Annotated in this window: 105 protein-coding genes, 1 tRNA gene and 1 pseudogene (2 of these 107 cut by a window edge); 55 read left to right on the top strand and 52 right to left on the bottom strand. The window is 70.5% G+C overall.

Going from position 1 to position 115,099, the window contains the following annotated elements; genetic code table 11:
• The 4 genes from QSK17_RS08725 to mgtA form a co-directional block, all read left to right on the top strand.
• On the top strand, positions 1–483 hold the end of the coding sequence (locus tag QSK17_RS08725; protein ID WP_285704024.1) for a DNA recombination protein RmuC. It extends 798 nt beyond the left edge of the window; 483 of the gene's 1,281 nt are visible here — the last part of the coding sequence; the start codon falls outside the window, past its left edge; it ends in the stop codon at positions 481–483.
• Between the two features lie 11 nt (positions 484–494).
• Entirely contained in the window at positions 495–983 is a 489-nt protein-coding gene (locus QSK17_RS08720) for a DUF6542 domain-containing protein (protein ID WP_285704023.1), read from the top strand.
• Positions 984–1,216: 233 nt separating this feature from the next.
• Positions 1,217–1,567, top strand: a complete 351-nt coding sequence (locus QSK17_RS08715; RefSeq protein WP_285704022.1) for an ArsR/SmtB family transcription factor — start codon at positions 1,217–1,219, stop codon at positions 1,565–1,567.
• Positions 1,551–4,226 (top strand): magnesium-translocating P-type ATPase, encoded by a 2,676-nt coding sequence (gene mgtA / locus QSK17_RS08710; RefSeq protein ID WP_285704021.1) that lies wholly within the window; start codon positions 1,551–1,553, stop codon positions 4,224–4,226. Before QSK17_RS08715 ends, mgtA begins: the two co-directional genes overlap by 17 nt.
• Before the next feature lie 79 nt (positions 4,227–4,305).
• Here the strand turns inward: mgtA and QSK17_RS08705 are convergent, their stop codons facing one another.
• On the bottom strand, positions 4,306–5,820 hold the full coding sequence (locus tag QSK17_RS08705) for an LCP family protein (RefSeq protein WP_285704020.1): 1,515 nt from the start codon (positions 5,818–5,820) through the stop codon (positions 4,306–4,308).
• Positions 5,821–5,955: 135 nt separating this feature from the next.
• Here QSK17_RS08705 and QSK17_RS36105 point away from each other — a divergent pair, with 135 nt between their 5' ends.
• Genes QSK17_RS36105 through QSK17_RS08695 form a run of 3 tightly spaced genes read left to right on the top strand, consistent with a single transcriptional unit; the run spans position 5,956 to position 7,417 of the window.
• The gene (locus tag QSK17_RS36105) at positions 5,956–6,102 is read left to right on the top strand and encodes a twin-arginine translocase TatA/TatE family subunit (protein ID WP_352231780.1); all 147 of its coding nucleotides are present in this window, start codon (positions 5,956–5,958) and stop codon (positions 6,100–6,102) included.
• Entirely contained in the window at positions 6,099–6,269 is a 171-nt protein-coding gene (locus QSK17_RS08700; RefSeq protein WP_285704019.1) for a hypothetical protein, read from the top strand. Before QSK17_RS36105 ends, QSK17_RS08700 begins: the two co-directional genes overlap by 4 nt.
• A 5-nt stretch (positions 6,270–6,274) precedes the next feature.
• On the top strand, positions 6,275–7,417 hold the full coding sequence (locus QSK17_RS08695; RefSeq protein ID WP_285704018.1) for a lysylphosphatidylglycerol synthase transmembrane domain-containing protein: 1,143 nt from the start codon (positions 6,275–6,277) through the stop codon (positions 7,415–7,417).
• Here QSK17_RS08695 and QSK17_RS08690 read toward each other — a convergent pair.
• Positions 7,406–8,377, bottom strand: a complete 972-nt coding sequence (locus QSK17_RS08690) for a 4-hydroxy-3-methylbut-2-enyl diphosphate reductase (RefSeq protein ID WP_285704017.1) — start codon at positions 8,375–8,377, stop codon at positions 7,406–7,408. The two genes, QSK17_RS08695 and QSK17_RS08690, sit on opposite strands and share 12 nt — an antisense overlap.
• Before the next feature lie 87 nt (positions 8,378–8,464).
• Between QSK17_RS08690 and QSK17_RS08685 the strand changes: the two genes are divergently transcribed.
• From QSK17_RS08685 to QSK17_RS08675, 3 genes are all read left to right on the top strand, one after another.
• Positions 8,465–9,292, top strand: coding sequence for a hypothetical protein (locus tag QSK17_RS08685; RefSeq protein WP_285704016.1), 828 nt, complete (start codon positions 8,465–8,467; stop codon positions 9,290–9,292).
• 164 nt (positions 9,293–9,456) lie between these two features.
• Positions 9,457–10,662: an exodeoxyribonuclease VII large subunit gene (gene xseA, locus QSK17_RS08680; RefSeq protein WP_285704015.1), complete on the top strand. Its 1,206-nt coding sequence runs from the start codon at positions 9,457–9,459 to the stop codon at positions 10,660–10,662.
• A gap of 135 nt (positions 10,663–10,797) precedes the next feature.
• Entirely contained in the window at positions 10,798–11,070 is a 273-nt protein-coding gene (locus QSK17_RS08675) for an exodeoxyribonuclease VII small subunit (protein WP_285704014.1), read from the top strand.
• Between the two features lie 48 nt (positions 11,071–11,118).
• On the opposite strand, the gene QSK17_RS08670 is transcribed toward QSK17_RS08675, so the two are convergent.
• Both QSK17_RS08670 and QSK17_RS08665 read right to left on the bottom strand, forming a co-directional pair.
• On the bottom strand, positions 11,119–11,652 hold the full coding sequence (locus QSK17_RS08670) for a DUF4245 domain-containing protein (RefSeq protein WP_285704013.1): 534 nt from the start codon (positions 11,650–11,652) through the stop codon (positions 11,119–11,121).
• 299 nt (positions 11,653–11,951) lie between these two features.
• Entirely contained in the window at positions 11,952–12,539 is a 588-nt protein-coding gene (locus QSK17_RS08665) for a TetR/AcrR family transcriptional regulator (protein WP_285704012.1), read from the bottom strand.
• A 146-nt stretch (positions 12,540–12,685) separates the two neighbouring features.
• On the opposite strand from QSK17_RS08665, the gene glpX reads away from it, so the two are divergent.
• Positions 12,686–13,714, top strand: coding sequence for a class II fructose-bisphosphatase (glpX, locus tag QSK17_RS08660; protein ID WP_285704011.1), 1,029 nt, complete (start codon positions 12,686–12,688; stop codon positions 13,712–13,714).
• 104 nt (positions 13,715–13,818) lie between these two features.
• On the opposite strand, the gene QSK17_RS08655 is transcribed toward glpX, so the two are convergent.
• Positions 13,819–14,481 carry a DUF1707 SHOCT-like domain-containing protein gene (locus QSK17_RS08655; RefSeq protein WP_285704010.1) on the bottom strand — a complete coding sequence of 221 codons (663 nt, stop codon included), beginning with the start codon at positions 14,479–14,481 and terminating at the stop codon, positions 13,819–13,821.
• A gap of 431 nt (positions 14,482–14,912) precedes the next feature.
• Between QSK17_RS08655 and QSK17_RS08650 the strand changes: the two genes are divergently transcribed.
• Positions 14,913–16,085: an MFS transporter gene (locus QSK17_RS08650; RefSeq protein ID WP_285704009.1), complete on the top strand. Its 1,173-nt coding sequence runs from the start codon at positions 14,913–14,915 to the stop codon at positions 16,083–16,085.
• A 51-nt stretch (positions 16,086–16,136) separates the two neighbouring features.
• Here QSK17_RS08650 and pdxR read toward each other — a convergent pair whose 3' ends face one another.
• On the bottom strand, positions 16,137–17,495 hold the full coding sequence (pdxR, locus tag QSK17_RS08645) for a MocR-like pyridoxine biosynthesis transcription factor PdxR (protein ID WP_285704008.1): 1,359 nt from the start codon (positions 17,493–17,495) through the stop codon (positions 16,137–16,139).
• 68 nt (positions 17,496–17,563) lie between these two features.
• On the opposite strand from pdxR, the gene QSK17_RS08640 reads away from it, so the two are divergent.
• Together QSK17_RS08640 and QSK17_RS08635 are read left to right on the top strand one after the other, a co-directional pair.
• On the top strand, positions 17,564–18,760 hold the full coding sequence (locus QSK17_RS08640) for a DMT family transporter (protein WP_285704007.1): 1,197 nt from the start codon (positions 17,564–17,566) through the stop codon (positions 18,758–18,760).
• Positions 18,645–20,318, top strand: a complete 1,674-nt coding sequence (locus tag QSK17_RS08635; RefSeq protein ID WP_285704006.1) for a fumarate hydratase — start codon at positions 18,645–18,647, stop codon at positions 20,316–20,318. Before QSK17_RS08640 ends, QSK17_RS08635 begins: the two co-directional genes overlap by 116 nt.
• A 217-nt stretch (positions 20,319–20,535) precedes the next feature.
• On the opposite strand, the gene QSK17_RS08630 is transcribed toward QSK17_RS08635, so the two are convergent.
• Both QSK17_RS08630 and QSK17_RS08625 read right to left on the bottom strand, forming a co-directional pair.
• Positions 20,536–20,823: a hypothetical protein gene (locus QSK17_RS08630; RefSeq protein WP_285704005.1), complete on the bottom strand. Its 288-nt coding sequence runs from the start codon at positions 20,821–20,823 to the stop codon at positions 20,536–20,538.
• A 140-nt stretch (positions 20,824–20,963) separates the two neighbouring features.
• The gene (locus tag QSK17_RS08625) at positions 20,964–22,148 is read right to left on the bottom strand and encodes an RNA-guided endonuclease InsQ/TnpB family protein (RefSeq protein ID WP_285704004.1); all 1,185 of its coding nucleotides are present in this window, start codon (positions 22,146–22,148) and stop codon (positions 20,964–20,966) included.
• 265 nt (positions 22,149–22,413) lie between these two features.
• On the opposite strand from QSK17_RS08625, the gene QSK17_RS08620 reads away from it, so the two are divergent.
• Entirely contained in the window at positions 22,414–23,577 is a 1,164-nt protein-coding gene (locus QSK17_RS08620) for a serine/threonine-protein kinase (RefSeq protein WP_285704003.1), read from the top strand.
• A 42-nt stretch (positions 23,578–23,619) separates the two neighbouring features.
• Positions 23,620–25,212, top strand: a complete 1,593-nt coding sequence (locus tag QSK17_RS08615) for a serine/threonine-protein kinase (RefSeq protein ID WP_285704002.1) — start codon at positions 23,620–23,622, stop codon at positions 25,210–25,212.
• Here the strand turns inward: QSK17_RS08615 and QSK17_RS08610 are convergent.
• Positions 25,184–25,804 (bottom strand): DUF6879 family protein, encoded by a 621-nt coding sequence (locus QSK17_RS08610; RefSeq protein ID WP_285704001.1) that lies wholly within the window; start codon positions 25,802–25,804, stop codon positions 25,184–25,186. The genes QSK17_RS08615 and QSK17_RS08610 overlap by 29 nt on opposite strands.
• Positions 25,805–26,097: 293 nt before the next feature.
• Between QSK17_RS08610 and QSK17_RS08605 the strand changes: the two genes are divergently transcribed.
• From QSK17_RS08605 to QSK17_RS08585, 5 genes are all read left to right on the top strand, one after another.
• Positions 26,098–27,522: a class II fumarate hydratase gene (locus tag QSK17_RS08605; RefSeq protein WP_285704000.1), complete on the top strand. Its 1,425-nt coding sequence runs from the start codon at positions 26,098–26,100 to the stop codon at positions 27,520–27,522.
• A 164-nt stretch (positions 27,523–27,686) separates the two neighbouring features.
• Positions 27,687–28,517, top strand: a complete 831-nt coding sequence (locus QSK17_RS08600; protein ID WP_285703999.1) for an SDR family oxidoreductase — start codon at positions 27,687–27,689, stop codon at positions 28,515–28,517.
• The gene (locus tag QSK17_RS08595; protein WP_285703997.1) at positions 28,518–30,356 is read left to right on the top strand and encodes a helix-turn-helix domain-containing protein; all 1,839 of its coding nucleotides are present in this window, start codon (positions 28,518–28,520) and stop codon (positions 30,354–30,356) included.
• Positions 30,357–30,399: 43 nt separating this feature from the next.
• Complete coding sequence (locus QSK17_RS08590; RefSeq protein WP_502889166.1) at positions 30,400–31,779, top strand: MFS transporter; 1,380 nt, start codon at positions 30,400–30,402, stop codon at positions 31,777–31,779.
• Between the two features lie 46 nt (positions 31,780–31,825).
• Positions 31,826–32,872, top strand: a complete 1,047-nt coding sequence (locus QSK17_RS08585; RefSeq protein ID WP_285703995.1) for an alpha/beta fold hydrolase — start codon at positions 31,826–31,828, stop codon at positions 32,870–32,872.
• Here the strand turns inward: QSK17_RS08585 and QSK17_RS08580 are convergent.
• Both QSK17_RS08580 and QSK17_RS08575 read right to left on the bottom strand, forming a co-directional pair.
• Positions 32,854–34,779, bottom strand: a complete 1,926-nt coding sequence (locus tag QSK17_RS08580; RefSeq protein WP_285703994.1) for a glycosyltransferase family 2 protein — start codon at positions 34,777–34,779, stop codon at positions 32,854–32,856. The two genes, QSK17_RS08585 and QSK17_RS08580, sit on opposite strands and share 19 nt — an antisense overlap.
• A 100-nt stretch (positions 34,780–34,879) precedes the next feature.
• Positions 34,880–35,578, bottom strand: a complete 699-nt coding sequence (locus tag QSK17_RS08575; RefSeq protein ID WP_285703993.1) for an aggregation-promoting factor C-terminal-like domain-containing protein — start codon at positions 35,576–35,578, stop codon at positions 34,880–34,882.
• Between the two features lie 267 nt (positions 35,579–35,845).
• On the opposite strand from QSK17_RS08575, the gene QSK17_RS08570 reads away from it, so the two are divergent.
• Genes QSK17_RS08570 through QSK17_RS08560 form a run of 3 tightly spaced genes read left to right on the top strand, consistent with a single transcriptional unit; the run spans position 35,846 to position 38,546 of the window.
• Positions 35,846–36,520, top strand: a complete 675-nt coding sequence (locus QSK17_RS08570; protein ID WP_285703992.1) for a response regulator — start codon at positions 35,846–35,848, stop codon at positions 36,518–36,520.
• Positions 36,517–37,947: an ATP-binding protein gene (locus QSK17_RS08565; protein WP_285703991.1), complete on the top strand. Its 1,431-nt coding sequence runs from the start codon at positions 36,517–36,519 to the stop codon at positions 37,945–37,947. Before QSK17_RS08570 ends, QSK17_RS08565 begins: the two co-directional genes overlap by 4 nt.
• Positions 37,944–38,546 (top strand): hypothetical protein, encoded by a 603-nt coding sequence (locus QSK17_RS08560; RefSeq protein WP_285703990.1) that lies wholly within the window; start codon positions 37,944–37,946, stop codon positions 38,544–38,546. The genes QSK17_RS08565 and QSK17_RS08560 overlap by 4 nt, the downstream gene beginning before the upstream one ends.
• Positions 38,547–38,587: 41 nt before the next feature.
• On the opposite strand, the gene phoH2 is transcribed toward QSK17_RS08560, so the two are convergent.
• The 5 genes from phoH2 to abmR form a co-directional block, all read right to left on the bottom strand.
• Positions 38,588–39,892: an RNA 5'-3' helicase PhoH2 gene (gene phoH2 / locus QSK17_RS08555; protein ID WP_285703988.1), complete on the bottom strand. Its 1,305-nt coding sequence runs from the start codon at positions 39,890–39,892 to the stop codon at positions 38,588–38,590.
• Positions 39,893–40,090: 198 nt separating this feature from the next.
• Entirely contained in the window at positions 40,091–40,864 is a 774-nt protein-coding gene (locus QSK17_RS08550; RefSeq protein ID WP_285703987.1) for an isoprenyl transferase, read from the bottom strand.
• Between the two features lie 39 nt (positions 40,865–40,903).
• Positions 40,904–41,482, bottom strand: coding sequence for a hypothetical protein (locus QSK17_RS08545; protein WP_285703986.1), 579 nt, complete (start codon positions 41,480–41,482; stop codon positions 40,904–40,906).
• 58 nt (positions 41,483–41,540) lie between these two features.
• Positions 41,541–43,337, bottom strand: coding sequence for a phosphoenolpyruvate carboxykinase (GTP) (locus QSK17_RS08540; protein ID WP_285703985.1), 1,797 nt, complete (start codon positions 43,335–43,337; stop codon positions 41,541–41,543).
• A 269-nt stretch (positions 43,338–43,606) separates the two neighbouring features.
• Complete coding sequence (abmR, locus tag QSK17_RS08535; RefSeq protein ID WP_285703984.1) at positions 43,607–44,125, bottom strand: ATP-binding transcription factor AbmR; 519 nt, start codon at positions 44,123–44,125, stop codon at positions 43,607–43,609.
• Positions 44,126–44,203: 78 nt separating this feature from the next.
• On the opposite strand from abmR, the gene QSK17_RS08530 reads away from it, so the two are divergent.
• The 3 genes from QSK17_RS08530 (at position 44,204) to QSK17_RS08520 (ending at position 47,972) form a co-directional block, all read left to right on the top strand.
• Positions 44,204–45,697, top strand: coding sequence for a DHA2 family efflux MFS transporter permease subunit (locus tag QSK17_RS08530; RefSeq protein ID WP_285703983.1), 1,494 nt, complete (start codon positions 44,204–44,206; stop codon positions 45,695–45,697).
• Positions 45,675–46,307, top strand: a complete 633-nt coding sequence (locus QSK17_RS08525; RefSeq protein WP_285703982.1) for an acyl-CoA-like ligand-binding transcription factor — start codon at positions 45,675–45,677, stop codon at positions 46,305–46,307. The genes QSK17_RS08530 and QSK17_RS08525 overlap by 23 nt, the downstream gene beginning before the upstream one ends.
• Positions 46,308–46,421: 114 nt before the next feature.
• The gene (locus tag QSK17_RS08520) at positions 46,422–47,972 is read left to right on the top strand and encodes a peptide ABC transporter substrate-binding protein (protein WP_285703981.1); all 1,551 of its coding nucleotides are present in this window, start codon (positions 46,422–46,424) and stop codon (positions 47,970–47,972) included.
• 58 nt (positions 47,973–48,030) lie between these two features.
• On the opposite strand, the gene QSK17_RS08515 is transcribed toward QSK17_RS08520, so the two are convergent.
• The 3 genes from QSK17_RS08515 to QSK17_RS08505 all read right to left on the bottom strand — a co-directional run bounded on the left by QSK17_RS08515 (position 48,031) and on the right by QSK17_RS08505 (position 50,641).
• Positions 48,031–49,401 carry a C40 family peptidase gene (locus QSK17_RS08515; protein WP_285703980.1) on the bottom strand — a complete coding sequence of 457 codons (1,371 nt, stop codon included), beginning with the start codon at positions 49,399–49,401 and terminating at the stop codon, positions 48,031–48,033.
• Between the two features lie 174 nt (positions 49,402–49,575).
• The gene (gene greA, locus QSK17_RS08510; protein ID WP_285703979.1) at positions 49,576–50,076 is read right to left on the bottom strand and encodes a transcription elongation factor GreA; all 501 of its coding nucleotides are present in this window, start codon (positions 50,074–50,076) and stop codon (positions 49,576–49,578) included.
• Positions 50,077–50,152: 76 nt separating this feature from the next.
• Positions 50,153–50,641 (bottom strand): DUF4307 domain-containing protein, encoded by a 489-nt coding sequence (locus QSK17_RS08505; RefSeq protein ID WP_285703978.1) that lies wholly within the window; start codon positions 50,639–50,641, stop codon positions 50,153–50,155.
• Between the two features lie 117 nt (positions 50,642–50,758).
• Between QSK17_RS08505 and mca the strand changes: the two genes are divergently transcribed.
• Genes mca through QSK17_RS08490 form a run of 3 tightly spaced genes read left to right on the top strand, consistent with a single transcriptional unit; the run spans position 50,759 to position 52,108 of the window.
• Positions 50,759–51,640, top strand: coding sequence for a mycothiol conjugate amidase Mca (mca, locus tag QSK17_RS08500; protein WP_285703977.1), 882 nt, complete (start codon positions 50,759–50,761; stop codon positions 51,638–51,640).
• Between the two features lie 9 nt (positions 51,641–51,649).
• On the top strand, positions 51,650–51,826 hold the full coding sequence (locus QSK17_RS08495) for a hypothetical protein (RefSeq protein WP_285703976.1): 177 nt from the start codon (positions 51,650–51,652) through the stop codon (positions 51,824–51,826).
• 3 nt (positions 51,827–51,829) lie between these two features.
• Positions 51,830–52,108, top strand: coding sequence for a GNAT family N-acetyltransferase (locus tag QSK17_RS08490; RefSeq protein WP_285703975.1), 279 nt, complete (start codon positions 51,830–51,832; stop codon positions 52,106–52,108).
• Here QSK17_RS08490 and QSK17_RS08485 read toward each other — a convergent pair whose 3' ends face one another.
• Positions 52,109–53,269, bottom strand: a complete 1,161-nt coding sequence (locus QSK17_RS08485) for a hypothetical protein (RefSeq protein ID WP_285703974.1) — start codon at positions 53,267–53,269, stop codon at positions 52,109–52,111.
• A 105-nt stretch (positions 53,270–53,374) separates the two neighbouring features.
• On the opposite strand from QSK17_RS08485, the gene QSK17_RS08480 reads away from it, so the two are divergent.
• The 4 genes and pseudogenes from QSK17_RS08480 to QSK17_RS08465 all read left to right on the top strand — a co-directional run bounded on the left by QSK17_RS08480 (position 53,375) and on the right by QSK17_RS08465 (position 57,307).
• Positions 53,375–53,986, top strand: a complete 612-nt coding sequence (locus tag QSK17_RS08480) for a type IV toxin-antitoxin system AbiEi family antitoxin domain-containing protein (protein WP_285703972.1) — start codon at positions 53,375–53,377, stop codon at positions 53,984–53,986.
• Positions 53,986–54,888 (top strand): nucleotidyl transferase AbiEii/AbiGii toxin family protein, encoded by a 903-nt coding sequence (locus QSK17_RS08475; protein WP_285703971.1) that lies wholly within the window; start codon positions 53,986–53,988, stop codon positions 54,886–54,888. Before QSK17_RS08480 ends, QSK17_RS08475 begins: the two co-directional genes overlap by 1 nt.
• A complete protein-coding gene (locus tag QSK17_RS08470; protein ID WP_285703970.1) occupies positions 54,888–55,205 on the top strand; it encodes a hypothetical protein in 318 nt (105 codons plus the stop codon). The genes QSK17_RS08475 and QSK17_RS08470 overlap by 1 nt, the downstream gene beginning before the upstream one ends.
• Before the next feature lie 79 nt (positions 55,206–55,284).
• Positions 55,285–57,307 (top strand): annotated as a pseudogene (locus QSK17_RS08465) (thioredoxin domain-containing protein).
• Between the two features lie 129 nt (positions 57,308–57,436).
• On the opposite strand, the gene QSK17_RS08460 reads toward QSK17_RS08465, so the two are convergent.
• Both QSK17_RS08460 and QSK17_RS08455 read right to left on the bottom strand, forming a co-directional pair.
• Positions 57,437–59,680 carry a transglycosylase domain-containing protein gene (locus QSK17_RS08460; protein ID WP_285703969.1) on the bottom strand — a complete coding sequence of 748 codons (2,244 nt, stop codon included), beginning with the start codon at positions 59,678–59,680 and terminating at the stop codon, positions 57,437–57,439.
• 145 nt (positions 59,681–59,825) lie between these two features.
• Entirely contained in the window at positions 59,826–60,293 is a 468-nt protein-coding gene (locus QSK17_RS08455; RefSeq protein ID WP_285703967.1) for an Lrp/AsnC family transcriptional regulator, read from the bottom strand.
• 274 nt (positions 60,294–60,567) lie between these two features.
• Here QSK17_RS08455 and QSK17_RS08450 point away from each other — a divergent pair, with 274 nt between their 5' ends.
• Complete coding sequence (locus tag QSK17_RS08450) at positions 60,568–61,095, top strand: RDD family protein (RefSeq protein ID WP_285703966.1); 528 nt, start codon at positions 60,568–60,570, stop codon at positions 61,093–61,095.
• A gap of 38 nt (positions 61,096–61,133) precedes the next feature.
• Positions 61,134–62,609 (top strand): M1 family metallopeptidase, encoded by a 1,476-nt coding sequence (locus tag QSK17_RS08445; protein ID WP_285704166.1) that lies wholly within the window; start codon positions 61,134–61,136, stop codon positions 62,607–62,609.
• A 177-nt stretch (positions 62,610–62,786) separates the two neighbouring features.
• On the opposite strand, the gene ilvA is transcribed toward QSK17_RS08445, so the two are convergent.
• The 3 genes from ilvA to QSK17_RS08430 form a co-directional block, all read right to left on the bottom strand.
• Complete coding sequence (ilvA, locus tag QSK17_RS08440; RefSeq protein ID WP_285703965.1) at positions 62,787–64,001, bottom strand: threonine ammonia-lyase; 1,215 nt, start codon at positions 63,999–64,001, stop codon at positions 62,787–62,789.
• Positions 64,002–64,130: 129 nt separating this feature from the next.
• Entirely contained in the window at positions 64,131–64,805 is a 675-nt protein-coding gene (locus QSK17_RS08435; protein WP_285703964.1) for a hypothetical protein, read from the bottom strand.
• On the bottom strand, positions 64,802–65,374 hold the full coding sequence (locus QSK17_RS08430; RefSeq protein WP_285703963.1) for an RNA polymerase sigma factor: 573 nt from the start codon (positions 65,372–65,374) through the stop codon (positions 64,802–64,804). Before QSK17_RS08430 ends, QSK17_RS08435 begins: the two co-directional genes overlap by 4 nt.
• A gap of 162 nt (positions 65,375–65,536) precedes the next feature.
• Between QSK17_RS08430 and QSK17_RS08425 the strand changes: the two genes are divergently transcribed.
• Positions 65,537–66,910 (top strand): pyridoxal phosphate-dependent decarboxylase family protein, encoded by a 1,374-nt coding sequence (locus QSK17_RS08425; protein WP_285703962.1) that lies wholly within the window; start codon positions 65,537–65,539, stop codon positions 66,908–66,910.
• Here QSK17_RS08425 and QSK17_RS08420 read toward each other — a convergent pair.
• Positions 66,907–68,076, bottom strand: a complete 1,170-nt coding sequence (locus tag QSK17_RS08420; protein WP_285703961.1) for an FIST signal transduction protein — start codon at positions 68,074–68,076, stop codon at positions 66,907–66,909. The genes QSK17_RS08425 and QSK17_RS08420 overlap by 4 nt on opposite strands.
• A gap of 174 nt (positions 68,077–68,250) precedes the next feature.
• Between QSK17_RS08420 and QSK17_RS08415 the strand changes: the two genes are divergently transcribed.
• The 4 genes from QSK17_RS08415 to QSK17_RS08400 all read left to right on the top strand — a co-directional run bounded on the left by QSK17_RS08415 (position 68,251) and on the right by QSK17_RS08400 (position 73,143).
• The gene (locus tag QSK17_RS08415) at positions 68,251–69,660 is read left to right on the top strand and encodes a sigma 54-interacting transcriptional regulator (protein WP_285703960.1); all 1,410 of its coding nucleotides are present in this window, start codon (positions 68,251–68,253) and stop codon (positions 69,658–69,660) included.
• Positions 69,661–69,750: 90 nt separating this feature from the next.
• Positions 69,751–70,614: a hypothetical protein gene (locus tag QSK17_RS08410; protein ID WP_285703959.1), complete on the top strand. Its 864-nt coding sequence runs from the start codon at positions 69,751–69,753 to the stop codon at positions 70,612–70,614.
• Between the two features lie 48 nt (positions 70,615–70,662).
• Positions 70,663–72,606 carry a vWA domain-containing protein gene (locus tag QSK17_RS08405; protein WP_285703958.1) on the top strand — a complete coding sequence of 648 codons (1,944 nt, stop codon included), beginning with the start codon at positions 70,663–70,665 and terminating at the stop codon, positions 72,604–72,606.
• 99 nt (positions 72,607–72,705) lie between these two features.
• The gene (locus QSK17_RS08400; protein ID WP_285703957.1) at positions 72,706–73,143 is read left to right on the top strand and encodes a DUF2269 family protein; all 438 of its coding nucleotides are present in this window, start codon (positions 72,706–72,708) and stop codon (positions 73,141–73,143) included.
• A 3-nt stretch (positions 73,144–73,146) separates the two neighbouring features.
• On the opposite strand, the gene QSK17_RS08395 is transcribed toward QSK17_RS08400, so the two are convergent.
• On the bottom strand, positions 73,147–74,286 hold the full coding sequence (locus tag QSK17_RS08395) for a cystathionine gamma-synthase (protein ID WP_285703956.1): 1,140 nt from the start codon (positions 74,284–74,286) through the stop codon (positions 73,147–73,149).
• Positions 74,287–74,313: 27 nt separating this feature from the next.
• Complete coding sequence (locus QSK17_RS08390; protein ID WP_285703955.1) at positions 74,314–75,684, bottom strand: cystathionine beta-synthase; 1,371 nt, start codon at positions 75,682–75,684, stop codon at positions 74,314–74,316.
• Positions 75,685–75,809: 125 nt separating this feature from the next.
• Between QSK17_RS08390 and QSK17_RS08385 the strand changes: the two genes are divergently transcribed.
• From QSK17_RS08385 to QSK17_RS08375, 3 genes are all read left to right on the top strand, one after another.
• Positions 75,810–76,787: an SGNH/GDSL hydrolase family protein gene (locus QSK17_RS08385; RefSeq protein ID WP_285703954.1), complete on the top strand. Its 978-nt coding sequence runs from the start codon at positions 75,810–75,812 to the stop codon at positions 76,785–76,787.
• Positions 76,788–76,834: 47 nt separating this feature from the next.
• A complete protein-coding gene (locus QSK17_RS08380; RefSeq protein ID WP_285703953.1) occupies positions 76,835–78,190 on the top strand; it encodes an outer membrane protein assembly factor BamB family protein in 1,356 nt (451 codons plus the stop codon).
• 92 nt (positions 78,191–78,282) lie between these two features.
• Positions 78,283–79,500, top strand: coding sequence for an acetyl-CoA C-acetyltransferase (locus QSK17_RS08375; protein WP_285703952.1), 1,218 nt, complete (start codon positions 78,283–78,285; stop codon positions 79,498–79,500).
• Positions 79,501–79,523: 23 nt separating this feature from the next.
• Here QSK17_RS08375 and QSK17_RS08370 read toward each other — a convergent pair whose 3' ends face one another.
• The 5 genes from QSK17_RS08370 to QSK17_RS08350 all read right to left on the bottom strand — a co-directional run bounded on the left by QSK17_RS08370 (position 79,524) and on the right by QSK17_RS08350 (position 84,143).
• A complete protein-coding gene (locus QSK17_RS08370) occupies positions 79,524–79,934 on the bottom strand; it encodes a PPOX class F420-dependent oxidoreductase (protein ID WP_285703951.1) in 411 nt (136 codons plus the stop codon).
• 47 nt (positions 79,935–79,981) lie between these two features.
• Positions 79,982–80,209, bottom strand: a complete 228-nt coding sequence (locus tag QSK17_RS08365) for a DUF4287 domain-containing protein (protein ID WP_285703950.1) — start codon at positions 80,207–80,209, stop codon at positions 79,982–79,984.
• A 108-nt stretch (positions 80,210–80,317) separates the two neighbouring features.
• Positions 80,318–81,007 carry a Bax inhibitor-1/YccA family protein gene (locus tag QSK17_RS08360; protein WP_502889173.1) on the bottom strand — a complete coding sequence of 230 codons (690 nt, stop codon included), beginning with the start codon at positions 81,005–81,007 and terminating at the stop codon, positions 80,318–80,320.
• Between the two features lie 251 nt (positions 81,008–81,258).
• Complete coding sequence (locus tag QSK17_RS08355) at positions 81,259–82,461, bottom strand: NAD(P)/FAD-dependent oxidoreductase (protein ID WP_502889172.1); 1,203 nt, start codon at positions 82,459–82,461, stop codon at positions 81,259–81,261.
• Positions 82,462–82,607: 146 nt separating this feature from the next.
• The gene (locus QSK17_RS08350) at positions 82,608–84,143 is read right to left on the bottom strand and encodes a PucR family transcriptional regulator (RefSeq protein ID WP_285703947.1); all 1,536 of its coding nucleotides are present in this window, start codon (positions 84,141–84,143) and stop codon (positions 82,608–82,610) included.
• A 154-nt stretch (positions 84,144–84,297) separates the two neighbouring features.
• Between QSK17_RS08350 and QSK17_RS08345 the strand changes: the two genes are divergently transcribed.
• A complete protein-coding gene (locus tag QSK17_RS08345) occupies positions 84,298–84,768 on the top strand; it encodes a GreA/GreB family elongation factor (RefSeq protein WP_285703946.1) in 471 nt (156 codons plus the stop codon).
• Between the two features lie 97 nt (positions 84,769–84,865).
• On the top strand, positions 84,866–85,486 hold the full coding sequence (locus QSK17_RS08340) for a pentapeptide repeat-containing protein (RefSeq protein WP_285703945.1): 621 nt from the start codon (positions 84,866–84,868) through the stop codon (positions 85,484–85,486).
• Between the two features lie 188 nt (positions 85,487–85,674).
• On the opposite strand, the gene QSK17_RS08335 is transcribed toward QSK17_RS08340, so the two are convergent.
• The 12 genes from QSK17_RS08335 to mfd form a co-directional block, all read right to left on the bottom strand.
• Positions 85,675–85,750 (bottom strand) — tRNA-Leu (locus tag QSK17_RS08335).
• Between the two features lie 142 nt (positions 85,751–85,892).
• Positions 85,893–87,221: an NAD(P)/FAD-dependent oxidoreductase gene (locus QSK17_RS08330; RefSeq protein ID WP_285703944.1), complete on the bottom strand. Its 1,329-nt coding sequence runs from the start codon at positions 87,219–87,221 to the stop codon at positions 85,893–85,895.
• Between the two features lie 193 nt (positions 87,222–87,414).
• Positions 87,415–88,209 carry a uracil-DNA glycosylase gene (locus QSK17_RS08325; protein ID WP_285703943.1) on the bottom strand — a complete coding sequence of 265 codons (795 nt, stop codon included), beginning with the start codon at positions 88,207–88,209 and terminating at the stop codon, positions 87,415–87,417.
• Positions 88,210–88,258: 49 nt separating this feature from the next.
• Positions 88,259–89,350 carry a DUF1700 domain-containing protein gene (locus tag QSK17_RS08320; RefSeq protein WP_285703942.1) on the bottom strand — a complete coding sequence of 364 codons (1,092 nt, stop codon included), beginning with the start codon at positions 89,348–89,350 and terminating at the stop codon, positions 88,259–88,261.
• On the bottom strand, positions 89,347–89,676 hold the full coding sequence (locus tag QSK17_RS08315) for a PadR family transcriptional regulator (RefSeq protein ID WP_285703941.1): 330 nt from the start codon (positions 89,674–89,676) through the stop codon (positions 89,347–89,349). Before QSK17_RS08315 ends, QSK17_RS08320 begins: the two co-directional genes overlap by 4 nt.
• A gap of 73 nt (positions 89,677–89,749) precedes the next feature.
• Positions 89,750–90,709: a Ppx/GppA phosphatase family protein gene (locus tag QSK17_RS08310; protein WP_285703940.1), complete on the bottom strand. Its 960-nt coding sequence runs from the start codon at positions 90,707–90,709 to the stop codon at positions 89,750–89,752.
• On the bottom strand, positions 90,706–91,221 hold the full coding sequence (locus QSK17_RS08305) for a DUF501 domain-containing protein (protein WP_285703939.1): 516 nt from the start codon (positions 91,219–91,221) through the stop codon (positions 90,706–90,708). The genes QSK17_RS08310 and QSK17_RS08305 overlap by 4 nt, the downstream gene beginning before the upstream one ends.
• A gap of 13 nt (positions 91,222–91,234) precedes the next feature.
• The gene (locus tag QSK17_RS08300) at positions 91,235–91,633 is read right to left on the bottom strand and encodes an FtsB family cell division protein (RefSeq protein WP_285703938.1); all 399 of its coding nucleotides are present in this window, start codon (positions 91,631–91,633) and stop codon (positions 91,235–91,237) included.
• 49 nt (positions 91,634–91,682) lie between these two features.
• The gene (gene eno, locus QSK17_RS08295; RefSeq protein WP_285703937.1) at positions 91,683–92,963 is read right to left on the bottom strand and encodes a phosphopyruvate hydratase; all 1,281 of its coding nucleotides are present in this window, start codon (positions 92,961–92,963) and stop codon (positions 91,683–91,685) included.
• A gap of 88 nt (positions 92,964–93,051) precedes the next feature.
• Complete coding sequence (locus QSK17_RS08290; protein ID WP_285703936.1) at positions 93,052–94,011, bottom strand: nucleoside triphosphate pyrophosphohydrolase; 960 nt, start codon at positions 94,009–94,011, stop codon at positions 93,052–93,054.
• A gap of 18 nt (positions 94,012–94,029) precedes the next feature.
• The gene (locus tag QSK17_RS08285) at positions 94,030–94,629 is read right to left on the bottom strand and encodes a SurA N-terminal domain-containing protein (protein ID WP_285703935.1); all 600 of its coding nucleotides are present in this window, start codon (positions 94,627–94,629) and stop codon (positions 94,030–94,032) included.
• 59 nt (positions 94,630–94,688) lie between these two features.
• Complete coding sequence (mfd, locus tag QSK17_RS08280; RefSeq protein WP_285703934.1) at positions 94,689–98,174, bottom strand: transcription-repair coupling factor; 3,486 nt, start codon at positions 98,172–98,174, stop codon at positions 94,689–94,691.
• 155 nt (positions 98,175–98,329) lie between these two features.
• Here mfd and QSK17_RS08275 point away from each other — a divergent pair, with 155 nt between their 5' ends.
• The 3 genes from QSK17_RS08275 (at position 98,330) to QSK17_RS08265 (ending at position 101,567) form a co-directional block, all read left to right on the top strand.
• On the top strand, positions 98,330–99,076 hold the full coding sequence (locus tag QSK17_RS08275; RefSeq protein ID WP_285703931.1) for a class I SAM-dependent methyltransferase: 747 nt from the start codon (positions 98,330–98,332) through the stop codon (positions 99,074–99,076).
• A gap of 240 nt (positions 99,077–99,316) precedes the next feature.
• Entirely contained in the window at positions 99,317–100,543 is a 1,227-nt protein-coding gene (gene cysC, locus QSK17_RS08270; protein WP_285703930.1) for an adenylyl-sulfate kinase, read from the top strand.
• Positions 100,544–100,664: 121 nt separating this feature from the next.
• Positions 100,665–101,567: a sulfite exporter TauE/SafE family protein gene (locus QSK17_RS08265; RefSeq protein WP_285703929.1), complete on the top strand. Its 903-nt coding sequence runs from the start codon at positions 100,665–100,667 to the stop codon at positions 101,565–101,567.
• Here the strand turns inward: QSK17_RS08265 and QSK17_RS08260 are convergent.
• Positions 101,539–102,579: a glycoside hydrolase family 26 protein gene (locus QSK17_RS08260; protein WP_285703928.1), complete on the bottom strand. Its 1,041-nt coding sequence runs from the start codon at positions 102,577–102,579 to the stop codon at positions 101,539–101,541. The genes QSK17_RS08265 and QSK17_RS08260 overlap by 29 nt on opposite strands.
• A gap of 189 nt (positions 102,580–102,768) precedes the next feature.
• Between QSK17_RS08260 and QSK17_RS08255 the strand changes: the two genes are divergently transcribed.
• Genes QSK17_RS08255 through QSK17_RS08230 form a run of 6 tightly spaced genes read left to right on the top strand, consistent with a single transcriptional unit; the run spans position 102,769 to position 109,542 of the window.
• On the top strand, positions 102,769–103,986 hold the full coding sequence (locus QSK17_RS08255; RefSeq protein ID WP_285703927.1) for a Wzz/FepE/Etk N-terminal domain-containing protein: 1,218 nt from the start codon (positions 102,769–102,771) through the stop codon (positions 103,984–103,986).
• Positions 103,983–105,473: a hypothetical protein gene (locus tag QSK17_RS08250; protein ID WP_285703926.1), complete on the top strand. Its 1,491-nt coding sequence runs from the start codon at positions 103,983–103,985 to the stop codon at positions 105,471–105,473. The genes QSK17_RS08255 and QSK17_RS08250 overlap by 4 nt, the downstream gene beginning before the upstream one ends.
• Positions 105,466–106,371 (top strand): hypothetical protein, encoded by a 906-nt coding sequence (locus QSK17_RS08245; protein WP_285703925.1) that lies wholly within the window; start codon positions 105,466–105,468, stop codon positions 106,369–106,371. Before QSK17_RS08250 ends, QSK17_RS08245 begins: the two co-directional genes overlap by 8 nt.
• Positions 106,368–107,249, top strand: coding sequence for a sulfotransferase domain-containing protein (locus tag QSK17_RS08240; RefSeq protein ID WP_285703924.1), 882 nt, complete (start codon positions 106,368–106,370; stop codon positions 107,247–107,249). Before QSK17_RS08245 ends, QSK17_RS08240 begins: the two co-directional genes overlap by 4 nt.
• On the top strand, positions 107,192–108,532 hold the full coding sequence (locus tag QSK17_RS08235) for a lipopolysaccharide biosynthesis protein (protein ID WP_285703923.1): 1,341 nt from the start codon (positions 107,192–107,194) through the stop codon (positions 108,530–108,532). The genes QSK17_RS08240 and QSK17_RS08235 overlap by 58 nt, the downstream gene beginning before the upstream one ends.
• A complete protein-coding gene (locus QSK17_RS08230) occupies positions 108,529–109,542 on the top strand; it encodes a sulfotransferase (RefSeq protein ID WP_285703922.1) in 1,014 nt (337 codons plus the stop codon). Before QSK17_RS08235 ends, QSK17_RS08230 begins: the two co-directional genes overlap by 4 nt.
• Here QSK17_RS08230 and QSK17_RS08225 read toward each other — a convergent pair.
• From QSK17_RS08225 to QSK17_RS08200, 6 genes are all read right to left on the bottom strand, one after another.
• Positions 109,490–110,317, bottom strand: a complete 828-nt coding sequence (locus QSK17_RS08225) for a WecB/TagA/CpsF family glycosyltransferase (RefSeq protein ID WP_285703921.1) — start codon at positions 110,315–110,317, stop codon at positions 109,490–109,492. The genes QSK17_RS08230 and QSK17_RS08225 overlap by 53 nt on opposite strands.
• A gap of 68 nt (positions 110,318–110,385) precedes the next feature.
• Positions 110,386–111,291, bottom strand: a complete 906-nt coding sequence (locus tag QSK17_RS08220) for a glycosyltransferase family 2 protein (protein ID WP_285703920.1) — start codon at positions 111,289–111,291, stop codon at positions 110,386–110,388.
• A gap of 11 nt (positions 111,292–111,302) precedes the next feature.
• A complete protein-coding gene (locus QSK17_RS08215; protein ID WP_285703919.1) occupies positions 111,303–112,259 on the bottom strand; it encodes a sulfotransferase in 957 nt (318 codons plus the stop codon).
• Between the two features lie 79 nt (positions 112,260–112,338).
• Positions 112,339–113,601, bottom strand: a complete 1,263-nt coding sequence (gene cysN / locus QSK17_RS08210; protein WP_285703918.1) for a sulfate adenylyltransferase subunit CysN — start codon at positions 113,599–113,601, stop codon at positions 112,339–112,341.
• A complete protein-coding gene (cysD, locus tag QSK17_RS08205; protein WP_285703916.1) occupies positions 113,601–114,515 on the bottom strand; it encodes a sulfate adenylyltransferase subunit CysD in 915 nt (304 codons plus the stop codon). Before cysD ends, cysN begins: the two co-directional genes overlap by 1 nt.
• 18 nt (positions 114,516–114,533) lie before the next feature.
• On the bottom strand, positions 114,534–115,099 hold the 3' portion of the coding sequence (locus QSK17_RS08200; RefSeq protein WP_285703915.1) for a 3'(2'),5'-bisphosphate nucleotidase CysQ. The gene runs 196 nt beyond the window's last position; 566 of the gene's 762 nt are visible here — the last part of the coding sequence; its start codon lies off the right edge, out of view — the gene reads right to left on this strand; the stop codon is at positions 114,534–114,536.

Raw genomic sequence — 115,099 nt, 5'->3', positions numbered from 1 at the left:
CTGTTCATCCCCGGGGAGGCGTTCCTCGCCCCGGCGCTCGAACGGGACCCCGGCCTGCTGGAATACGCCATGAACAGGCGGGTGCACATCGCCACTCCGACCACGCTGATCACCATGTTGCGCACGGCCCAGTACGCCTGGCAGCAGGCGGCGCTCAGCGAGAACGCGCGGGCGGTCTTCGACCTGGGCAAGGAGCTCCACGACCGGCTCGGCGGACTGAGCCGGCACGTCGACGGCCTCGGACGCGCGCTGTCCCGGACCGTCACCGCGTACAACAGGACGGTCGGCTCGCTGGAGAGCCGCGTGCTGGTGAGCGCGAGAAAGATGGGCGACCTCGGTCTCGCGGGCACCACGCTGGAGAGCCCCGCGCTGGTCGAGGAACCGCCCCGCCTGCCCGCCGTTCCGGAGTTGGGGGACGAAGAGCGCGTAACCGCCTCTCCTGTTCCTGCCCAGAACGGTAAGTTGGCGCGAGACTCGTCGTAAAGGGGGCCACGATGAGAGGCACCGATCAGATAAAGCTCAGGCTGACAGCCCGGGGCGCCATCGCCCTGCTCCTCGTGATCACGCTGCTCGGCCAGATCTTCAGCCCTGGGCCGGTCTTCGTCGTGGGCTGCGTCGCGGCCGCCCTGCTGGTCCAGCCGCGTGACCTGCTCCCCCTCGTGGTCACGCCGCCGCTGGTCTTCTTCGCGGCAACGGTGTTCATCGAGTTCGTCCGGTCGCTGCGTGCGGCCTCGATGCTCCAGGCGCTGGGGCTCGGGCTGTTCACCTCGCTGTCGTCCGCCGCGCCGTGGCTGTTCGGCGGCTCCGCGATCGTGCTGGGGATCGCGTGGTGGCGCGGCCTCCCGCAGAACATGCGCGAGCTGCGTGAGGACCTGTCCGCCCGCGCGGAGGTGCCCCGGCCTCGGCGCGACCGGGACACCGCTTTCGATCCCGAGCCCGAGGGCTACTTCGAGGCCCGCGTGTACGGCGAAGCCCGCGACTGACGTCGACCGCCCACACGTCGACCGCCCGCACGTCGTCGGCCGTCGTGGGCGGTCGGATGTAAACGGTCGGATGTGAACGGTCGGATGTGAGGCTACGGTGAGCAGGCGGAGTGCGCCCTTTCCGACGGCGCCGCTTTCCGGCGGAAAGCCCCCTCAGCGGATACGGAGCGGATACTGAAAGGTCCCATTCCCGCACAGGGTCCAGGCGGTGCACGGTGAACGGGAGAGCGACAGTGGCGACGAGCGGCGGCGACGTGGAGGACCCGTCCATCGAGGTGCTGACCGAGGCCGCCGCGGCCTTCGGGCTGCTGGCCTCGCCCGCGCGCCTGCAGATCGTCTGGGCGCTGGCACAGGGCGAGCGCGACGTGAGCGGGCTCGCCGAGAGCGTGGGCGGCGCGCTGCCCGCGGTGAGCCAGCACCTGACCAAGCTGAAGCTGGCGGGGCTGGTGCGGTCGCGCCGTGAAGGACGCCGTGTGGTCTACCTGATCAACGACCAGGACGTCGTGACCATGGTCCGATGGCTGGTCGGGCGGCTGACGGATCGCGGGGAGGCGTCGGAGCGCATCCGTGGTCTGGGCGCCTGAGGCCGTAGCGGGCACCGGTCGGCGCGGCGGCCCCGAGGCGGACGACGGCCCGCCGGCCCACGTCTCCATCGCCGACGTGGCCGGGCTCACCTCGCTGGAAGTGCTGCGGCTGATGCGGAGCGGGCCGCGCGGCCTGGTGGAGGCCCAGGCCGAGGAGCGCCTGCTGCGGTGCGGCGAGAACACGGTGGCGGCGCGGACCCCGGCCTCCTGGACCCGGCGTCTCGCGCGCAGCCTGCGCGACCCGTTCACCATGGTGCTGCTGTGCCTCGGGCTGGTGTCCGCGGCCATCGCGTCGTGGGCGACCGCGTGCGTGATCGTGCTGCTGGTGGTCGTCAGCTGCGTGCTGCGGTCCGGCGGTGAGTACCGCGCCGACCGGTCCATCGCCGCGCTGCGCGAGCTGGTCGCCACCACCGCGACGGTGCGGCGCCGGGCGAGCGAGACCGCGGCGTCGCTGTCGCGGGAGATCCCCGTCGACCAACTGGTGCCCGGCGACGTGATCCGGCTGGGTCCGGGTGACCTCGTGCCCGCGGACGTGCTGCTGCTGCGGTCGAGCGGTCTCACCGTCCACCAGGCGGCGCTCACCGGCGAGTCACGCCCCGTCGCCAAACACGCGGTCGACACGCCTGCCGCCATGCCGGGCACCGCGACCACGAACCTGTTCGACCAGCCGCACCTGTGCTTCCAGGGCAGCGGCGTGGCCTCCGGCGGCGGCTTCGCGGTCGTTGTGGCGACCGGCGCGAACACCCGGTTCGCCGGCGCGCATCAAGAGGGCGCGCGTGAGGGGCGGCCGTCCTCGTTCGACCGCTCGGTGAACGGGATCTCCTGGCTGCTCATCCGGTTCATGCTGCTGATCCCGCCTGTCGTGCTCGTGGCGGACGCCGCGGTCCGGGGGCGCGGTCTGGCGACGCTGCCGTTCGCCGTCGCCGTGGCCGTCGGGTTGACGCCCGAGATGCTGCCCGTCATCGTCACCACGGCGCTGGCCCGTGGCTCCGCCCTGCTCGCGCGCAGCCACGGAATGATCGTGAGACGGTTGGCGGCGCTGCACGATCTCGGCGCGGTGGACGTCCTCTGCACTGACAAGACCGGCACCCTCACCCAGGATCTGCCCGTCCTCGACTGCTCCGTCGGCCCGGACGGCCGCCACGATCCGGATGTCCTGCGCTGGGCGGCCGTCAACAGCCTGTGGACGCTCCAGCTCGCGGATCTCCCCAACCCGGACGCTCTCGACGAGGCGATCCTGGACGCCGCCGAGGAGCTCGGGGACGACCTGCCCGCCTCCGAAGGGGTGGCGGCGCTGCCGTTCGATCCCGTGCGCCGCAGCTCCTGCGCGGTCGTGCGCCACCCGGACCGCACGGCGGTGCACACCCTGGTCGCCAAGGGCGCCGTCGAGGACGTGCTGGATCGCTGCACGCTGGTGCGGGCGGGCGGCGCGGACGAGGAGCTCGACGCCGCCACCGAGGAGCGCCTGCGCCGGTTCGCGGAGGAGCAGGCCGCGGCCGGGCTCCGCCTGCTCGCCGTCGCGCTCGCCGACCGTCCCGCCCGCCCGGGTTCGTACGGCCCCGACGACGAGCGTGATCTCACCTTCCTCGGCTTCGTCGGGCTGCGCGACACGCTCGCCCCGCAAGCCGGAGAGGCGCTGGCCGTTCTCGCGAGGCGCGGCGTCGCGGTCAAGGTCCTGACCGGCGACCATCCGGGCACCGCCGCCCGCGTCTGCCGCGATCTCGGCCTCGACCCGGGAACGGTCGTCACCGCCGACCGGATCGACGGCCTCACCGACGCCGCCGTGGCCGAGCTCGCCACGCGTTCCACAGTGTTCGCGCGCTGCACTCCCGAGCACAAGGCGCGCATCGTCACGGCGCTGCGCGCGGCCGGGAGCACGACCGGGTTCCTCGGCGACGGGGTCAACGACCTGCCCGCGCTGCGGGCCGCCGACGTCGGGATGTGCCCCAGCGACGCCGTGGACGTGACGCGGCAGACGGCCGACGTGGTGCTGGCGGCCAAGGACCTCACCGCCATCGATCACGCGATCATGGCGGGGCGACGCAGCACCGGCAACATCGTCACCTATCTGCGCGTCGTCCTGTCCTCCAACCTCGGCAACGTCATCGCGATGCTCGCGGCCGGGCTGACCCTGCCCTTCCTGCCGATGCTGCCGACGCAGGTCCTGTTGCAGAACCTGTGCTTCGACGCCGCCCAGCTCGCGTACGCGTTCGACCGGCCGGATCGCGCCGCGCTGAGGCGTCCCTCCCGGCTGCGACCGCGCGGTCTCCTGCGCTTCATCGCCGTCTTCGGTCCGCTCAACGCTCTGGCCGACCTGACCACCTTCGCCGTGCTGGCGTCGGCCGTCCCGTGGTCCGGCCAGGTGGCCGGCCAGGCCGCCTTCCACACCGGGTGGTTCGTCGAGAACCTGCTCACGCAGGCAGTGGCGATGCTGCTGCTGCGCGGGCGGCGCCACGTCCCCCTGCCGCTCGGGATCGCCGCCTGCTTCCTCGTGACCGTGGGCCTGCTGCTGCCGCTCTCACCGCTCGCGCCCCTGCTCGGCATGACCGCCCTGCCATCGGCGTACTACCTGCTGCTCGCGGTCGTCGTGGTCGTCTACGGCGCCGTGCTCCTGGCGGCCAAGGCGTGGTTCGAGCGTCGCCACGCGGACCGGGCGTAGCCCGGCGGCCTCGTTTCCCCCGCGTCCCCGCCGCGTCTCCGCCAGTGCTTCCCGGCTGGTCCGCTGCGCACGCGCCGGCTCAGCCGTACGAGAGGTTGGAGCAGATGTCGTCGTCGGCGGACCGGGCCTTGCCCGCCACGCTCGTGGGAAGCGGGGCCGGCATGGCGGCAGCGTGGTCCAGTGTCCGCTGGTACGACCGGCCGAGGATGACGGTGATCCCGGGATCGGTCGACCGCTGGAACGTCGCGCCGGGGAACATGCGCGCGACGGTCTTCGCCTGCGACGCCATCCCGGGGCCGTACCGGATCAGCGTGGTGTCGTGTGTCTGGGTACTGGAGGTCGCGACGCGGGTGACCGTGAACCCGGCGCCCGTCAACTTGTCGGCCGCGCGGGCGGCGAGACCGGTGACCGTGGTGCCGTTGTACACGGCGACGCTGATCCCCGTTCCCGAGACCGCCGTCGCCGAGGCCGCCGCCATCGGGGACGGCGAGCCGGACGGCCGGGCCTTGCCGCTGGCGTCCACGCCGTCGATCGTGCGGTCCGCCTTGAGCGCCGCCCACAGGGCTTCGGCCTCGTCTCTGACGATCGCGACCCGCGCCCCCTGGTAGCGCCAGGGAAGGGTGACGAACTTGGTGTTCCGCAGGTCGATGTCCTTCATCGACATCGCGAACGACAGCAGCTTGTCGGCCGATCCCAGGCCGGGGTCGAAGGTCATCGACCGGGCGGCCGCCTCCACGAGCGGGAGCAGGGTGACCGGGTTGACCCCCTGCGCCTTCACTTTCTTGATCAGAGCGGACATGAAGGCCTGCTGTCTCTGGATGCGGCCGATGTCGGAGCCGTCGCCGATGCCGTGGCGGACGCGCACATAGTCCAGGGCCTTATGACCGGCCACGACCTGCCGTCCTTTGGTGAACAGCAGCTTCCCGCGTGAGCCCAGGTTGGGGTTCAGGTCGCCCTCGTAGATGTCCTTGGGCAGGCAGACCGCTACGCCGCCGACCGCCCTCGTCATCGCGGCGAAGCCCTGGAAGTCCACGACGACGGTGTGATCGACGCGCAGGCCGGTCAGCTTCTCCACCGTGTTCTGGGTGCAGGCCGGATTGCCCTTGGCGGTGAGTCCGACGGTGAACGCCGAGTTGAACATGACGTTGCTCTGCGGCCCGCTCCACGTTCCGTCGGGCAGGCGGCAGCGCGGGATGTCCACCAGGGTGTCGCGCGGGATCGACACGGCGACCGCGTGCTTCCTGTCGGCGTAGACGTGCAGCAGGAACGCGGTGTCCGAACGGCCCACGTCGCCCTTGCCCCCGCCGAACCTGCTGTTCGTTCCCGACCGCGAGTCCGACCCGATGACCAGGATGTTCTGGCCGGCGAAGGTCGGCGCGGGCCGATTCCGATCGATCCCCTTCTCGTCGAAGGTGGTGATGCTCGCGTTGAGTCGTGAGTAGAGCCATCCGGCCACCGCGATGAGGACGGCGACGAGCGACACCACCGTGACGACGACGATCAGAAGGATGCGCCGCCCGCGTGGCGGCTTCCCCGCGTCACCGCGCCGCCGTGCGGCCGATGATCGCCGGACGGCTGTGGTGGATGCCCTCATGACCGTGCTCTCTGTGGGGGATGACGACCACAGGAACAATCGCCACTTGTATAGTTGCGCAATCTAGCAAACCTTGCGCATGGGTGCGGATCACCGGATCTCGTGTCCCGGCGATGAGAGAGCAGAGGGGGCACGATGTTCCTGCGTAACGGCCTGGAGCCCGGGCACCTACTGATCATTGGGCTTGCGTTGATCTTGCTGTTCGGCTCAAAGAAGCTGCCGGACGCCGCCGGCGAGCCGGGCCGTACGCGTACCGACGGCGAATCGTCCGGGCCCCGATGACATTCACCGGGCCCTGGGACCGCCCGGCCGGTTCCCAGGAGGGAGACGCGGTGCTGACGCCGTCCCGCGCCCAGGGAACGGGCCGTGGAGCGCGCCGGTCGGCCGCCGTCCTGCTGTGGTCGCTGCTGTGGCTTCTCGAGATCTACAGTCTCCTGGGGCCGACGTGATCCGAATGACCCCGCACAGAGGAGACGAGATCGTGGCCGTGGCCCCGTACGAACCCACGGCGGACGCGGAGAGCGTGGCCACGACATCGGACGAGGGCACGGCGAACGCGGAGATCACGGCCTCCACCGGCTACGGCGGGCGCCGGCGGTCCGTCCGGCGCGTGGTCCTTTCGGCGATCTCCCTGGGGGTCGCGGTGACGCTCATCGCCCTGCTCCCCCGCATCGCGGGCATCGGCTGGGAGGCGCTCCTCCACCAGTTCGCCACCGTGGGCCCGGGCACCACGGCCCTGCTGCTCGTGCTCTGGCTGGCCGGTCTGTGGGCCTACTCGTACGTGCTGAGCGGCTCGCTGCCGGGACTGAGCAGGCGCCGGGCCCTCCTCATCAACGCGGCGGGCAGCGGGGTCAGCAATCTCATGCCGTTCGGTGGCGCGGTGGGTGTGGCGATGACCTTCGCCATGACGGCCAGATGGGGGTTCCGGCGCCCGGACGTGGTGGTGTCCACGCTGGTCACCGGCGTGTGGAACACGCTGTCGCGGTTCCTCCTCCCGGCGGTCGGGCTCGGCTGCCTGCTGGTGTCCGGGAGGGTTCCGGACGCGCGGCTCGCCACGGCGGCGGGAACCGGCGGCGTGCTGCTGCTGGGCATCGTCGCCGCCATGTCGGCCTCGCTGTACAGCGAGGCGGTCGCCGACCGGCTCGGCCGGGCGTCGAACCGCCTCGTCCTGCTACTGCCTGAGCGGTCCCGGCCGGCTCCCGACGCGATCCGCCTGTCGCTGCTGGAGCTTCGCCGCTCCACGCTCGCGGTCACCCGTACCCGCTGGCCGCGCCTCACCCTGGGCATGATCGCGTACATGGCTCTGCAGGGTGTGCTCTTCATCGGCTGCCTGCACGTCGCGCACGCCGCAGTGCCGGTCCCGGAGGCCGTCGCCGCGTTCGCCCTCAACAGGGTGCTGACCACGGCGGTCGTGACGCCCGGAGGGTCCGGGATCAGCGAGTCGGCCACGCTCGTCACACTGCTGCACTTCGGTGCGGCCCCCGCGCCGGCCGCGACCGCCGTGCTGCTGTTCTGGTTCTTCGCGCATGTGATCGAGATTCCCGTCGGCCTCCTGGCGTGGGCCGGGTGGACGCTGACGGGTCGCTCACGCGGATGAGACGCGCAGGTCCTTGCGAAGCTCGTGGGGAAGGGCGAACCGCATGCTCTCCTTGACGGACTCGACCTCCTCGACGTCGGTGAAGCCGTGCTCGGCGAGCTTGCGCAGCACGCCGTCCACCAGCTCCTCGGGGACCGACGCGCCGCTCGTGACGCCGACCGTGGTCACACCGTCGAGCCACTCGTCCTGGATGAAGGAGGCGTCGTCCACGAGGTAGGACGCGGCGGCGCCGTAGTCCTTGGCCACCTCGACCAGCCGCTTGGAGTTGGAGGAGTTGGCGGAGCCCACCACGATGACGAGCTGGGACTCGGCCGCGATCTGCTTGACCGCCGTCTGCCTGTTCGACGTGGCGTAGCAGATGTCGTCGCTCGGCGGATCGATCAGGTTGGGGAAGCGCTCACGCAGCCTGGCGACGGTCTCGGTGGTCTCGTCGACGGACAGCGTGGTCTGGGAGAGCCAGACGACACGGTCGGGGTCGCGCACGGAGACCTCGTTCACACCGTCGAGTCCGTCGACCAACTGGATGTGCTCGGGGGCCTCACCCGCGGTGCCCTCGACCTCCTCGTGGCCCTCGTGGCCGATGAGCAGGATGTCGTAGTCCTTGGCGGCGAAGCGCTTGGCCTCGTTGTGCACCTTGGTGACCAGCGGGCAGGTGGCGTCGACGGTGCGGAGCCGCCGCGCGGCGGCCTCATCGTGCACGCTGGGTGCCACGCCGTGGGCCGAGAACACCACGATCGCGCCCTCGGGCACCTCCTCCGTCTCATCGACGAAGATCGCACCGCGGGCCTCCAGCGTGCGGACCACGTGGGTGTTGTGAACGATCTGCTTGCGGACATAGATGGGCGCGCCGTACTGGTCGAGCGCCTTCTCCACCGCCTCGACGGCGCGGTCCACACCCGCGCAATAGCCGCGCGGCTTGGCAACCAGGACACGACGGGTCGCGGGGGCATATGGCTCCATGTTCCTATGCTATGTGGAGCGTCAGCCGCCTCTTGACCTCTCTCGCTATATCTCGCACCATCCGAACACGACTCCGCTGGAGCTGCGATGTCCCTCTTCCGAGCACTCACCAAGCCTCTCCGTAGCCTCTTCAGAAAGGGTGACGAGCTTAAGGACGAACTGAAGGACAAGGCCAAGGACCTGCCCGCGACCGCGTTGCAGACCACCATCAGCGGGGTGGGCCAGGCGCTTCTGATCGGGGACCAGGTCCGTTCCACGATCAAGCGTCTCGCCACGCCGGAGGGCGAGGAGGCCGCGACGCCCACGACGGCGGAGGCGGCCGCGGCGAAGGAGGAGGCGCGACCCGCCCGCCGCGAGCCGGTCATCTTCGCCCCGCGCCCGGCGGCGAAGGAGGAGCCCGAGCCCAACGGCTCCAAGGCCGCCGAGCAGCCGGTGATCGTTTCCCCGGAGCAGAAGGCCGAGTGGGAGGCGCCCGCGGTCGAGGCGCCTGTGGAGAAGCCGGCAGCGGAGAAGCCCGCTCCAGAGGCCCCCGCCGCCGAGAAGCCCGCTCCGGAAAAGGCGGCTCCGGAGAAGGCCGCCCCTGAGAAGCCGGCCGCCAAGAAGCCGGCCGAGGAGAAGCCCAAGGCGGCGAAGGCGCGCCCGAAGAAGGCCGCCGAGCCCGTGGCGGAGGCCGAGCCCACCGCGGCACCGAAGGCGCGCGCCGAGAAGAAGGCGGGCGCCAAGGTCGAGGAGGCCCTGGCCGAGCCGTACCCCGGGTACGCCGGGCTGACTCTGGCGTCGCTGCGCGCCCGCATGCGCGGCAAGTCGGCCGACCAGATGCGCGGGCTGATCGCCTACGAGAAGGCGACCACCAACCGTGAGGACGTGGTACGCATGTACGAAACTCGTCTCGCCAAAATCGAAGCCGAGTCCTGACCGACGTCCTCCCGCCCTGCCGCGTTCTCCGTACGAGCAGAAAGCAGACCGCGCATGTCCCGCTTGGCCACCGCGGAACACCCCGATCGCACCGGGTCGGGCCGGCGAAACAGGAAGGCTCTCCCCGTCCTCCTGAAAGACCGGGCCCCCGCCCCTGATGTTCGATGAGCGCCAAGACCTCCCCTGAGGCGCCGCTCCCGATCCGCTCGGTGCTGCAGATGATCGCGCAGTGGATCAACCGGCTGGGCACCGTCTGGGTGGAGGGGCAGATCACCGAACTGACCGCCCGGGGCGGGACCATCTTCCTCACCCTGCGCGATCCGGTAGCCAACGTCTCGGCCCGGGTGACCTGCACCCGGGGCGTGTATGAGGCGAGCCTGCCCCGGCCGGCGGACGGCGCGCGGGTCGTCATGCACGTCAAACCGGACTTCTGGGTGAACAAGGGGTCCTTCGCCTTCACCGCGATGGAGATCCGGCCGGTCGGCGTCGGCGAGCTGCTGGCCCGGCTGGAACGGCTACGCCGGCTCATCGTCGCCGAGGGCCTCACCAACGCCGACCGCAAGCGGAGGCTGCCGTTCCTTCCCTCCACGATCGGGCTCGTCTGCGGCAGGGACTCGGCCGCCGAGCGTGACGTGATCGAGAACGCCCGCCGCCGCTGGCCCGCCGTGAGGTTCAAGGTGGAGGCGGTGGCGGTCCAGGGCCCGTACGCCGTGGGCGAGGTCACCGAGGCGCTGCGCCGGCTGGACGCGGACCGCGAGGTGGACGTGATCATCGTCACGCGGGGCGGGGGCTCGGTCGAGGACCTTCTCCCGTTCTCGGACGAGTCCCTGGTGCGGGCGGTGGCGGCGTGCCGTACGCCGGTGGTCAGCGCGATCGGGCACGAGCAGGACAGCCCGCTGATCGACCTCGTGGCGGACGTGCGTGCCTCGACCCCCACGGACGCGGCCAAGAAGGTCGTTCCGGACGTCGGCGAGCAGCTCACACTGGTCCGCCAGCTCAGGGATCGCGGCCGCCGCGTGCTGGGCGGCTGGCTCGACCGGGAGCTCTCCTGGCTCAGGTCGGTCCAGTCGCGGCCCTCGCTCGCCGACCCGGTGCGCGAGCTGGACCGTCGGGCCGAGCAGGTCGAGGCGCTGCGTGAGCGGGCCCGGCGCTGCCTGGGCTCCTCCCTGGACCGCTCGGCCGACTCGCTCGAACACCTGCGTGCCCGGCTGGTCGCGCTGTCTCCGGCGGCGACACTCGAACGCGGCTACGCGATCGTGCAGCGCCCTTCCGGAGAGGTCATCCGGCTGGCGGGCGAGGTGAAGCCGGGCGACGAGCTGACCATCCGCTTCCCCGACGACAGGGTCACGGTGACGGCGACGTCCACGTGAGCCCGGGGTAGCGCTCCGCGAAGCCGTGACCCGCGTAGAGCCGCGCGCCGTCCAAGGTGGCGTGCGGATCTACGCGGGTCACGCCGTTCTCCTGGCGCCACCCCATCTGTCGTACGCGGACTCTAAGGTGGGGGCGTGGCAGACGAGAAGGCATCCCCGGAGAAGGCGTCCCCTGCGGAGAAGACCCCTGAGGAGGCGACCCCTTCCTACGAGCGGGCCCGCGAGGAGCTGACCGAGGTGGTGCGGCGGCTGGAGACCGGTGGGCTCACCCTGGAGCAGTCCATCGAGCTGTGGGAGCGGGGCGAGAAGCTGGCCGCGATCTGTGAGGAGTGGCTCCAGGGTGCCCGGGTCAAGCTGGCGGCGGCCATGGCGCAGCGCCAGGAGCCCCAGGAGGAGACGCCCTTCTAAGCAGACGCCCCTCGCGTCAGGCGTCTCCCGCGTCAGGTGTCTCCCGCGTCAGGTGGCCGGTTTGGGCTGGACCACCAGGGAGGCGGCGAGGGCGGTCAGTTCGTCCCAGTCCGCCGATCCGGTGACCATGACCGTGTGGTCTGGCAGGACCCGGATCAGCGATCGCTGGTTCTTGTCCTGGCGGAAGCGTTCCTCCCAGGCCGTGCCGTTGATCTGGCGCGTGCCGGTGGCCTTGTCGGAGTTGGCCATCCGGTTGGCGAAGTCGGCGAACGGCTGCTCATCGCTCTGCGCCACCATGGCGTGCATCCGCTTGCCGGTGGCGAAGCCCAGCCGCCACGTGACGACGCCGTCCTTCTCGGTGAGCTGGGAGCTGGTGGGGACCCAGTTCGGGAGCACCTCGCGCGGCGCCTCGACGGCGTACGGCGCGGCGCGCGCGGCGTTGACCTTGTCGATGGAGAAGTCGATGCGGGGAATGTGCTCGTTCTTGCCGTTCGGCATGAAAAGGAGGATCAACGAGCCGACGGCCAGGCAGACGATCAGCGCGAACGCGTAGCCGTAGAAACCCTCAGTGAATCGGCGCACGTCAGGGGAGCCTACCCGCATCGGACCACCGGCGGAAAAGCGCGATTACTTCCGTAACGTCCCGCTATGAGAAGAACGTGACCTGAGGCGGAATAACTTTACGAGGCCCGCGCTCACAGGGAGGATCGCGTTGACGTGGCGAGATGTCGTGAGATGCCCGCGATCCGGAGCGAGATCAGTGGACGCGGTCAGCGGACGCGGTCAGCGGACGCGGTCAGCGGACGCGGTCAGCGGACGCGGTCAGCGGACGCGGTCAGCGGACGCGGTCAGCGGACGCGGTCAGCGGATGCGGTCAGCGGTCAGTGGATGCGGCCGATGAGGGCGAGCGACTCCTCGGCGATCCTGCGGGCACGCTCGTCGTCCTCGGAGAGGGTCACCTCCTGGACGACGGCCGCGAGGGCACCGGTGACGACCAGGACAAGGGCGTCCTCCCGCTCGAAGAGCGCGGCGCTGCGCCTGGTCCACTGGCGCAGCCGTTCCCGCATGACGACCTCGAACCCGGTCGGTCCGTCCCCGCGCAGGAACAGCGCGGCCAGCTCACGCTCGGCGAGGCATCCGTCGAGGTACGCCCGGGCGCCGGCGAGGAGCAGCTTCATTGGCTCGGACTCGCCTCGCGATCTGGCCTCCTGGATGGCCTGCCTCGTCCGCTGAGTCTGCCGGGCCTGGAAATCGTCGAAAAGCGTCAGGTAAAGGTCAGCCTTTCCTGAAAAATGGTGATAAAGGCTGCCAACACTGGCGCCAGCACGTGCCACCACATCGGTCACGCCGGTCTCCGCGAAACCACAGGTGATGAAGATCTCCCTGGCCGCTTCGAGGAGCGCGAGCCTCGTGGCGGCACCACGCTCCGACGTGCGCACTGTGACCGTCGGCTCGATATCGCTGCTCATGACCGCGACGATATCCCGGCCCGCCCGTCCAGCGGCAGCGCCGCCGGAAATGCCCTCCTGCCTGCGGCGACCGGTCCAGACCAATCGGACAAGAACGACATACGCAACTACCATCGGCTCTTACGACGCCTGACTTAAGGGGAACGATGGCTGATCACGTACCGGCAGTGCTGGCGGCAGGGGAGCGTGCTCCCGACCGCAACCTCGCCCTGGAGTTGGTTCGCGTCACCGAGGCGGCCGCGATGGCGGCGGCACGGTGGGTGGGCCGCGGCGACAAGAACGGTGCGGACGGAGCCGCGGTCAACGGCATGCGACAACTGATCAACACGGTGTCCATGAAGGGCGTCGTCGTGATCGGTGAGGGCGAGAAGGACAACGCCCCCATGCTGTACAACGGCGAGGAGGTGGGGGACGGCACCGGCCCTGAGTGCGACGTCGCGGTGGACCCGATCGACGGCACCCGGCTGTGCGCCCTCGGCATGAACAACGCGATCTCGGTCATCGCGGTGAGCGAGCGCGGCTCGATGTACGACCCGTCCGCCGTGTTCTACATGGAGAAGCTGGTGACCGGCCCGGCCGCGGCGGGTGCCGTGGACATCAACGCGCCGGTCGCGGACAACATCCGCGCGGTGGCCAGGGCGAAGGGCGCCAAGCCGTCCGACGTGACCGTCGTGATCCTGGACCGGCCGCGCCATGAGCGGATCGTCAAGGAGATCCGGGAGACGGGCGCGCGGATCAGGTTCATCACGGACGGTGACGTGGCGGGAGCCATCATGGCGGCCCGCAACGGGACCGGCGTCGACCTGATGCTCGGCATCGGGGGCACGCCGGAGGGCATCGTCGCGGCCTGTGCGCTGAAGTGCATGGGCGGCGTCATCCAGGGCAAGCTCTGGCCCCGCGACGAGGAGGAGCGCAGGAAGGCCCTGGACGCCGGCCTGGACCTCGACCAGGTGCTGACCACCGACGACCTGGTCCGCTCCGACGACGTCTTCTTCGCCGCGACCGGCATCACGGACGGCGAGCTGATGCCCGGCGTCCGCTATCAGGGCGGTGCCGCCGTGACGAACTCGCTGGTCATGCGCGGCCGCTCGGGCACCATCCGCAAAATCGAGAGTGAGCACCAGCTCTGGAAGCTGAGCGCCTACAGCGCGATCAACTTCGACACCGCCGTCTGAGCCTCGACACCCTGTCTGAGCCGCCCACCGGTCCCGGGACGCCTGGATCCATCCGCGGATCCCGTCCCGGGGAGCCATGGCGCCGCCGTATGCCGGCGGCCTGATCAGGACCGGCGGAACAGGCCCTTCTTGGGGCGTTTCGGCGACCGGGCGATGACCTTGCCGCCGTAGACGAACCCCGCGAGCTCGATGACGGGCGCGTCCGGCGCGTAGTCGGTCGCGCCGGGCGGCAGCCGTACCTCGTCATGGAACGCCTTGATCCGGGCGTCCGGCGCGCTGACGACGCGGACCCCCTCCGGCACGACGAGGGTCACGGTCCCGGCCATCACAGCGAGCCGCACGACCACGCGGCGGGACTGCAGCAACGCCTCACACAGATCCATCGTGACCCGTCCGCCGAGCGAGGTGACCGGCACCTCCGAGGGCACGACCCAGCGGCCGCCGCGGTTCTCCGTGCGGAAGAGGGCGACGACGGGACGGCCGTCCATGAGGAACGGCTGGCGCTCCGGCGGGACGAGGTCCGCCGTGAGCCCGACGAGCTCGCCCAGCGTGCGGGCGGTGTAGGCGCGCTCCACCCGCTCCTCGTGCTCGGTGAGGGTGAGCCGCCCGTCGGTGTGGGCGTCTCGCAGGATGCCGATCACCTGCTCCCTGTCGGCGTCGGACGCCCGCAGCTCGGACGGAGAGGGACCGGCCGGTCCGGCAGCTCCGGACGGCCCGGAGCCCAGGAATGCGGAGATGAAGTTACTCGCGCGGGACTCGAAGCTCACATGTCGAGACTAAGCGCTGCCGCGCCCGAAGGGACCAGCCCTCTCCTCCTGTCGAGGCCCGACGGGACGGGATTGGGCGAGAGGCGTGCGGGACCAATGGCACGAGGTCGTGTTTCGTGGATCTTTTTGGCCTACTGCGGTCGCCCAGATGGCGCCTCGCGGCGTTGTCGCCCCACCCACGAAAACTCCTCGCAAGCTCGGACTTTCCGCGGGGCCCGGGAGTGTCGGCCGGAGGCTCCGCTCCGACCTCCTCCTCCGCCTTGCGCGGCATCCATCTGGCCGATCCTCGCTACGGCAAAGATCCACAAAACACTCCCTAGTCCGGACCATTGACCGCGTAATCGGCACGCCATAACCTGAACCCCCCTCATGTTCTCCCTCCGGAGGCCGCGTTGCCGACGCCCACGCCGCCATCGTCCTCATCGCACCCCATGAAGCGCGACCGGCAGGCACGGCTCGCCACATTCGCCGTCTTCTGCGTCCAGGGCCTCACGTTCGCGACGCTGCTCACGCAGGTCGCCGCATTGCAGCGCAAACACGGCCTGAGCGACGGCGAGCTGTCCATCCTGCTGCTCGTCGTGCCGGTCATCGCGGGCGCGGGTAGCGTGCTGGCCGGCACGCTCGCCGCGCGCTTCGGCAGCCGGCGCGTCCTGCGCGGGTTCCAGCCGCTGACGTGCGTCGCCGTGGTGCTGACCGGACTCGCCCCCACGCTCCCCCTCCTCGTGGCCGCCCTCGTGCTGTTCGGCGTCGGCCTCGGCGGAGTGGACGCGGGCATGAACATGCAGGGCGTCGCGGTCGAGCGCCGGTACGGCCGGCCCGTACTGACCGGGTTCCACGCGCTCTGGAGCGCGGCGGCGGTCATCGGGGCGCTGTGGGCGTCGGCGGCGGCGGGCCGCCACCTGGACCTGCCGGCCACCTTCGCGATCGCCATGGTGCCCGCCGCCGCCGTCGCGGCGGTCGCCGCGCACTGGCTCTGCCTCCCCGAGGAGGAACATGTGGCCGCGGAAACCACCCGGACGGAGGCGCGGTTCCCGTGGAAGCCGATCATCCCGCTCTGCCTGGCGATGGCCTTCCTCTACGTCGGCGACGCGTCGATCTCGAACTTCGGCTCCGTGTTCATGGAGAAGATCATGAACGCGTCCGCGTCCGTTGTGCCGCTGGCGCTGGGCGCCTACCAGGCGACGACGTTCCTGGTCAGGGTGGGCGGGGACCGATTCGTCCAGAGGTACGGCCCGGCGATGATCGTCAGGATCGGCGGCGCGGTCGCCACGCTGGGCTTCGTCGCGATCGTGGCCGCCCCCACGCAGCCGCTGGCCATCGCGGGCTTCGCCCTCACCGGGATCGGCCTGTCGGTGGTGGCGCCGCAGTCGTTCTCGACGGCCGGGCGGCTCGACCCGGCCGGGACCGGCGTGGCCATCGCCAGGGTCAACATGTTCAACTACGTCGGCTTCATCGTGGGGGCGGCCCTGGTCGGCGGCATCGCCGAGGCGGCCGACTACCGGGTCGCGTTCGCCGCCCCGCTCGCGCTGGCCGCGGTGATCATCGTGCTGGCCCGAGGCTTCCAGCCGCGCACGCCGCCTGTGCCGCCCCTGACCGTTTCATGAGGTCGTCCACGTCTCCCGGATCCAGGCGTGCCTGCCACCCTCGGGTCAAGATTATGTCCAGACATTCTGACGATCTATCGTCGCTCCCAGGTCGCGTACGGCCTCGGCGATCCGGTGCTCGGGAAGGCGGGCGAAGCCGATCACCAGGGCGGACGGGAGCGGATCGACGGCGAGTCCGCACGCCCGCGCGGCCTCGGCGGTCCGCCGTTCCTCCCAGCCTCCGGGCAGCTCGGCGTATAGGTGCAAGCCGGCCGAAATGCCGTGCACCCTCAGCTCGGGCAGGTGCTCCGCGAGCGCCCGGACCAGCGCGTCCCTCCGGCGCCGATACTCCCTGCGCATCCGCCGCAGGTGCCGGTCGTAGAGGCCAGTCCTGATGAACCGGGCGAGGGCGTACTGATCGATCACAGGAGAGCCGAGGTCGAGCTCCCCCCGGGCACGCCGTACCGACCGGGCGATGTCCGGGGGCGCCACGATCCAGCCGAGGCGCAGGCCCGGGGCGAGGGCCTTGCTCACGCTCCCGGCGAGCACGACGCGGTCCGGAGCGAGTCCCTGCAGGCAGCCGACGGGGTCTCGGTCGAACCTGAGCTCGGCGTCGTAGTCGTCCTCCAGCAGGATCGCGCCGGTTTCGGCGGCCCACGCGATCAGCTCCGCGCGGCGGCGCGGGGACAGCACCACGCCCGTCGGGTAGTGATGGGCCGGGGTGAGCAGCACCGCCCGCGCCCCCGTCCGGGCGAGCGCCGCGACGTCGATCCCCTCGGCGTCGACCGGTACCCCGGTCAGCTCGGCGCCGGCCCGGCGCAGCAGCGGGAGCTGCCGCGGGCTCGTCGGCTCCTCCACCGCGAGCGCGACCCGGTTCCCGCCCGCCGCGAGGGTCTGCACGACCAGGCTCAGTCCCTGGGCGACGCCGGTGACGATCACCACTTGCCCGGTATCCGCGTCGGCCGCGCGCACCCGGCGCAGATAGCCGGCCAGCTCCTCGCGCAGTTCGGGCACGCCGCCGGGGTCGCCGTAGTCGAGGAGCTCGCCCGGCAGGGTCGCCAGCACGTGGCGGATCGCGGCCAGCCACGCCTGCCTCGGGAAGGCCGACAGGTCCGGGGAGGTCGGACGACGGCCGTAGGAGGTCGGCCCGGGATCAGCGGAACGCACCTCCGGAGAGCGGCCCACGGGAGCGGCGGCGACCCGGGTGCCCGCTCCGACCCTGGCCTCCAGGAAGCCCTCCGCGACGAGCTGCTCGTACGCCTCGACCACGACACCGCGGGACAGGCCGAGGTCTCTGGCGAGATCGCGGCTGGCGGGCAGCCGGGCACCCCGGTCGAGCCGGCCGGAGCGGATCGAGTCCCGGAGCTCCCTGGCGATCTGGCCGGCCAGGCCGCCCCTGCTTCGGTCGACCACGAGATGGAGGTCAGCCAATTGGTCCTCGATTTCCCTGTCTGATTGGACCCCTTTAGTGAGCCATTGTCTCTCTAGCATCGCCAGTCGTGACCCCAGAAACCAGCACTGCGGAGACCAGCGCCGCGGAAACCAGCACCGCGGAAACCAGCACCGCGGAAACCAGCACCGCGGAAACCAGCACCGCGGAGACCAGCGCCGCGGAAACCAGCACCGCCGCGACCTGGCGGGCCGCGGCCGGCGCGGCGACCGGGATGTTCGCGGTGGGCACCCTGACCGCGGTGTCCGACCTCATCGGGACCTACCCCGTGTACGGCGGGCAGGCCCTGCGCTACGCCGCCGGGGCCGTCGTCCTGCTCGCCGCCGCCCGCGCCCGTGGCCTCCGCCTACTCCGGCTCACGCCACGGGAGCTCGCCCTGCTCTCCGCGTTGTCGCTGACGGGGCTGGTGCTGTTCAACGTGTGCCTCATCGAGGCCGCGAAGGCGGCGGGCCCGACACTCGCGGGCACCGTCCTCGGCGCCGCGCCCGTGGTCATGGCGCTGGTCGGCCCGCTGGTCGCGGGAGGGGCCCGCTCGGCGCCGTCGCCGCGGATCCTCACCTCGGCGGTCGTCGTCATGGCGGGCGCGACGCTGGCCACCGGGCTGGGCAGCGGGAACCTGCCCGGCCTGCTCTGGTCGCTGGGCGCGCTCGCCTGCGAGGCGCTGTTCTCCCTGCTCGCCCTGCCGCTGCTGCCGAGGCTGGGCGCGATCCGGGTCTCGGCCTATGCCGCGGCGCTCGCCGTGCCGTACCTGCTGGTCATCGGGCTGATCATGGACGGAACGGCGATGCTGCGGACACCGACGGCGGCGGAGGCGCTCGGCATCGGCTACCAGGCGATGATCGTGACGGCCGTGGCGTTCTTCCTCTGGTACAGCGCGCTCCCCCGCCTCGGCCCGGATCGTGCGGGGCTGTTCGCCGGGATGATCCCGATCGGCGCCCTTGTGACCTCCGTGGTCCTCGGCCTGGGCGTGCCGTCCCTCGCGGACGTGGGGGGCGCCGCCGTCGTCGTCGCCGGCATCCTGCTCGGACTCGCTCCGCGTACCGGCCACCGGCCCCCTCGGCGACGCCCACGCGCGGACGGGCATATCCTCCGCTCGGAGGAACAGGCGAGACATCAGAGGATCGAAGACGATGCCCGAGTTCGACTACACCGACCTGCTGCCGCTTGGCACGGACGAGACGGATTACCGTCTGATCACCACAGAGGGGGTACGGATCACCGAGGCGGCCGGCCGCAGGTTCCTTGAGGTCGAGCCGGAGGCGCTGCGCCTGCTCACCGAAGCCGCGATCCACGACATTTCGCACTATCTGCGGGCATCCCACCTCGCCCAGCTCCGGAAGATCATCGATGATCCCGAGTCCAGCGGCAACGACCGGTTCGTCGCCCTCGACCTGCTGAAGAACGCGAGCATCTCGGCCGGCGGCGTGCTGCCGATGTGCCAGGACACCGGCACGGCGATCGTCATGGGCAAGCGGGGCAGGCACGTCCTCACCGACGGCCGGGACGCCGAGCACATCAGCCGGGGCGTGTACGACGCCTACACCAAGCTGAACCTGCGCTACTCCCAGATGGCCCCGCTCACCATGTGGGACGAGAAGAACACCGGCAACAACCTGCCCGCCCAGATCGAGCTGTACGCCGAGGACCCGTACGGCCACGCCGACGAGTACAAGCTGCTGTTCATGGCCAAGGGCGGCGGCTCGGCGAACAAGTCGTTCCTCTACCAGGAGACCAAGGCCGTCCTGAACGAGAAGCGGATGCTCCAGTTCCTCGAGGAGAAGATCCGCTCGCTCGGCACCGCCGCCTGCCCGCCGTACCACCTGGCGGTGGTCGTGGGCGGCACCAGCGCCGAGTTCGCGCTCAAGACCGCCAAGTACGCCTCGGCCCGCTACCTCGACGGCATCCCCACCGAGGGTTCGACCAGCGGGCACGGCTTCCGCGACCTCGAACTGGAGAAGAAGGTCTTCGAGCTCACCCAGAAGCTCGGCATCGGCGCCCAGTTCGGCGGCAAGTACTTCTGCCACGACGTGCGGGTGATCCGGCTGCCGCGGCACGGCGCGTCCTGCCCGGTCGCGATCGCGGTGAGCTGCAGCGCCGACCGGCAGGCCCTGGCGAAGATCACTCCCGAGGGTGTCTTCCTGGAGCGGCTGGAGACCGATCCGGCACGGTTCCTCCCCGACACCACCGCCGACCACCTCTCGGACGACGTCGTCAGCGTGGACCTTAACCGCCCGATGCCGGAGGTCCTCGCCGAACTCACGAAATATCCGGTCAAGACGCGGCTCTCCCTCACCGGACCCCTCGTCGTCGCGCGCGACATCGCCCACGCCAAGATCGCCGAGAGGCTGGACGCGGGCGAGGAGATGCCTGACTACCTGAAGAACCACGCGGTCTACTACGCCGGCCCGGCCAAGACCCCCGAGGGGTACGCCTCCGGCTCGTTCGGCCCGACGACCGCCGGGCGCATGGACTCGTACGTGGAGCGCTTCCAGGCCGCGGGCGGCTCGTTCGTCATGCTCGCCAAGGGCAACCGGTCCAAGCAGGTCACGGACGCCTGCCAGCAGTACGGCGGGTTCTACCTGGGCTCGATCGGCGGCCCCGCCGCGCGCCTCGCGCAGGACTGCATCAAGAAGGTCGAGGTCCTGGAGTACCCCGAACTCGGCATGGAGGCCGTCTGGAAGATCGAGGTCGTCGACTTCCCCGCCTTCATCGTGGTCGACGACAAGGGCAACGACTTCTTCGACCAGCGCCAGCAGGACGGAGGAGCCACCTTCGTCGGCATCCCGAGCCGAAACACCCGATAGCGAAGCGTCCGCCGGTAACGGTCCTCGGCTCTTCCGCCTCACGGCCTGCCGATCAGGCCACGTGACTGTCCGATGTCCGACTGGCCGAGACGGTTCCAGGGGAAGGCCCCTTCCGATCGAGGAAGGGGCCTTCCCGCTGCTCATGCCGTCTCGGTCGGCGGCGTACGGCCAGGCATCGGCGCCGGCACCAGCCTCGCCTTGTCGCAGACCGTCGGGCTCAGGTGAAGAGGTCGTCCGCGGACGTCACGGTCACAGCCCTGCGGATCCAGGCCTCCAACTGGTGAAGGTCGGAGCAACGCGTGATCCGATCACGGGCATCAGGAGAGATCTCCAGCCCCCGGGCATCGAGCACCGCCAGAACCGCCGCCGCCTCACCCTCCGCGCGACCTTCCTGAAGGCCCTCTTGGCGGCCTCGGTCGATCCAGTGGGACAGGTATTGGCCGGCCATGCTCTCGTAGTCGTGGCTCGTCGTGGTCACGATCTCCTCCAGGTGCTTGCGCGCCACCGGCCCAGGGCATGGGCGGGACATTACCCTTAGGGGTTGTTCGATTACTCTGTGCGCCGTAGCGGGGGGTGGCCGGTTTCCTACTCGGAGGAAGTTCCTTACGAGTGACTCCTCCGCTCCCTGAAGGGAGCGGCTTCTCGCTAAGCCGCTTCCGCAGCGTCGCGAAGGACAAGCCCTGCCCTGAGGATATTGACAGCCGCGTTCACGTCGGCATGCGCGGTATGCCCGCACGCCATACAGATGAACTCGGCCTGGGTGACGCGGTTCTCCTTCGCGCAGTGCCCGCAGCGGGCGCACGTGCGGGAAGTGTTGGCGGGGTTCACCGCGATCAGCTCTCGACCGGCGCTTTCAGCCTTGTGCGCGAGGACCGTCAGGAACACCCCCCAACCCGCGTCCAAGATGCTCCGGTTCAACCCGGACTTTTGTGCGACGTTCCGACCAGGGGCTTGGATCGTGCCGGCGGCCGAGCGGGTCATGTTCGCGATCCGCAGATCCTCATGCACGATCACGCCGTAGTCACGGACCAACGCGAGCGCGGCCTTGTGCGCGCCATCCAGGCGCTGGCGGCGGACCTTCGCATGCACCACCGCGACACGGGCCACGGCCTTGCGTCGCCGCTTGGAGCCCCGCTTCTTGCGGGCGAGATCCCGCTGTGCCGCCGCAAGACGTCCGGCGGACGCCTGCAGGTGGCGCGGGTTGGCCAGGTGTTCCCCGTCGCTGGTCGTGACCAGCGACGCAACGCCCACGTCCAGCCCGACGACCGCGCCGGTCGCAGGAAGGGCTTGCGTGGGCACGTCATCGCAGGACAGGATCACGTACCAGCGGTTGCCTTCCCGCTTGATACTGATCGTCTTCACCCTGCCGAGCACGGGGCGGTGCTGATGCACACGGACATGCCCGACCCCTTGAAGGCGGACGAACGTCGCGGTGGGGTGCTCCGGTTGAGAGTCCCACCGGCAGCCGTCACCGTCCTTCGGCCACTCCACAGTGTCGAACCAGCCCCGCCCCTTGAAGCGGGGGAACCCCGGCTTCTGCCCGGCCTTGACGCGGCGGAAGAACGCGGCGAACGCCTTCTCCAACCGGCGGAGCGTGGCCTGCTGGGAGGAGAACGACCACCGGCCCTGCCCGGCGGGGTCATCGGAGCGGATGTGCTTCAACTCCCCGGACTGGTCGCCGTAGCGTACGGTCACGCCCGCCTTGTGGTAGGCGGTACGGCGGTGCTCCAACGCCGCGTTGTACAACACCCGGTGATCTTCCAAGCACTGCGCGAGCGTGGCGGCCTGCTTGCCGGTGGGGCGCAGCAGGAACTTGTACGACCTACGCACCCCCACCTCCCACGTTCAGTAACGAGATCACCACGCTATCGGCAGCCACCGACAAAATCCGAAGGGAGGGAGCGCGGATTCCCCCGCCGGCTGAAGCAGGCGGTCCCCTCCGCGCGAATCTGATGGAGCCACCGAGCCCCCGCCGGACACCCACCCGCTTCACACTCCTGTCACATAGCGAGTCAGGAGATCTGACAAAAGATCGCAAAAATTTCGCGGCATGGTCTCTACTGGTCGCATTACACAAATCGGTAAGCTGCCACCCATGCGTGCGCCGTCCGGATACCAGCTCGCCGCGAGGTATCGGCTTGTCGAGCCGGTCGGGCGCGGCGGCATGGGCACCGTCTGGCGCGCGCGGGACGAGCTGCTCGACCGTGACGTGGCGGTCAAGGAGGTGCGGCTCCCCCTCGTCCTCGACGAGGAACTGCGGGCCGAGCTGTGCGCGCGCACCGAGCGCGAGGGCCGGGCGACCGCCATGGTCGCCCACCCGTCGGTCATCACCTTGTTCGACGTCGTCACCGAGGACGACCGGCCGTGGATCGTGATGGAGCTCCTCAGGGCGCAGTCCCTTGAGGAGCTCGTGCGGCGGGAGGGACCACTGCCGCCGCAGCGGGTCGCTGAGATCGGCCGGCAGGTGCTCGGCGCCCTGCGCGCCGTCCACGCGAAGGGCATCCTGCACCGGGACGTGAAGCCGAGCAACGTGCTCGTGACCGACGACAGGGCCGTCCTCACCGACTTCGGGCTGGCCGCCCTCGAAGGCGACGTCTCCATCACACAGGCGGGCATCGTGCTCGGCTCCGCCGGCTATATCGCCCCCGAGCGGGTCCTCGGGGCCAAGGCGAGCCCGGCCGCCGACCTGTGGTCGCTCGGCGCCACGCTGTACACCGCCGTCGAGGGCCGCGGCCTGCACGGCCGCCGTACGGCCGCCGCCGCGCTGGCCGCGCTGACCAGCGGCGCGCCGATCCCGATGGAGCGGGCCGGGCCGCTCGCCCCGGTCCTGCGCGGGCTGCTGCAGATCGACCCGGAAGCGCGGCTCGACGGAGTGCGGGCTGCGGTGGCGCTCGCACGGATCGCCGCGGGCGGGACCACGGAGGAACCGATCGCGCACCGGCCGGTCCGGCCCTCGCCTCCATCCTCCATGCCGTCCGCCATGTTGTCCGCCCTGCCGTCCGCGAGCCGCAGGCCCACGCACCGGGGACAGCACCGCGCCGAGTCCCGGCCGGTACCGCGGATGGCGCCGCACACTTTCCAGCGCGAGCCTCGCGAGGACATGATCAGCATTCCCTCCCAGCGACGCCGCTCCGCCGAAGGCGTCCATCGGAAGCCGTCTGAGCGCCCGAAGACGCGCAACTCGTTGGTGAGCCGGCTGCGCACAGTGATCCAGGTGTTCCTGCCCCGGCGGTTCTGGCCGAGAAGTTTTCTCGACTGACCCGAAAGCGTTCTTCAAGCAGGAATCGCTATCTTTCTTCTCATGCGGAGCAGGCTGCTCATCGACCGGTACGAACTGACCACCACGCTGGGGCGCGGCACGATGGGCACCGTCTGGCGGGCCTTCGACCGCACGTTGGGGCGTGACGTCGCCGTCAAGGAGATCCGCCAGGATCCGACGCTCAGCGCCGAGCAGCGGCGGGAGCTGCGGGAGCGCATGATCCGCGAGGGCCGCGCCGCCGCCAGGATCAGCCACCCCTCCGTCGCCACGATCTACGACGCGATCGAGATCGACGGCAGTCCGTGGATCATCATGGAGCTCGTCGAGGGCAGGTCGCTGGAGCAGGTCATCGAGGACGAGGGCCCGTTGCCGCCCCGGCTGGTGGCCGAGGTCGGCTGCGACCTGCTCGACGCGCTCCGCGCGGCCCACCTCCAGGGCATCCTGCACCGGGACGTGAAGCCCAGCAACGTGCTGATCACCGAGACGGGACGGGTCGTGCTGACCGACTTCGGCATCGCCAAGACAGAGGGCGACAGCGCGCTGACCAGGACCGGCATGGTGATCGGCTCACCCGGCTACACCTCGCCCGAGCGGGCCCGCGGAGACCACACGGGACCCGAGTCGGACCTCTGGTCGCTCGGCGCGACCCTGTATTTCGCGGTCGAGGGTCGGCCGGCCTACGAGCGGGCGACGGTCGCGGAGACCCTCAGCGCGCTGATGACCGAGTCCGCCGACCCGCCCACCCAGGCCGGTCCGCTCCGGCCCGTCCTCGACGGCCTGCTGGAGAAGGACCACACCGTACGGCTCACGCCGGAACACGCGGCGGCGATGCTGCGCGCGGTGGCCGACACCCCGTCCGGCGCGACGCCGGTCGGGGTGTCGGCCACCGCGCCGCCGGTGAAGCGACCGGAGCCCGAGCGGCCCGGGAAGCGGCCTGAGGCGGAGTCTCCGGCCACGCCCGGGGATCCCCAGCCTGAGCCGCCCGGCGAGGAGTTCGACTCCAACCGGACCATGGTGGTCATCCGGCCCAAGGGCGGGCTCCGCCTTCCCCCGCCTCCCGCCACTCGTCCGGCCCCGCAGGCGCCGACCCCTGGTTCGCCGGTGCCCGGTTCGCCGCTTCCGCAGGCGCCGCTTCCGCAGGCACCGATTCCGGGGTCACCGGTCCCGCAGGCGCCCGTCCCTCAGGCGCCCGTCCCTCAGGCACAGGTCCCACAGGCACCGGGCCAGGCCGCGCCGATTCCGGGGGCTCCCCCGGCTCCGGGCGCCGGTCCCGCCGTAGGACCCGGACCTGCCGGACCGGCTCCGACTGGTGTCGCAAACGCGGGTGGACGCGACGACACGACCGTCGCCGTCCGGTTCCCCGGCCAGGCACCACGCGACCAGGGCCCGCCGCCGCTCGCCTCCCAGATGCCCGTCGCGCACCTGCCGCAGGGCCCTGTTCCCGGCTCCGGCCCCACCCCCGGCTCCGGCCCCGTCCCCGGAACGGGAGGCGGCCTGGGCACGGACCTGTTCGCCATGCACGCCACCCCCGCGCCGAACCGGGGCGGGCGGGTCCGGGTGCTCACGCTGATGGGACTCGCGGTCACCGCGTTCCTGGTCCTGGTCGTCATCGCGATGACCACGCTGGGCCGCTAAGGCTGGTCGTGGCCGGGGCGACCTCGCGCGTGAAGAAGGTCGTCAGGTCCTCGCTGCGGTCGTAGAGGGACTGCAGCACCGCGCGCGCGTGACGCACCACGTCAGGCTCGCTGATGCGCCGCGCGCCCGTGTGCACCCCTCGTTCGTCGTAGAGGACCTCGTACATGCGGTCTGGGCGGAGGATCACCAGCTCGGGCAGCGGACCGGAGCATTCCATTTCCGCGACCTCCGATCCGGGGAGGACCCGGATCCGCTCACCCGCCGCCACCCGCTCGACGAACGAGTGCAGCTCCCATCGCATGTACGGCGTGAGCGGGCTCTCGACGATCCGGACCCGCCGGAACTCCGCGTGCCTGTCGAAGTACTCGGTCAGCGACTCCCTTGACTCCCTGAGCAGCGCGAGCGAGCGATCCCAGTCGCCCTCCAGCAACGCGACCCAACTCGGGAAGTCCTCCTCGTCGAAATGCTGGGCCCGCTCCAGTTTGATCGCCGGCTCCGTCACCGACGCGTACACTTCGGCGAACTCGGCCTGGTAGACCTCGACGGAAAGCGTCTGTGCCGAAGCGTTCCGCACAATGTCGACGAAATCCATGTCTCCCTTTCGGCTCGGCGGCCCATCATTACCCGTTCCGATTCGTTCTGATTTGTTCTGATCCGTTCCGATCCGTCGCCGGCCGTCGGGTCGCCGACCGGCCGTTCTCCAGGGGCCTCGGTCAAGACTCACGATCAACAAATTTCACAAACCAGTCAAGGTCTGGTCACAGCTCAGGACGACACGGTCGTCCCGTGACGGACAGTGCGTGTGGACGCGGCCCTCGGGCCATGGAACGCGCTCCCACCAGCCGGACGAACCGGTCCCGGCGGGCTCTTGATAGGACTGGGGTCATGGACGACTTCCGGATCGAGCACGACTCCATGGGTGAGGTTCGGGTGCCCGCCGCGGCCAAGTGGGGGGCGCAGACCCAGCGGGCGGTGGAGAACTTCCCCGTCTCCGGACGGGGCCTCGAACCCGCGCACATCTCGGCGCTCGGGCGCATCAAGGCCGCCTGCGCCACGGTCAACGCCGCGTACGGCGTCCTCGACCAGGACATGGCACAGGCGGTACGCGAAGCGGCGGACGAGGTCGCGGCCGGGCGGTGGAACGACCAGTTCCCCGTCGACGTGTTCCAGACCGGCTCCGGGACCTCGTCCAACATGAACGCCAACGAGGTGATCGCCACTCTGGCGGCGGAACGGCTGGGCCGGCCGGTTCACCCCAACGACCACGTCAACGCGGCGCAGTCGTCCAACGACGTGTTCCCCTCGTCGATCCACATCTCCGCGACACAGGCGGCGACCCACGACCTGACGCCCGCGCTGGAGCACCTGGCGACCGCGCTGGAGGAGAAGTCGGTCGAGTTCGCCGATGTCGTGAAGTCCGGCAGGACCCACCTGATGGACGCCACCCCGGTCACGCTCGGCCAGGAGTTCCGCGGATACGCCACGCAGATGGAGCTGGGCATCGAGCGGCTCCAGGCGGTGCTCCCCCGGCTCGCCGAGTTGCCGCTCGGCGGCACCGCGGTCGGCACGGGCATCAACACGCCCGGTCCCGGCTGGGCCGGCGCCGTGATCGAGGAGCTGAGCCGCTCGACGGGCCTGCCGTTCACCGAGGCCAGGGATCACTTCGAGGCGCAGGGCGCCAGGGACGGTCTGGTCGAGCTGTCCGGCGCGCTCAAGGTGATCGCCGTGTCCCTTAACAAGATCGCCAACGATCTGCGCTGGATGGGGTCGGGCCCGCGGGCCGGGCTCGGCGAGATCAACCTGCCCGACCTCCAACCCGGGTCGTCGATCATGCCGGGCAAGGTGAACCCGGTGATCCCGGAGGCGGTCACCATGGTCGTGGCGCAGGTCGTCGGCAACGACGCCGCCATCACGATGGCGGGCGCCTCCGGCGCCTTCGAACTCAACGTGATGCTCCCGGTGATGGCCCGCAACATCCTGGAGTCGATCCGGCTGCTCGCGAACGTCTCCCGGCTGCTGGCCGAGCGGTGCGTACGCGGGATCACCGCCAACGTGGACCGGCTCAGGGAGCACGCCGAGTCCTCCCCGTCGATCGTCACCCCGCTGAACCGCTACGTGGGATACGAGGAGGCGGCCAGGATCGCCAAGCAGGCCCTCGCCGAACGCAAGACGATCCGGCAGGTGGTCGTCGAACGCGGTCACGTCGCGAACGGCACGCTCACCGAGAAGCAGCTCGACGAGGTCCTCGACGTCCTGTCCATGACCCGGCCCGAGCAGCCGGTGGATCACTCAACCCGCGATCAAGATTAGGGAGCGAGGCGGGCGTCGGGTCGGCCGGCCCGGCGCCTCCGCCGGGGCGGCTCCGGTGGCATCCGGACCGCGCGAAAGCCACGGCAAAGCCACATAGATGAGGGGCGATATATGTCCACGGCCACCATGGGCCGGTCGCCTCGTGATTCTTAGGGTTGGTCGGCATGACGAGCCTTGAGGGGCGGACGGCCCTGGTCACGGGCGGGGGCAGTGGCATCGGCCGGGCATGCGCTCTCCGGCTCGCGGCCGCCGGCGCACACGTGATGGTCGCCGACATGAACGCCGAGAACGCCGCCGAGGTCGCCGCGGAGGTCGGCGGCACCCCGGTCGCCGTGGACCTGTCCGATCCGGATTTTCTGCGCGCCTGGCACGACGCGACGGCAGGATCCGCGCCGGCGGCGCCGTCACGGGAGCCGACGCCGTCGCCGCCGGACATCCGCATCTCCGACATCCGCATCGCGGCCGACATCGTCGTCAACAACGCGGGCTTCCAGCACGTCGCGCCGATCGAGGAGTTCCCGCCCGAGACCTTCGCCAAGATCCTCAAGGTGATGGTCGAGGCGCCCTTCCTGATCACCCGGGCCGTCCTGCCCGGCATGTACGAGCGGGGCTGGGGGCGGATCGTCAACATCTCCTCCGTGCACGGCATGCGCGCCTCGCCGTACAAGTCGGCGTATGTGACGGCCAAGCACGCCCTGGAGGGGTTGTCCAAGGTCATCGCGCTCGAGGGCGCACCCCACGGCGTGACCTCCAACTGTGTCAACCCCGCGTACGTGCGGACCCCGCTGGTGGAGAACCAGATCGCGGCGCAGGCGCGGACGCACGGGATCAGCCCGGACGAGGTCGTCGAGCGGATCATGCTGGCCCCGGCCGCGATCAAGCGGCTGGTGGAGCCGGAGGAGGTCGCCGAGCTGGTGGCCTATCTTTGCGGTTCACAGGGCTCGTTCATCACGGGAGCCTCAATCCCGCTCGACGGAGGATGGAGCGCGCACTAAGTGAACCCCTATCTCGAACTTCTGGTCCGTGAGGCGTCGGCCGTGGAGTTCGAGGGGCCGGTCCTCCAGGCCCGCGCGGCCGGTCTCGACACAGCCGAGCTGGAGGAGGACAAGGTCGCGGCCCTGAAGGTCCGGGCCATGCTGCGCAGGAGGGCGAAGCGGGAGGCCGAGCTGTCGGCCCTCTTCGACACCGCGGGCGACCTGGCCGGGCTGACCGACCTCGACGCCGTGCTGGAGGCGATCGTGCAGCGGGCCAGGCGGCTGCTGTCCACCGACATCGCCTACATGACGCTGCACGACTCCGAGCGCGGCGACACCTACATGCGGGTCACCGACGGCTCCATCTCGGCGCGCTTCCGGCAGCTACGGCTCGCGATGGGCGCGGGGCTCGGCGGGCTGGTCGCGCAGTCGGGCACGCCGTACAACACGGCGGACTACTTCGCGGACGAGCGACTGCGGCACACGCACACGATCGACGAGGCGGTGCACGAGGAGGGCCTGGTGGCCATCCTCGGCGTGCCGCTGCGGCTCGGCACCCAGGTCATCGGCGTGCTGTTCGCGGCGAACCGCAGCGCCCGGCCCTTCGTCCAGGAGGAGGTGGCGCTGCTCTGCTCGCTGGCCGCGCACGCCGCCGTCGCGATCGACACCGCGCGGCTGCTCCAGGAGACCCGGGCGGCGCTCGCCGAGCTGAGCGGGGCCAACACCGTGATCAGCGCGCACAGCGAGTCCATCGAGCGGGCCGCGGACGCGCACGACCGGATGACCGGGCTGGTGCTTCGCGGCGGCGGCGTCGAGGACGTCGCCGCGGTCGTCACCGAAGTGCTCGGAGGCACCGTCACGGTCCTCGACGAAGAGGGGCGCCCGCTCGTGGGCCAGGCGGCCGACCTCGACGCCGGCGTGTTCGACGCCGCCCAGTCCTCGCGCGCCCTCGGCCGTACGGTCAAACGCGGTGGCGCCTACGTGGCCTCGGTGGACGTGGGGGCGGCTCCGCTGTGCACGCTGGTGCTGCGGACCGACCAGTCCGTGGCCGCCGCCGACCAGCGCATCCTGGAGCGGGCCGCGATCGTCACGGCGCTGCTGCTGCTGTTCCGGCGCAGCGTGGCCGAGGCCGAGGGGCGGGTGCGCGGCGAGCTGCTCGACGACCTGATCTCCCGGCCCGACCTCGCCGGGCTCGGCGAGCGGGCGCGCAGGCTGGGCGTGGATCTCGACCGGCCGCATGTGCTCATCGTCACCCGCCACGAGGGGCAGCGGGAGCGCGCCGCCTTCTGGGCGTCGTCGCACGCCGCGCTCGCCCACGGTCTGGCCGCGGCGCGCGGAGACGAGGTGGTGCTGCTGCTGCCGGGGGACAAACCCGGCGTCGTCGCCCGTCGCGTCGCCCGCGAGCTGAGCTCCTCGCTCGGCCGTCCCGCCACCGCCGGGGCGGCGCGGGCGGCGACCGTGCCCGCCGCCTACCGCGAGGCGCAGCGCTGCGCCGACGCCCTGATCGCGCTCGGCCGGTCCGGGCACGGCGCGAGCGCGGACGAACTCGGCTTCGTCGGCCTGCTGATGGGCGAAGGGCGGGACGTCACGAGCTTCCTCACGTCCGGGCTCGGCCCGGTCCTGGACTACGACGGCCGGCGCGGGACGGCGCTGATCAAGACCCTGAACGCGTATTTCGGCGCGGGCGGCTCCCTGTCGCGCACGGCCGACGCCCTGCACATCCACGTGAACACGGTGACCCAGCGGCTCGACCGGGTGGCCCAGCTCCTCGGCCCCGACTGGCAGGAGCCGGAACGCGCCCTGGAGATCCAGCTCGCGCTGCGCCTGTACCGCCTCCGGAGCCACATAACCGACGGCTGAGGTATGTGCGAACCGGCCATAGGAGTGATATTCGTCACAGCATATGTTGGCCGAACCCCCCGAATTTGAGGAGTTCCCCGTGGCCAACGAAACACGGACCCCGATCGGCAAGGTGGTCAGCGCCAGCCTGATCGGCACCACGATCGAGTGGTACGACTTCTTCCTCTACGGCTCGGCCGCCGCGCTCGTGTTCAACAAGCTGTTCTTCCCGGCCGAGGACGCACTGACCGGCACGCTGCTGGCGTTCCTCACGTACGCCGTCGGCTTCCTCGCCCGGCCGCTCGGCGGCCTGGTCTTCGGCCATTACGGCGACCGGCTGGGCCGCAAGCGGCTGCTCGTGGTCAGCCTCCTGATGATGGGCGGCGCGACCGTCCTGATCGGCTGCCTGCCGACCTACGCCACCCTCGGCGCGGCGGCGCCGCTCCTGCTCACCACGCTGCGGCTGGTGCAGGGCTTCGCCCTCGGCGGCGAGTGGGGCGGCGCGGTCCTGCTGGTGTCCGAGCACGGCGACCCCAAGCGACGCGGCCTGTGGGCCTCCTGGCCGCAGGCCGGCGCGCCGGGAGGGAACCTGCTCGCGACCGCGGTGCTCGCGCTCCTCGCGGCGGTCCAGTCCGACGAGACGTTCCTCGCCTGGGGCTGGCGGATCCCGTTCCTGCTCTCCGGACTGCTCGTGCTGGTCGGACTGTGGATCCGGCTCACCGTCGCCGAGTCGCCCGTGTTCAAGGAGGCGCTGGCCAACCAGGCTCCCGCCCAGAAGGCCCCGATCGTCGATGTGCTGCGCCATCACTGGCGTGACGTCCTGGTGGCGATCGGCGCGCGGCTCGCCGAGAACGTCTCCTACTACGTGATCACCGCGTTCGTCCTCGTGTACGCCACCACCGCCGCGAACATGCCCAAGCAGACCGCGCTCAACGCGGTGCTGATCGCCTCCGCGGTCCACTTCGTCACCATCCCGATGTGGGGGGCGCTCTCCGACCGGCTGGGCCGCCGTCCCGTCTACCTGATCGGCGCGGTGGGCGTCGGCCTCTGGGCGTTCGCGTTCTTCCCGCTGATCGACAGCGGCTCCTTCGCCCTGGCGACGGTGGCGGTCACCGTCGGCCTGCTCTTCCACGGAGCGATGTACGGCCCGCAGGCCGCGTTCTTCTCCGAGCTGTTCGCCACGAGGATGCGCTACTCCGGAGTGTCCGTGGGTTACCAGCTCGCCTCGATCGTCGCCGGCGCGCTCGCCCCGATCATCGCGGTCGCGCTTCTCCAGGCGTACGGCTCCAGCGTGCCGATCGCCCTGTACGTCGCCGGCTCGGCGGTGCTCACGGTGATCGCGGTGGTCGCCGCCAAGGAGACCCGCGAGCGCGACCTGACCGCCATCGAGCCGACCTCCGGTCCTCGCCGGGCCTCCGCGGCCCACGCCGGCCAGGAGCCCTGAAAAGGGACGATGTGACACCCCGACCCCATCCATCTGGAGCCACACCATGATCTCAGCCGAGCGGATCACCACCGCGCGTTCGACGCTCAACGTCCTCTCCGTTCCGGAAACCACCGGCGAGCCCGTGCTGTTCGTGCACGGAAACGTGTCGTCCAGCGCCTTCTGGCGCTCGACCATGCTGGCCCTCGCGGACGCCCGGGACGGATCCCTGGACACGGCGCCGTCCGCGGGCTTCCGGCCGCTCGCCGTAGACCTGCGCGGGTTCGGCGACTCCGATCCCGCGCCGGTGGACGCGACCCGGGGGCTGCGCGACTACTCCGACGACGTCCTGTCGCTCCTCGACGTGATCGGCCCGGCCCACCTGGTGGGCTGGAGCATGGGCGGCGGCGTCGTCCTCCAGGCGCTCCGCGACCGGCCCGAGGCGGTCAGGAGCGCGACGCTGGTCAACCCGGTCTCGCCGTACGGGTTCGGCGGGACGGCGGGGCCGGACGGCGTGCTGACGCACCCGGACGGCACCGGCTCCGGTGCCGGCACGGCCAACCCCGACTTCGTCGCGGCGCTCCGGGCGGGCGACCGGTCGGCGGACGCGCCGGTGTCGCCGCGCAACGTGCTCCGCACGGCGTACGTGGTGCCGGGGACCGATCTGGGCGACGAGGAGGACGCCTTCGTCGAGTCGATGCTGTCCACCCGGCTGGGCGATGACCACTATCCGGGCGACACGGCCACCGCGGCCGCCTGGCCGGGCGTCGCCCCGGGCAAGCGGGGCGTGCTCAACACGATGGCGCCGACCAACTTCCGGATCGACGACCTGCACACCATCGATCCCAAGCCGCCCATCCTGTGGATCAGGGGCACGGAGGACGTGATCGTCTCCGACACGTCGCTGTTCGACCTGGCCCACCTCGGGGCGATCGGCGCGGTGCCCGGGTGGGACGACACCCCCGCCCAGCCGATGGTCACCCAGACGCGGGCGGTGCTCGACCGCTACGGGAACTACCGCGAGGTCGCGATCCCCGGCTGCGGCCACAGCCCGCACATCGAGAAGCCGGCCGAGTTCCGCGCGGCGCTCCTCGCTCAGCTGAGCGAGGCGTAACCCGGAATCCTGGCGGCGATCCTGCGGAACAGCGAGGGGGTGGGCCGCATCCCGGCGGGCCGCACCCTGACGTGCCCCCGGAGGCCCACCTCCAGCGTGAACCGCAGATCGACGTCCTTGCCCTCCGTCCGCAGCCCCGGCCGCCACGCGCCGGGGCCGAGGCAGCCCTCGCCGCCCAGCCTGCGTACGGGCACTTTCGCGATCAGCTGGCCGGCCACCCGTCCGGGCACCCCCGGCTCGACGAGCGCGGGGACCGTCATGCCGCGACCCCGGCCGCCCATCTGCCGGAGTACCAGCTCGACCGCCGGGCCGCCGCTCGGCGGCACGTACGGCACCGGCACCACGACGAAGACGTCATCGTCGCTGTGGGTGACGGAGGCGCGGGGTGACACCAGTGCGATGGACTCGGGGAAGGACTGCGGCTCGATGCAGACGCTGAGCTCGCCCCGCCCCGACCAGCACGGCACGACCAGCCGCCTGGGGTGGTCCGCGAGCACGCCCGCGCAGTTCATCGGCGCCTCCGCCCTGGCGACCCGGGTGCGGGCCGGGTGGACGCCGCGCATCCGCACGTGCACCTCCCACAGGCCGGGACGCAGCGGGCGCCCGAGCGCCGCGGAGCCGACGTCGAGCCGGGCCTGACCCGCGGCCCACACCCGGACCCCGTCGCCGTCGCGGCCGTGCTGGACCGTGCTGGTCACCGGGAGGAAGAAGACGACGCCGGACTGCGTGTCCCGGACGTAGACCTCCATGCGCGCCCGGCGCGCCGCCTCGGTCACGTCGGCGAGCTCCGGCGGGAGCAGTCCCTCGATCGGGGTCGGCGGCATCCAGTACAGCCGGTCGTTCTCGGCGTGGAACCGCAGCGGCGCGCCGGACGAGTCGACGATCTCGACGGCCAGGTCCATGGTCAGCACGCTCTGGTCCCAGCGCACCTCGTGCAGCTCGGCCCTCAGCCGGGTCCCGCGCGAGGCCGCGGCGAGCCGGGCCAGCTCCTCCTGCCGACCCGCCCGCAGCAGCGCGGCCCGGGCCCGAAGGTGCACCGGCAGGTACACGTCGAGCCGCGCCGGCACACGCTCGGCGGCGAGCTCCCTGAGCCGGGCGAACAGGACCGTGCGGCGGTGGTCGCCGGCCGCCTCGAACTGGGCGCCGCATAGGCGGCGGAGCCCGAGCACGCGGAACCAGTGCGCCTGGATCCGGTCGCGCCGCTGCCCGGGCTGCGTGTACGCCTCGACGATGTCGAGGATGGTCCGCAGCCCGGCGACCAGCGCCGCGGGATCCTCCGAACCCTCCTCCTCGGGGGAGGCGACATGGCAGCAGATCTGGCCGGCGTGGATGGCGACGGCCCTCGCGGCGAGGTAGGCGTGGGTGACGAACGCCTGCTCCGCCAGCAGGCGGTCGGGAAAGCGGATCTGGTGCTCGGCGAGGAAGCCCGTACGGAACAGCTTGTGCGCCGTCGGCAGGGCCAGCAGGCGGTCCCGGAGGATGTCCGCGCGCTCGCGGCTCCCGGTGAAGGCGGAGAGTGGCGTCCCCTCCCCCGCCAGCCTGCCGATGAGCACGTCGGCGCCGGACCGCATGGCCATGCCGTACATGTTCTGAAGAGCGCTGTGCTCGAGCCGGTCGTACTGGTTCATGAAGTACACGTAGTCGCCGCGGGCGACGGAGAGACCGACGTTGCGGCCCCGGGTGGGCCCGCCGCTGTGGTCCAGGTGCAGGACGCGCACGTTCGCGCGCACCGCGGCGACCGCGTCCAGCCGCTCGCGGGTCCCGTCCGTGGACCCGTCGTCCGCGAAGATCACTTCGTACTGCTCCGCGGGCAGCGACTGCTCCAGCAGGGAGCGGACGCACGCGTCGAAGGCGTCCGCCGGCCCGGGATCGCACACGGAGACCACAACACTGACCTTCACACCCATGTCGCCAAGGGTGCCCGTCAAGTGGAGCGGTCTCCGCAGTCTTGCCGAAAGGTCGACCAAACCTGACCGAGGCTAGGAACGCGGCTGAGTTACCAGCCGGTCAGTACCAGCCGGTGGCCTGGGAGTGGCCCCACGCGCCGCAGGGCGTCTTGTAGCGGCCGGCGATGTAGCCGAGACCCCACGTGATCTGCGTGGCGGCGTTGGTCTGCCAGTCGGCGCCGGCGCTGGCCATCTTGCTGCCCGGCAGCGACTGCGGGATGCCGTAGGCGCCGCTGTAGCGGTTCATGGCCCGCTCGTTCCAGTGGCTCTCCCTGTCCCAGAGGCGTTCCAGGCAGCCCCACTCGGAGTCGCCCCAGCCGCGCGCGGCGGCCATCTGCCGGCCGAGGGCCTTGTTGCTGCCGGGGTTGGGGGTGGAGCCGGGCGGGAAGTCGGCCGGGGTGAAGCCGCCACCGCCCGGCGCCTGCTTCGCGATCTTGACGGGATCGAGGTCCTTCAGGTTGTCGCGGTTCGTCTTCAGCCGGTCGGCTTTGAGCGACTGGGCGGCCTGCGCCTTCATCGCGTCGATCGCGGGGTTGGCGACGGACGGGTCTCCCGCGAGCAGATCGAGAGGGGACAGCGGCTGTGGCGGGGTGTTCGCGTTCTCGATGGCCGTACGGACGACGTACGTGGTGCCTGCGCCGACGAGGACCAGGGTCACGCCCAGGATGATGACGCGCTTGGGGGTCAGCAGGCTCGGACCCGACCGGCGCTTGGAACGGGAACGCGGCGCGCGCTCCTTCAGCTGCTGACCAGAACTCACGACCTATGAGCTTGCCCTGTCCCAGGGGGTACCGCGCAACCCAAACAATAAAGTCCGTTGGCGAATTCTTTGCCCTAACCGCCCAGTACGTGGGCTTTTCCGAAATATGTGATATTCATCACAGGGCAGGGGTCCGCCCTTCGGACCCCCGCACCGAAGGGAGGACCCTTCGCGAGCCTCCCCCCTGTTCGTCCTGACCAGGTGCGTGTCACGTTACGGTTTCATGACACCCAAAGGAATTCCCGACATACGGACCATAATGTCCGCGTGGCTGGCATCCTCCTGGTCGAAGACGACCCCTCCGTCCGTACGGGGCTCGAGCTCGCGCTCGCCCGCCAAGGCCACTCCGTGACCGCGTACGCGACGGGAGAGGAGGCCCTGGCCCACGTACGGGCCCGGCGCCCGGAGATCGTGATCCTCGACGTGATGCTGCCCGGCATCGACGGGGTCGAGGTGTGCCGCCGCATCCGCAAGCTGGACTCGCTGCCGGTCATCCTGCTCACCGCGCGCGGAGACGATCTCGACGTGGTCGTGGGCCTGGAGGCGGGGGCCGACGACTACGTCGTCAAGCCGGTCGAGCCCCGGGTGCTCGACGCGCGGATCCGCGCCGTCCTGCGACGGCTGGAGTCCGCCTCGTCCGACCGGATCAGCTTCGGCGACCTGATGGTGGACCGGGGCGCGCTGAAGGTGACGCTCGAAGGACGCGAGATCCACCTCACCCCGACGGAGCTGCGTCTCCTGCTCGAACTGGTCCGCCACCCGGGCCAGGTGCTCAACCGCCGTCACCTCCTCAGGACCGTGTGGGACCACTCCCACGTCGCCGACTCGCGGCTGGTCGACGCCTGCGTGCAGCGGATCAGGGCCAAGATAGAGCCGGTGCCGGCCGAGCCGGTCTTCATCCACACCGTCCGCGGCTTCGGGTACCGCTTCAGCCCGCCATGAGCTGGATTCCCACCGGCCTGCGGGGCCGGCTGGTGGTCACCTTCCTCCTGGTGGCGATCACCGCCTCCGTGTCGGTGGCCGGGCTCGGCTACCAGCTCGTCCGCCGGGAGCTGCTGGACCGGGTGCAGCGGATCTCGGTCTCCGACGTCCGCGAAACGCTGTCCCGGGTCACCCTCCCGGTCGGCGCCAGCGACGTCGTGTGGCCGAGCGACACCACGGTCACGGACGAGGACCTGGCCGACCTCGTCAACGCGCTCACCGGGGCCGACCGCGCGGTCATCGTCACGTACGGCGGTCACCAGAGCACCAGCCGGGGCGCGCCGTTCACCCTGACCGACGTGCCCGACCAGCTCCGCTGGCAGGCCACCCGGCGTCTGGTCTACCAGCGGATCAGGCTGAAGGACCGGCCGTGGCTGCTGATCGCCACCCAGATTTACCGCGCCAACCAGAACGGCTCCTTGCGCGGCACCGGCCTGAGCGCGTACGTCTTCGTCTCGCTGAGCGACGAGGAGGGCGTGCTCAAGCGGCTGCGCGGCTCGCTCCTCCAGGCCGGCGGGATCACGCTGGCCATCGCGCTCACCGTGGCCCTGCTGTCGGCCTGGCGGGTGCTGCTCCCGGTGCGCAGGCTCGGTACCGCCGCCCGCATGCTCGGCGCGGGCGAGCTGCACATCCGGCTCCCCGTACGCGGGAAGGACGAGCTGGCCGAGCTCACCGCCATCTTCAACGAGACGGCGGAGGCGCTGGAGGAGAAGGTGTCCGAGCTGCGCACCCTGGAGGCGATGTCCCGGCGCTTCGTCGCCGACGTCTCGCACGAGCTGCGCACGCCCCTCACCGCGATGACCGCGGTGACGGACATGCTCTCCGAGGAGGCGGACGGCCTGCCGGACGACGCGGGCGAGGCGGTGCGCATCGTCCTCCACGAGATAGACCGGCTCAAGACCCTCGTGGAGCACCTCATCGAGGTCAGCCGTTTCGACTCCGGCGCCGCCGTGCTCCGCCGGGAGAGCGTGGACGTGGGCGACGCGCTGGCCGACTGCCTGGAGGTGCGCGGGTGGGCCGACCAGGTCAACCTCACCGTGCCGATCGGGCTGATGTTCTCCCTCGACCCGCGGCGATTCGACGTGATCGTCGCCAACCTCGTCGGCAACGCCCTGCACCACGGGGCCCAGCCGGTGCTGCTGAGCGCCAGGGTACGGCCCAGCGGCCTCCAGGTGACCGTACGGGACCACGGGGAGGGCATCCCCGAGCGGTCGCTCCCCCACGTCTTCGAGCGTTTCTACAAGGCGGGCACGGGCCGGGCGCGCAGCGTCGGCAGCGGCCTCGGGCTGTCCATCGCCAAGGCCAACGCCGAGTTGCACCGCGGCACGATCGAGGTCAGACGATGCGAGCCCGGAACCCTCTTCACGTTGTGGATCCCGGCGCCATGACCCGCACCATGCCCCCTGCCATGCCCCGCGTGATGACCCAGCCGGCCCAGGCCCGCACTGTGCTGGCCCGCGCCGTGGGCCGTACTGCGGTGGTCGCGCTGCTCGTCATCGCGATCACGGCGTGCGGGGTCGATCCGACCAGGGTGTTCGACGGGGGGCCGCCTCCGGCCATCAGCGACGCCTCGACGCTCGTACGCGTCTACCTCGTCCGGTCCGGGCGGCTGGAGGCCACCAGCGTGGCCGCGACCTCCGCGCACGTCAACGACGTGCTCTCCGCCCTGTTCGGGGCCGGTCGGCGCCCGCCGCGCGGCGTCAGCACGGCCCTGTCCCGCATGCGGCTGGCCCAGGTCCAGCTCGTGCGGTACACGCGCGATCCGGCGAGCCACAACGACCCGGACAGCGCCGGCCTGCGGCTGCGGGTGTTCGTCAGCGGGCCGAGGATGTCCAGGATCGCGATGGCCCAGATCACCTGTACGGCGCGGCTGCGCCCGGAGATCTGGGCCGTGGAGATCGCGCAGGGCGAGGCCGGGACCCTGAAGATCCACACCTGCCGGGAGTACTGGGACCTGGCCCCGGAGAACGGCCATCTCCCGCCGTGACCCCCGGGCCAGGTGTCCCGCCATGACTCCCGAGCCGGGTATCAGAAGGTGATGTCCTCCAGCATCTCGGTCACCAGGGCGGCGATCTGCGACCGCTCCGACCTGGTGAGGGTGATGTGGGCGAACAGCGGGTGCCCCTTGAGCTTCTCGACCACCGCGACGACGCCGTCGTGCCGGCCGACGCGGAGGTTGTCGCGCTGGGCGATGTCGTGGGTGAGCACCACCCGCGAGTTGGCGCCGATGCGCGACAGCACCGTGAGGAGGACCCCGCGCTCCAGCGACTGCGCCTCGTCCACGATGACGAACGCGTCGTGCAGCGACCGGCCGCGGATGTGGGTGAGCGGGAGGACCTCCAGCATCCCCCGGTCCAAAACCTCCTCGATCACCTCGGGCGTGGTCACCGCGCCGAGGGTGTCGTAGACGGCCTGGGCCCAGGGGCCCATCTTCTCGTTCTCGGAGCCCGGGAGGTATCCGAGCTCCTGGCCGCCCACGGCGTACAGCGGGCGGAAGACGATGACCTTGCGGTGCTGGCGGCGCTCCAGGACGGCCTCCAGGCCCGCGCAGAGGGCCAGGGCCGACTTCCCGGTGCCCGCGCGTCCCCCCATGGAGACGATGCCCACCTCGGGGTCCATGAGGATGTCGAGCGCGATCCGCTGCTCCGCCGACCGGCCGTGCAGGCCGAAGACCTCACGGTCGCCCCGGACCAGCCGTACGGACTTGTCCGGCATGACGCGGCCGAGCGCGGAGCCGCGGCTGGAGAGCAGCCGCAGGCCGGTGTGGCAGGGGAGGTCGCGCGCCTCCTCCAGGTCGGCGCTGCCGCTCTCGAAGAGGGCCTCGACGTCCTCCGTGGTCACCTGGAGCTCGGCCATGCCGGTCCAGCCGGACTCGACCACCATCCCGGCGCGGTACTCCTCCGCGGCGAGGCCGATCGAGGCGGCCTTGACGCGCATGGGCAGGTCCTTCGAGACGAGCACCACGTCGCAGCCCTCGGCCGCCAGGTTCTGCGCGACCGTGAGGATGCGGGTGTCGTTGTCACCGAGCCGGAAGCCCGCCGGAAGGACCGACGGGTCGCTGTGGTTGAGCTCGACCCGGATGGTGCCCTCGCCGATCGGCATGGGCTCGTCCAGGCGACCGTGCCGCACCCTGAGGTCGTCGAGGAAGCGCAGTGCTTCACGGGCGAAGTAGCCGAGTTCGGGATGGTGCCGCTTGGCCTCCAGCTCCGTGACGACGACGACCGGGATGACGACCTCGTGCTCGGCGAAGCGGCTCATCGCCGCCGGGTCGGCGAGCAGGACAGAGGTGTCCAGGATGTAGGTGCGGGTTGGGTTACTCGAGGACTGTGCCACGCGTTCTCCCCCGGGCGCCGGGGTAAGGCGCCCTGCCGTGAATGGTGGTGAACGGACCGGACCCGTGCCCTGGGGAAGCGGACCGGGACTCCGGCCCCCCTCACGACCAAGGACAGGCCCTCTCCCACTACGGTACGTAACGTTCCCTTTGATCCCAAGAGCTGAACCGTGACCGAAAGGGAGCGTTCACGTGCCGTTTCAGGAACCGTACCGACGGTGCCGCGCGGCGTACGAGCGGAGCGCCCGCAGGAAGTCGACTCTGCGGAAGTCAGGCCAGTAGGCCTCGCAGAAGTAGAACTCGGAGTGAGCGCTCTGCCAGAGCAGGAATCCGGAGAGTCGCAGCTCTCCCGACGTCCGGATGACGAGGTCCGGGTCGGGCAGCCCGCGCGTGTAGAGATGCTCCGCGATGTGCTCCACGTCGAGGACCTCGACGAGGTCCTCGATGCTCGCGCCCTTGCTGGCGTGCTCCTGGAGGAGAGAGCGCACCGCATCAGCGATCTCACGTCTTCCTCCATACCCAACGGCCACGTTCACAATCAGGCCAGGGCGGTGCGATGTGGCTTCTTTTGCATCTTTCAGGACACGAGCCGTGTGATCGGGCAAGAGGTCCAGCGAGCCCATGGGGTTGACGTGCCATCCCTGCTCGACGAGGTCGCGCACCAGGCCCTCGATCACCTGGAGCAGGGGCTGGAGCTCGGCCTGGTCACGGGAGAGGTTGTCGGTGGAGAGCAGCCACAGCGTCACGTACTCGACGCCGGCCTCCCGGCACCACCCCAGGAGTTCGCTGATCTTGTCGGCGCCCTTCTGGTGCCCGCGGTTCACGTCCCGCAGGCCCATCGCCCTGGCCCACCGCCGATTGCCGTCGACGATCACGCCGACATGCCGGGGGATCAGTGCCGTGCTGCCGGGTCCGGAGAGCTTCCGCTCGAGCCTGCGCTCGTACAGCTTGTACACGAGATCGCGCACGCCCATGCAAGTCCTCTTCCCTCGCGACCCGGTGGCTCCGGTCAATTATCGGGGCCGCGACACCCTGACTGCTCCGTTCACGACGTTGCCGTTACGTTCCATCTCGAACCTCGCGCCCAGCCGTTCCTCGGCGTCACCGACGAGACCTGCGACGAAGGCGGCCAGGCGGCCCGAGGTCAGCTCCGCGCGCAGGCCGACGCCGCTCGTGCCCCACGCCTCCAGGTAGGCCCTGCGGGTGACCCGCCATTCGCCCAGCGGAGCGCGGCCGCGCCGCCGCGCGGGGATCCATGAGGACATCGTCCGCACCTGGCAGCGCAGTTCGCCGCCGCCGACCACGTCGCCCCTGCTCCGGTAGCGGAAGGCGAACAGCTCGCCCTCGCCGCCGGGGAAGCGGTCCTCCGGATCCGGCCAGTCACCGGCCAGGGGACCGCCGTCCGCTCTCGCGTCCGCGATCACCCTGGCCATCCTGGCCAGAAACCAGCCGCACCGCTCCCCGACCGTTCCGTACGGCACACCGTCCCGGTACAGGTCCAGCGTCACCTCGTACGGAACGCCGAGCCTGTCCCGGCACGGCACCGGATTAACGGCAAGGTATGAGCCGTCCACGCACCGTAGCCCCTGCACGTTTCACACGCTAGCCGCGACAACTCGCCGCTAACACCCCAAAACGGGCAAGTCAGAGTTAGCCGAGCCGCGCGACGAGGGCGCGGTACTCGTCCCAGAGCTCCTTGGGCAGGTTGTCGCCGAAGGTCTCGAAGAAGGACGGCACGAGCGCCGCCTCCTCGCGCCACACCTCGGGGTCGACGCTGAGCAGCTCCGCCATGTCGCTCTCGGAGACGTCCAGGCCCTCGGTGTCCAGCCCGGCGGGCAGGTTGCCGATCGGGCTCGGCACGGCGTCCTCCTGGCCGTTCAGCCGGCCGACGATCCACTTGAGCACCCGGCTGTTCTCGCCGAAGCCCGGCCACAGGAAGCGGCCGTTCGCGTCCTTGCGGAACCAGTTGACGTAGTAGATCCGCGGCAGCTTGGCGGCGTCCGCCTGCTGACCGATCTTGATCCAGTGGGCGAAGTAGTCGCCCATGTTGTAGCCGCAGAACGGCAGCATCGCGAAGGGGTCGCGGCGCAGCTCGCCGACCTTGCCCTCGGCCGCCGCGGTCTTCTCGGAGGCCACGTTGGCGCCGAGGAAGACACCCTGCTGCCAGCTCAGCGACTCGGTCACCAGCGGGACCGCGGTCGCCCGGCGCCCGCCGAACAGGATGGCCGAGATCGGCACGCCCGCCGGGTCCTGCCACTCCGGAGCGATCGTCGGGCACTGCCCGGCCGGGGTGGTGAAGCGCGCGTTCGGGTGCGCGGCCGGCTCGCCGGACTCCGGCGTCCAGGAGCGGCCCTTCCAGTCGGTGAGGTGGGCCGGCGGCTCGTCGGTGAGGCCCTCCCACCACACGTCGCCGTCGTCGGTCAGCGCGACGTTGGTGAAGATGCTGTTGCCCCAGAGGGTCTCGATCGCGTTGGCGTTGGTGGACTCGCCGGTCCCGGGCGCCACGCCGAAGAACCCCGCCTCGGGGTTGATGGCGTGCAGGCGGCCGTCGGGGCCGAAGCGCATCCACGCGATGTCGTCGCCGATCGTCTCGACCTTCCAGCCGGGGATCGTCGGCTGGAGCATGGCGAGGTTGGTCTTGCCGCACGCCGACGGGAACGCCGCGGCGACGTACCGCGCCTCACCCTGCGGGGGCGTGAGCTTGAGGATGAGCATGTGCTCGGCCAGCCAGCCCTCGTCCCTGGCCATGACGCTGGCGATCCGCAGCGCGTAGCACTTCTTCCCGAGCAGCGCGTTGCCGCCGTAGCCCGAGCCGTACGACCAGATCTCGCGGGTCTCCGGGAAGTGGCTGATGTACTTGGTCTCGCTGCACGGCCACGGCACGTCCTCCTGGCCGGCGGCCAGCGGGGCGCCCACGGAGTGGACGGCCTTGACGAACTCGCCGCGCTCCTCGATCAGGCGCAGCGCCTCCTCACCCATGCGGGTCATGATCCGCATGGACACCGCCACGTACGGCGAGTCGGTGATCTCAACGCCGAGCTGCGAGATGGTGCCGCCGAGAGGTCCCATGCAGAACGGCACGACGTACATCGTGCGGCCGCGCATGCATCCCTTGAACAGTTCGCCGAACGTCCGCCGCATCTCGGCGGGGGCGATCCAGTTGTTCGTCGGCCCCGCGTCCTCGGCCCGCTCCGAGCAGATGTACGTGCGGTCCTCGACCCGGGCGACGTCGCTCGGGTCCGAGGTCGCGAGGAAGCTGTTGGGCCGCTGGGCGAGCCGCGTGAGGGTGCCCTGTTTGACGAGCAGGTTCGTCAGACGGGTCCACTCGGCCTCGGAACCGTCGCACCATTCGACCCTGTCGGGCTGGGTCAGCTCGGCGATCTCCCTGACCCAGGCGGCCAACTCGGCGTGAGTCGTCGGAACGCGCACCTCTGCTGATACGGACACGGAACCGGCTCCTTTTTCTCGAAGGACCAAATCATCATTGACGACGAATGGCCGCGGAATCCAATTGGCGTAGACCACGCCCATATCCGGCGGCATTCGGGTCCACACGGCTCCGTAATGGAGTTTGGCCAGGCAGGAGCCGTGACGGTTCGTGGAGCCTACCCAGTGGATAGCGCCTTAAAGAAACGAGTTCCGACCGCTCGATCAACTCCGTCCGACGATATTGGTATAGGCCATCGCCAGTGGTCTAGGCCATTTTCGCAATTGGTTTAGTCCACGTGCTCCGGCCCGGCGGCGCGGACCCGGTCCACGTGCTGCAGGGCATCCCGCAGGTCAGCGAGCCAGGTGTCGGTGTGCCGGCCCACGAGACGGACGCACCAGGCCAGCGCGTCACTGCGGCTGCGGGCGACCCCAGCGGCGACAAGAGTGTCGAGGACCTGCCGCTCCGGCTGCCGCAACCGGGTCATAACTGGAACCGACAACGTGGTGAACATCACTCTCTCGCCCTCGACGACGATCCCCCAGGAGACCTTCCGGCGGAACCGGCGCTCCGCCTCGCGGGCGATCTCGATCCGGCGCTCCCTGGTTTCCTCGCGGAACCGCTCGACGTAGCCCTCCAGAGCGGCGGAACGCTCCAACTCGGGCAGCCCGCGCGCCACCGTCAGCGGGGGGACGACGCCGACGACGGCGATCTCCTCGCGGTCCAGCACCACTTCGGGCGCCTCGGTGAACCAGCCCTCCGGCAGGCGTCCGGCGAACCAGCCTCGCAACTGCTCTTCTGTATCCATGTAATCGAGATTACAACCACATCCTCGCGATGGCCAGGCATTGACAGTGGGCATTCTTTTGGTAGTTACTCTCATTTCATGGTGACTTTCAGTTCTGCGCGCTGGTGGGCTCTCGGCGCGCTCGTCCTCAGCGTCCTCGTGCTCGGCCTGGACGCGACGATCCTCAACGTGGCCCTGCCGACGCTGGCCACGGACCTCCGCGCGACGACCGGCGAGCTGCAGTGGATCATCGACGCGTACATGGTTCCGTTCGCGGCCCTGATGCTGCCCGCGGGCGCCTTCGGCGACCGGTTCGGGCGCAAGCGCGTCCTCCTCGGCGGCCTGGCGGCGTTCGGGATCGCGTCCGTCGTCGCCACGTTCGCCGAGGGCACCGGATCGCTCATCGCCGCCCGTGCGCTCATGGGTACGGGCGCGGCCCTGATCATGCCCCTGTCGATGTCGATCCTGCCGAGCGTCTTCGGGCCCGAGGAGCGCGGCAAGGCGATCGCCGTGTGGAGCGCCGCCATGGCGCTCGGGCTGCCGCTCGGCCCCATCGTCGGCGGCTATCTGCTCGATCACTACTGGTGGGGCTCCATCTTCCTGATCAACATCCCCGTCGTGCTGGTCAGCCTGGTCGCGGCGGCCGTACTCCTCCCGGAGTCCCGCGACGCGTCGGCCACCCGGCTGGACATCCCGGGCGCGCTGCTCTCGGTGGCCGGTCTCGCCGCCCTCGTGTACGGCGTCATCCAGGCCCCGATCGACGGATGGGGCGACCCGGCGGTGCTGGCGAGCCTGGCTGCGGGCGTCGTCCTGCTCGCGGCCTTCGTCGCCGTCGAGCGGCGGGCCACGGCGCCCATGATGGACCTCGGGTTCTTCCGTAGCCGGGTGTTCCTGTGGGGCGCGGTCGGCGCCACCCTGGTCAGCCTCGGCATGTCCGGCCTGCTGTTCGTCATGCCGCAGCACCTCCAGGCCGTGCTGGGGCACGACGCCCTCGGCACCGGCGTCCGGCTGATCCCCATGGTGGCCGGCCTGATGGCCGGGGGCCTGGCCGGGGAACGCCTGGTCGAGCGCCTCGGGTTGCGGTCCGTCATGACCGCCGGCCTGCTGCTCCTCGCGGCCGGCTTCGCCGTCGGGGCGGCCACCGGGGCGACCTCGTCGTACGGTTTCATCGCCGCCTGGCTGGCGGTGGTCGGCGCCGGGGTCGGCCTCACGATGGTTCCCGCGATGGACGGCGTGCTCGCCACGCTGCCCGAGGAGCGTTCCGGCTCCGGTTCCGCGACGCTCCAGACCATGCGCCAGGTCGGCGGGACCATGGGCGTCGCGGGGCTCGGCAGCCTCCTTTCCGCCGTCTACGCCGGCGGCCTGCCGTCCGGCGCGCCCCAGATGGCGAAGGACTCGGTCACGGCGGCGGTGGCGCTCGGCGACCCCGGCCTCCTGCACGACGCCCGCGAGGCGTTCGTCTCCGGCATGGACGTGGTGCTCCTGTTGTGCGGGGCCGCGTCCCTGGTCGCCGCCCCGCTGATGTTGATCTTCCTTCCCAGGTCCGCTCCGAAGACGGCAAAATCGGAGCATGAGCTCACCTCAGCGCGCTGACCGGGCCGCGGACTCGCCGGAGCGGGCCGTCCTGAGCCTGCGCGAGCGCAAAAAGGCCAAGACCCGGCGGACCATCCAGGAACACGCTCTCCGGCTGTTCGCCGAACAGGGATACGAGGCCACCACCGTCGAGCAGATCGCCGAAGCGGCCGAGGTGTCTCCGAGCACGTTCTTCCGGTACTTCCCGACCAAAGAAGACCTGATCATCCAGGACGACTACGACCCGCTGCTCGTGGCGATGGTGCGGGCGCAGCCGCCCGAGCTGCCCCCGCTCGCCGCGATCCGCCAGGGCATTCGCACGGCCTTCGCGCAGGTGCCCCAGTCGGAGCTGGAGGACGTCCGCGCCCGGATCGGCCTGATGATGAAGATCCCGGCCGTGCGTGCCCGCAGCCTGGACAACCTGGTGACCACGGTGGACGTGCTGGCCGGGGTGGTCGCCGAGCGCACGGGCCGGGACAGGGCCGCCCCCGCCGTACAGACCCTCGCCGGGGCCGTGGTGGGGGCGATTCTCCCAGCGCTGTTCAGCTGGAGCGCCGCGAACGGCACCCGGTCCCTGCCCGACGTGGTCGACGAGGCCCTGGGCCTCCTTGAGAGCGGCCTGCCGGTCTGAATCTCGATCAAGAATCGTGATCAAGCCGCAGCCTGTGCCAGGGGCGAGGAGCCGGCCTGCCCCATAAGGTGATCTACCTGATTTTTACGGGAAAATCGCCCCTGGAGGCCGGAAATGTCTCGTCAGAGACTCGCCGCCGTCGCGGCCCTGACCCTGCTCCCCTGTACGGCTCTGGGGAGCACGGCGCACGCCGACAGCGCATCGGAGATCACCGTCGGGACCTGCACGCCTTACCAGTTCTTGGATCTCGGAACCGTGGACCCCTGCGGCTCCGAACAACTGGACGCGCTCTTCACCGGGCTGACCGAGTACGAGCCCGGCACCTCCAGATCCCGATACGCGGTCGCCGAGTCGATCATCACGAAGGACAACCAGGTCTTCCATGTCACCTTGCGCAAGGGCTGGAAGTTCCACGACGGCACGGAGGTCAAGGCGCGCAACTTCGTCGAGGCGTGGAACCAGGTCGCCTCGGGGAAGACGGACAACTCCTTCCTCTTCGAGGAGATCAAGGGGTACGGCAGCCGGAGGATGTCCGGGCTGAAGGTGACGGGCAACCACACGTTCACCATCACCCTGTCGAGGCCCTTCAGCCCCTTCGTGAAGAAGCTCAGCATGCTCGCCTTCTCCCCCCTGCCGGACTCGACCCTGAAGAACCCGGCGAGCTTCAGCAAGAAGCCGATCGGCAACGGCCCGTTCCGGGTCGTCTCGTGGTCGCTCTCGTCGAAGAGCGTGGTGGAGCGGTTCGACGATTACCCCGGGGCCAAGCCGGCTGTCTCCAGGATCGTCTACCGGGTCTACCGTGACGAGACCGCCCTCTACGCGGACCTGCGCGCCGGCGACCTCGACTTCACCAGCCTGATCCCCTCCACGAAGCTGGCGACCTTCAAGAAGGACTTGGGCGGGCGCGTGCTCAACCGCGCGGGCCACACCGTTCAGTTGGTCGCCTTTCCCGCGAAGGTCGCGGCGAACATCGACTTCCGCAAGGCCGTCTCGATGGCGATCGACCGGGAGACGATCACCAGAGAGGTCTTCGGCGGCGGTCGCGTCCCCGCCCACTCCTTCGTCCCGCCCACCGCCGAAGGCAGCAGGCGCGACTCCTGCGGGCAGGTGTGCTCGTACAACCCTGGTGAGGCACGCAAATACCTCGCGAAGGCCCTCGCGTCAGGCTTCCGGCCGCCCGCGGCGCTCCCGCTGTACTACAACGCCGACAGCCCGCACGCCGAATGGGTCAAGCGCGTCGCCGAGAGCGTGACCAAGACGCTCGGCGGCAAGGTGAAGGTCGTCCCCAAGGCGATGCCGACCTTCGCCGGTTTCCGGGACGCCGTGACCGGCGGACGGCTGAATGGCATGATCCGGGCGGGCTGGCAGCTCGACTACCCGCACATCCAGAACGTGCTCGCTCCCATGTACGCCTCGGACGGGGTGTCCAACGACAGCCGCTACCGGAACCCCCGGTTCGACGCGCTGCTGCGCGCGGCCGACCGGCAGAGCTCCCCCACCAAGGCGAACGCGCTCTACCAGCAGGCCGAGGCGCTGCTCGTCAGGGATCTGCCCGCCATCCCCCTCTGGGTCTACAGCCAGCAGGCCGGATACTCCACGCGCATCGCCAAGGCCGAGCTCACCCCGACCGGATGGCTGGACCCCGTGACCGTCAAGCTCGCGTGAGTCCGCCGGCCGCCCCTGGCCCCCGCGAAGCCGCCGTTGACAGTGCCGCCCGCGTGACTCACCGCACGCGGGCGGCGACCCAGGGGCTGACCCGGACCACCCCGGCCAGGTTCCGGGTGTAGACCGGGGCGATCTTGACGACGTCGCCCGTACGCGGCGCGTGCAACATCTTGCCGCCGCCCCAGTAGATCGCCACATGCGAGATGTAGTTGGGGTTGGTCGGGTCGTTCCGCCAGAACAGCAGGTCGCCCGGCTGGGCCTGGGACAGCGGCACCTGCGGCCCGGTCGCCCACTGCTGCGTGGTGACCCGCGGCATCCGGACCCCGGCCTGGCCGTAGGCCCACTGGACCAGGCCCGAGCAGTCGAAGCTGTTCGGGCCCTCCGCGCCCCACACGTACGGGCGGCCCAGCTTGCCGGCCGCGGCCTGGAGCGCGACCCTGAGCTGGTCGACCGACATGAACGCGGTCACCGGCCAGGTCTTCTGCGACGTGGTCCGGCCGGGCGGCAGGATGACCACCGGGTTGATCGTGGCCACCTGGCTGCCCTTCGGCAGGATCTTCAGCAGCTTCCTGCGCAGCTTCCCGGAATCGACCTTGGGCGCGCTGATGACCATGGCGTTGCCCTCGGGGATGCCCAGCGTGCGCGCGGTCTGCCGCGACACCACGGCGGCGATCGAGCCCATGCCCATCGTGGCGTACGCGCCGACGCGCAGCCGCAGCCGGCCACCGGTCACGGTGGAGCCCAGCTTGATGCCGCCGTCCTGGCCCAGGTCGAAGGAGACCGCCACCTCACCGGCGGCGACGTTGTTCCACAGGGCGTCCGACCTGGCCGTCGTCTTCGGCGTGAAAGGACGGAACGTCGAGGGGTCCACCCCCAGGGTCTGCACCCGCTTGCCGTCCATCATGACGTCGGCGGCGTCGGTCACCTCGGCCGCCGCCACGCCCTTCACCGCCCGTACCTTCGCCACGACGGCCGGGGAGAGCGGCCCCCGCGCCACCACGAACAGGTGCGGGTCGCGCAGCTCCTTGAGCGGCGCCACCGCGGGCGTCGTCGCCGTGATCTGTTGCGCGGACGCCACCCGCCGGTCGCGCTCGCCGCCGCGGTCATCACCGCGCTCACCACCCTGCCCGCCACCGCGCTCACCACCCTGCCCGCCACCGCGCTCACCACCGGGCCCGCCACCGCGCTCACCACCGTGGCCCCGCGCTGCCTGCTGCCGTACGGGCGACGTGCCGGGATCATGGCTGAGGACCACCAGATCGGCGGTGAAGACGGAGACCAAGAGCGCCGCGATGACGGGGACGGCGGCGCGGGGCATCCGGCGGCGGGGCGACATCCGCGGCCGATAGGCCAGGTCCTGGCGGGTCTCGGACATCACCCGCGCGACGCTCGTCCGGAACGAGGAACCCGCGCGCCGGTCGAGCACCATCCCACCCCATCTCCGCCCCGTCGGCCCGCTCCAGGAAGGGATCGGCGAGCCTGATCAACGAGACTGCCGTACAGGCGCGAATACCGCAATCGGCGCACATGCCGAAACCCGCCGGCACGAAGACGTACCGACGGGTCGAAGCATGTGTGGTGGGGTCGGGCCCTCGAACAGGACCTAGTTGCCGATGTACGGAACGGCCTCGAGGATCTCCACCTCGTTCTGACGGCCGTTCGGCAGGGTGTACATCGCCTTTTCACCGATCTTCTTGCCGTTGATGGCGGAGCCGAGCGGCGACTTCGGCGAGTAAACGTCGATGGGCGCTCCGCTCTCCTCGCGGGAGGCGAGCAGGAAGGTCACCTCATCGTCGTCACCCACGAATCGGATCGTCACGGTCATCCCGGGACCGACGACACCCTCGGCGCGGGGCGCCTCGCCGACCTTGGCGCTGTCCAGGATCTGGCGGAGATGGAAGATCCGGGCCTCCATCTTGCCCTGCTCGTCCTTGGCGGCGTGGTAGCCGCCGTTCTCCTTGAGGTCGCCCTCTTCACGGGCGGCTTCGATCTTCTTCGCGATATCCGTGCGACCCGGGCCGGAAAGGTACTCGTACTCCTCCTTGAGGCGGTCGTACGCCTCTTGCGTCAGCCAGGTGACGTTGTCGTTCTGGGAGACGGCCACGGGCTCTCCTTGATTCCTCTAAGTGACTCGAAAGGCTTACAAGTTAACGCCTTCGAACGCTTCCCCAAAGATTCCACTATACGAGATCGCAGTACTGGACGACCACGCTTGTGGCCTGGGCACTCGTCATCAGTTCCTCCGTCAGCGTGAGGTCCGACTTACCCGACGGAATGGTGACCTCCTTGATGCCGACCTCGGTGTGGTAGACGTCGACGGCCCGCAACCGGCAGATCGCCTCGCGGTCGGCGGGCTTGTGCACTGTGAAGGTGACCGCGGCCGAGTCGTGCGCGCCGGCGTCATAGGTGATCACGTCGGCCCGCACCTCAGGGTTGCCGCGCGCGGCCATCAGCACGTATCCCCAGCCGCCCGCCATCACGACGACGAGCAGACCGATGACGACGTACGCCAGGACGCCCCGGCGCCTCTGCGGCCGCTCCGGGAAGTCGTCGGGCGTGCCGAGGATGGGAGCGTCGATCGTGCCGGTCCTTTCATGGGCATCGCCGGGCTCGGGGGTGGTCGCGGTGGCGGGCCCGGTGGCGGCCCTGCTGCTTGATTCGGCGGCCATCGCGGAATCTCCCTGGGGTCATACGGTGTTGTCCGAAACAATTGTCCAACCCGGGGGTCTCGCCCCCTCCAGAAGCTAACCTCTTCGGTGAGCTGACTGGACACATTGAGGAGAGCCGTGAGTGCACCGCTGAGGCTGATGGCCGTTCACGCGCACCCCGACGACGAGTCGAGCAAGGGCGCCGCCACGATGGCCCGCTACGTGCGAGAAGGTGCGGACGTCCTCGTCGCCACGTGTACCGGCGGCGAACGCGGCTCCGTGCTGAACCCCAAGATGGACCGGCCGGAGATCGTGGAGAACATCGGCGAGGTGCGCCGCCTGGAGATGGAGCGGGCGCGGGAGATCCTCGGCGTGGAGCAGCGTTTCCTCGGCTTCGTCGACTCGGGCCTCCCCGAGGACGAGACGGAGCCGCTGCCCGACGGGTGCTTCGCCGTACAGCCGCTGGAGGTGGCGGCGGCGCCACTGGTCGCGCTGATCCGCGAGTTCCGCCCGCACGTGATCCTCACGTACGACGACAACGGCGGCTACCCGCACCCCGACCACATCATGACCAACCGGGTCTCGATCGAGGCGTTCGAGGCGGCCGGCGACCCCGACAAGTACCCCGGCACCGGCGAGCCCTGGCAGCCGCTGAAGCTCTACTACCACATGGGGTTCAGCAAGGAGCGGTTCGAGGCGCTGCACGAGGCGATGAACGCGCGCGGCATGGGCTCGCCGTACGCCGACTGGATCGCCCGGTGGGAGGACCGCCCGCAGAAGTGGGACGTCACCACCAAGGTGCCGTGCGCCGAGTACTTCGAGATCCGCGACCAGGCCCTGATCGCGCACGCCACCCAGGTCGATCCCGACGGGTTCTGGTTCGTCTGCCCGCGTGAGATCCAGCAGGAGGTCTGGCCGACGGAGGACTACCACCTCGCGCGGTCCCTGGTGGACACCTCGCTTCCGGAGGACGACATCTTCACGGGGATCCACGCGGAGGTCACTCCCGCCTGCTCGTAAGCTGGGAGCGTGAACCCAACCACCGCACCCGGTCTCAGCTTCGGCCCAGGGCTTCTCGGCTTCATCGTCGTCGCCGCCATCGGCTTCGCGCTGTTCTTCTTGATCAAGTCGATGAACAAGCAGATGACGAAGATCGAGGTGCCGCACGAGCGCGAGCAGCCCGCCATCCCCGTGCGCGAGGCTTGAAGAGTGTCCGAAGTGGTCCACGACGCGGCGGCCTCGCGGTACGAGCTCCGGCTCGACGATGAGGTCGCCGGCTTCGCGGAGTACCGCCTCCGCGACGGCGTGGTCGTCTTCACCCACACCGAGATCCGCAAGGAGTTCGAGGGCAAGGGCCTCGGCAGCCGCCTGGTGGGCGGCGCCCTGGACCAGGTTCGGGAGACCGGGCGGAGCGTGGAGCCGCTGTGCCCGTTCGTCGCCCGATACATCGAGCGCCATCCGGAGTACCGCGACCTGCTGGCTGAGTGATCAGCCCGCCGACCAGGCGCGTTCCAACGCCTTGGAGAGGCCCCACCAGCCGAGCGGGGTGAACACCTCGGCCTTGTCCACGATGCCGAGATACGCCCACAGCGGGGTGACCGCGGTGAACAGCATCTCGGTCGCCTCCAGGTCCTCGGACTCGCCCAGGGTGTCCTCGGCGTCCAGATCGACGTCCTCGGAGTCGGCGATGAACCGCGCGATACGTTCGGGTGAGGCCAGCACGCCTGGGCCGTACCTCGCCAGCGTGGTCACCGCCGCCAGCCAGTCGGCGTGGTTGATGGCGCAGAGCGAGGCGAGGATCGAGTCCTCGTGGCTCAGCTCCCCCTCCAGGTCGAAGAACCGGGCGGCGTCCTCCTCGTCGGGCAGATCCGAGATCGGCGAGGCGATGCCGGCCGCCACCGCGAGCCAGAGGTCCTCATCGCGCTCCGGGAACACTCCGTCTTCGAAGCCCGCGCAGGCCCGCAGCACGTTCCCCGGGTAGCCGTCCTCCGTCAGCGTCACGCGGAGCCGGAGGGCGGCGGAGCGGAGATCGCCGACGGGGAGCGGCGGCTCGGGCAGCTCGGCCAGAACCCGGCGCAGCTCGCCCAGCGCGTACGCCTCCTCCTCGTCCCACGCGGCGTACAGTTCCTCATCCTGCTCGTCGCTGACCGCCGCGCCCGGCACCCGGCCGTCCGGCAGCGGCGCGCTCAGCCAGTGCTCCTGCAACTGCTCGTACGCGTGCCGGGCGTCGGTGTCGCCGGCGGCCAGCGCGTCCACGTCGATCTGGCCGGACGCGACGCGCTCCTCCAGGAACGCGACCATCCGGGCGTGCATCTCGGTGGCGACCGGCCCGCGTTCGCCCTCCTCCGGCCAGACGAAATAGCTGCGGGTGAGCAGGATCGGTTCGCTTCCCGTGGATTCGAGCCAGCGCTGCACGTCGCCGACGGTCGCCAGGCCGGCCTCGATCCGGGACAGCGTCGCCTTGGCCGAGTCCCAGAAGGGGACCGACAGCGGGTTGCCCGCCGCCAGCAGCTCGCGCCTCAGATCGGGAAGAGCGACAAGGGCCTGCCCCGACGGCACCGCCAGCAGCACTCGCGCCACGTCGCGTCGCGTCAACTCACTCGCCGGACGGCCCGCGTGCCGGACGGCGAAGTCCAAATCCAAGCTCACGCCCCGTGAGCCTACGCCGTGCCGCCCCGAGAACACATCCCCCACCTCAGGAGACCCGCATTTAAAAGTAACGCCACCCCTGACGACGTGGTGTTACTTTGAATCGTGATCGACCCCAAGCACTCCGTGTCGGCGCGGCATCTCGACCGTCTCGGCCCCACGTTCACCGCCGCCCAGGCCAGGGAGGGCGGCATCGGCTCCAACGCTCTCGCACGCCTTCGCGAGGTGGGGCTGATCTGGGAGTTGAGCCGGGGTGTGTACCGCAAGAGCGACGCGCCGCTCACCATGCATGTCGATCTGCTCGCGGCCTGCACCCGGGTCCCCCACGGGGTTCTTTGCCTGGAGACGGCACTGGCCGTACACGACCTCACCGACGAGATCCCCGGCGAGGTCAACCTCGCCGTGCCGCGCGGCGGGCCGCTCCCCCGGATCACGTACCCCCTGGTGCGCGTCCACCGGTTCGCCGGGGCGACCTTCGAGGAAGGGGTCGAATATTGGGAGGCGGCTCCAGCCGAGCCCGTGAGAATCTATTCTGCGTCACGGACCGTGGTCGACTGCATGCGATTGCGTCACATCGTCGGCGATCAGGTCGCCCTGCGGGCTCTTCGGTCCTACCTGCGACGCCGCGGGACCTCACCCAGCGATCTGCTGGGGTATGCGGAACTTCTCGGCGGCGCGGGCCCCCTACGGAACGCGATCCAGGTGGTGCTCGACTGATGTCCCCCAACCCCCCACGTGACACGCCGGAAGGTCTCGCCTACAACGCCCTGCGCAATCTCGCACGGCGCGAGGGCCGCAACACCGACGATCTGATCACGTTGTACGCCCTCGAAGGCTTCCTCCGTCGACTCAGTTCGTCCCAGATGGCCGGGCAGTTCATCCTGAAAGGCGGCCTGCTCCTCGCGGCCTTCGGCGCGCGCCGGGTCACTCGCGACATCGACCTGATGGGGCGCGGATTCGCGAACGACGAACAGAGTGTCCTCTCCCGAGTCGTCTCCATCGCCTCGACGGAGGCCGGAGACGGGCTGCGCTTCGACGTCACGACGATCCGCACCTCCGCCATCCGCGAGGACGATCTCTACGGAGGCGTGCGGGTGATCGTTCCCGCGCTGCTCGGCAGGTCCCGCGCCCGCCTCCAACTGGACGTGAGCTTCGGCGATCCGATCACGCCGGGACCCGAGACGATCGCCTACCCCACGCTGATCGGCGACGGCGGCTTCCCGCTCCTCGGCTACCCCATCGAGAACGTGCTGGCGGAAAAGATATCGACTGCTTTGGAACGCTCCAGCATGAACACCCGCGACCGGGACTACGCGGACATCTGGCAGCTCACCGGCCGTCACAACCTCGACGGCCCGTCCGTGCGCGCGGCCCTGGAAAGAACGGCGTCCCATCGCGGCGTGACCATGAAAAGGCTCTCTGACGTGATCCTGGACCTGCCGGACAGCCGGCAGACCCCTTACTCCGTCTGGCGGAGGAAGCAGGGAGTGGCCGGGAACTCCTATCCGCAGCTCTTCCGGGACCTCATCGCCGACGTCGTCACCTTCGCCGACCCACTCCTCGTGGGAGAGGCCGGTGCCGTCAGCTGGAACGCACTCGGGCGGAGGTGGCTGCCGTGATGTCCGGGCCACCCGCGGCGCCTTCGCGGGGTCACCCCATTCACAAGGTCGCGAACGAGCGACCGAGAGTCCCCAGGACCATCGGCGGGATCTCCGACGCCCTGCACGGCAGCCGTCGCGCCCAGTTCTTCGCGGAGCTGCTCCAGGCCCAGCAGGGCCCGGAGCTGGACGGCGTCATGACCGCCTGGTGGGGCCGCGCGATGCTCGACACCGATCCGGACCGTGAGCACGTTCGCGCGGCGGCGGAAGCCGGGACGCTGCGCACCACGACCATGGACGAGATCCTCCGCCGCCGGCAGGAGAACACCGTCCCATGAGCGAGGGAAACGACCGAGACGACCACCATGTGATCCTTACTCGCGTTGTCCTCTTCTGACCGTGTGAGAGGCTGGCCGTATGAACCGGCTTGGTAGCGAGACTTCTCCCTACCTCCTCCAACACGCTGGCAATCCTGTGGATTGGTGGCCATGGGGAGAGGAGGCGATGCAAGAAGCGAGTAGGCGAGACGTACCCCTGTTGATCTCAGTGGGGTATTCGTCTTGCCATTGGTTACTCGCTTCTTGACATCCACTGATGCCATGTGATGGCGCACGAGTCGTTCGAGGACCCGGGGACCGCCGAGTTGATGAACGAGTGGTTCGTCAACATCAAGGTCGACCGGGAGGAGCGGCCCGATGTCGACGCGGTCTACATGACCGCCACCCAGGCGATGACGGGGCAGGGCGGCTGGCCGATGACGGTCTTCGCCACCCCGGACGGCGATCCGTTCTACGCCGGGACGTACTTCCCGCGCGCGCAGTTCCAGCGGCTGCTCCACGGCGTCTCGCAGGCGTGGCGGAACGACCGCGACACCGTCGTGCGGCAGGGATCGAAGATCGTCGAGGCCCTGAACGAGCAGGCGCGGCTGCCGTCCGGCCCGCTGCCCACGGCGGCGATCCTCGAGCAGGCCGTACGCGATCTGTCGGGCGGGTTCGACCCGCGCAACGGTGGTTTCGGCGGCGCGCCGAAGTTCCCGCCGTCCATGGTGCTGGAGTTCCTGCTCCGGCACGGGACGCCCGACGCGCTCGCCATGGCCGAGAAGACCATGGACGCGATGGCCAGGGGCGGGATGTACGACCAGCTCGGCGGCGGCTTCGCGCGATACTCCGTGGACGCCGGATGGGTCGTGCCGCACTTCGAGAAGATGCTGTACGACAACGCCCTCTTGCTGCGCGTGTACACCCACTGGTGGCGGTCGACCGGTTCGCCGCTCGCCCGGCGGGTGGCGCTGGAGACGGCGGAGTGGCTGCTCCGCGAGATGCGCACACCCGAGGGCGGCTTCGCCTCGGCCCTGGACGCCGACAGCGCGGGCCCGGACGGCCGCCGCGGCGAGGGCCTGTTCTACGTCTGGACCCCCGGCCGACTCCGCGAGGTCCTGGGGGACGACGACGGTGCCTGGGCGACCTCCGTGTTCGAGGTCACCGGCACCTTCGAGCACGGCACCTCCGTGCTCCAGCTCCTCGCCGACCCGGACGACCGAGCCCGTCTCGACCGGGTCCGTACGGCACTGCTGGCGGCGCGCGAGGAGCGGCCGCGACCGGGACGGGACGACAAGGTGGTGGCCGCGTGGAACGGCCTGGCCATCGCGGCCCTGGCCGAGACGGGGGCGTTGTTCGAGCGGCCCGACCTGGTCGAGGCGGCGACGGCGGCGGCCGGCCTCCTCGCCCGGCTGCACATGGACGGCGGGCGGCTGCTGCGCACATCACGCGACGGCCGGGCGGGCCACAACGCCGGCGTGCTGGAGGACTACGCGGACGTGGCCGAGGGCTTCCTCGCCCTCTACGGGGTGACCGGCGAGACCCGCTGGTTCGGCCTGGCCGGCGAACTGCTCGAAACGGTGCTGACCAGGTTCTTCGACGGGTCGGGCGGGTTCTTCGACACCGCGGACGACGGCGAGCGCCTCTTCCAGCGCCCGCAGGACCCGACGGACAACGCCGTGCCGTCCGGGCAGTTCGCGGCGGCGGGGGCGCTGCTCTCGTATGCCGCGCTCACCGGCTCGGCCCGGCACAGGGAGGCCGCCGAGGCGGCGCTGGGCACGGTGACCGTGTTGGCCGGGAAGTACGCCAGGTTCGCGGGCTGGGGCCTGGCGGTGGCCGAGGCCGCGCTGCACGGCCCGGCCGAGGTGGCGATCGTCGGCCCGGCCGATGATCCGCGTACGGCGGCGCTGCACCGCGCCGCCCTCCTGTCCACCGCGCCCGGACTGGTGATCGCGCTCGGAGAGCCGGGTGCCGGCGACCGGGACGTGCGGGATCGGGAGGTTCCGCTGCTCGACGGGCGGCCGATGGTGGACGGCGCCCCGGCGGCATACGTGTGCCGCCGGTTCACCTGCCGGGCTCCGGTCACCACCCCGGCCGAGCTGAAGGCGGAACTGGCCCGGTGACTGTCCGGGCGTAGCCCACGCCCGGACCGCCGCACCACTGACCGGACGATCCGCTGGAGGTCTGTCGGGCGGGGCCCGCCAGCGCCTCCAGCCGGGTGCACTTCGCCTCGGGGCGCGGCCGGGACGGGCTCACTGGATCGGCTGGTCGGGTGGCGCCTCGGTGTCGCCGGTGTTCCCCGGCGGCTCCGTCGTGCCGCCTCCGGTCCCACCGCCCGGGCCGCCTCCGGTCCCACCGCCCGGGCCGCCTCCGGTCCCGCCGCCTGTACCGCCCGTGCCGCCTCCGTTGTCGGGACGGCCGGGTCCGGTGGTCTCGCCGCCGCCCGGCCCCCCCGGGTTCGGGGAGCGGGGATCGGTGACCGACGACTCGGGGTTCGGCGACGGGTTCCCTCCGTTGCCCTGGCCGAACCGGTCGCCGTAGCCGTCGTACGACCCGTACGGACCGTCGTAGGAGTTGTATCCGCCACCGTCGTAGTAGTAGGACGACGGCCCGGGGAAGTCCTTGACAGGCTTGCCGTCCATCGCCTCCGACATGAAGCTCTTCCAGATCTGCGCGGGCAGCGTCCCGCCGTAGAGCGCGCCGTATCCGGGGACCTCCACGGGCTTGTTGTCATCGCGGAACATGTTGACCGCGACCGAAAGCTGCGGGACGTAGCCGGTGAACCAGGCGGCGGCCGACTTGTCGGTGGTGCCGGTCTTCCCGGCGGCCGGCCGGCCGGGCAGCTGCGCCGCGGTGCCGGTGCCGCCGCGCACCACCTGCTGCAGGGCGTACGTCGTGTCGGCGGCGGTCTCCTCGCTGAAGGCCCGCGTGCCCGGCGTGGTGATCTTCCGGGTCTTCCCGCTGGCATCGGTGATCGAGCGGATCACGTGGACGTCGTGGTGAATGCCCTCGGCCGCGAAGGTGCCGAACCCGGACGCCTGCTGTACGGCGCTCACCGAGGCGACGCCGAGAGGGAACGTGGCGGCCGCCTGGTGCGGGGCGAGCTGGTCCGCGGGGATGCCGGCCGCCTCGGCCGCCTTGGCGACCTTGCTGAGTCCGACCTGCTGCCCCAGGTCCACGAACGCGGTGTTCACCGAGTTGCGGGTGGCCTCGACGAGGTCGACGGAGCCGTACGACCGGCCGCCGGAGTTCGGGATGGTGGCCGAGGCGATATGCATTGGCGAGTTGCCGTTGACCCGGCTGGTGAGGCCGTAGCCGTTCTCCAGCGCGGCGGCCAGCGTGTACGTCTTGAAGGTCGAGCCCGCCTGGACCTTGGCGGAGAAGGCGTTGTCGTACTGGTTGGACTCGTACCTGCCGCCGTAGAACGCGAGGACCTCGCCCGTCCGGGGATCGACGGCGGCCAGGCCGGTCCGCACCTTCTTCGGCGTGTTGTCGGGCAGGACCGACTTCACCGACTCCTCGGCGAGCTTCATCAGCTTCTTGTCGAATGTCGTGGTGATCTTCAGGCCGCCCTGGCTGATGTCCTCGTCGGTGTAGCCCAGCCGGTGCAGCTCGGCGATGACCTGCTCGACCATGAACCCGTTCTGGCCGTTGCGGCTGATCGGGGCCTTCTGCTTGGCCAGCGTGGGGAAGGTGAGCGCCGCGGCCTGCTCGCGGGTCAGCGCGCGGGTCTGGACCATGCCGTCGACGACCGACCGCCAGCGCGCCTTGGCGGCGTCGAGGACGTCGCCCTCGGGGTTGGCGAAGCGGGACGGCTGCTGGATCACCGCGGCGAGGTAGGCGCCCTCGGCCGTGGTCAGGTCCCGCACGTTCTTGTCGAAGTACGCCTGGGACGCGGCCTGGATGCCGTACGCGCCGCGGCCGAAGTAGATCGTGTTGAGGTATTGCTCCAGGACCCAGTCCTTGGACTTGGACCGATCCACCTTCAGGGAGATCATGATCTCCTTGAGCTTGCGCTCGACGGAACGCTCCTGGCTGAGCCCGCTGTAGTAGTTGCGGACCAACTGCTGGGTGATCGTCGAGCCGCCCTGGAGCTGCTGCCCGGTGACCGTCGACCAGATCGCACGCGCCGTACCCGAGATGGAGACGCCCCTGTCGCTGTAGAAGGTCCGGTTCTCGGCGGCGATGACGGCCTGCCTGACCGGCACGGGAACCTCGCTGAGCGGCACGTTCTTGCGATTCTTACCCTCGGTGGCCAGGACGGTCTTGCCGTTCCGGTAGTAGATCACCGACCCCTGGGCGGTGGCGTCGTCCTGCGTCGTGTCGGGGATCGGCGTCATGGTCCAGACGACGCCGAACAGGCCGATCATCACGCCCACGCAGACCCCGAAGGTGATCAGGGCGATCCTGAAGAACCGCCTCCTCGGCCGTTTCCGCTTGGGCTCGGACGGCGACTCCGGCCCTGACGGCTGCTCCGGAATCTCGTCGGTCTCCACGCATTACCCCCGATTGTTCACGCTTTCGCTGCCCCTGCGATGCCTGGGCGAACCATTCAAAGGTAAATGACGGATAACGATGGTTGGCGTGTCGAGCGGACCTTCTTTGCACCCCCTCCGGGTCGCCGTCCCCGGCTCTCGGTTCTCAGTTCCGGTTCGCGGCGGCGACGAGTGGCAGGGTCCGGTACGGCACGGGCGTGTCCAGCGCGATCACCGACGAGGTGCGGACCACGCCGTCGACGTCGACGATGAGATCGATGACGCGCTGGAGGTCGGCGTTGCTGCGGGCGACCACCCGGCACAGCATGTCGCCGCCGCCGGTGATGGTGTGGACCTCCAGCACCTCCGGCACGAGCGCGAGCCGGTCGACGACCGGGCTGTGCCCGCTCACCTGCCGGATCTGGAGGGTCACGAAGGCCGTCACGCCGTATCCGAGCGCGGTCGGATCGATGTCCGGGCCGTATCCCGTTATCACCCCGCGCGCCACCATGCGGTCGAGCCTGGCCTGGACGGTGCCGCGGGCCACGTTGAGCCTGCGTGAGCACTCCAGCACACCGATGCGGGGCTCGGCGGCCAGCATCGAGATGAGCCGTACATCCAATTGATCGATCATCACGACGTTCTCCCAGGATCGGGGGGCGGTAACTGGGCAGATTGTCTACTGATTTTCCCATATGGTGCACATCGTGGCCAGAGCCGAGCATGCGCGGACGGACGGGCGGGCGCGAGGGCGGGAGGGCGCGAGCGGGCGGGCAGGCGCGAGCGGGCGGGCAGGCGCGAGCGGGCGGGCAGGCGCGAGCGGGCGGGCGCGTGCGCTGCGCGGAAACCCTGGGCGATTTTGCGCGGCCGGGGCTTTCGGGTGGCCGGCACCTGGTGACCAAAAGGGCATGGAACCACCGTTTCCGCCCGGGGGCGAACCCCGACCGGGGCGACCGGAGCGGCCGGAGCCCGGGACGCCGTGGGAGCCGCCGCCCCTGGGGCCGGCGGCTCCGTCGCTCGCCGGCCGCTGGCGCCGCCTGTTCGCCGGCGTCTTCGACGTCGTCGTCATCGCCATCATCTCGTCACCGATCGTCTGGACGTCGTGGCGGATCGTCACAGAACCGGAGACCGGCACGGTGACGCTCGTCGACGTCACCCACACCTATCTGGCGAGCGTCGTCGGCTTCCTCTATTTCTGGCTCTTCCACGCGTACTGGAACGGTCAGACCCCGGGCAAGAAGATCTTCGGGATGCGGGTGGTCCGCGAGAGCGGGGAGCGCGTCGGCGTGGGGCAGGCCGCCATCCGGCAGCTCACGGAAGTCGTGCTGGCCTGGCTGTGCTGCCTCTGGATCCTGGACCTCGGGTGGATCGTGTTCGACGGGAGGAAGCAGGCGCTGCACGACAAGGCTGCGGGGACACTCGTGGTGGACGCATGACGATGGGCACGGGTCTCCTCGCATAGGCTGGCTCGGTGATGGCCGCACGCCGACTGACCACCATGTTCGCCGCGCTCGCCCTGTTCTCCGTGATCGGGTGCTCGCCCTCTGAGGGCGCGGTCACGACGGGCGCGTCCTCTGACGGGGGCACCGCGACCTCGCCGAGACACGTCGCCTCCACTTCGCCCGGATCTCATGTGGACCGTTCCGACACGATCGGCGCCCCGGGGATCGGCGACCCCGCGTTCCCTCTGGACGGCAACGGGGGGTACAACGTCGGGCACTACACGCTGAAGCTGTCCTACGATCCGCCGTCCAAGATGCTCGCGGGCAGCGCCTCCATCCAGGCGAAGGCCGTACAGGATCTGTCGCGGTTCGATCTGGACCTGCACGGGTTCACGGTGAGCCGGGTGTCCGTGGGCGGCTCCAACGCGACGTTCACCCGGGACGGTGACGAGTTGGTCATCACGGCGCCCAAGATGATCGCCAAGAACGCGCCCTTCACCGTGACCGTGGACTACTCCGGCGTCCCCGACCCGGTGCGCAACTCCTCCAACCTGGGCAGTTACGGGTTCATCCCGACGGACGACGGGTCGTTCGTGACCGGGGAGCCCAACGGGGCCAAGACGTGGTTCCCGTCGAACGACCACCCCTCGAACAAGGCCACGTACGACTTCGAGATCACCGTGCCGGCGGGCGTGACCGCGATCGCGAACGGCGAGCTGACAGGTCCGCCGACGACGAGCGGCGGCAAGACGACGTTCGTGTGGCGCGAGAAGCACCGCATGGCGACCTATCTCGCCACCATGACGACCGGGAAGTTCGACGTGCGCACCGGCACCTCCCCCGGCGGCATCCCCGTCTACGCGGCGACGGACCCGAAGTACAGCGGCACGCTCGACACCCTCTACACGAAGAGCGCCCAGATCACCGACTACTGGGCGACGGTGTTCGGGCCGTACCCGTTCTCCTCGACCGGCGGCGTGATCGACGACTACAGCGCGGGATACGCGCTGGAGAACCAGACCAAGCCGATCTACGGCGGCTTCGCGCCCGACTCGACCATCATCGCCCACGAGCTGGCGCACCAGTGGTTCGGCGACAGCCTGAGCATCAAACGCTGGCAGGACCTGTGGCTGAACGAGGGCTTCGCGACCTACGCCGAGTGGCTGTGGTCCGAGCACACCGGCGGGGCGACCGCCGAGCAGATGTTCCGGACGGCGTACAACGACCCGGACAACGCGATGTGGGCGTACCCGCCCGGCAAGGCCCAGCGTGACGACCTGTTCAACGACTCCGTCTACACGCGCGGCGCCATGACGCTGCACGCCCTACGCCAGAAGATCGGCGACAGCACGTTCTTCGCCCTGGTCAAGAAGTGGGCCGCGACGTACAAGTACGGAAATGTCACGACGGACGAGTTCATCTCCATGGCGGAGAAGATGTCCGGCAAGGACCTGCGACCGCTCTTCGACGCGTGGCTCTTCCAGCCCACCCGCCCCACCCTCGGCTGATCGGCATCTCCCGCGACGCCGCTGAACCACCGGGCAGCGGTGGCCTGACGGGCCGAAGCGGCTCGACGGACCGGCCCGATGAGCCGGGGTGGATAGAGCGCCGGCTTGGTGGACCAAGCTGGATTGACGGCCGGCCGGCCGGGGCGAAGTGACTCGACGGGCCGGCCTGCCGGGCCGCTAACCGAAGGTGAGCTTGTAGCCGTCGCGGCGCAGCGCGCCGAGGACCTCGTCGCAGTGCGCGGGTCCTCGGGTCTCCAACTGGAGCAGGACCTCGGCCTCGTCGAGATGCAGGCGCGGCGCGACCCGCTCGTGCACCACGTCGAGCACGTTCGCGCCGAGGTCCGCGAGCCTGGCGAGCAGCGCCGCCAGGGCTCCGGGCCGGTCGGTCAGCCGGATGCGGAACGCGAGGTACCGCCCCGCCGCCGCGAGACCGTGCCGCAGCACCTTGGCGAGTAGCAGCGGGTCGATGTTGCCGCCCGAGAGCACCGCGACCACCGGCGGATCGAACGCGTGCGGGTGGTCGAGGAGGGCGGCCACCCCAGCCACGCCCGCGGGCTCCACGACCAGCTTCGAGCGTTCGAGGCAGAGCAGCAGCGCCCGGGACAGCGACTCCTCCGACACCGTGACGACGCTGTCCACCAGGTAGTGGATCAGCTCGAACGGCAGCTCACCCGGGCGGCCGACCGCGATCCCGTCGGCCATCGTGGACATGGGCTCCACCATGACCGGATGCCCGGCGGCGAGGGACTCGGGGTAGGCCGCCGCCCGCTCGGCCTGCACGCCGACGATCCTGATGCCGGGGCGGAGCGACTTCACCGCGAGTGCGACGCCCGCCGCGAGCCCGCCGCCGCCGATCGGCAGCACGATCGTGCCGACCTCCGGGAACTGCTCCAGGATCTCCAGCCCGATCGTCCCCTGCCCGGCGATCACGTCCGGGTGGTCGAAGGGGTGGATGAACACCGCCCCCGACCGCTCCGCGTGTTCCTTGGCGGCCTGCAGCGCCACGTCCACCGTCTGCCCCGCGAAGACGACGTCCGCGCCGTACGCCCGGGTGGCCTCGATCTTGGGCAGCGGAGCGCCCTCGGGCATGTAGACGACCGACTTCGCCCCCAGCAGCCCGGAGGCGAACGCGACCCCCTGGGCGTGGTTTCCCGCGCTGGCGGCGACCACGCCCCTGGCCCGCTCCTCGTCGGTGAGCCGCGCGATCCTGACGTACGCGCCGCGCACCTTGAACGATCCGGCGCGCTGGAGGTTCTCGCACTTGAGACGGACCGGGCCGCCGAGCATCTCGGACAGCACCCGGGACTGCACGACCGGGGTCTGCACGATCACCCCGTCGAGAACCTTGCGTGCGGCGACGACGTCGTCGTACGACACCTGTGGGACACCCATGGCGGAAGTCTGCCATTCGGCCGCCAGTCGCCATGCGGCCCACCCACCCCGTGTCGCACAGGGCTCACGAGGGAGGGCCGACATCGCGTCTTCGGCCTCCCCGCCGTTGACGGACGAGCCGGTGAACGGTCAGCTACCGGGCGGAGGGGTGGCGTCGCCGACCTCGAACGCGCCGGGCTGGTCGACCACCTGGCACGGCTTGGCCGGGCCGGCCGACAGGTGCCCACGGACGGACCAGACGACCCCGGGGCTGTCCGTGGGTTTCACCTGGTTCTCCGCGACCTCGATCACCGCGACCTGTCCGGGCTTGATGTACTCCGGATGGATCGTGATGCCGTTGCGCATCTCGATGGCCTTGTAGGAGATCGAGCTCAGCAGCCTCTTCCGGGCTTTCTCCGTCACGGCCGGATCCTCGCTCGCCAGTTCCTCTGGCGACATCGAGAGATGATCGCCGTCCACAGGGGTGACGCGGAGATTGCCGCACCACTTGCCCAGGGGCAGGTAGGTGATGTCGGCGGTCACACCCATGCCAGCCAGATCCCTTTCGACCTGGTCCGGGTCCCGGAACTCGTGGATCTTGAGATTGATCGAGCCGTCGGCGTTCTTCGTCAGCGCGTACGCGGGGGTGTCCGTGCCGACCACCATCGGCACGGCGACGGCCGCGGCCGCCGCGAGCCCGAGGACTCCGGCCGCGGCGAAGATCCGGCGGCCGGTCATCCGGCGCGGAGCGGCGGCACGTGCGGGCCGGATGGCCATCTCGGTCTTGAGCTCGGCGAGCAGGCGGTCTTCGAACGTGTCGTTCATCGGTGTCCTTCCATCACGAGAGGTGGCACGACGCCGGGGATCTGCTGGAGCGCGCGACGCGCGCGGTGGAGCCTGACTCGGGCCGTTCCCTGCCGGATGCCGAGGGCGGCGGCGGCCTCCGCCGGACTGAGGCCGTCGACCGCGACGAGTTCCAGCAGAGCCCGGTCGTTCTCCGGGAGTCCGGCCATCGCCTCCATGGCCCGCCGGGCGGGAGACTCGGCGTCGATCCGATCCTCCAGCCGGGACACGTCGTCGCTTTCGAGCAGCCGGCGCCCCGCGATCCGGCTGTTCGCACGCAACTCTCTGGCCGAGCGGCGCCGCTCGGCGAGCAGCGTGTTGCGGGCCACGCCGTACAGCCAGGCGATCTCGCTGCCCTTGCCCGGCCGGTAGGTGTGCGCGGAGTCGAGCACCGCGAGGAACACCTCGGCCGTGAGGTCGGCCACGGCGTGCGGGTCCCCCACCCGCCGTGCCAGGAACCGGGTCACGGCCTCGAAATGGCGCCGATAGAAGGCTTCGAATGCCACGGGATCATCGGCGATGTCCGCCAGTCCCGTCTGTTTCAGGCGCACCAGCGTCGCTCCCTTTGTCGTCCTGCGGAATACACCCGTGCTTGGACGAACCCCGATCAACCGTTACACACGCCCGCAACTCCAGCCCCGTACGGCACTGGCGCGCGGCGATCGAGCACGCATATTTTGTTTGAGACCAAATGAAGTCAGGAGAGCGCCTTCATGGATTTGCGACGCTGGCTCGACGAGGCGGTGACCGCCAACGAGACCTGGTCCCGTACCTTCGGGCAGGTCACCCCGCATCCCTCGCTGCGGATCGACGATGAGCGCTTCGGCGCGGCGTTCGACCTGTTCAGCGAGCGACTGCGGGACAACTTTCCGTTCTTCCACCCGCGGTACGCCGGGCAGATGCTCAAGCCGCCGCACCCGGCCGCGGTCGTGGGCTACCTGTCCGCCATGCTGATCAACCCCAACAACCACGCGCTGGACGGCGGCCCGGCCACCGCCGCGATGGAGCGCGAGGTGGTCGCGCGGCTGGCGGCGATGTTCGGCCTGGACACGCATCTGGGGCATCTCACCACCAGCGGCACCATCGCCAACCTGGAAGCCCTCTTCGTCGCCAGGGAACTCCACCCGGACCGGGGCGTCGCGTACAGCGCCGAGGCCCACTACACGCACAGCCGCATGTGCGGGGTCCTGGGGATCGAGGGACATCCGGTGCCGGTGGACGGCCGCGGTGCGATGGACCTCGACGCGCTGGAGGAGCTGCTGCGCGCGGGACGCGTCGGCACCGTGGTGCTCACCGCGGGCACCACCGCGCTCGGCACGGTCGATCCGATCCACGAGGCGCTGGCGCTGCGTGAGCGGTACGGCGTGCGCATCCACGTGGACGCCGCCTACGGGGGCTTCTTCACGCTGCTGGCCGGCTCTGACGGGCCGGAGGGGCTGCCCGAGGAGCCCTGGCGGGCGATCGCGCAGTGTGACTCGGTGGTGGTGGACCCGCACAAGCACGGACTCCAGCCGTATGGCTGTGGCGCGGTGCTGTTCCGCGACCCGGCTGTCGGCCGCTTCTACCTCCATGACTCCCCGTACACCTACTTCACCTCGGAGGAGCTGCACCTCGGGGAGATCAGCCTGGAGTGCTCGCGCGCCGGCGCCGCCGCCGCGGCCCTGTGGCTCACCTTCCAGCTCCTTCCGCCCACGCGGGACGGGCTGGGGCAGGTCCTCGCCGCCGGGCGGCGCGCGGCGGTGCGCTGGGCCGAGCTGATCGAGGAGTCCGAGCACCTGGATCTGTACCAGCGGCCGGAGCTCGACATCGTCGGCTATTTCCCGGTGACCGAGCCCGCCACGCTGAGCCGGATCGACGCGGCAAGCGCCCGAATCCTCCAGGACGGCATGGCGGACGCCGAGGACCCGGTCTTCGTGAGCACGCTCCGGGTCGGGGCGGAGGCCATGGCGGCCCGGCATCCGAAGATCGCTCAGGACGCCGACGGGGCCCGGATCCTGCGCAGCGTCCTGATGAAGCCCGAGTCCGAGGACTATGTGGACCACCTGCACCAGCGGCTGGAGCAGCTCGCCCAGCGGACGGATCTCTAGGACGAGAAGACCAGGATGGACGCGGTGAATCCGTGCACGTGGTTCTGCCCGGACACCGGGCCGAGCTCTCCGGCGGCGAAGAATCCCGCCACGCCGATGGGCCCAAGCGTGTCGCGCACGGCGAGGGCGTCGTGGTCGGCCGAGCCGAACATGGCGGAGCCCCGCCCGTTGCAGGAGAACAGAAGCGCGCCGTCCACCCGGCCGCCCTGGTTGGCGTAGTCGTCGAGCAGGTCGTACAGGTCCTCATCCGCGGTCTCGGCGTCCCTGACCTGGAAGCGCACGGTCCTGCCGATCTCCACCACGTCCCCGATGGCGACGGCCTCCCGCTCGGGGTCGATGCCGAGCACGCCTCTGATGAGGAAATCTCCGCGTTCGTGGCGCTCCGCGTACTCGTCCATGGCGAGTCCGATCTGCAGCCCGGACGCGACCAGCTCCCGGTCCGCCTCGCCGAGCCCGCTCACGATGTCCTCCAGACGGGCGAGCGCGGGCTGGCCGGCCAGTTCGAGCAGCAGGTTGTCCTCGGACCGGGTGACCACCATCGTCGGCCCGATCGGGCGACAGCCCTGGCTGACCACGGTGCTCACCTTCAGCGAGCCCCCCAGGATGACGCCGATCGCGCCCTCCGTGTACGTCTCGCCGTCCGCGAAGAGTCGTACCGAGTCGCGGCCCGCGAGCGCGTTGGCCAGGCCGCCGATGATCGGCAGGTTGCCGAGCACCTCGGCGGAATGCTCGACGAACGCGTCCGTCGGGAAGCTGTAGGGGTCGGCGAGCAGGATCGCGACCCTGTCCTCCGGCCCGCGTTCCGGCAGGCCGATGACCACGAAACGGTCCTCGGTACGGAGCGTCTCCAGGGCGAAGGTCGTCACCTCGGCGTCGCCGAGTGACGCGGCCCAGGCGCTCACCGAGGGCCGGAGCTCCACCCCCTGTGCGTCCCCGATCACGCCGGTGGCGCTGCATCCGATTACGTGCGCGCCGGACACCAGGGACATGGCGCGTTGCCCGGCACGCGTGACGTCGTCGGCATCGTCCCCGCAGATGAAGAAGCAGACCAGGTCGGGTCGCCCGGAAAGCCCGGCCAGGGCCTGCCGGATGGCGGCCTCGGCCGTCTCCACGAGATCGGTGCCCACGGCGAGACCATCGGCGAACCGGCTCGTCATAACCGCCATCGTCTCGCCTCCTCCTGTCGACACTGCTGGGTCACTACTGGGCCGCTAATTGCCCTCTTGCCCCGATTCTCCCCACTACGGGGGGATCGACGCACAATAGGCCTCACACAATAGTCAAGATCCCCACGCGTACTGAGATGCCGGATCTCCCCACGGCGACGTAGTCTCGACTCCGTGCACGAATCGCCCGCACCTGCTCCCAGCACTCTGCGCGAGCTGCGCGAGAGTGGACACGTCCATCGGACCGTGAAGGCCGAGATCCGCGAGAACCTCCTCACCCGGCTGCGTTCGGGGGAGCCCCGGTTCCCCGGCATCGTCGGTTTCGACGAGTCCGTGCTGCCGCACCTGGAACGCGCCCTCATCGCGGGCCACGATCTGGTGCTCCTCGGCGAGCGCGGCCAGGGAAAGACCCGGCTGATCCGCACGGTCGCCGGCCTGCTCGACGAGTGGACGCCCGTCGTCGAGGGCTGCGAGATCAACGACCACCCCTATGCCCCGGCCTGCGTCCGGTGCGTACGGCTGGCCGCCTCGGCGGGCGACGCGCTGCCCGTGGCCTGGCGGCACCGCGACGACCGCTACGGCGAGAAGCTGGCCACGCCCGACACCTCGGTGGGCGACCTCATCGGCGACGTGGACCCGATCAAGATCGCCGAAGGCCGCACCCTCGGCGACCCCGAGACCGTCCATTACGGCCTCGTGCCGCGGACGAACCGGGGGGTCTTCTCGGTCAACGAGCTGCCCGACCTCGCCGAGCGCATCCAGGTCTCGCTGCTCAACGTGCTGGAGGAGCGCGACATCCAGGTCCGGGGATACAACCTGCGCCTCCCGCTCGACATCCTGTTGATCGCCAGCGCCAACCCCGAGGACTACACCAACCGCGGCCGCATCATCACGCCGCTCAAGGACCGGTTCGGCGCGGAGATCCGCACGCACTACCCCCGCAGCATCGCCGACGAGCTGGTCCTGATCCGGCAGGAGGCCGCGCTGCACGAGCTCGGCGCCGACCTCCCGGATCACCTCGTCGAGGTCGTCGCCAGGTTCACCCGGCTGGTCCGCGAGTCCAGCGCGGTCGACGGCCGCTCCGGGGTCTCCGCGCGGTTCTCGATCGCCGCCGCCGAGACCGCCGCCGCCTCCGCCGTACGGCGGGCCGCGCTGTCCGGTGAGGAGCGCGCGGTGGCCCGGGTGTGCGACCTTCCCGGCGTCGTGCACACGCTGCGCGGCAAGGTCGAGTTCGAGGTGAGCGAGGAGGGGCGCGAGGTCGAGGTCCTCGCCCATCTCCTGCGCCGGGCGACCGCCGAGACGTTCCGGGGCTCGCTGGGCGGCGCCGACCTGTCCGGGCTGCTCGCCAGGTTCTCCGAGGGCGCCCGGGTGGAGTCCGGCGAACTGGTGCCCGCCACCGAGCTGCTGCGCCGCATCGGCCGGGTGGACGGCCTGGCCAAGATCATGTCGCTGCTGGGCATGGGCGAGGGCGACGAATCCCCCGGTCACGCCGCGGCGGCCCTGGAGTTCGCGCTCGAAGGGCTCTACCTCCTGCGCCGCCTCTCCAAGGACGAGCTCCCCGGAGGCGCCGTCTACCGCACATGATCGGATCGTGACCTTCCTCCAGCAACTTTTTCTCCGATGGCGCCATCTGAAGTAGCGCAACAACCGCCGCTACCACCATGGGGGCCCATCATGTTCACGCGAGGTCGCGTCCCGTTCGCAGTCGCCACACTGGTCACGATCACCGTGACCGGTTGCGCCCAGGTAGCCCAGGGTGCGACGGCACAGCAGCAGACGACGACGGGTGGGGCCCGCGCGGCCCAGTCCGCGCCGACACGGACCGTGTACGGCTTCGCCCGCCCGGACGGCACGGGCGCGATGATCATCAGCCCCAGGAAGGTGCAGCTCAAGAGCAAGCGGTACCAGGTCCGGCCGCTCGTCTCCGCCAAGGACGTGCGGGTGACGTTCGGGCGGTCACTGGACTATCGCAGGGTCACGACCGCGTGCGACCTCAAGGAGACCGAGGGCAAGGTCGCGATCGACGCCAAGGGCCTCGGCACCACCCGCTGCACCGACAAGGACCTGTCGTTCACGCTCGGTCTCGGCCCGGTTCCGGTGAAGGTCACGTATGACCCGGGCACCGGCGCCGCCACCCAGGCTCGCGAGTTCCTCTATGCCCCGCAGGACCCCAGGACGGCGTTCGGCGAGGTCACCCCCTCGGGCGCGGGTGCCGTCGTCTTCACGCCTTACGCGGTGAAGAGGGTGCCGAAGACCGGTTACTCCTTCACGAAGCGGTCCGGCGCCCCCGTCACCCTCGTCTACACCGGTCTGACGCCCTTCTTCCGTGTCAGTGCGACCTGCGCCGATGAGTCGTTCCAGCCGACGAACGCCGACTCGGACGGCGTGGGGACCCTGCAGTGCAGGAACACCGACCTCGCCCGCGTCCTCGGCGCGCGGAAGGAGATGCAGGTGAAGCTGGACTATCTCCCGGCCAGCGGAGAGATCGCGGAGGTCCGGGAGGTGTATCCCTGCCAGGGCGCCCAGTGCGCGCCGTGATCGCCTCGCGCCCCTGACGGGTCCGGCACCGGCGGGTAGCGTGGTCCCGTGGCTTACCTGTACGGGGAGTATCACGACGGGCCGGATCCATTGGCCCCGCCGTACGACGTGCGCGAGGCGCTGGACGGCATGGGCGACGCCATCCTGTCCGGATCGACACCGCTGGACGCGCTGCGTGACCTGCTGAGACGCGGCCTCCCCGGAGCCTCGGAACGGCGCGGCCTGGACGACCTGCTCCGCCAGGTACGGCGACGCCGCGGGGAGCTGCGGTCGGGCACCCGGCTCGACGGGACCCTGGAACGGGCCCGCACCCTGCTGGACACCGCGATCGGGCAGGAGCGGGCCGAGCTGTTCCCCGACCCGTCGGACGACGCCAGGTTCCGGGAGGCGGCGCTCGACGCGCTTCCCGCTGACACGTCCCGGGCCGTTCAGGAGCTCGGCTCCTACGACTGGCGCTCGGCGGCCGCGCGCCGGACGTTCGACGAGCTGCGCGACCTGCTCCGCAGGGAGGTCCTGGACAGCCGGTTCCGCGGCATGCGGGACGCGCTGGCCAACCCCGATCCCGCCGCCATGGAGCGGGTCCGCCAGATGATGACGGACCTCAACGACATGCTCGACCGGGACGCCCGCGGGGAGCACACCCAAGACGATTTCGCCGACTTTATGCGGAAATATGGGGATATGTTCCCGGAGAATCCGCGGAACCTCGAGGAACTCGTCGACCAGCTCGCCCGCCGGGCCGCGGCGGCGCAACGGCTGCTCGCGTCGCTGACCCCGGAGCAGCGGGCCGAGCTGGCCGGCCTGATCGAGCAGACGCTGGAGCAGGCCGGGCTGGCCGAGCAGATGCGCCGCCTCGGCGAGAGCCTGTACGCCCGGCGTCCCGATCTCGCCTGGGACTCGCCCGAGCGGCTGTCCGGCGAGGACCCCATGGGCATGGGCGACGCCGTGACCGCCCTGCAGGAGCTGGCCGACCTCGGCGAGCTGGAGTCCGCCCTCCGCCAGGATTACCCCGGAGCCCGGCTCGACGACATCGACGAGGCGGCGATCCGGCGGGCGCTCGGCCGGTCCGCGGTGGACGACCTGGAGGCCCTCCGGCGGATCGAACGCGAGCTGGAGGCCCAGGGATACCTCCGCCGCCACCGCGGCAAGCTCGAACTCACCCCGAAGGCCGTGCGCCGGCTCGGCGAGACCGCGCTCCGCCGGGCGTTCTCCTCGCTCCAGTCCAGCCGCCGCGGCGACCACGACCAGCGGGACGCCGGGGCCGCGGGCGAGCTGACCGGATCCACCCGGCCCTGGCGGTTCGGCGACGAGCAGCCGATCGACGTCGTCCGCACGATCGTCAACGGCGTACGGCGCGGCGGCGGCTCCCCGGTCACCCTCTCGGTCGACGACTTCGAGATCATGGAGACCGAGCGGAGGTCCGCGGCGGCGGTCTGCCTGCTGGTCGACCTGTCGTACTCCATGGCCCTGCGGGGCACCTGGGCGGCGGCCAAGCAGACCGCGCTGGCCCTCCAGGCGCTGGTGACTGCCAAGTTCCCGCAGGACGCCGTGCAGATCATCGGGTTCTCGAACTACGCGCGGGTGCTCCGGGCCGACGAGCTGGCCGGGCTGGAGTGGGACATGGTCCAGGGCACCAACCTGCACCACGCGCTGCTGATCGCCGGCCGCCACCTCGACCGGCACCCGGACTTCGAGCCGGTCGTCCTGGTGGTCACCGACGGCGAGCCCACGGCCCACCTGCTCCGCAACGGCGTGCCGCGCTTCGACTGGCCGCCCTCGCCGGAGACCCTCGAACTCACCCTCGCCGAGGTCGACAAGATGACCCGTCGGCGGGCGACCATCAACGTGTTCATGCTGGCCGCCGACGAGCGGCTGCGCGCCTTCGTCGACGAGGTCGCCCGGCGCAACGGAGGCCGGGTCTTCTCCCCCAGCGCCGAGCGACTCGGCGAGTACGTCGTCAGCGACTTCCTGCGCAGCCGCCGCGCCCGCTAGGTCCGCCGCCAGATCCGCCGGCAAGCCGAGGACACGACCTGGCCACCTGGACAGTGGCCGTCCTCCCGATCGGATCACTCAGGCGATAGCCTCGGCCACATGTCGTTTCTCGGCAAGGTGCTGCTGTGGCTGCACATCGGGTTCGCGATCTTCGCCATCGGGCCCCTGACCGCGGTGACGAGTTCCGTCCCGCGCTATATCCGCTCGCGCGACCTCGGCGTCCTGCGCTATCTCCAGCGGAGCACCCGGATCTTCGGGGTGCTGACGCTGGGCGTGTTCATCACCGGGCTCATCCTCGGCGGCAGCGACCTGGGCGCGCCATGGCTCTCGGCGTCGATGACGCTCTTCGTCGTCGCCGCCGTGCTCATGGTCTTCGTCGCGCGAGACCAGGGCACCGCCATCCAGGCTCTGTCGAGCGAGAGCCCGGAGGACGACGCCAGGGTACAGATCGGCCGGATCGCCGCCATGGGCGGCATCGCCGCCGTGATCTGGCTGGTGATCCTGTTCCTTATGGTCCTCTTCGCCTCGACTCGCTAATCGCTAGCCGAGCGCCTGGGTCAGGTCGGCGAGCAGGTCCTCGACCGTCTCGATGCCGACCGACAGCCGGACGAGGTCGCCGGGCACCTCCAGCGGTGACCCGGCGGCCGACGCGTGGGTCATCCGTCCCGGGTGCTCGATCAGCGACTCGACACCGCCGAGCGACTCGCCGAGCGTGAACAGCTTCGCCCGGTCGCACACCGCGACCGCGGCCTCCTCGCCTCCGGCGACCCGGAACGACACCATCCCGCCGAAGCGCCGCATCTGCTTCGCCGCGACCTCGTGCCCCGGGTGCTCGGGCAGCCCCGGATAGAGAACCTGGGTCACCTTCGGGTGGGACGCCAGCAGCTCGACCACGCGCTCGGCGTTGTCGCAGTGCCGCTCCATCCGGACGGCCAGCGTCTTCAGCCCGCGCAGCGTCAGCCAGGCGTCGAACGGCCCGGCCACCGCGCCCATGGCGTTCTGGTGGTAGGCGAGCCGCTCTCCGAGCTCCGCCGACGCGGCCACCAGCGCGCCGCCGACGACGTCCGAGTGTCCCCCGACGTACTTCGTCGTCGAGTGGACCACCACGTCCGCGCCGAGCGCCACCGGCTGCTGCAGGTACGGCGAGGCGAACGTGTTGTCCACGACCAGCAGCGCGCCCGCGTCGTGGGCCACCGACGCCAGCGCGGCGATGTCGGCGATCCCGAGCAGCGGGTTGGTGGGCGTCTCGACCCAGATCACCTTGGTCTCGGGCCGTACCGCGGCGCGGACCGCGTCCACGTCGCCGAGCGGCACCGGGTCGTAGGACACGCCCCACCGCTCCAGCACCTTGGCGAACAGCCGGAAGGTGCCGCCGTAGGCGTCGTCCGGGATCAGGACGTGGTCACCCGGGGCGCACACCGTGCGGAGCAGGGTGTCCTCGGCGGCGAGTCCCGAGGCGAACGCGAGACCGCGGGCGCCTCCCTCGACGGCGGCGAGGCACTCCTCAAGCGCGGTCCTGGTCGGGTTCGCCGAGCGGCTGTACTCGTAACCCGCGCGCAGCCCGCCCACGCCGTCCTGCTTGTACGTGGACACGGCGTAGATGGGCGGCACAACCGCCCCCGTGTGCGGATCCGCCTCCTGACCCGCGTGGATGGCCAGCGTCTCGAAGCCTTCGTTCATCACAGAGATAACCTTCCCGAACGTTGTTCAGCTCGACGCGAGGAACGCGAGCAGGTCCTGGCGAGTGAGGAGGCCGACCGGCTTGCCGTCGTCGAGGACCACGGCCGCGTCCGCCTTCTCCAGTGCCTCGACCGCGCGCGAGACCGGCTCGCCGAAACCGATCATCGGGAGCGGCGAGGACATGTGGTCGCCCAGCGGGTCCTCGGAGGCGACCTTCCCGCGATACAGACCCTCAAGGAGGTCGCGCTCGATGATCGAGCCGACCACCTCGGCCGCCATGACCGGCGGCTCCTCCTTCATGACCGGGAGCTGGGAGACGCTGTACTCCCGCATGATCGAGATGGCGGTGCCGACCGACTCGTGCGGGTGGACGTGCACGAACTCGGGCATGCCGCTGCCCTTGCGTTGCAGCACGTCGCCGACCAGGCCCTCGTCCGTCGACGTGGTGAGGAAGCCGTAGTCGGCCATCCACTCGTCGTTGAAGATCTTGGAGAGGTAGCCGCGGCCGCCGTCCGGCAGCAGCACGACCACGACGTCGTCGGGCCCCGCGTCGCGCGCCACGCGCAGCGCGGCGACCACGGCCATGCCGCAGGAACCGCCGACCAGCAGCGCCTCCTCGCGGGCGAGGCGGCGGGTCATCCCGAAGGAGTCCTTGTCCGAGACCGCGATCACCTGGTCGCAGATCGTCGTGTCGTACGTCGCGGGCCAGATGTCCTCGCCGACGCCCTCGACGAGGTAGGGCCGGCCGGTGCCGCCGGAGTAGACCGAGCCCTCGGGGTCGGCGCCGATGACCTTGACCCGGCCGCCGGAGACCTCCTTGAGGTAGCGCCCGGTGCCGCTGATCGTGCCGCCCGTCCCCACACCGGCGACGAAGTGGGTGATCCTGCCCTCCGTCTGCTCCCAGATCTCCGGGCCGGTCGAGTGGTAGTGGCTCGCGGGGTTCTCGGGGTTGGAGTACTGATCCGGCTTCCACGCGTTCGGCGTCTCGCGGGCCAGCCGGTCGGACACCGAGTAGTAGGAGTCGGGGTGGTCGGGCGCGACAGCCGTCGGGCAGACCACGACGTCGGCGCCGTAGGCCCTGAGCACCGCGATCTTGTCCTGGGCGACCTTGTCCGGGCAGACGAACAGGCACTTGTAGCCCTTTTCCTGGGCCACGATGGCCAGACCGACACCGGTGTTCCCCGATGTCGGCTCGACGATCGTCCCGCCGGGCTTCAGCGCGCCGCTTTTCTCGGCCGCCTCCACCATCCTCAGCGCGATCCGGTCTTTGACCGAACCGCCCGGGTTGAAATATTCCACTTTGGCCAGCACTTGGGCGGGCAAGCCCGCCGTCACCTTGCGCAGCCGTACGAGCGGGGTGTCACCCATCAGCTCGATCAGGGAATCATGTACGCGCACCGCGAAGACCGCCTTGGTTTACCGAAGCTTTGTCAGCCTGCCTGCAGCCGTCATCCCGAGGGGGTGGCCGGAACTGGGCTAGTTTCTCTACCAAAAGGTACCGTCACCTACACCAGGGAGAGCAGGTGATCTGGACACCGGGAGCGGCGCGCGCCGCGCGCCGGATCGCGACCGCGGCCGCGATGGGCGGCGGAGGCATCACCGCACTGGGTGTCGCGACGTACGGCCTGCTCATGGCGGAGGCGCTGATCGCCCGGCGGATCGTGGGAAACCCCTACGGCATGGACGGCCCCGACGCCGACGGTGTCTACGGCGATTTCGAGGGCGAGCCCATCCGGATGGTCATGCTGGGCGACTCGACCTCCGTGGGGCTCGGCATGGCGCTTCCCACCAACACTCCGGCGGTCAACCTCGCCCACGGCCTGGCCGCGGTGGCGGAACGCCCGGTGCACCTCACCGTCGTCGGCCAGTCGGGCGCCGCCTCGGCCGATCTCGGCCCCCAGGTGGACCGCGCGATCGCCGCGGAACCCGACATCGCGGTCATCTTCGTCGGCGCCAACGACGTCACCACCGCCACCCTCCCCGCCCATGCCGTACGGCACCTGCAGAAGGCGGTGCGCCGGCTGCGCGAGGCCGGGGCGGAGGTGGTCGTGGGGACGTGCCCCGATCTGGGCTCGATCCGGCCCATCCCGCAGCCCCTGCGCTGGGTCACGCGGCGCTGGTCACGGCAGCTCGCCGCGGCCCAGACCGTGGCCGTCGTCGAAGCCGGCGGCCGGACGGTGGCCTTCGCCGACCTGCTCGGACCCGACTTCGACACGAACCCTGCCGAGATGTTCGGCCCCGATCGATATCACCCATCTGCCAGAGGTTACCTACAGGCCGCGTACACAGTGCTACCGTCTGTATGCGCCGCGTTGGGATTGTGGCCCGAGCCCGAGCCCCAGCGCGTCGAAGGATCGCAATACCTATTGGCGGCAATGGCCGTGGAAGAACCCGGCACCGAGGTCAGCGCGACCCGGGTCGCCGGCCGGGCGGTCGGCCCCCAGGGACGGTGGGCGACGCTGCTCCGCCGGCGTCCCGGGCCGATATCCAAGAGCGCCTAAGGTCGGTCACCTTTCGCGACCCGGCCGTCACCCCCAGTAGGAGTGATATGACCCGCGCGAAAGTCACCCTCACGCTCGCCTCGGCCGCCCTGCTGACCTGCGGGGCCCTGACCGGCTGCACCCAGAGCGACGCCGCCGCCGCGAAGAAGTACCCCACCTGGCAGAACACCGACGTGAACGCCGTGAGCCGCACCACCACGGGGGCGGGCGTCGCCGCGACCACCTCGATGAAGCCGGACGGCACCCTGGAGACCGTCGCGCTCGACGAGACGACGGGGCAGAAGCTCTGGGCCAACCCCGCGACGATGACCGGACGGCTGCCGGGAATGGGCGTGCAGGCCCCCGCGGTCGTCGACGCCGGGCGCGGCCAGGCCGTCGTCGCCGCGATCGACCCCGTCAAGCAGGGCCAGTGGAACGCCACCCTGGTCACCAGGGACGCCCGCACGGGCCGCCAGAAGTGGACCAGGCCGGTCCATTCGACGTTCGGCCCCCAGCGGTGCGGGCCGTACCTCTGCCTGTCCGAGCACACCGCGCTCAACACGGCCCGGCTGGTCGTGCTGGATCCCCTGACCGGCCAGACCGTCTGGCGGCTTCCCGGCATCGCCGAGGTGGAGTGGTCGGATCCCACCCGGGTCGTGCTGCTGCGGCTCGCCAGCCATCCCGTGCTGGAGGCGCACGACCTGAAGACCGGCAAGACCCTGTGGCAGCTCCCCGTCGAGCAGGCGCTCGGCGCCGGCGTCAACATGTCCGGCGGCTGGGCCTTCGGCGCGACCGACACCAACCTGGTCGGCTACGTCGCGCCGTACACCGACCCGCACACCAAGAGGACCTCGATGTTCGGGCTGTTCTCGCTCCGGCTCGCGGACGGCGTCCTGGAGTGGATGCGGCCGTCGGTGGTCCGGGTCTACCCCAGCGGCAACCCCGCGCTCTCGCCGATCGTCCGTCCCGTCGACCAGCAGGGCCAGTACGGCGGCTTCGCCCGGCTGGACGGCGATTCCGGCCGGGTCGTCGGCCAGATCACCGCGGCCCAGGTGCCCGGCTCGGGATGGTGGCTCGCGTTCCCGCAGAAGATGGACACGCTGGGCTTCCTGAAGCCCAGCGCGCCCGGCACCGCCTTCAACCTGATCAGCGGCCAGCCCGCCGAGGTGCAGGGCGCCAAGGGGTGGTCGTTCTGCGTGACCGACCCGCAACCGCTGAAGCTCACCGGCATCGCCTCGGGGTTCTACTCGATCGCCGCGCTGTGCGAGTTCGATCTCGCCACCGGCCGGCGGATCACCACCGCCGGGGCCCCGCCCACGTGGTTCACCGGCAGCCAGAGCGGCTGGCGGATCTGGCGGGACGAGAAGGGCGCGCTGCACGCGATCAAGGATGGGACCACCACATCTCCCGGCATGTACGGCTGACCGTAGAAAGTTCTGTTTTGTGGCCCCCCGGGGATGGCGTCCGCCGTACCCGGGGGTAACCTCCGCAGAAACGGACTAGGCAGGAGAGCCACATGCCTGAGGCAGTCATCGTCGCGACGGCCCGATCGCCGATCGGACGTGCTTTCAAGGGGTCGCTCAAGGACATCCGTCCGGACGACCTCACCGCCCAGATGATCAGCGCCGCACTGGCCAAGGTGCCCCAGCTCGACCCGAACGACATCGACGACCTGATGCTCGGCTGCGGGCTGCCGGGCGGCGAGCAGGGCTTCAACCTGGCACGCGTCGTCTCGGTGTTGCTCGGGCTGGACGGCGTGCCCGGCACGACCGTCACTCGTTACTGCTCCTCCTCGCTGCAGACCACCCGGATGGCGATGCACGCGATCAGGGCCGGCGAGGGCGACGTGTTCATCTCCGCCGGCGTCGAGTGCGTCTCCCGGTTCGCCAAGGGCAGCTCCGACTCGCTTCCCGAGACGCAGAACCCGCTGTTCGAGGGGGCGAACGCGCGGACCGCGAAGCTGGCCGAGGGCGGCCAGGACTGGCACGACCCCCGCGAGGACGGCACGCTGCCGGACATCTACATCGCGATGGGCCAGACCGCCGAGAACGTCGCCCGCCTCAAGGGCGTCACCCGCCAGGAGCAGGACGAGTTCGGCGTACGCTCGCAGAACCTCGCCGAGAAGGCCATCGCGAGCGGCTTCTGGGAGAAGGACATCACCCCGGCGACCCTCCCCGATGGCACCGTGGTGAGCAAGGACGACGGTCCGCGCGCGGGCACGACGTACGACGCGGTGTCGCAGCTGAAGCCGGTCTTCCGGCCCGACGGCACCGTCACCGCGGGCAACTGCTGCCCGCTGAACGACGGCGCCGCCGCGGTCGTCATCATGAGCGACACCAAGGCCGCGTCCCTGGGGATCACTCCCCTGGCGCGGATCGTCTCCACCGGTGTCACCGGTCTCTCACCCGAGATCATGGGTCTCGGCCCGATCGAGGCGTCCAAGCAGGCGCTCGCCCGGGCCGGCATGTCCATCGGCGACGTCGACCTCGTCGAGATCAACGAGGCCTTCGCTGCCCAGGTCATCCCGTCCTACCGGGAGCTCGGCATCGACATCGACCGGTTGAACGTGAACGGTGGCGCGATCGCCGTCGGCCACCCCTTCGGCATGACCGGTGCCCGCATCACGTCCACGCTGCTCAACAGCCTCCAGTTCCACGACAAGTCGATCGGTCTGGAGACCATGTGCGTCGGCGGCGGCCAGGGCATGGCCATGATCGTCGAGCGGCTGAGCTAGTGCTGGTGCTGGGCTAATCCGGGCTAGCCATGGAAGTCGGGGCCGGCGCGGTCGATCGCGATCCGTATGATCACGCGGCGGTCCCGCACCATGGCGGCGCGGTAGTCGTCCCAGTCGGGATGCTCACCACTGAGGCCGCGGTAGTAGTCGACCAGCCGGTCCATCGCGTCCGGCAGCGAGATGATCTCGGCGGTGCCCTGGATCTGGACCCATTCGCCGTAGAAAGCGTCGGTCGTGACGGTGAGAAACACCTGAGGATTGCCGCGCAGGTTGCGGGTCTTGACGGCCGTCTCGCGGCTGCTGACGACCGCGTATCCGTCGCGGTCGACGCCGACGGCGACGGGAGACATCTGCGGCCGCCCGTCGGCCTGCCAGGTGAGCATGACCGCGCGGTGGTTGTTCCTGAGGAAGGCGCGTGCCTTGTCCAAGTCCATGAAGACAATGATGCGCCCGCGCCGAGGACGGCGCGGGCGACATCAGATCAGAACTGCCGGCCCCTGCGCCGCCGCTCGTGCTCGAGGACGATGGCGACCGCGTAGCCGTGGGTGAGCCCGTGCTCGTCGGCGAGCCAGTTGGCCCGCTCGTCACATCTCAGGAAAGCCGGGCCGTTGTCGATTGTTTGGAACCACTCGGGGAGGGCGCGCCCGGTGATGGTGGGGACGCGCGCGATGAGCTTGGTCTGTGTCTCCGGTGAGTGGTTCAACGTCATGAGCACCTCCACGGATAAGGCTCCTTTGCGCTCGACACTGCCTTACCCGTCCCGGCTTGACAAGACCTCAACGGAAATCGTTTCGTTATGAAATATTGATCACAGAGATTAGTCGTTGTCCGTGAAGTAGCTGATGAACCGGAGGATCTCCAGGTAGAGCCAAACCAGGCTCAACGTCAGGCCGAAGGCCATCAGCCAGGAGAACCGCGCCGGAACACCGTTCCGCACACCTCTCTCGATCTCGTCGAAGTCGAGGAGCAGGAAGAAGCAGCCGAGCAGGATCATCGCGATGCTGAAGATCCAGCCGATGGGGTTGTCGGCGCGCAGACCGAGGCCGCCGGTCACGAAGAAGCCGGCGATCCAGTTCACGAGCATGAGGCCGACCGCGGCCAGACTCGCGCCGATGACGAACTTGGTGAACTTCGGCGTGGGCCGGAAGATCTTCAGCGTGTAGACCGCGAGCGTGCCGCCGAAGGCCAGCATCGTGCCGAGGACGGCCTGCAGGACGATGCCGTGGAAGACGCCCTCGTACATGCGGCTGAGCACGCCGATGGCGATGCCGTAGCAGAGGGCGTAGCCGAGGATGAGCGCCGGGTTGGTGCTCTGCCGGAATGAGACGATCAGCCCGAGGATGAGGCCGACGATCATCGCAGGGGCCGCGATCGACCAGCCGATCCCCATGTACCACGCGACGGCGGCCGAGAGGACCAGCGTGCCGAGGGTCATGAAGCCGCGCACGACAACATCGTCCATGGTCATCGCGCGCTCCGCCGGAGGGGCGTAGGAAGGCGCGTACATGGCGTTCAACTGCTGGACACTGGGGGTCGGACCTGCCAAGGTCGACTGCCCCCCGGGGGCGCCCCGCTGGCTGAATATGGGGTTCCTGCTCTCCACGCTCTGCCTCCGACTTTCCGATCAGCGTGCGACGCCAGCATCTCAAGCGGGCGTTACGCCAGTCCACTGCCGTTTCCAACGATCGTCAGGTGAGCGGAGTTCCCCACCGGAGTTCCTGGAAAAGGAACTCCGGTGGACGTCCGGTCCTCGCGTGGTCAGCGGACGGGGCTGAAGGGGCGCAGCTCGGCGGGCTGCTTGCCGAGGACGATCTGCTCGGCGAGGAGCTGACCGGTCACCGGGCCGAGGGTGACGCCCCACATGCCGTGGCCTCCGGCGATGTAGACGCTGGGCACCCGAGTGCCGCCGATGAGCGGAAGCCCGTCGGGGGTGACGGGACGGGGACCGACCCAGGTGTCGGTCCGCTTCGACCAGTCGACTCCCGTGAGCAGCGGCCGGCTGGCCTTGATGATCGAGGCGACCCGGCCGGTGTCCAGCGGGTGGTCGGGCGAGCGGAACTCCATGGTCCCGGCCACCCGGAGCTGGCCCTGGTACGGCGTGCAGGCGACGCGGGTGGCGGGGAAGTAGATCGGGCACGGAACGGTCTGCTCGGTCGGCACGGTGAACGAGTACCCACGGCCGGCTTGGACGGGGGTGCGCACGCCCAGCGGCCGGGCGAGGTCGTTCAGCCACGCTCCGGTCGCGATCACGACCGCGTCCGCGTGCTCCGGGTCTCCCGCGTACGCCTCGACGGTGACACCGCGCGCGCCGTGGCGCAGGTTCCGCGCCGTGAAGCCGGTACGGATCCGGCCGCCGCGGGCGACCACGGCGTCCGCGAGCGACTGGGTGAAGGCGCCGGGGTCGATGTAGCGCTGGCCGTCCAGCCGGATCGCCAGCTCGACGTTGGACGAGATCTGCGGGACCTCTGCGGCGATCTTGTCGCCGGGGATCTCCGTGAAGCTGATCTCCTGCCCGGAACGCAGGATCAGTTCGAGCTCGCGGCGCAGGTCGTCCGCCTGGCCGGCCTTCTCGAAGGCGGCCATGATCGGCGCCTCGATCGTGGGGGCCTCGACGCCGTTCGAGGTCAGGACGTCGAAGGCGTCCAGGCACTGGGCGTTGATCGGGCGGTAGGACTGCATGCCGCGCTCCCACTGCCGCATGGTGCAGTGGGTGGCGAACTTGGTGAGGAAGGCCCACAGCCGCGGGTCCGGCTTGGTCGGAATGTACAACGGCGCGTCACGGTCGAGCAGCGAGCGCATGCCGTACCGCAGGACGCTGGGTTCGGGCAGCGGGATGGCGAGGCCGGGGGACAGCCATCCGGCGTTGCCCCAGGACGCACCGGCGGCCACGCCGGCCCGGTCGACCACCGTGACCTCGACTCCTCGCTCCTGGAGGAACCATGCCACCGACAGGCCGACCATCCCGGCCCCTACCACCACGACGCTGCGCGGTGACTTCTCCTCCGCCACGACTGCTCTCCCTCTCTTGAGACGTACACCACCAGCATGTACGCCATGGAAGAGGCTGGAGCTGCCATTTTCGGACAACCGATGGCGATCCAGTTGTTCTATCCGGACATCGCCGCGCCGACCTCAAGTGCGATCATCATCGCCAGGCGCTTGCGCGGGTCGTCGAGCTCCAGCCGGGTGGCCTCGGACATCTTCCGCAGGCGGTACCGCACCGTGTTGGGATGGACGGCCAGCCGGGCGGACGCCTCCCGGAGGTCGCCCTGCGCGCGGAGCAGCTCGCGCAGCGTGGGGACGTACTCGGTGCCGTGTTCGGCGTCGTGGCGGGCCAGGTCGATCACCGGGCCGCTGGTGGGCATCCTCCCCGCCGCGGCCGCGCCGGCGAGACGGCGCAGTACGATGCGGTCCCAGACGGCGTCGTAGGTGACGGGCAGCTCCGCGTCCGGGTCGGACATGTGGATCACCAGGCTCTCATCGGCCTCGCTCCTGCTGGCCGGCAGCTGGGACACGTCCGCGGGGCCGCCGACCCCCGCCCACACCCTGGCGTCCGACGGGAGATCGCGCGCGAGCACCCGCACCCAGGTGCGGGCCGCGTCCGCGTCCTTGCCGCCGGAGAGGACGGTGTACAGCACGTCACCGACGAGAGCGCTGCGGCCGGGACGCGACCAGGTGAAGCCGATGGTCGCGTGGCGCGCCGCGAGCAGCATCGCGTCCGCGCCTCCGTCGGCGCGCAGCGCGATGACCCGCAGGTCGGTCGCGGGCAGCCCGAGCCGCAACAGCGCGGCCGGCGCGTCGGCGGCGCCCTCGATCAGGCTCTGCACCAGATCCGCCTCGACCCGGCGTTCCAGATCGGCGCTCGCGCGGGTGGTCAGCAGGTGGGTCGCGGCCACCCGGGCGCCGGCCACCAGCGCCGCGTTCTGCCCGGGCGACAGGGGCCCGTCGACCTCCACCCACACCGAGCCGAGCAGCTCGCGGCCCGCGCGCACCGCCACGACCACCCGCGCGGTCAGCTCGCTGCTGAGTTCGGGCACGAACAGCGGTTCGTCGGATTCGTCCAGGTGAGTGAAGACACCCTGATCGCGCAGCGCCTCCAGCGTCTCGTCCGGGACACGGCGGCCCAGGATGGTGCGCAACCGCGCCTGGTCCACGTCCTGCTGACGGTGGGAGTAGGCGAGAACACGGGCGTGGACGTCCTCTATGGTCACCGGCCCGTCAACCGCTCCGGCGATGGTGTCGGCGAGGTCGAACAGCCCTCCCGGCGCCGCCGCCTTGGCCGCGACGCGCTCGCCGAACACCAGCGTGTGGATCACCGCGACGAGCTGCCCCCAGGAGACGCCGGGATCGACCAGCACCACCGGGATCCCGGAGTCGCGGGCCGCGCCCGTGACTCCCTGGTCCAGTGAGAACCCGCCGCGCAGAACCACGACGGCGGCGTCGGTCTCGGCCAGCAGGCGGGCGGCTCTCGCCGGGGTGTCGATCCCGACCCCGAGCATGACCTGGTCACCCGCCGCCACCTGGGGGTCCGACGGGTCGTACAGGGCCAGGCCACGCAGCTTGGTCTCCCGGTCGACCGGGCCCCGGCACTCGCAGGCGCCCAGGGTGCCGAGGATGTCCAGGAGCTGCCCCAGGACCACCATCGTTCACGCTCGCAGAGTCACCGGATCGCCGACATTCCCTCCAACGGTAACGCAGATCGGACCTTTAACTGGCTTGACAGGTAGATATAATTGCACTGGGCACAGTCCGTATCGGGCTGTGTCTTTGTGTTATGTGGACAAAAGGAGGCGCGACATGACCAGCACACAGCGGACATGGCTCACCCAGGACGCGTACGACCGGCTGCGAGAGGAGCTGGCCGGGCTGCTCGGGCACCGCGACGGCGACGACGCCGCGCCGCACGACCCGGACAGCAACGAGGAGATCATGGGGCGGGAGCGCCGGCAGGCGCGCATCCACCAGATCCAGGATCTCCTCAAGAACGCCGTGGTCGGCGAGGATCCCCCGGACGACGGGGTCGCCGAGCCGGGCATGGTGCTGACCGTCCGTTATGACGGCGAGGAGGAGACCGAGACCTTCCTCATGGGGGTCAGGGACGAGTCCGTCGGTGGCGACATCCCGGTCTACTCCCCGAACTCCCCGCTCGGCATGGCCTTGACGGGTGCCAGGGAGGGCGAGGAGCGGTCGTACGAGCTGCCCAACGGCCGGACGATGAAGGTGACGCTGGTCAAGGCCGTCCCCTTCGGGCACCACACAACCGGCTGAAACGACTATGTCGACGCCCCCGGGCCGCCCGCGATTTTTGTCGTACCCCGGGGGCAGAATCATGCCCGCCACCGAACCCGACGTCAGGAGCCCACCCGTGGCCGTGCGCAAGTACGGTCGGCCGGCCGCGCCGACCTTCACCACCGTCCACGGCGCGGACTGGGACAGTGAGGATCTATCGGGTCACGAGCACAGCCAGGTCCTCTTCGTCGACGTCGACATGACCGAGGCGTTCGGTCACGGCGCCGTCTTCTCCGAGTGCACCTTCCGCGGCGTCAAGTTCAACGCGTCCACGCACACCGACGCCGCCTTCACCAACTGCACGTTCGTCCGGTGCTCGTTCTTCGACTCCACCTTCACCGGCTGCAAGATGGTGGGCAGCGTGTTCGACGGCTGCACCTTCGACCTGCTCAAGGTCGAGGGCGGGGACTGGTCCTTCGCCGGGCTCCCCGGCGCCGACCTGCGCGGCGCCACCTTCACCGACCTGCGGATGCGCGAGGCCGATCTCAGCGGCGCCCGGCTGGAAGGGGCGACCCTCCGCAAGGTGGACCTGTCCGGCGCCTGGCTGCGCGCCGCCAACCTGTCCCGCTGCGACCTACGCGGCAGCGATCTGTCCTCCGTGGACCCGCTCTCCGTCGATCTGAAGGGCGCCGTGATCGACGTCCAGCAGGCCGTCCTGCTCGCCATCGCCCTGGGCCTGGACGTCCGCGCCGACTGACGTCGGACCGCTCTCGCCGGACTCGTGGCCGTACGCGCCCGGCCGGCGGCGCGGGCCTCAGGAAGGGCGGAACCCGATGATCGTCCAATTCGGCCCGGCGATCTGAGCCCAGGGCCGCGCCGGACCGGCGGGTGAACGCGGAAATCGGTGTTTTCGCTGGTCAGAGACGCGTATCGCGGGCATGCGGATGGTGCCCCCGGTGGGACTCGAACCCACACCGGAGCCCTTTTAAGGGGCTTGCCTCTGCCATTGGGCTACGGGGGCGCCGCGATCATACGTCACGGATCGCTCATCTGTAACTGGTTGGACCTTACGCCGCTTCTCCTTCTTCCGGACATGGAAAGCCGTACGGCGTGCGCCCCCTGTCGAGGGGCGCACGCCGTACGGTGAGCGGGATTCTACTGATCTACTTCTTGGGCATCGAGGCCGCTGCGGCCTTGAAAATCTCACGCGGGTGCTCGATCTCGCCGAGCGACACCGTCTCCCTGCGGAAGAAGAGGGACAGGGTCCAGTCGGCCACCACGCGGACCTTCCGGTTCACCGTGGGGACCCGGGACAGGTGGTAGGTCCGGTGCATGAACCACGCGGGGAACCCGCGCAGCTTGACGCCGTAGACGTTGGCCACGCCCCGGTAGAGGCCGAGACCGGCGACCGACCCGGCATACCTGTGCCGGTAGTCCTTCAACTGGTCGCCACGCAGGTACGCGGTGATGTTGTCACCGAGGACCTTCGACTGCCGTACGGCGTGCTGCGCGTTGGGGGCGCAGTACTGGCCGGCGTTCATCATGTCGGGCACGCCCGCGACGTCACCGGCGGAGAAGGCGCCCTTGGTGCCGGTGATCGTCAGCCGGGTGGTGGTCTTGATCCGGCCGCGCTCGTCGAGGGGCAGGTCACCCGAGTTGACGACCGGGCTCGGCTTGACGCCGGCGGTCCACACGATCGTGGCGGACTCGAACTCGTCGCCGTCCGAGGTCTTGACCAGGCCACCCTCGCACGACTGGAGGAAGGTCTCCAGCTTGAGCTCGATGCCGCGCTCGCGGAGCTGCTCGGCGGTCCACTTGCCCATCTCGGGGCCGACCTCGGGCAGGATCCGGTCCGACGCCTCGATGAGGACCCAGCGCAGGTCCTTCTTCTCGATGCTCGGGTAGTACTTGATCGCGTCCTCGGTCATGTCCTCGAGCTCGGCGAGGGCCTCGATGCCGGCGAACCCGCCGCCGACCACGACGAAGGTGAGCGCGCGGCGGCGCACGTCCTCGTCCTCGCTGGTCTCGGCGCGGTCGAGCAGGGCGATCACGCGGTTGCGCAGCGCGATCGCCTCGCCGACGGTCTTGAAGCCGATGGCGGCGTCGGCGAGGCCCGGGATGGGCAGCGTACGCGAGACGGAGCCGGCCGCCATGACGATGACGTCGTACTCGATCTCGCGCGACTGGCCGGTGCCCGGCTCGAAAGTCACCGTCCTGGCCTCGTGGTGAACCTTGGACACCTTGCCGTTGAGGATGCGGATCTTGGGCAACACCCTGCGGAGCGGGGCGACGACGTGGCGGGGGGAGATGTTCCCGGCCGCCGCCTCCGGAAGGAACGGCTGGTAGGTCATGTACGACTGGGGATCGATGAGCGTGATCCGCACAGTCCCCTCGCGCAGCTCACGACGGAGCGTTCGCTGGAGCCGCAGACCGGTGTAGAGGCCCACGTATCCACCGCCGACGATGAGGATGTGCTTTGACTTGCGGTTCACCACGGGGTGCCCTTCGTGTGTAGATCGCTTGTGAAAGCATTCACAAGGCTACGTCACGCCGCTCGACTGATACCAACCCGCCCCCTGGGCAAATTGTCCAGTTTTTCCGATTTTGAGGAGATTGGGACCAAGTTCTCTGCGGAAAGTCGGGCGAAGTTTCAGGGGGTGACCGAGTTCACATTCGTGAAAGCGTTCACAAGGCCAGGGTGGCCGCCTGTGAGAAGACCGCGTCCAGCATCTCGGCCGTGACACGGCCGGTAAAGGTGTTCTGCTGGCTCGGGTGATAGCAGCACAGGAGGTGCACCGGCCGGCCCTCGTACGACACGGCGATCTCCCGCCCGTGACCGAACGGCGGCCGGCTGCGCGGCAGGTCGTACCCCGCCGCCCGCAGCGCCGGCCACATCGCCTGCCACGCGAACCCGCCCAGCGCGACGATCACCCGCGTGGATCCGGCGACCAGCGCGAACTCCCGGGCCAGCCAGGGCGAGCAGGTGTCACGCTCCTGCGGTGTCGGCTTGTTGGCGGGGGGCGCGCACCGGACCGCGGCCATCACTCGCGCCCCGATCAGCCGCTGCCCGTCCCCGGCGTGCGTGCTGGTCTCCTGCGCGGCGAACCCGGTGCGGTACAGCGAGGCGAACAGCCAGTCGCCGCTGCGGTCCCCCGTGAAGATCCGGCCCGTACGGTTGCCGCCGTGGGCGGCCGGGGCCAGCCCGACGATGAGGACGCGCGGCTCCTCGTCGCCCCACCCCGGCACCGGCCGCCCCCAGTAGGTCTGGTCGGCGAAGGACTTCCGCTTGACGTCCGCGACCTCTTCCCGCCACTTCACCAATGATGGGCAGGCCCGGCACACCGACTCCCGCGCGACCAGCTCCGCGATCGTACGGCTCTCACCCGCGAGCCGTACGACCTCGGCGGCGTCGTGGGCGACGGGCGTGTCTGGCCCGGCCAGGTCGCCCGGCCAACCCGATCCGGGCGGTACGAAGCTCATGCCATCGATCGTGCCAGCTTCACACCCGTGCTTCGGCCGTTCTCCCCGGTCAGCGCTTCCCGGACGGCCGGGCGGAGGGCTCGGCGGATGCCTTGACGGACTGCTCGGCGGACGGCTCGGCGGACGGCTCGGCGGAAGCCTCCGGAGCAGTGGACGGATCGGCGGACGGATCCGCGGAGACCGAGACCTCCGCCGACGCCTCGGCTGTGGCGGACGGCTCGGCAGGGACGAGCGGAGCCGGCGTCGCGGAGGCGCAGGGGTCGGGAAGCGGGCGGCCGTTCTCGTCGAACTGTTCCTCGAACACGTCCCGCAGCGCCAGCGGGTAGGCGTTGGCCATCGGCGGCTCCCCCTCGCAGGGCCGGTCGATCCGCTTGTTGTACATCTCCGGGTCGAGGACGAGCGGCCTGCCGTCCTGGTCGTAGAGCCGCACGTTCTTCAACGCCGTGCCGTCCTCGGCGTACGGGAGGATGTTGTAGATCCCGCCGCCGTCGAACGTGGCCACGTTTCTGACCTCCACCGGCGCGGGCCCGCTCGCCGCGAACTCGGTCGAGCTCGCGTACCCCCCCGTATGGCCCGCCGCGGCCATCCCCACGAGGACGGCCCACGCCGCCGCCACGTTGGTCAGGATCAGCGGGACCCGCCTCCAACCGCTCCCGGCGCCGGCGACGGTACGCCGCCCGAGCCACACGGAGGCCCAGACCATCAGGAGGGTGAACACCCAGGCCACGGGGTCGTCGGGGATCAGCCTGTGCTGCCCGACGGTCGACAGCACGACCAGGGCCGCCGCGTATCCGCGCACCGCCCACCAGGCCGGCCGCAGCTCGGGCAGGAACGCGACGAGCTGCCGGTACGGCGTCAGTCTCAGCAGCCGGGTGTGCGCCGCGCCGATCAGGGCGAGGCCCCGATCAGTGACCCGGACACGCGGCCGGGCGGGACGGCCCCCGTAGGCGGCCCGCAGCTCGGCCGCGTACGCCTCGGGAGAGCCGAGACGCTCCTCGAGCGGCACGTCGGATTCGGCCGCCACCTCGGCCAGATGGTCGTCGAGATCCTCGAGCAGCTCGTCCCTGTCCTTCGCGGGCAGGTCGGCGAGCTCCGCGCGCACGGCGCGGGCGTACTCGTGCGGATCCATCGGGGGGGTCATCCGGCACCAACCTCCTTGAGCAGGCCGTCCATGGTGGCGGCGAAGGACGTCCAGGTCCTCGCCGAGTCGGAGAGAAGCGATCGGCCCACGTCGTTCAGGCCGTAGTACTTGCGGTGCGGCCCCTCGTCGGAGGCCACGACGTACGAGGTGAGGGCCCCAGCCTTGAACAGCCGGCGGAGCGTGCCGTACACGGACGCGTCGCCGACGTCGTCGAGCCCGGCCTCGCGCAGGCGGCGCACGACGTCATATCCATAGCTGTCCTGGCCGTCGAGCACCGCGAGCACGGCCAGATCGAGGACGCCCTTGAGTAGCTGGCTACTGTCCACGCACCGCACAGTACTGTGCAATGCGCAATAGTGGCAACAGCGGGAACCCTGAGGTCCCCTGCCGGGAGAAAGATCAGACGAGCGACCAGGCGATGCCGTCGAGAATGTCGTGTTCGCTGACGACGACCTCCGCGAAGCCGTACCTGCGCACGATGCGGTCCAGGATGAGCGCCCCGGCGCCGATGACGTCCACCCGGCCCGGGTGCATCACCGGGATCGCGGCGCGCCCCTCATGCGTGGACGCGAGCAGCCCGGCGGAGACCTCGTGCACCGTCCCGGCCGGGATCCGGGAGTGGTGGATCAGCGCCGAGTCGTACGCGGGCAGGCCGAGGGCGATGCCCGCGACCGTGGTGACCGAACCGGCCAGCCCGACCAGGCTCCGGGCCACACGGACCGGCACGGCCTCCTCGACCCGGTCCATCGCGGCCTCGATGTCGGCGATCATCGCTCGCACGGCCTGCTCATCCGGCGGATCCTGCCGGATGTGGCGCTCGGTCAGCCGTACGCACCCGATGTCGACCGACAGCGCCCCGTCGACGGCGTCCGCGTCGACGACGAACTCCGTCGAGCCGCCGCCGATGTCCACGACGAGATAGGGCGCCTCGGGACCGAGCGCGGCCAGGCCGCGCGTCGCGCCGGTGAACGACAGGCGGGCCTCCTCGGCGCCTGTCACCACCTCGGGTTCGACACCGAAGATCTCGCGGACGCCGACCGTGAACTCCTCGCGGTTGGAGGCGTCCCGCGTCGCGCTGGTCGCCACGACCCGGACCGGCATCACGTCGGCGGGACGGGCACCGGGCGCGCCTCCGCCGTGCTCCACGATCAGCTTCGCGTAGCCGCGCATGGCGGTGAAGGTGCGCTCCAGGGCCTCGGGCGCGAGCCTGCCGGTGCGGTCGACCCCCTGGCCGAGCCGCACGATCTCCATCAGGCGCTCGACGTCTGCGGGCTCGCCGCGCTCCGGATCCGCGGGAAGGTCGGCGATCAGCAGGCGCACGGAGTTCGTGCCGCAGTCGATCGCGGCCACCCGGGTCATGCCCGCTCCTCCGCGCACGAGCCCACGCAGGGCCCGTCCGCCCACCAGTCGGGGAGGGCGTCCAGCGCCTCCCGCCCGAACGGGTTGACTCCCGGCACGGCCAGCTCGTGGCCCACCAGGGCGTGCAGGCACTTGACCCGCTCCGGCATGCCTCCGGCGCTCTGCATCTCGCGCGGAAGCGGCTCCAGGCCCTCTTCCTCCGCCGCCCTGTCCCGGCGCGCGACATAGTCCTCGTGCGCCGCGCGGTAGGCCGCCGCGAGCTCCGGATCCTCGGCCAGCCTGGCCTGCATCTCCCGCATCAGCCCGGACGACTCCAGCGTGCCGATCGCGGACGCCGCCCTGGGACAGGTCAGGTAGAACAGCGTCGGGAACGGCGAGCCGTCGGGCAGCCGAGGCGCCGTCTCCACCACGTCGGGCAGGCCGCAGGGACACCGGTGCGCCACCGCACGGGCCCCGCGCGGCGGGCGCCCGAGCTGCGCCTGGACGGCCGCCAGATCGGCCGGATCAACCACCCTCGAAACTCCTTCAGGAAGCGGCCTTCTGGCCGTCGCCGGTGTCCGCCGCCCGGACGGACTGCCAGATCGTCACGTACCACGGCGTGGTGGCGGCCTGCTTCCGCTCGGCCTTCACCGGAACCGTCTTGTCCTTGCCGTCGAGCAGGACATAGCACTTGGCGTCGGGCTCGCAGTAGTGCAACCGCTTCTTCGCGAGCTGCTTGACGTACTCCGGGTCCTCCAGCTTCCTGCGCTGTTCCTCCAGGTTGCGCAGGTGCTGGAGCGCCTGTGCCTGCTCCTGCTCGTACGCGGCGATCTGCCGCCGCTGGGCGATGTACTCCCGGAAGGGGTAGGCCAGGCTCATCGCGATCGCGCACACGACGACGGCGAGGATCGCCGCGCGTCCCGTCAGCTGCGGCCGTTTCGCCAACTCCAACCACCTCCGGAACACCCCCGGCGGGGCATCGTCTCAGTTAGGGCTAGCTCTGGAACCGCGGGAAGGCGGTCCGGCCGGCGTAACGGGCGGCGTCGTCGAGCAGCTCCTCGATGCGCAGGAGCTGGTTGTACTTGGCGACGCGGTCGGAACGGGCCGGGGCGCCGGTCTTGATCTGGCCGCAGTTGGTCGCGACGGCCAGGTCGGCGATCGTGGTGTCCTCGGTCTCACCGGAGCGGTGGCTCATCATGCAGCGGTAGCCGCTGCGGTGGGCGAGCTCGACCGCGTCGAGGGTCTCGGACAGCGTGCCGATCTGGTTGACCTTGACCAGCAGGGCGTTCGCGGCGCCCTCGCGGATGCCGCGCTCCAGCCGCTCCGGGTTGGTGACGAACAGGTCGTCGCCGACGAGCTGGACCTTGGCGCCGAGGGCGGCGGTGATGGCCTTCCAGCCCTCCCAGTCCTCCTCGTTCAGCGGGTCCTCGATGGAGACCAGCGGGTAGGAGCGGACGAGGTCCTCGTAGAAGGCGATCAGCTCGGCGGCGGACAGGCCCTTGCCGTCGATCGTGTAGACGCCGTCGGCGTGGAACTCGGAGGCGGCGACGTCGAGCGCGAGGGCGATGTCCTGGCCGGGGGTGTACCCCGCCTTCTCGATGGCCACGAGGATCAGGTCGAGCGCGTCGCGGTTGGACGGGAGGTTCGGCGCGAAGCCGCCCTCGTCGCCCAGGCCCGTGGCGTAGCCCTTCTCCTTCAGCACGCTCTTGAGCGAGTGGTAGGTCTCGGTGCCCATGCGCAGGGCCTCGGAGAACGTCTCGGCTCCGATCGGTGCGATCATGAACTCCTGGATGTCCACGTTGGTGTCGGCGTGCGCGCCGCCGTTCAGGATGTTCATCATCGGCACGGGCAGGATGTGCGCGTTCGGGCCGCCGACGTAACGGAACAGCGGCAGGTCGGCGCTGTCGGCCGCGGCCTTCGCGACGGCCAGCGAGACGCCGAGGATCGCGTTGGCGCCGAGGCGGGCCTTGTTCGGCGAGCCGTCCAGGTCGATCATCGTCTGGTCGATCAGGCGCTGCTCCTCGGCGTCGAAGCCGATGATCTCGTCGGCGATCTCGTCCGTCACGCCGAGGACGGCCTTCTCGACACCCTTGCCGAGGTATCGCCTCTTGTCGCCGTCGCGCAGCTCGACAGCCTCGAACTGGCCTGTGGAGGCGCCGCTCGGGACCGCGGCGCGGCCGGTGCTGTGGTCATCGAGCAGGACTTCGACCTCGACCGTGGGGTTGCCACGGGAGTCCAGGATCTCGCGGGCGGTAACGGCCTCGATGGCAGCCACGGATCGCTCCTAGCAATGTCGCGGGCAGTTTGCCTCACGAGCCTATCGGCCCTTACTACCCGGTACGGCTACCGCCCCATTGGCCCCGTTACGTGCGGGTCTCCCACTCCTCCACCCGGGACCGGTACGCCCGGGCCGCCGCCCGCAGTTCGGCCTCCGGGTCCAGTCCGCGCTCCCCCGCGAGCCGTACGAGGTCGAACAGCCGCGCGCCGAGCTCGGAGGGCAGGTCCACCGCCAGGTCGGCGGGAGCGCCGGCGCGCTCCGCGCGGCGCAGCAACTGAGCGGCCAGGGACAACGCGGGCTGGCCCATGGGCACGCCGGCGACGGCGGACTCCGGCGTCCCCTTGGCCGCGCGCTCGGCGGCCTTGATGGTCTCCCAGTTGTCGCTGACCTCGTCGGCGCCTGACACGCGCGTGCTGGCGAAGACGTGCGGGTGGCGGCGGACCAGCTTCTCGACGATGCCGGCCGCCACGTCGTCGATGTCGAACCCGTCCTCGTCCGGCAGCCGCTCCTGCGCGACGCGCGAGTGGAACATCACCTGGAGCAGCAGGTCGCCGAGCTCCTCGCGGAGCGCCGCCCGGTCGCCCTCCTCGATCGTCTCCAGGACCTCGTAGGACTCCTCGACGAGGTACGGCACGAGCGACTCGTGGGTCTGCTCGCGATCCCACGGGCATTCCCGCCGGAGCCGGTCCATGACACGGACGAGGTCGAGCAGCCTGGCGCCGGGCAGGTCGTACGACCCCGGGAGCACCTCGATCACCGGAGGCTCGTCGAGGGCGATCGCCGCCTGGCCCAGCGCCCGCATGAAGTCCTCCTCGCCGTCCTGCGCGGCCAGCCACACGATCGTGTCCGTACGACCGTCGCGGGCGAGGGCGGCGGCGTCGGGAGTCACCGTCTCTACCTCGATCCCCGCCTCGGCGAGGAAGGGCAGGTAGGGGTGATCGGCCGACGCCGTGCGGACGGGGTAGCGGCCGAGCGCCGCCCACGCCTGCGCGGTCAGCAGCCCCGGGGCGACCCGGGGCGACGTCGTCAGGATGATCAGCGCCATGCCGCGAAGAGCACCGGCCTACTCGGAGGGGACCGCGCCGAGGCGATCGTCGGCGACGAAGCCCTGCTGCGGGTCGAACTTGCCGTACCGCGGGCTGAAGCTGACCGGGACGGCGGCGTCCGCCTCCTGGCCGACCTTGATCATCGCGGCCTGCCTGCTCTGCTGGTCGTTGCCCGCGCCCGCCTGCATCATCAGCTTCTGCTGGATGAGGACCGTCCGGAGGGTGTCCCGGCCCATGGAGAGCGGGATGCCGCTGGACAGCAGCATCTCGTCCATCTTCGCCTGACCGCCGTTCTGGGTGACGAAGCCGTCGATCTCGCTCTCGGTGACGGTGACGCCCTTCCGCCGGGCGAGCTCGGCGTACTGCCGCGCGTTGGCGGTGTTGTACAGAATGAGCTGCGAAACCGACATGCCGAGGTTGAGCTGCTCCTCCGGAATCTTGTGGGAGGCGAGGTCGGCGCGGAACTCGCGGACCTTCGCGTCCACATCGCTGGAGGAGATGCGCTCCCCGCCCACGATGGCGGCGGCGCCGGCCTGGACGGGCCCGCAGGCGCTCAACGCGAGACCCGCGACCGCCATGCCCACGGCTACGGTGACCCGCACACGATACGACTTCACGAACGATCCCTCCGACGACGCAGGCCAGGCAATTGTGCCGATTCTCATAGGTCCGCGGGTCACTGTACCCGCATGGGTTCGAGGAACATGGCCTCGACCAGGTCACCGCACCATTTGAGCAGGTCGAGGTCCCGTAGCGGCTGCCCGCCGATCGGCTTGGTCTTGGGCACCGGGACGAGCAGGGTCTCCGTCGCCTGCTTGACGATCGACTTCGGGTAGAGGCGCTGCAGCCGCACCTGCTGGGAGTCCTTCAGGACCACCGGGGCGAACCTGATCTGCTGGCCCTGCAGGGTCACGTCCGTGAGCCCCGCCTTGCGGGCCCGGATCCGGAACCGCGCCACCTCCAGCAGGTTGTCGACCTCCTGTGGCGGCGTGCCGTACCGGTCGGTGAGCTCCTCGCGCACGGCGGCGATGTCGTCCTCCGAGCCGATCGCGGCGATCCGCTTGTACGCCTCCAGCCGCAGCCGCTCGGACGTCACGTAGCCGTGCGGCACGTGCGCGTTGATCGGCAGCTCGACCTTGACGTCCGGGCGCTCCTCCACCTCCGCCTGGCCGGAGAGCTTGGACTTCTGCTCCTGCACGGCCTCGGCCATCATCCGGACGTACAGGTCGAATCCGACGCCCGCGATGAAGCCGGACTGCTCGGCGCCGAGGATGTTGCCCGCGCCGCGGATCTCCAGGTCCTTCATCGCGACGTACATGCCGGCGCCCATCTCGGTGTGCTGCGCGATCGTGGCCAGCCGCTCGTGGGCGGTCTCGGTCAGCGGCGACTCCGGCGGGTAGAGGAAGTAGGCGTACCCGCGCTCGCGGCCCCGGCCCACCCGGCCGCGGAGCTGGTGGAGCTGCGACAGGCCGTAGTTGTCCGCCCGGTCCACGATCAGCGTGTTGGCGTTGGGCACGTCCAGCCCGGACTCGACGATCGTGGTGGAGACGAGGACGTCGAAGTTCCGCTCCCAGAAGTCCACCATGATCTTTTCGAGCTGCTGCTCGTTCATCTGGCCGTGGGCGACCGCGATGCGGGCCTCGGGGACCAGCTCGTGCAGCCGCGCGGCGACCTTGTCGATGCTGCGCACCCGGTTGTGGACGAAGAACGTCTGGCCGTCGCGCATCAGCTCACGCCGGATGGCCGCCGCGATCTGCTTCTCGTCGTACGGTCCGACGAACGTCAGGATCGGGTGCCGCTCCTCCGGTGGGGTGAGGATCGTGGACATCTCGCGGATGCCGGTGAGCCCCATCTCCAGGGTGCGCGGGATCGGCGTAGCGGACATGGCGAGCACGTCGACCTGGGTACGCAGGTGCTTCATGGCCTCCTTGTGCTCGACGCCGAAACGCTGCTCCTCGTCCACGATGATCAGACCCAGGTCCTTGAACCTGACCTCCGGGGAGAGCAGCCGGTGGGTCCCGATGACCACGTCGACGCCGCCCGCCTTGAGCCCCTCGAGGGTCTCCTTGACCTCGCCGTCGGTCTGGAAACGGGAGACGGGCCGCACGGTGACGGGGAAGCTCGCGAAGCGCTCGCCGAAGGTGGAGAGGTGCTGCTGGACGAGCAGGGTCGTCGGGACCAGCACCGCGACTTGCTTGCCGTCCTGCACGGCCTTGAACGCCGCACGCACCGCGATCTCGGTCTTGCCGTAGCCGACGTCGCCGCAGATCAGCCGGTCCATCGGAACCGACCGCTCCATGTCGCGCTTGACCTCGTCGATCGCCTCCAACTGGTCGCCGGTCTCGGCGTAGGGGAAGGCGTCCTCCATCTCGCGCTGCCACGGGCTGTCGGCGGCGAAGGCGTGGCCGGGCGAGGCCATGCGGGCGGAATAGAGCCGAATCAGCTCACCCGCGATCTCCTTGACGGCCTTCCTGGCTCTGGTCTTGGCCTTGGTCCAGTCGGCGCCGCCCATGCGGTTCAGCGTCGGCGCCTCGCCTCCGACGTACCGCGTGACCTCGTCGAGCTGGTCGGTCGGGACGTAGAGCCGGTCACCCTTGGCGTACTCGATCACGAGGTATTCGCGGGTGGCGCCCTGGACCGTCCGCTGGACCATCTCGACGTAGCGGCCGACGCCGTGCTGCTCGTGCACCACGTGGTCGCCGACCTTGAGCTGGAGCGGGTCCACCATGTTGCGCCGGCGCGACGGCAGCCGCCGCATGTCCTTGGTCGAGGCCTTCTGGCCGACCAGGTCGAGGTGGGTCAGCACGGCGAGCTCGTCGGTCACGAAGCCGTGCTCGACCCGGCCGGTCGTCACCTGGACGACGTCGCGGGCGGGCGGGCCGTCCAGGGAGGGCACCAGACGTGCCGCCACGTCCACGCCCTTGAGCAGCTCGACCATGCGCTCGGCCGGCCCGTGCCCCTCGCTGAGGAGCACCACGGCCTTGCCCGCTCCCAGCCAGCCCTTGATGTCGGCCAGCGCGCGCTGGGTGTCGCCGCGGTACGCCTCGACGTCCTGTGCGCCGATCTCGACGCCCTCGCCGAACGGCGCGATGCTCCACCACGGCTGCCCCAGCTCCCTGGCGTGCTCGTGGATCTCCTCCAATGTGCGGAAGGCGGCCGCCGCGAGGTCGATCGGGGCCTCGCCGCCCGCCGCGGCGGTGATCCAGGACGCCTCGAGGAACTCCTGGCTGGTGTGGACCAGTTCGGCGGCCCGGCCCCGGATGCGCTCCGGGTCGCAGACGAACACCGCCGACCTGACCGGCATGTGGTCGATGAGGAGGTCCATGCCGCCGGCCAGCACCGGGGCGAACGCCTCCATGCCCTCGACCGGCACTCCCTCGGCCAGTTGGTCGAGGACGTCCTTCAGCGCCGGGTGCTCGTCGGCCAGCTCGCGGGCGCGCTGCCGTACGTCGGGGGTGAGGAGCAGCTCGCGGCAGGGCGGGGCGAACACGCCGTCCTGTGCCGCCTCCAGGGAGCGCTGGTCGGCCACCCTGAACCAGCGGATCTCCTCGATCGTGTCACCCCAGAACTCCAGCCGGAGCGGGTGCTCCTCCGTCGGTGGGAAGACGTCGAGCAGGCCGCCGCGCACGGCGACCTCACCGCGCTTCTCCACCATGTCGACGCGGTGGTAGCCGTTCTCCACCAGGTTGGCCACGACCTCGTCCAGCTCGGCGTCGTCACCGGCACGCAGCCGCACCGGCGCGAGGTCCCCCAGACCGGACACGATCGGCTGCAGCAGGGACCTGACCGGCGCCACGACGACGCGCAACGGCCCCGCGCTCGGGTCGCCCTGGACCGGGTGGGCCAGGCGGCGCAGCACGGCGAGGCGCTGGCCGACGGTGTCGCTGCGCGGCGAGAGCCGCTCGTGCGGGAGGGTCTCCCACGCGGGGAACACCGCCACCGACGTCTCGTCGAGGAGGCTCGTCAGCGCGGCGGCCAGGTCCTCCGCCTCTCGTCCGGTGGCCGTCACGGCGAGCACCGGCCGGACGCGCGAGAGCGCCGCGACGGCGAGTGGACGCAGCGCGGCGGGCGCGATCAGATCGGCGCCGTGATCGGACTGGTCGAGCGTCGCGGCCAGGGTCGGTTCAGCGGCGACCAGGTCGAGCAAGCCGGAAAGTGACATGAAGAGCCCCACGATGGCACGGGTCGAACCCCCGGTCGGTGCGAACCGGGGGGCACGTGCTCAAGGCTACGCCCGCCCACCGACGTGCCCGGACAAACCGCTAGCGGCCCCCCGGATACACAACCCTGCGAACATGTCTGATTACTATCGGTGACATGACCGATGTTCGTTCTCCGTCGGCGGGCCACGACGACGTTTTCAGCAAGAAGATCCGCGAGCAATGGACCGAGCAGCTCGGCCGCAAGCTCGACATCCTCGTCGCCGGGTGCGGCCGCGCCAGCACGTCGATCTTCGGCGACGGGAACATGGACAGGTTCGGCTCCCGGGTCAGCGGGATCGACGAGGACCTGCCGACGCTGCGCGCGTACGCCACCAAGCGCGACGACCTGGACTCGTTCACGCTGGGCGACCTGCGCAACGTGCCGATCCCGCAGCGCTCCTATGACGTGATCTTCGTGGACTTCCTGCTGGACCGCATCCGCAACGCCGAGCTCGTGATGGACCGCATGTCCGCCGGGCTGCGTCCCGGCGGACTGATGCTGATCCGGCTCAGGGACAGGAGCTCCGCGTACGGCTTCTGCGACCGGATGCTGCCGTCGTGGGTGCGCCGGATGCTGTGGAAGGGGTTCGTCCCCGCCGGGACGGTGGGCCCGCTGCCCGCCGTCTACGAGCCGGTCAGCTCGCGCGAGGGCATCCAGGCGTACTGCCTCATGCGGGGCCTGATGATCACAGAGGACCACGCCAGGACGAGCGGCCCCGCCTGCCGCGGCCCGCGCGCGAGCATGGTGGAGACGATCTGCCGGATAGTGGACAAGCTCTCGGGCGGGCGTCTGCCCGCCGGACACGACGAGATCATCGTGGTCGTCCGCAAGCCGCAGAACCACTTCGCCCGCCTGATCTGACCCGGCCCACCGGAACCGGCTCGTCTGATCGGGCTCACCCGAACCGGCACCACCCGGCCTCGCCCGACCGGGCCGCTCCACCTGCGGCCCCCCGATCCGGCCTCTCCAGGCGCACGTCGCTCGTCTGCGGCGTCCACGACCACCTCCAAGGGTTAATGTCACCTTCTTGGACGCCGCGCCAGGGGCTGCGCTATGCCCCGGTCGCGGGTTAAGGTAGTTATCCGACTAAGTCGATCGGAAATGGAAGCTATGTCTGAGTGGACCCCCGACGCACGTGAGCTCGCCGACCTGGAACTGCTGCTCTCGGGTGCGTACGCGCCACTCAACGGCTTTCTCGCCTCGGCGGATGTGGCCGAGGTGATCGAGCACGGACGGCTCGCCGACGGCACCCCGTGGCCCGATCCGATCACCATCGCGCTTCCCGACGACATCCCGGTCGGCGCACGGGTCACGCTCAGCGACCCCGAGGGCGCGGCCGTCGCCGTCATGACCGTGCGCGAGCGGGACGGCCACCACGCCGCCGGTCCGGTCGAGGCGCTCGACGCTCCCGCGTACGGACCGTTCGCCCGGCTGCGCCGTACGCCCGAGGACGTGCGCAAGGAGCTGCCGGACGGCGAGATCCTGGCGGTCACCATGCGCGGCCCCCTCGACTCCGCCACGCTCGACGACATCGCCGCCACCGCCGAGGAACTGGAGGCCGGTGTTCTGCTGCTCCCCCTCGTGTTCGGAGAGGGCGGCCCCGCGGTGGTGCGGGCCGCACTCAAGGCGTCCGCCGCGCTGCCCGGCTCCTCGGTGGTCGCGGTGCCGCTCGCGCCGCGCGAGGACGTCGAGATCGACCTGGAACTGCGCGAGCACGTGGCACGCAACTACGGGGCGACCGAGCACTACGCCGGCCCGGCTCCCGTCGTCATCCCCGGGCCGCCGCACCGCCGGGGACTCGTGGTGTTCTTCACCGGCCTGTCCGGCTCCGGCAAGTCCACGATCGCCCGCGGACTGCGCGACGCCCTGCTTGAGCGCGGCGGCCGGGCCGTCACCTACCTGGACGGCGACGTCGTGCGCCGGCTCCTGTCCGCCGGGCTGACGTTCTCCCGCGAGGACCGCGACCACAACATCCGGCGGATCGGCTTCGTCGCCGCCGAGGTCGCCAGGCACGGCGGTCTCGCCATCTGCGCGCCCATCGCGCCGTACGCCGAGACGCGGGAGGAGGTGCGTGCGATGGCCGAGGAGGTCGGCGCCGACTTCCTTCTCGTCCACGTCTCCACGCCGCTGGAGGAGTGCGAACGCCGCGACCGCAAGGGCCTGTACGCCAGGGCCCGAGCCGGGCTCATCCCGGAGTTCACCGGCGTCTCCGACCCGTACGAGGTACCGGAGGACGCCGACCTGACGCTGGACACCACCGGCATGTCCGTGGACCGGGCGGTGTCCGCCGTTCTGAACCTGCTGACGTCCGGAGGGTGGATCCGTTGATCGCAGTGAACGAGGAGCGGTGAGCGACCAGTGGAGCCGGAGCGAACCCGACACAGTGAACGCAGTGGAAGACCGAGGAACGAGGTCATCCGCGCAGTGAACGAGGAGCGGTGAGCGACCAATGGAGATCGATCCGGCCCTGGTGACGGGTTCGTTCCTGGTGGCGATCATCGTCGGGCTGACCGGAATGGGCGGCGGCGCCCTGATGACGCCGATGATGATGTTGTTCTTCAACGTGCCGCCGCTCGCCGCGGTCTCCAGCGATCTCGTGGCGTCGGCGGTCATGAAGCCGGTCGGCGGCATGGTGCACCTGCGCAAGGGGACGGTGAACCTGCGCATGGTGGGCTGGCTGTGTGTGGGCTCGGTTCCCATGGCCTTCGCCGGGGTGTTCGCCGCCCGACTGTTCGGCGAGGGCGAGCGGATGCAGCAGGTCGTCAAGTACGCGCTCGGAGTCGCGTTGCTGCTCGCGCTGGCCGGCCTGCTGGCGAAGTCGCTGCTGAGCCTGCGCCAGGGGGAGGGCGCGATCTCCGCGCGGCATGTCGCCGTGCGCCCAATACCGACTGTACTGATCGGTATGGTCGGCGGCCTGGTCGTGGGGGTGACCTCGGTCGGGTCCGGTTCCCTCATCGTCGTCGCGCTGGTCATGGTGTATCCCGCGCTGCGCGCCAACCAGCTCGTCGGCACGGACCTCGTCCAGGCGGTGCCGCTCGTCGCCTCGGCGGCCGTGGGACACATCCTGTTCGGCGACTTCAAGCTCGATCTCACCGCGTCGTTGCTGCTCGGGTCGGTTCCCGGGGTCTACCTCGGGTCGCGGATCTCGACCTGGGCGCCGGACCAGGTGATCCGGCTCGCACTGGCCGTCGCGCTCCTCGCCTCGGCCCTCAAGCTGCTCGGGGTGGGCAACGTGGCCCTGCTGGTCGTCGTCGCCTGCTTCGGCGTCGCCGCCGCCTTCGGATGGCGGATGGCCAAGGCGCGCGCCGAAGAGGACGGACCGGTCAGCTCGTGGGAACCTGCGTCCCGCTGAAGTACGGCCCGCCGGCCAGGCTGGAGAACGCCCGGTCCGCCGCGGCGGTGGAGTCGAACCGCGTGTCGCCGCGCGGGGCCGCCGGGGAGTCGAAGTACACCAGGGCTTTGATCTGCGGGAACTCGCTGATCTGGCGCGCGACCGAGGCGTAGAACTCCGGCTTGAACTGCGGCATCTGCGGCCGTTCGAAGGCGCCCCACTCGGAGAGCATGATCGGCTTTCCGGGGAAGCGCGACTGCATCCACCGGTAGAACCCCGGCCACTGCGGGTGGTCGGGCCGGGTCTTGTTGACCAGGCTGGCGAAGTCGTGCACCCGCCCGTCGGCGTACGGATCGATCCCGATCCAGTCGACCACGTCGTCGCCGGGATAGAGCTTGTCGAACCACGGCTTGGTGGCCCAGTTGGGCGCCCCCATGTACGTCATCACGGTGACGGCGTTGGTCACTCCCCTGCCGCGCAGCCGGGTGACCACGTGGCGGAACATCGCGACGTAGTCCTCCGCGGAGTAGCCGCCGTCCAGCCGGACGTCGTTCTCCGGCTCGTGGTGGATCGTGAGGAAGAACCGGCTGGGGAAGGTCCGCTTGATGTACGCGGCGAGAGTGTCGATGCGCTGGTCGACCGCACCGTTCGCGACGTCGGCCCAGCTCACGGTCATGGACGGCTTCCAGTTGATCAGTAACAGCCGTCGTCCGTCGGCGACCCGACGCTCCGTGGGCGTGGGGAACAGCTCTTCGCCCCGGTGGTAGACGTGCACGATGTCGGCCCGGCGCCCCATCCGTCGCTCGGCGCGCACGGTGGCCTCGTCCACGCGCCGGCCCGTGAAGATGTCGGGGGCGATGCCCCACCACGCCCCGCAGCTCGGGATGAGTTTGGCGGTGACCGTGCAGGACATCGCGCCACGCGTGCCGAGCCTGCTCTCCAGGTCGGTCCGTACGCCCTGCATCGGAGTGCTCGGCGCGGGAGCGCACCCCGCCAGCAGTCCCGCCAGTCCGATCAGCGCTGTTCGCCGCACGTTTCCCCCTTTGTTTGAACGACCTTGGGGGCAACCTTGCCATTACTCAAGGGAAGACCGAGCGGAACTTTGTGATATCGCACCATCGGACATTTCGCATTAATGATCGCTATTGCGGCGCGATTCGGCGGAAGAAAATCTTTCAATATCCGATGGGGAAAACCACAACCCCGCCTATAGTTCGGGTACATGGTGAGATCTTCTTTTCCGCCACCGCACACCAGGGATCTCGCCGACTACGGTTCGGTTCTCCGCCGCCGTCGGCTGCTCGTCGCGTCATGCCTGCTCATTGGCATCGCGGGCGGCGTCGCACTGCTGGTGGTGACACCCAAGGAATACGCGGCGGTCGCGCAGGTACAGGTTTTCCCGACCGGCATTCAGGATCAGGCCAACCAGGTCACCTCGCGGCAGCGCGAACCCCTCAATCTTGATACAGAGGCGCAAATCGCCCACTCCGCGACAGTCGCCTCCAAAGCCGCCGAAATTTTGAAAAAGCCCGACTCGGAGGAATTGCGGGAACACGCCATCGTGGACGTGCCGCCGAATTCCGCGGTCCTCTCCATCTGGTTCACCGCCGGCGACCCCATTTCGGCCGCGGCAGGAGCCCAGGCGTTCGCCGAGGCGTACCTCCAGAACCGCTCGCTGTCGGCGACCCGAACCCTCGCCGTACAGATGAAGGTGCTGTCCGCCCAGCTGCACGAGGTGGACGGCGAGCTCGGCAAGGCGACCGAGAACGTCGCCACGCTCGCGCGCGGCACCGCGGCGCGCATGGTCGCCGAGCACCAGCAGTCCGTGCTCGGCCGGCAGGTGTACAGCCTCAGCCTCAAGTACAACGCGCTCAAGACCATCGCGATCGTTCCCGGCTCCGTCATCAGCCAGGCGCGTCCCCCGTCGGCCCCCAGCGCGCCGAGCGTCCCGATGTACCTCGGCAGCGGCCTCTTCCTCGGCCTGCTCGCCGGTGCGGGGGCCGCGTTCAGCCGGGACCGCCTGGACACCCGGCTGCGCGCCGCCGCGGACGTCGAGCGCCTCACCACGCTCCCGCTGCTCGCCGACATCCCGCTCCGGGCCGACCCCGCGGCCTTCCGCGGGCTGGCGGCCGGCGTGGTCGCCTCACTCGGCGAGGGATACCACCGGCTGCTGGTCGCCGAACTCGGCACGGTCGCCGGCGGGCCGGTCGCGGAACGCCTCGGCGCCGCGCTCTCCCACCTGGCGCCGGTCGCCGTCGTCACCGACCCCGCGGACCGCCCTGACGCGGCCGTCCTGCTCCTCGGCCTGCGCCGGACCACCTCCACCGAGGTGGCCCAGACCGTACGCCGGCTTGCCCGGCAGGGCACGACCGTGCTCGGCGCGGTCACCGTGCCGCCCACGCTCCCCATGTCGACGCGCTCGATGAAGCAGACCGCATGAGACCCGCGGTGTGGCCCATCGCCGCCCTGCTCGCCGGCTATCCGATCTGGTGGGCGCTCGGCCTGGGCGGGCTCTCGATCGTCGTCGTCGCGGTGCCGATGGCGGTGGTGCTGTGGCGCAGGCGGCCGATCAAGGTGCCGACGGGCATGGGGTTGTGGGTGCTGCTCCTCGCCGGATACGCGATCAGCGCGCTGATGCTGGCCGAGAACCCTCCCGGCACGTACGGCGACCTGTCCACGGGCCGGGTCCTCGGCTATCTGATGCGGTTCGCCGTCTACGCCGCGCTCGCCGTCATGGTGCTCTACCTGGGCAACCTCACCCTCGACGAGCTTCCGCAGCTGACCCTCGTCCGCCTCCTCGGCGTGCTCTTCATCACCACCGTGGCGGGCGGGCTGCTCGGCGTGCTCGCCCCCGGATTCCAGTTCACCGCGCCGGTCGAGATGCTGCTTCCGGACTGGCTCGGCGGGAACTCCTTCGTCAAGAACCTCATCCACCCGACCGCGGCGCAGATGCAGCACGTGCTCGGGCACGCCTCGCCGCGGCCCGAGGCGCCGTTCGAGTGGGCCAACGCCTGGGGCAGCAACATCTCCGTGCTGCTCGTCTGGTTCGTGGTCGGCTGGTGGACGTACGGCGGGCCGTTGCGGCGCGTGGCCGTCGCCGTGCTGCTCCCCGTGGCGGCGATCCCCATCGTGTACTCGCTCAACCGCGGCCTGTGGATCGGGCTCGGGCTGTCCGCGGCGTACCTCGCCTTCCGCGGCCGGCCCCTCGTGGTCGGCACGGCCGTCGTCCTCGCCGGCACGGCGCTGCTGCTGTCCCCGCTCAGCGGGATCGTGGGCCAGCGGCTGGACAATCCGCACAGCAACAACATCCGGGCCTTCACCATGACGTCCACCATCCAGGCCACCACCTCATCGCCGGTCATCGGCTACGGCAACACGCGCAACGCGTACGGCAACTACTCCACGATCACGACGGGCAAGACCGAGTGGTGCCCGACCTGCGGCCACCCCCCGCTCGGCAGCGACGGCCAGCTGTGGCTGACGCTCATCACGCAGGGCTTCGCCGGCGCGGCGCTGTACGTCGGGTTCTTCCTGGGCGCCCTACGGCGCTACTGGCACGACCGGTCGCCGATCGGGAAGGCCGGGACGCTCGTCATGATCCTCGTGCTCTTCTACATGTTCATCTACGACGGCCTGGTGAGCGCGCTGAGCCTCTACCTGATCTCCTTCGCCCTGCTCTGGCGCAACTCGGCCCAGTTCCCGGACCGGCAGCCGGCACGGCGGCAGGCACCGCGTCCGGCCCGGCATTCGGCACAGCATTCGGCCCGGCATTCGGCCCGGTATCCGGCACCGCATCCTGCACCGCATTCAGCGCCGCATTCAGCGCCGCATCCGGCACCGCATTCAGCGCCGCATCCGGCACCGCATCCGGCACAGCATTCGGCGCGGAACCAGGCACCCGGAAACGCGAGGTGGGCGCATGGGTGACGCCAGGGCCCGGCTGCGCTACCTCCACGAGGTGATCGGCCTGCTCTACCCGCCGTCCGCGACCACGAGGCCGAGGACGGTGCTCCCGCATCGCCTCGTCCCCCGGCGGCTCGTGCCGCGTACCCGCTGGCACTCCGTTCTCGGGCGCGGCGGGCGGCTCCTGGTGCCCGACGGCCCCGACACCATCGAGACGTACCTCAGCGAGGTGTTCGGCCGGCACGTCCGCACGGTGCTGCACGTACGGCCCGCCCGCCGGGCCAACCGCAAGCCGATCCTGTCCGCGCACGGCACGGACGGCCTGCTCGGCTTCGTCAAGATCGGGGATTCGGCGCGGGCCCGCGAGCTGGTCCGGCATGAGAGCGCCACCCTGCGCATGCTGGCCGACCGGACGCTGAAGACGATCTCGGTGCCCGTCGTGCTGCACCACGGCCTCTGGCACGACCTGGACGTGCTGGTCGTGTCACCGCTGCCGACCACCTCGGCGGCGGTCCCGTCCGGCCTGCTCACCGCCGCCGTAGCCGAGATCGCCTCCCTCGGCGCATGCGCCTGGCACGGAGACTTCGCGCCGTGGAACATCGCACCCGGTGCGGACGGGCGGCTCCTCGTCTGGGACTGGGAACGGTTCGGCACCGGCGTTCCCCTCGGCTTCGACGCGCTGCACCACTTCCTGCACCGGGTCCTCAAGCGCATGGGCCCGGTGAGCGCCACGCGCGCCTGCCTGGCCCAGGCCGTCCCGCTACTGGCGCCGTTCGGGCTCTCGGCCGCGGAGGCCAGGCGCACCGCCGCGCAGTACCTGATCACGCTCGCCGACCGGCACGACCGAGACGGCCACGAACCGCTCGGACCAGCCTCGACCTGGCTCAACCCACTCGTCGACCACCTGGAGCCCCTGCTGTGAAGTCCACCCTCAAGCGCTCGGCGCACGCCGTCTCCTTGACCACGGGCAGGCTCACCGTGGGGGGCAGGATGCTGCCGTCGTTCCTCATCATCGGCGCGCAGCGGTGCGGCACCACGTCGCTGTACCGCGCGCTCTCCCAGCATCCGCTGATCATGAAGCCGGTGCTGCACAAGGGCGTGCACTACTTCGACATGGCGTACGCGAAGGGTCTGACCTGGTACCAGGCGCACTTTCCCCGAAAGGCCGCGGCCCGGCGGCTGGAACGCCGGCACGGCCACCAGGCGCAGGCGTTCGAGTCGTCGCCGTACTACCTGTTCCACCCGCTCGCCCCGGCGCGGATCGCGTGGGACCTGCCCGGGGCCAAGCTGATCGTGCTGGTCAGGGACCCGGTGGAGCGCGCCTACTCCGCCCACGCGCACGAGCTGGCCCGCGGCTTCGAGACCGAGCAGTCGTTCGAACGCGCCCTGGAGCTGGAGGAGGAGCGCCTCGCCGGTGAGGCGCACCGCCTGCGGGTCTCCCCCCACTCGGCCAGCCACGCCCATCGGCACCACGCCTACGTCGCGCGGGGCCGGTACGCCGAGCAGCTCGCCCGCCTCGAACTGCTCGTCGGGCGCGACCACGTGCTCGTGCTGGACAGCGGCGCGTTCTTCCGCGACCCGCGGCCCGCCTACGATCGGGTCCTCGAGTTCCTCGGCCTGCCCAGGCTCGGGAACCCCGTCTTCGAGCGGCACAACGCCCAGCCGCGCACCGCGGACATGCCCGTCTCGGTACGGCGCCGCCTGGCCGAGCACTTCGCCCCCTGGGACGCCCTGCTCACGCCGTGGCTGGGCGCCGAGCCGTCCTGGCGGTCGGGCGGCGGCCAGGACGCACGCCGGTGACCCGGCGGCGGGATCTCCCGCTGGCCCGCAAGAGCGCGGCCGGGCTGCTGTGCGCCGCGACGGGCGCGGGGGCCCAGTTCCTGGTCGTCCTGGTGGTGACCCGGTCCCTCGCCCCGGCCCACGCCGGGGCGTTCTTCGCGGCCACCGCGCTGTGCCTGATGCTGGCCGGGATCATCCGGCTCGACACCGGGAACGGCCTGGTCTACTTCCTGGCCGGAGCGCCCCGCGAGCCCGAACCCGCGGGCCGGCCGGTGCTGCTGGTCGCGCTGGCCCCTGTCACGGCGCTCTCGCTCGTCATCGCCGCGGCCGTCGCCGTCTTCGGCCACCGGCTCGCCCCGGTGATCGGCGTCCCCGCGAGCGTCTGGCCGGTGCTCGCGGCGGCGCTGCCCGCGGTGGCGATCGCCGACGTCCTGATCGCGGCCACGCGCGGCCTCGGCTCCATGCGCCCCACCCTCTTCCTGACCGGTGTCGCGCAGCCGCTCGGCCAGGTGGCGCTGCTCTCGACCGGCCTGCTCGCCGGAGCGCCCGTCCCGGTCCTGACCGCCGCGTGGGCGCTACCGGCCCTTCCGGTCGGCGCCGTGGCCGCCCGCTGGCTCAGGGGCCGCACCCCGACCGTGCACTGGGGGCGGTTCTGGCGGTACACCGCGCCGCGGTCGGCCGCGGCCGCGATCCAGGCGGTCTTCCAGCGGCTCGACATCGTGATCGTCGCCGCGCTGGCCGGGCCCGCGCCCGCCGCCGTCTACACGGCGGCCACCCGCTTCAAGGTGGTGGGGCAGCTCGCCGGTCAGGGGCTCGCGCAGGCCGTACAGCCGGGGCTTGTCCGGGCGCTCGCCCGGGGCGACCTCGGCCGGGCGAGGGAGCTCTACCAGACGGCGACCATGTGGCTGGTCATGGTCACCTGGCCGGTCTGGCTCGGCTACGCCGCGCTCGCTCCGTGGCTGCTGCAGATCTTCGGCGCGTCGTACTCCCGGGGGACGTCCGTGGCGCTCGTCCTGTCCGCGACGATGATGGTCGCCAGCGCCTGCGGCATGGTCGACGTCCTGCTGATCGCCTCCGGGCACACGACGGCGAGCCTCGTCAACGCCGCCTGCGCGGTCGCCGTGACCATCGTCCTGGATGTGCTCCTCGTTCCCGTCCACGGCGCTCTGGGAGCCGCCCTGGGCTGGTCGGGCGGCGTCCTGCTGAAGAACCTGCTACCGCTCGTCCAGATCTCCCGCCGCTACGGCCTGCGCCCCTTCGGCCGGCACAGCATGGCGGCCTTCGGTCTCAGGGTGGCTGCGTGACCGGCGAACACGTGACCGGCGACCGCGTGCGCGACGGCCGTCCGGGCGGAGACCGCGCGACCGGCGACCGCGTGCGCGACGGCCGCGCGAATGCGGACGGCGCGCCGCTGCTGGTGACGGGACTGCCGCGCAGCGGGACAAGCTGGGCCGGGAAGATGCTCGCGGCGAGCGGCCGCCTGGTCTACGTCAACGAGCCGCTCAATCCGGAGCACCCGCCCGGACGCTGCCCCGGCGTGCTCGACGCGTCCGTGACCCACCGCTTCCAGTACATCTGCCCCGACGACGAGTCGCCCTGGCTGGAGGCGTTCTCGCGCACCGTCGGGCTGCGCTACGGACACCTCGCCGAGCTTCGCCGCAACCGCCGCCCGCGCGACCTCGCCCGCATGGCGAAGTACGGCACGGCGTTCCGGCTCGGCCGGCTCCTCGGACGGCACGCCCTCCTGGACGACCCGTTCGCGCTGTTCTCCGCCGCGTGGTTCTCCCGGCGGCTCGGCTGCCGCGTGGTCGTCCTCGTCCGGGACCCGGTGTCGTTCGTCGGAAGCTGGCAACGGCTCGGCTGGACGGTCTACTTCCACGAGCTACTCGAACAGCCGCTCCTCGTCCGCGACCACCCCTGTGTGGAGGAGCTGCGCCCGCTCATCGGCTCGCAGGACCGCATCGCCAAGGCAGCGGCGCTGTGGCGGGTCGCGCGGCGGGTGACGGACGACCTCGCTGCCGCCGATCCCGGCATCCGGATCGTCGGCTACGAGTCGCTCGCCTCCGCACCGTTGGACGGCTTCCGCGACCTCTACGCCTGGTGCGGCCTGCCGTGGTCGGAGCGCGCGGCCCGCCGGATCCGCGCCGCCTGCACTGCGGCCACCGGCGCACCGGCATCGGGGTTCACCCGGACCGGCCTGTCCAGGACGGCGTTCCGGCCCATGGACTCGCGGGCGGCGCTCGGGACCTACCGGGAGCGGCTCACCCCTGGCGAGGTGTCTCGGATACGCGAGCTGACGTCGGCTCCGCGCTGACCCCGCGCCTGAACAGGCCACCGGCGAGCAGCCGTAGGGCGAAGGGCAGATCGTCCACGAGATAGCGGCGCCCCAACCGGCCCGGCTCGGACAGCAGCCGGAACAGCCACTCCAGGCCCACGCCGCGCATCCATTCCGGCGCACGCCGTACGGCACCGGCGGCGAAGGCGATGGCGGAGCCGCAGCCGACGAACCACGTCCCGGGCAGGTCGGCGCGCAGGACCTCGATCAGGCGGTCCTGCTTGGGGAAGCCCAGCCCGACGAAGACCAGCCCGGGCATCGCGGCGAGCAGGGCGTCCCTGATCGCGGCCACCCCGTCGGGGGAGGACTCGAACCCGTAGGGTGGGCTGTGCGTCCCGGCCACCACGAGGCGCGGATAGCGCGCGCACAGCGTCACCGCGGCCGCGTCGGCCACCCCGGCTGGGCCGCCAAGCAGGTAGACCGGCACGCCGTGGCGCGCCGCCGCCTCCGACAGCGCCCAGATCAGATCGGCGCCGGTCACCCTCCCGGGGAGGGGCGTGCCGAGCATCCGCGCCGCCCATACGAGCGGCATGCCGTCCGCCACGGCGACGTCGGCCCGCCGTACCAGTGCGCGCAGTTCGGCGTCGCGCACGGCCAACCGGCAGATGTCGACGTTCGGGGTGAGCACATGGCCGCCCCGGCCACGGCGCAGGGCCTCGAACACCCGCGTCACGACCTCGTCCTCGGTGAGCGGATCCAGCTCGACTCCGGCGACCGGAACCCGGGCCCGCGTCGCCTGCCCTGGCCGCGTCACCTGCCCTGGCCGCGTCACCTGCACCGGCCGCGTCACCCGCACTGGCCGCGTCGCCTGCCCCGGCCGCATCAGATGCCCCGGCCGCGCGTGTGCAGCAGGCCGAGCACCGTGTGCGCGGACACGAGGCCGGTGGCGACCGCGAGCGCCACGGCGGCGCGCGGCTCGCCACGGTGCGCGGAGAACGCCTTCCACGCCCACCGGCCGGCGTCCCTGCGGTGTCCGAGGGCGGCGTGGTGGAACGCCATCTGGCCGTAGATCCGGGCGGCGCCGCGCGGGTCCGTCTCCAGGTCGGCGTGCCTGGCCAGCATCCACTCCAGCCCGGCGATCCGGTCCGCCCACCTCGTGGCGTATCCGGAGCCGCCCCAGCGCACTCGGACGAGCGGCCGGTCGACGTGCACGATCGGATGCCGCCCCGCCGCGCGCAGCGCGAGATCCCAGTCCTCGTTCTGCCCGCCCGGAGCGCTCTCGTCAACGCGGTAGGCCGCGGCCGTACGGAAGAGGAAGGTCGAGGAGTGCACCATCACCATCCGCGACCTGGTGAGGTCGGCTCGGGTCACCCGCTCGACCCCGGCCAGCCGGGCCACCCGGCGGGAGCCGTACTCCACCTCGATCGAGCAGCTCGCGAAGTCGGCCTCCGGCTCCTCGGCCAGCGCCTCCACCTGGGCGGCGAGCTTGCCGGGCAGCCACAGGTCGTCGTCGTCGCAGAACGCCACCAGATCGGTGTCCAGCTCATCGATGCCGGTGTTACGGGCGCCCGGCAGCCCGGGCGTGCCCCGGTTGGGGATCACCCGGACGCTCCCCCGCGTCGCCGCCACCACGTCGGCGATCTGCTCGGCCGGTCCGGTGACATCGTCGCCGCCGTCGACCACCACGACGACCTGGATCCGCCGGCCGTACTCCTGATCGAGCGCGCCCGCCACCGCCGCCGCGAGCAGCTCGGGCCGGTCCCCCCGAGTGGGGATCACGATGCCCATGGACGGCTTCATCACAGGGCCTCCGGCCGCGGCACCACGCGGTAGCCGTACCGGTGGAGCAGCGGCCAGGTGAGCGCGGTGACCAGCAGCCGGTGGACGAGCGGCAGCGGGGGCCGGCGCTCGCTGAATCGCACCCGCCCGACGGCGAACCGCATCGGATTGCCGGACACGGTGTGCGCCACGCCGAGCAGCGCCTCCTGATCGTCCAGGAACAGCAGCGCGTCACGCGCCCGCGGCAGCCGCAGCTCGGCGGCCAGCTCCCGCAGCGTCTCGGCCGGGCTGTGCAGCAGATCCTCGTACCGGATCCGGACCACGGACACGCCCCGCCTGCGCAGCAGCTCGAAGGCGAGGTTCTGGACGAGCCAGTGGACGGCCGTCCGTCCGGGCGCCCAGCGGGCCATCGGCCGACCGTCCTCCGGCCGGGTCACGTCGCTGCGCCAGGACGCGGCGACCGCTCTCGGATCGCGGACGACATGCACGACCCGCAGGCGCTCCCGGGTCCCCTCGACCGCCGCCAGGCAGTGCGCCAGGGAGGCGTGCTTGCTGGAGTCGATCACCCAGTGCCCGTCGGCCACCTCGGCCGCCGCGGCGTAGACGGAGGCGTAGGTCGAGACGTACGCGCCGAGGTCGGCGGCGCGCCGGCCGCTCCCAGGGCCTCCCGCGCCGCCGAAGGCGAGGAGCGGGACGCGGCGGGTGCGGTCCACCCGGGCGCGCAGGCGGAGCAGGCGGTCGGCCTCACTCGCCTGCCAGCGCCCGAAGGCCAGATTGCCCACCTTGCCCCAGAAAGGGCACCGCGAGAAGGCCTCCCCGCATCCGCACGGCTCGTCGGCATGGATGCCGCGCGCCCAGAGATGGACGACCTCTCCGAGCGGCACGACTCCTGGGAGCTCGCCCAGCAGCCGCTCCAGCAATGTGGTGCCACTGCGGCCGAGCCCACCCACGAAGATCACCGGATGAGCGTCAGTCACGAGCCCTCCACCGTGTGGATGCGAAACGTGACGACTTTATCGCGCTAAGTAATCAGTCGCTCATGGAACGACCAACGATCTACCTCGCGTCGACGATCATCCCGGCGCCGACCGTGCCGTTCGTCGCCTCGTCGATGAGGATGAACCCGCCGGTGAGCCGGTTACGTGAATAGTCGTCGACGAACAACGGCTGAGTGATCCGCAGGGACACCCGGCCGATCTCGTTCAGACCCAGCGACGTCGCCGCCTCGTCCCGGTGCAGCGTGTTGACGTCCAGCCGGTACTGCAGGTCCCTGACCAAGGCCCGTGCCGTACGCGTCGTGTGCTTGATGATCAGCTTGGACCGGGGCTGGAGCTTCACCGAGTCGGCCATCCAGCAGACCATCGCGTCGAGTTCCTGCGCGACGCTCGGCTGGTTGTTCGGCCGGCAGATCAGGTCGCCTCGCGAGATGTCGATGTCGTCCTCCAGCCGGAGGGTGACCGACATGGGCGGGAAGGCCTCCTCGACCGGGCCGTCGAACGTGTCGATCGCCGCGATCCGCGTGTTCAACCCCGACGGCAGGTGCGTGACCTCGTCGCCCGGCTTGAGCACGCCACCGGCCACCTGGCCGGCGTATCCGCGGTAGTCGTGCAGCTCCTGGCTGGTCGCGTTGTGCGGCCTGATCACGTACTGCACGGGGAAGCGCACGTCGACCAGGTTCCGGTCGGAGGCGATGTGCACGTTCTCCAGGTGGTGCAGCAGCGACGTTCCGTGGTACCACGGCATGTTCTCCGAACGGGAGACCACGTTGTCGCCGTGCAGCGCCGAGATCGGGATGAACGTGAGGTCCGCCGCGTTCAGCTTCGACGCGAACGCGGTGAACTCCTCGCGGATCTCCTCGAACCGCTCCTCGGCGTAGTCGACCAGGTCCATCTTGTTCACGGCGAGGACCAGGTGCGGCACGCGCAGCAGCGTGGTCAGGAAGGCGTGCCGCCTCGACTGCTCCAGAACGCCCTTGCGCGCGTCGATCAGGATGATCGCCAGGTCGGCGGTGGACGCGCCGGTGACCATGTTCCGGGTGTACTGGATGTGCCCCGGGGTGTCGGCGATGATGAACTTCCGCTTGGGCGTCGCGAAGTAGCGGTACGCCACGTCGATCGTGATGCCCTGCTCCCGCTCGGCGCGCAGGCCGTCGGTGAGCAGCGACAGGTCGGTGTACTCGGTGCCGCGGTCGCGCGACGTCCGCTCGACCGCCTCAAGCTGGTCCTCGAAGATGGCTTTGGAGTCGAACAGCAGCCGCCCGATCAGGGTGGACTTGCCGTCGTCGACCGAGCCCGCGGTGGCGAAACGAAGGATGTCCATTAGAAGTAGCCCTCCTTCTTGCGGTCCTCCATCGCGGCCTCCGAGGCGCGGTCGTCGGCACGCGTCGCGCCGCGCTCGGTGAGCCGCGTCACCGCGATCTCCTCGATGATCTGCTCGACCGTCACGGCGTTCGACACCACGGCACCGGTGCACGTCACGTCACCGACCGTGCGGTAGCGGACGACGGCCTCGAACAGCGGCTCGTCCTCGTCGCGCTGCACCACTTCGTCGTCCGGGAGCAGCATGCCGTCCCGCTCGAACACGCTGCGGGTGTGCGCGAAGTAGATGGACGGGATCTCGATGCCCTCACGCCGGATGTAGTCCCAGATGTCCAGCTCGGTCCAGTTGGACAGCGGGAACACGCGGATGTGCTCACCCTTGCGGATCTTCGAGTTGTACAGGTTCCACAGCTCGGGGCGCTGGTTCTTCGGATCCCACTGGCCGAAGTCGTCACGGAAGGAGAAGACCCGCTCCTTGGCCCGGGCCTTCTCCTCGTCCCGCCGGGCTCCGCCGAACACGGCGTCGAACTCGTGCTCCTCGATGGCGTCCAGCAGGGTCGTGGTCTGCAGCCGGTTACGCGAAGCGCGCCGCCCGGTCTCCTCAGCGACGCGCCCCGAGTCGATCGAGGCCTGCACGCTGGCCACCACGAGCCGGGCGTTCAGCTCGACGGCCCGCCGGTCGCGGAACTCGATGACCTCGGGGAAGTTGTGCCCCGTGTCCACGTGCATCAGGGGAAACGGGATCGGTGCCGGCCAGAACGCCTTCTCCGCGATGCGGAGCATGACGATGGAGTCCTTACCACCGGAGAACAGCAGACAGGGGCGCTCGAACTCCGCCGCGACCTCACGCATGATGTGGATCGCCTCGGCCTCCAGGACGTCGAGCTGCGACGTCGTATAGTCGCGCTGAAGCATAGGGATTCCTTCGACGGGCTAACGGTGCAGGTCACGGATGCCGGCGAGTAGCTTTGTCGCCAGATCCGGTAGGGAGACCAGGATATCCGGCAGTGACGGGTCGGCTTGGTTGTACACGAGCCGCGAGCCGTCGATTCTGCTCGCGTGAGCGCCCGCCGCGAGCGCCACGGCGACCGGAGCCGCGGAATCCCATTCGTACTGGCCACCCGCGTGAACGTACGCCTCGACCTCACCCGTCAGCACCGCGGCGATCTTGGCGCCCGCCGAGCCGATCGGCACCAGCTCGGCGCCCAGCTCCTGTGCCAGCTTCTCCACGAACTCCGGCGGGCGGGTCCGGCTGACCGCGATCCGGAGGCGCCCTCGCGCGTCGGGCAGCGGCGGCGGCTCGGCGGTGGTGAGCGTCCTGCCCTGGGCCGGCAGCGCCACGGCGCCCGCCGTCAGCGCGCCGCGCTCCCACAGGGCCACGTGGACCGCCCAGTCGGACCTGCCCTCCTCGGCGAACTCGCGGGTGCCGTCCAGGGGATCGACGATCCAGACCCGCTCGGCCGACAGCCTCCGGGGATCCATCCGCTCCTCGCGCGTGG

The sequence above is a fragment of the Microtetraspora sp. NBRC 16547 genome, assembly GCF_030268965.1.
Classification (GTDB): Bacteria; Actinomycetota; Actinomycetes; order Streptosporangiales; family Streptosporangiaceae; genus Microtetraspora.
The sequence above is the reverse complement of the archived record's forward strand: the minus strand, read 5'-3'. Positions and strand labels throughout refer to the sequence as shown.

Coding starts and splice junctions, on each gene's coding strand:
- QSK17_RS08455 (WP_285703967.1), bottom strand. CDS start 60,293: ATGATCGATCAATTGGATGTACGGCTCATCTCGATGCTGGCCGCCGAG.
- QSK17_RS08255 (WP_285703927.1), top strand. CDS start 102,769: ATGGTGAGATCTTCTTTTCCGCCACCGCACACCAGGGATCTCGCCGAC.
- cysN (WP_285703918.1), bottom strand. CDS start 113,601: ATGGACATCCTTCGTTTCGCCACCGCGGGCTCGGTCGACGACGGCAAG.
- QSK17_RS08420 (WP_285703961.1), bottom strand. CDS start 68,076: ATGGCGGTTATGACGAGCCGGTTCGCCGATGGTCTCGCCGTGGGCACC.
- ilvA (WP_285703965.1), bottom strand. CDS start 64,001: ATGGGTGTCCCACAGGTGTCGTACGACGACGTCGTCGCCGCACGCAAG.
- QSK17_RS08530 (WP_285703983.1), top strand. CDS start 44,204: ATGGTGACTTTCAGTTCTGCGCGCTGGTGGGCTCTCGGCGCGCTCGTC.
- QSK17_RS08685 (WP_285704016.1), top strand. CDS start 8,465: ATGTCCCTCTTCCGAGCACTCACCAAGCCTCTCCGTAGCCTCTTCAGA.
- cysC (WP_285703930.1), top strand. CDS start 99,317: ATGGAAGCTATGTCTGAGTGGACCCCCGACGCACGTGAGCTCGCCGAC.
- QSK17_RS08560 (WP_285703990.1), top strand. CDS start 37,944: ATGACCCGCACCATGCCCCCTGCCATGCCCCGCGTGATGACCCAGCCG.
- QSK17_RS08650 (WP_285704009.1), top strand. CDS start 14,913: ATGAAGCGCGACCGGCAGGCACGGCTCGCCACATTCGCCGTCTTCTGC.
- QSK17_RS08620 (WP_285704003.1), top strand. CDS start 22,414: ATGCGTGCGCCGTCCGGATACCAGCTCGCCGCGAGGTATCGGCTTGTC.
- QSK17_RS08350 (WP_285703947.1), bottom strand. CDS start 84,143: ATGGTGGTCCTGGGGCAGCTCCTGGACATCCTCGGCACCCTGGGCGCC.
- QSK17_RS08520 (WP_285703981.1), top strand. CDS start 46,422: ATGTCTCGTCAGAGACTCGCCGCCGTCGCGGCCCTGACCCTGCTCCCC.
- glpX (WP_285704011.1), top strand. CDS start 12,686: ATGGCTGATCACGTACCGGCAGTGCTGGCGGCAGGGGAGCGTGCTCCC.
- QSK17_RS08475 (WP_285703971.1), top strand. CDS start 53,986: ATGTCCCCCAACCCCCCACGTGACACGCCGGAAGGTCTCGCCTACAAC.
- QSK17_RS08665 (WP_285704012.1), bottom strand. CDS start 12,539: ATGAGCAGCGATATCGAGCCGACGGTCACAGTGCGCACGTCGGAGCGT.
- QSK17_RS08600 (WP_285703999.1), top strand. CDS start 27,687: ATGACGAGCCTTGAGGGGCGGACGGCCCTGGTCACGGGCGGGGGCAGT.
- QSK17_RS08470 (WP_285703970.1), top strand. CDS start 54,888: ATGTCCGGGCCACCCGCGGCGCCTTCGCGGGGTCACCCCATTCACAAG.
- QSK17_RS08345 (WP_285703946.1), top strand. CDS start 84,298: ATGACCAGCACACAGCGGACATGGCTCACCCAGGACGCGTACGACCGG.
- QSK17_RS08585 (WP_285703995.1), top strand. CDS start 31,826: ATGATCTCAGCCGAGCGGATCACCACCGCGCGTTCGACGCTCAACGTC.
- QSK17_RS08310 (WP_285703940.1), bottom strand. CDS start 90,709: ATGACCCGGGTGGCCGCGATCGACTGCGGCACGAACTCCGTGCGCCTG.
- QSK17_RS08515 (WP_285703980.1), bottom strand. CDS start 49,401: ATGGTGCTCGACCGGCGCGCGGGTTCCTCGTTCCGGACGAGCGTCGCG.
- QSK17_RS08410 (WP_285703959.1), top strand. CDS start 69,751: ATGTTCACGCGAGGTCGCGTCCCGTTCGCAGTCGCCACACTGGTCACG.
- mfd (WP_285703934.1), bottom strand. CDS start 98,174: ATGTCACTTTCCGGCTTGCTCGACCTGGTCGCCGCTGAACCGACCCTG.
- QSK17_RS08590 (WP_502889166.1), top strand. CDS start 30,400: ATGTTGGCCGAACCCCCCGAATTTGAGGAGTTCCCCGTGGCCAACGAA.
- QSK17_RS08380 (WP_285703953.1), top strand. CDS start 76,835: ATGACCCGCGCGAAAGTCACCCTCACGCTCGCCTCGGCCGCCCTGCTG.
- QSK17_RS08580 (WP_285703994.1), bottom strand. CDS start 34,779: ATGGGTGTGAAGGTCAGTGTTGTGGTCTCCGTGTGCGATCCCGGGCCG.
- abmR (WP_285703984.1), bottom strand. CDS start 44,125: ATGGATACAGAAGAGCAGTTGCGAGGCTGGTTCGCCGGACGCCTGCCG.
- QSK17_RS08550 (WP_285703987.1), bottom strand. CDS start 40,864: ATGGGCGTGCGCGATCTCGTGTACAAGCTGTACGAGCGCAGGCTCGAG.
- QSK17_RS08720 (WP_285704023.1), top strand. CDS start 495: ATGAGAGGCACCGATCAGATAAAGCTCAGGCTGACAGCCCGGGGCGCC.
- QSK17_RS08425 (WP_285703962.1), top strand. CDS start 65,537: ATGGATTTGCGACGCTGGCTCGACGAGGCGGTGACCGCCAACGAGACC.
- QSK17_RS08220 (WP_285703920.1), bottom strand. CDS start 111,291: ATGGGCATCGTGATCCCCACTCGGGGGGACCGGCCCGAGCTGCTCGCG.
- QSK17_RS08400 (WP_285703957.1), top strand. CDS start 72,706: ATGTCGTTTCTCGGCAAGGTGCTGCTGTGGCTGCACATCGGGTTCGCG.
- QSK17_RS08525 (WP_285703982.1), top strand. CDS start 45,675: ATGAGCTCACCTCAGCGCGCTGACCGGGCCGCGGACTCGCCGGAGCGG.
- QSK17_RS36105 (WP_352231780.1), top strand. CDS start 5,956: ATGTTCCTGCGTAACGGCCTGGAGCCCGGGCACCTACTGATCATTGGG.
- QSK17_RS08320 (WP_285703942.1), bottom strand. CDS start 89,350: ATGACCCCCCCGATGGATCCGCACGAGTACGCCCGCGCCGTGCGCGCG.
- QSK17_RS08435 (WP_285703964.1), bottom strand. CDS start 64,805: ATGAACGACACGTTCGAAGACCGCCTGCTCGCCGAGCTCAAGACCGAG.
- QSK17_RS08690 (WP_285704017.1), bottom strand. CDS start 8,377: ATGGAGCCATATGCCCCCGCGACCCGTCGTGTCCTGGTTGCCAAGCCG.
- QSK17_RS08445 (WP_285704166.1), top strand. CDS start 61,134: ATGGCCGCACGCCGACTGACCACCATGTTCGCCGCGCTCGCCCTGTTC.
- QSK17_RS08265 (WP_285703929.1), top strand. CDS start 100,665: ATGGAGATCGATCCGGCCCTGGTGACGGGTTCGTTCCTGGTGGCGATC.
- QSK17_RS08355 (WP_502889172.1), bottom strand. CDS start 82,461: ATGGTCGGCCTGTCGGTGGCATGGTTCCTCCAGGAGCGAGGAGTCGAG.
- cysD (WP_285703916.1), bottom strand. CDS start 114,515: ATGCTTCAGCGCGACTATACGACGTCGCAGCTCGACGTCCTGGAGGCC.
- QSK17_RS08610 (WP_285704001.1), bottom strand. CDS start 25,804: ATGGATTTCGTCGACATTGTGCGGAACGCTTCGGCACAGACGCTTTCC.
- QSK17_RS08370 (WP_285703951.1), bottom strand. CDS start 79,934: ATGGACTTGGACAAGGCACGCGCCTTCCTCAGGAACAACCACCGCGCG.
- QSK17_RS08605 (WP_285704000.1), top strand. CDS start 26,098: ATGGACGACTTCCGGATCGAGCACGACTCCATGGGTGAGGTTCGGGTG.
- QSK17_RS08615 (WP_285704002.1), top strand. CDS start 23,620: ATGCGGAGCAGGCTGCTCATCGACCGGTACGAACTGACCACCACGCTG.
- QSK17_RS08705 (WP_285704020.1), bottom strand. CDS start 5,820: ATGAGGGCATCCACCACAGCCGTCCGGCGATCATCGGCCGCACGGCGG.
- QSK17_RS08275 (WP_285703931.1), top strand. CDS start 98,330: ATGACCGATGTTCGTTCTCCGTCGGCGGGCCACGACGACGTTTTCAGC.
- QSK17_RS08700 (WP_285704019.1), top strand. CDS start 6,099: ATGACATTCACCGGGCCCTGGGACCGCCCGGCCGGTTCCCAGGAGGGA.
- QSK17_RS08375 (WP_285703952.1), top strand. CDS start 78,283: ATGCCTGAGGCAGTCATCGTCGCGACGGCCCGATCGCCGATCGGACGT.
- QSK17_RS08360 (WP_502889173.1), bottom strand. CDS start 81,007: ATGTACGCGCCTTCCTACGCCCCTCCGGCGGAGCGCGCGATGACCATG.
- QSK17_RS08290 (WP_285703936.1), bottom strand. CDS start 94,011: ATGGCGCTGATCATCCTGACGACGTCGCCCCGGGTCGCCCCGGGGCTG.
- QSK17_RS08325 (WP_285703943.1), bottom strand. CDS start 88,209: ATGAGCTTCGTACCGCCCGGATCGGGTTGGCCGGGCGACCTGGCCGGG.
- QSK17_RS08505 (WP_285703978.1), bottom strand. CDS start 50,641: ATGGCCGCCGAATCAAGCAGCAGGGCCGCCACCGGGCCCGCCACCGCG.
- QSK17_RS08450 (WP_285703966.1), top strand. CDS start 60,568: ATGGAACCACCGTTTCCGCCCGGGGGCGAACCCCGACCGGGGCGACCG.
- QSK17_RS08250 (WP_285703926.1), top strand. CDS start 103,983: ATGAGACCCGCGGTGTGGCCCATCGCCGCCCTGCTCGCCGGCTATCCG.
- QSK17_RS08565 (WP_285703991.1), top strand. CDS start 36,517: ATGAGCTGGATTCCCACCGGCCTGCGGGGCCGGCTGGTGGTCACCTTC.
- QSK17_RS08695 (WP_285704018.1), top strand. CDS start 6,275: ATGACCCCGCACAGAGGAGACGAGATCGTGGCCGTGGCCCCGTACGAA.
- xseA (WP_285704015.1), top strand. CDS start 9,457: ATGAGCGCCAAGACCTCCCCTGAGGCGCCGCTCCCGATCCGCTCGGTG.
- QSK17_RS08365 (WP_285703950.1), bottom strand. CDS start 80,209: ATGACGTTGAACCACTCACCGGAGACACAGACCAAGCTCATCGCGCGC.
- QSK17_RS08395 (WP_285703956.1), bottom strand. CDS start 74,286: ATGAACGAAGGCTTCGAGACGCTGGCCATCCACGCGGGTCAGGAGGCG.
- QSK17_RS08635 (WP_285704006.1), top strand. CDS start 18,645: ATGCCCGAGTTCGACTACACCGACCTGCTGCCGCTTGGCACGGACGAG.
- QSK17_RS08245 (WP_285703925.1), top strand. CDS start 105,466: ATGGGTGACGCCAGGGCCCGGCTGCGCTACCTCCACGAGGTGATCGGC.